105 protein-coding genes, 1 tRNA gene and 3 pseudogenes (1 of these 109 running past the window's edge) are annotated in these 114,123 nt (G+C 67.8%); 75 read left to right on the forward strand and 34 right to left on the reverse strand.

The features are described from left to right. Positions 1–7: 7 nt before the first annotated feature. The 6 genes from pgl to tkt form a co-directional block, all read right to left on the reverse strand. Entirely contained in the window at positions 8–757 is a 750-nt protein-coding gene (pgl, locus tag JOF55_RS17800; RefSeq protein WP_310275685.1) for a 6-phosphogluconolactonase, read from the reverse strand. Beyond that, a complete protein-coding gene (gene opcA / locus JOF55_RS17805; RefSeq protein ID WP_310275687.1) occupies positions 754–1,740 on the reverse strand; it encodes a glucose-6-phosphate dehydrogenase assembly protein OpcA in 987 nt (328 codons plus the stop codon). Before opcA ends, pgl begins: the two co-directional genes overlap by 4 nt. Continuing rightward, positions 1,737–3,266 carry a glucose-6-phosphate dehydrogenase gene (gene zwf, locus JOF55_RS17810; protein WP_310275689.1) on the reverse strand — a complete coding sequence of 510 codons (1,530 nt, stop codon included), beginning with the start codon at positions 3,264–3,266 and terminating at the stop codon, positions 1,737–1,739. Before zwf ends, opcA begins: the two co-directional genes overlap by 4 nt. Next, entirely contained in the window at positions 3,263–4,918 is a 1,656-nt protein-coding gene (locus tag JOF55_RS17815; protein ID WP_310275691.1) for a phosphoglucose isomerase-related protein, read from the reverse strand. The genes zwf and JOF55_RS17815 overlap by 4 nt, the downstream gene beginning before the upstream one ends. A gap of 102 nt (positions 4,919–5,020) precedes the next feature. Continuing rightward, positions 5,021–6,124, reverse strand: a complete 1,104-nt coding sequence (gene tal / locus JOF55_RS17820) for a transaldolase (RefSeq protein WP_310275693.1) — start codon at positions 6,122–6,124, stop codon at positions 5,021–5,023. Between the two features lie 62 nt (positions 6,125–6,186). Next, entirely contained in the window at positions 6,187–8,283 is a 2,097-nt protein-coding gene (gene tkt / locus JOF55_RS17825; RefSeq protein WP_310275695.1) for a transketolase, read from the reverse strand. Between the two features lie 272 nt (positions 8,284–8,555). On the opposite strand from tkt, the gene JOF55_RS17830 reads away from it, so the two are divergent. Further along, on the forward strand, positions 8,556–9,497 hold the full coding sequence (locus tag JOF55_RS17830; protein ID WP_310275697.1) for a heme o synthase: 942 nt from the start codon (positions 8,556–8,558) through the stop codon (positions 9,495–9,497). Between the two features lie 73 nt (positions 9,498–9,570). On the opposite strand, the gene JOF55_RS17835 is transcribed toward JOF55_RS17830, so the two are convergent. Continuing rightward, positions 9,571–10,539: a quinone oxidoreductase family protein gene (locus JOF55_RS17835; RefSeq protein ID WP_310275699.1), complete on the reverse strand. Its 969-nt coding sequence runs from the start codon at positions 10,537–10,539 to the stop codon at positions 9,571–9,573. A gap of 202 nt (positions 10,540–10,741) precedes the next feature. Here JOF55_RS17835 and JOF55_RS17840 point away from each other — a divergent pair, with 202 nt between their 5' ends. The 3 genes from JOF55_RS17840 to JOF55_RS17850 all read left to right on the forward strand — a co-directional run bounded on the left by JOF55_RS17840 (position 10,742) and on the right by JOF55_RS17850 (position 12,647). Beyond that, entirely contained in the window at positions 10,742–11,086 is a 345-nt protein-coding gene (locus JOF55_RS17840; protein WP_310275701.1) for a hypothetical protein, read from the forward strand. Between the two features lie 8 nt (positions 11,087–11,094). Then, positions 11,095–12,000, forward strand: a complete 906-nt coding sequence (locus JOF55_RS17845; protein WP_310275703.1) for a DcsG N-terminal domain-containing protein — start codon at positions 11,095–11,097, stop codon at positions 11,998–12,000. A 188-nt stretch (positions 12,001–12,188) separates the two neighbouring features. Continuing rightward, positions 12,189–12,647: a GbsR/MarR family transcriptional regulator gene (locus JOF55_RS17850; RefSeq protein ID WP_374727541.1), complete on the forward strand. Its 459-nt coding sequence runs from the start codon at positions 12,189–12,191 to the stop codon at positions 12,645–12,647. 11 nt (positions 12,648–12,658) lie between these two features. Here JOF55_RS17850 and JOF55_RS17855 read toward each other — a convergent pair whose 3' ends face one another. From JOF55_RS17855 to mptB, 5 genes are all read right to left on the reverse strand, one after another. Next, positions 12,659–13,627: a COX15/CtaA family protein gene (locus tag JOF55_RS17855; protein WP_310275705.1), complete on the reverse strand. Its 969-nt coding sequence runs from the start codon at positions 13,625–13,627 to the stop codon at positions 12,659–12,661. Between the two features lie 84 nt (positions 13,628–13,711). Further along, positions 13,712–14,581, reverse strand: coding sequence for an SCO6745 family protein (locus tag JOF55_RS17860; protein WP_374727542.1), 870 nt, complete (start codon positions 14,579–14,581; stop codon positions 13,712–13,714). Between the two features lie 34 nt (positions 14,582–14,615). Next, positions 14,616–15,317, reverse strand: a complete 702-nt coding sequence (locus tag JOF55_RS17865; protein WP_374727543.1) for an ABC transporter permease — start codon at positions 15,315–15,317, stop codon at positions 14,616–14,618. Positions 15,318–15,409: 92 nt separating this feature from the next. Next, positions 15,410–16,348 carry an ABC transporter ATP-binding protein gene (locus JOF55_RS17870; protein ID WP_310275710.1) on the reverse strand — a complete coding sequence of 313 codons (939 nt, stop codon included), beginning with the start codon at positions 16,346–16,348 and terminating at the stop codon, positions 15,410–15,412. A gap of 11 nt (positions 16,349–16,359) precedes the next feature. Continuing rightward, entirely contained in the window at positions 16,360–17,913 is a 1,554-nt protein-coding gene (mptB, locus tag JOF55_RS17875) for a polyprenol phosphomannose-dependent alpha 1,6 mannosyltransferase MptB (RefSeq protein WP_374727544.1), read from the reverse strand. Between the two features lie 148 nt (positions 17,914–18,061). Between mptB and JOF55_RS17880 the strand changes: the two genes are divergently transcribed. The 7 genes from JOF55_RS17880 to JOF55_RS17910 all read left to right on the forward strand — a co-directional run bounded on the left by JOF55_RS17880 (position 18,062) and on the right by JOF55_RS17910 (position 24,746). After that, positions 18,062–18,907 carry a helix-turn-helix transcriptional regulator gene (locus JOF55_RS17880; protein ID WP_310275713.1) on the forward strand — a complete coding sequence of 282 codons (846 nt, stop codon included), beginning with the start codon at positions 18,062–18,064 and terminating at the stop codon, positions 18,905–18,907. Positions 18,908–18,922: 15 nt separating this feature from the next. After that, a complete protein-coding gene (gene sufB, locus JOF55_RS17885) occupies positions 18,923–20,389 on the forward strand; it encodes a Fe-S cluster assembly protein SufB (protein ID WP_310275715.1) in 1,467 nt (488 codons plus the stop codon). Position 20,390: 1 nt separating this feature from the next. Then, a complete protein-coding gene (gene sufD / locus JOF55_RS17890; protein ID WP_310275717.1) occupies positions 20,391–21,596 on the forward strand; it encodes a Fe-S cluster assembly protein SufD in 1,206 nt (401 codons plus the stop codon). A gap of 112 nt (positions 21,597–21,708) precedes the next feature. Continuing rightward, a complete protein-coding gene (gene sufC / locus JOF55_RS17895; protein WP_310275719.1) occupies positions 21,709–22,482 on the forward strand; it encodes a Fe-S cluster assembly ATPase SufC in 774 nt (257 codons plus the stop codon). Then, complete coding sequence (locus tag JOF55_RS17900) at positions 22,479–23,852, forward strand: cysteine desulfurase (RefSeq protein ID WP_310275721.1); 1,374 nt, start codon at positions 22,479–22,481, stop codon at positions 23,850–23,852. The genes sufC and JOF55_RS17900 overlap by 4 nt, the downstream gene beginning before the upstream one ends. Before the next feature lie 10 nt (positions 23,853–23,862). Then, positions 23,863–24,324 carry a Fe-S cluster assembly sulfur transfer protein SufU gene (gene sufU, locus JOF55_RS17905; protein WP_310275723.1) on the forward strand — a complete coding sequence of 154 codons (462 nt, stop codon included), beginning with the start codon at positions 23,863–23,865 and terminating at the stop codon, positions 24,322–24,324. Then, positions 24,321–24,746, forward strand: a complete 426-nt coding sequence (locus JOF55_RS17910; RefSeq protein ID WP_310275725.1) for a metal-sulfur cluster assembly factor — start codon at positions 24,321–24,323, stop codon at positions 24,744–24,746. The genes sufU and JOF55_RS17910 overlap by 4 nt, the downstream gene beginning before the upstream one ends. 161 nt (positions 24,747–24,907) lie before the next feature. Here JOF55_RS17910 and JOF55_RS17915 read toward each other — a convergent pair whose 3' ends face one another. Continuing rightward, positions 24,908–27,523, reverse strand: a complete 2,616-nt coding sequence (locus tag JOF55_RS17915) for an MFS transporter (protein ID WP_310275728.1) — start codon at positions 27,521–27,523, stop codon at positions 24,908–24,910. 62 nt (positions 27,524–27,585) lie between these two features. Here JOF55_RS17915 and JOF55_RS17920 point away from each other — a divergent pair, with 62 nt between their 5' ends. Beyond that, a complete protein-coding gene (locus tag JOF55_RS17920) occupies positions 27,586–27,828 on the forward strand; it encodes a hypothetical protein (protein WP_310275730.1) in 243 nt (80 codons plus the stop codon). Between the two features lie 84 nt (positions 27,829–27,912). Here JOF55_RS17920 and JOF55_RS17925 read toward each other — a convergent pair whose 3' ends face one another. Both JOF55_RS17925 and JOF55_RS17930 read right to left on the reverse strand, forming a co-directional pair. Further along, positions 27,913–29,739, reverse strand: a complete 1,827-nt coding sequence (locus JOF55_RS17925; protein WP_310275732.1) for a GGDEF domain-containing protein — start codon at positions 29,737–29,739, stop codon at positions 27,913–27,915. Between the two features lie 281 nt (positions 29,740–30,020). Next, positions 30,021–31,262, reverse strand: coding sequence for a lycopene cyclase family protein (locus JOF55_RS17930; RefSeq protein WP_310275734.1), 1,242 nt, complete (start codon positions 31,260–31,262; stop codon positions 30,021–30,023). A 69-nt stretch (positions 31,263–31,331) separates the two neighbouring features. Between JOF55_RS17930 and JOF55_RS17935 the strand changes: the two genes are divergently transcribed. The 6 genes from JOF55_RS17935 (at position 31,332) to JOF55_RS17960 (ending at position 37,936) form a co-directional block, all read left to right on the forward strand. Continuing rightward, a complete protein-coding gene (locus tag JOF55_RS17935) occupies positions 31,332–32,915 on the forward strand; it encodes a deoxyguanosinetriphosphate triphosphohydrolase family protein (RefSeq protein WP_310275736.1) in 1,584 nt (527 codons plus the stop codon). Next, positions 32,912–33,583, forward strand: a complete 672-nt coding sequence (locus tag JOF55_RS17940; protein ID WP_310275737.1) for an acVLRF1 family peptidyl-tRNA hydrolase — start codon at positions 32,912–32,914, stop codon at positions 33,581–33,583. The genes JOF55_RS17935 and JOF55_RS17940 overlap by 4 nt, the downstream gene beginning before the upstream one ends. 212 nt (positions 33,584–33,795) lie before the next feature. Continuing rightward, positions 33,796–35,424, forward strand: a complete 1,629-nt coding sequence (locus tag JOF55_RS17945) for an ABC-F family ATP-binding cassette domain-containing protein (RefSeq protein ID WP_374727307.1) — start codon at positions 33,796–33,798, stop codon at positions 35,422–35,424. A 285-nt stretch (positions 35,425–35,709) separates the two neighbouring features. Further along, positions 35,710–35,919 carry a helix-turn-helix domain-containing protein gene (locus JOF55_RS17950; protein ID WP_114454220.1) on the forward strand — a complete coding sequence of 70 codons (210 nt, stop codon included), beginning with the start codon at positions 35,710–35,712 and terminating at the stop codon, positions 35,917–35,919. Positions 35,920–36,118: 199 nt separating this feature from the next. Next, the gene (locus tag JOF55_RS17955; RefSeq protein ID WP_310275741.1) at positions 36,119–36,928 is read left to right on the forward strand and encodes an enoyl-CoA hydratase/isomerase family protein; all 810 of its coding nucleotides are present in this window, start codon (positions 36,119–36,121) and stop codon (positions 36,926–36,928) included. Between the two features lie 291 nt (positions 36,929–37,219). Beyond that, on the forward strand, positions 37,220–37,936 hold the full coding sequence (locus JOF55_RS17960; protein WP_310275743.1) for an Imm1 family immunity protein: 717 nt from the start codon (positions 37,220–37,222) through the stop codon (positions 37,934–37,936). A 41-nt stretch (positions 37,937–37,977) separates the two neighbouring features. Here the strand turns inward: JOF55_RS17960 and JOF55_RS17965 are convergent, their stop codons facing one another. Together JOF55_RS17965 and JOF55_RS17970 are read right to left on the reverse strand one after the other, a co-directional pair. Further along, positions 37,978–38,607, reverse strand: coding sequence for a nucleoside/nucleotide kinase family protein (locus JOF55_RS17965; RefSeq protein ID WP_310275744.1), 630 nt, complete (start codon positions 38,605–38,607; stop codon positions 37,978–37,980). A 4-nt stretch (positions 38,608–38,611) separates the two neighbouring features. Continuing rightward, positions 38,612–39,550, reverse strand: a complete 939-nt coding sequence (locus tag JOF55_RS17970) for a S66 peptidase family protein (protein WP_310278434.1) — start codon at positions 39,548–39,550, stop codon at positions 38,612–38,614. Positions 39,551–39,770: 220 nt separating this feature from the next. Here JOF55_RS17970 and JOF55_RS17975 point away from each other — a divergent pair, with 220 nt between their 5' ends. The 13 genes from JOF55_RS17975 to JOF55_RS18035 all read left to right on the forward strand — a co-directional run bounded on the left by JOF55_RS17975 (position 39,771) and on the right by JOF55_RS18035 (position 54,840). Beyond that, positions 39,771–40,337 carry an Rv2134c family protein gene (locus tag JOF55_RS17975; protein WP_310275746.1) on the forward strand — a complete coding sequence of 189 codons (567 nt, stop codon included), beginning with the start codon at positions 39,771–39,773 and terminating at the stop codon, positions 40,335–40,337. 6 nt (positions 40,338–40,343) lie between these two features. After that, positions 40,344–41,135, forward strand: coding sequence for an Rv2133c family protein (locus tag JOF55_RS17980; protein ID WP_310275747.1), 792 nt, complete (start codon positions 40,344–40,346; stop codon positions 41,133–41,135). Positions 41,136–41,256: 121 nt separating this feature from the next. Then, a complete protein-coding gene (locus JOF55_RS17985; protein ID WP_310275749.1) occupies positions 41,257–42,186 on the forward strand; it encodes an MBL fold metallo-hydrolase in 930 nt (309 codons plus the stop codon). A gap of 149 nt (positions 42,187–42,335) precedes the next feature. Continuing rightward, the gene (locus JOF55_RS17990; protein ID WP_310275751.1) at positions 42,336–43,754 is read left to right on the forward strand and encodes an ATP-binding protein; all 1,419 of its coding nucleotides are present in this window, start codon (positions 42,336–42,338) and stop codon (positions 43,752–43,754) included. Beyond that, positions 43,754–45,724 carry a VWA domain-containing protein gene (locus tag JOF55_RS17995; protein ID WP_310275753.1) on the forward strand — a complete coding sequence of 657 codons (1,971 nt, stop codon included), beginning with the start codon at positions 43,754–43,756 and terminating at the stop codon, positions 45,722–45,724. Before JOF55_RS17990 ends, JOF55_RS17995 begins: the two co-directional genes overlap by 1 nt. Positions 45,725–45,880: 156 nt before the next feature. Then, on the forward strand, positions 45,881–47,575 hold the full coding sequence (locus tag JOF55_RS18000; RefSeq protein WP_310275754.1) for a BCCT family transporter: 1,695 nt from the start codon (positions 45,881–45,883) through the stop codon (positions 47,573–47,575). Between the two features lie 5 nt (positions 47,576–47,580). Beyond that, entirely contained in the window at positions 47,581–49,260 is a 1,680-nt protein-coding gene (locus tag JOF55_RS18005; protein WP_310275756.1) for a BCCT family transporter, read from the forward strand. A gap of 158 nt (positions 49,261–49,418) precedes the next feature. Beyond that, a complete protein-coding gene (gene mshC, locus JOF55_RS18010) occupies positions 49,419–50,654 on the forward strand; it encodes a cysteine--1-D-myo-inosityl 2-amino-2-deoxy-alpha-D-glucopyranoside ligase (protein WP_310275758.1) in 1,236 nt (411 codons plus the stop codon). 133 nt (positions 50,655–50,787) lie between these two features. Continuing rightward, positions 50,788–52,143: a sensor histidine kinase gene (locus JOF55_RS18015; protein WP_310275760.1), complete on the forward strand. Its 1,356-nt coding sequence runs from the start codon at positions 50,788–50,790 to the stop codon at positions 52,141–52,143. Then, positions 52,140–52,583 carry a roadblock/LC7 domain-containing protein gene (locus JOF55_RS18020; RefSeq protein ID WP_310275762.1) on the forward strand — a complete coding sequence of 148 codons (444 nt, stop codon included), beginning with the start codon at positions 52,140–52,142 and terminating at the stop codon, positions 52,581–52,583. The genes JOF55_RS18015 and JOF55_RS18020 overlap by 4 nt, the downstream gene beginning before the upstream one ends. Positions 52,584–52,601: 18 nt before the next feature. Further along, complete coding sequence (locus JOF55_RS18025; protein ID WP_310275764.1) at positions 52,602–52,973, forward strand: DUF742 domain-containing protein; 372 nt, start codon at positions 52,602–52,604, stop codon at positions 52,971–52,973. Then, positions 52,948–53,544 (forward strand): GTP-binding protein, encoded by a 597-nt coding sequence (locus JOF55_RS18030; protein ID WP_374727308.1) that lies wholly within the window; start codon positions 52,948–52,950, stop codon positions 53,542–53,544. The genes JOF55_RS18025 and JOF55_RS18030 overlap by 26 nt, the downstream gene beginning before the upstream one ends. A gap of 66 nt (positions 53,545–53,610) precedes the next feature. Further along, on the forward strand, positions 53,611–54,840 hold the full coding sequence (locus tag JOF55_RS18035) for a styrene monooxygenase/indole monooxygenase family protein (RefSeq protein ID WP_310275766.1): 1,230 nt from the start codon (positions 53,611–53,613) through the stop codon (positions 54,838–54,840). Positions 54,841–54,985: 145 nt separating this feature from the next. Here JOF55_RS18035 and JOF55_RS18040 read toward each other — a convergent pair whose 3' ends face one another. Beyond that, a complete protein-coding gene (locus JOF55_RS18040) occupies positions 54,986–55,867 on the reverse strand; it encodes a PAC2 family protein (protein ID WP_310275768.1) in 882 nt (293 codons plus the stop codon). Positions 55,868–56,196: 329 nt separating this feature from the next. Between JOF55_RS18040 and JOF55_RS18045 the strand changes: the two genes are divergently transcribed. The 5 genes from JOF55_RS18045 (at position 56,197) to JOF55_RS18065 (ending at position 59,219) form a co-directional block, all read left to right on the forward strand. Next, positions 56,197–56,958 carry an HAD family hydrolase gene (locus JOF55_RS18045; protein WP_310275769.1) on the forward strand — a complete coding sequence of 254 codons (762 nt, stop codon included), beginning with the start codon at positions 56,197–56,199 and terminating at the stop codon, positions 56,956–56,958. After that, on the forward strand, positions 56,937–57,218 hold the full coding sequence (locus tag JOF55_RS18050; RefSeq protein ID WP_310275770.1) for a phosphoribosyl-ATP diphosphatase: 282 nt from the start codon (positions 56,937–56,939) through the stop codon (positions 57,216–57,218). The genes JOF55_RS18045 and JOF55_RS18050 overlap by 22 nt, the downstream gene beginning before the upstream one ends. Before the next feature lie 33 nt (positions 57,219–57,251). Then, on the forward strand, positions 57,252–58,151 hold the full coding sequence (gene hisG / locus JOF55_RS18055; RefSeq protein ID WP_310275771.1) for an ATP phosphoribosyltransferase: 900 nt from the start codon (positions 57,252–57,254) through the stop codon (positions 58,149–58,151). A 5-nt stretch (positions 58,152–58,156) separates the two neighbouring features. Beyond that, a complete protein-coding gene (locus tag JOF55_RS18060) occupies positions 58,157–58,294 on the forward strand; it encodes a hypothetical protein (protein WP_310275772.1) in 138 nt (45 codons plus the stop codon). 76 nt (positions 58,295–58,370) lie between these two features. Beyond that, positions 58,371–59,219: a VOC family protein gene (locus tag JOF55_RS18065; protein WP_310275773.1), complete on the forward strand. Its 849-nt coding sequence runs from the start codon at positions 58,371–58,373 to the stop codon at positions 59,217–59,219. 175 nt (positions 59,220–59,394) lie between these two features. On the opposite strand, the gene JOF55_RS18070 is transcribed toward JOF55_RS18065, so the two are convergent. Beyond that, on the reverse strand, positions 59,395–60,186 hold the full coding sequence (locus JOF55_RS18070) for a thioesterase family protein (RefSeq protein WP_310275774.1): 792 nt from the start codon (positions 60,184–60,186) through the stop codon (positions 59,395–59,397). An 89-nt stretch (positions 60,187–60,275) separates the two neighbouring features. Next, complete coding sequence (locus JOF55_RS18075; protein WP_310275775.1) at positions 60,276–61,157, reverse strand: RecB family exonuclease; 882 nt, start codon at positions 61,155–61,157, stop codon at positions 60,276–60,278. A gap of 120 nt (positions 61,158–61,277) precedes the next feature. On the opposite strand from JOF55_RS18075, the gene JOF55_RS18080 reads away from it, so the two are divergent. Further along, entirely contained in the window at positions 61,278–62,411 is a 1,134-nt protein-coding gene (locus JOF55_RS18080) for a site-2 protease family protein (protein ID WP_310275776.1), read from the forward strand. A gap of 100 nt (positions 62,412–62,511) precedes the next feature. After that, positions 62,512–63,342, forward strand: coding sequence for a tRNA (adenine-N1)-methyltransferase (locus tag JOF55_RS18085; RefSeq protein WP_310275777.1), 831 nt, complete (start codon positions 62,512–62,514; stop codon positions 63,340–63,342). Between the two features lie 66 nt (positions 63,343–63,408). Here JOF55_RS18085 and JOF55_RS18090 read toward each other — a convergent pair whose 3' ends face one another. From JOF55_RS18090 to JOF55_RS18100, 3 genes are all read right to left on the reverse strand, one after another. Next, positions 63,409–64,779, reverse strand: a complete 1,371-nt coding sequence (locus JOF55_RS18090; RefSeq protein WP_310275779.1) for an FAD-binding oxidoreductase — start codon at positions 64,777–64,779, stop codon at positions 63,409–63,411. Between the two features lie 273 nt (positions 64,780–65,052). Beyond that, entirely contained in the window at positions 65,053–65,844 is a 792-nt protein-coding gene (locus JOF55_RS18095; protein WP_310275781.1) for a hypothetical protein, read from the reverse strand. 207 nt (positions 65,845–66,051) lie between these two features. Next, entirely contained in the window at positions 66,052–66,747 is a 696-nt protein-coding gene (locus JOF55_RS18100; protein WP_310275782.1) for an Rv0361 family membrane protein, read from the reverse strand. A 697-nt stretch (positions 66,748–67,444) separates the two neighbouring features. Between JOF55_RS18100 and arc the strand changes: the two genes are divergently transcribed. After that, positions 67,445–69,238, forward strand: coding sequence for a proteasome ATPase (arc, locus tag JOF55_RS18105; RefSeq protein ID WP_310275783.1), 1,794 nt, complete (start codon positions 67,445–67,447; stop codon positions 69,236–69,238). A gap of 143 nt (positions 69,239–69,381) precedes the next feature. Further along, entirely contained in the window at positions 69,382–70,350 is a 969-nt protein-coding gene (locus JOF55_RS18110) for an aldo/keto reductase (RefSeq protein WP_310275784.1), read from the forward strand. A gap of 51 nt (positions 70,351–70,401) precedes the next feature. On the opposite strand, the gene JOF55_RS18115 is transcribed toward JOF55_RS18110, so the two are convergent. Beyond that, positions 70,402–70,905: an NUDIX hydrolase gene (locus tag JOF55_RS18115; RefSeq protein ID WP_310275786.1), complete on the reverse strand. Its 504-nt coding sequence runs from the start codon at positions 70,903–70,905 to the stop codon at positions 70,402–70,404. Positions 70,906–71,049: 144 nt separating this feature from the next. Here JOF55_RS18115 and dop point away from each other — a divergent pair, with 144 nt between their 5' ends. From dop to pafA, 5 genes are all read left to right on the forward strand, one after another. Further along, positions 71,050–72,549: a depupylase/deamidase Dop gene (gene dop / locus JOF55_RS18120; RefSeq protein WP_374727545.1), complete on the forward strand. Its 1,500-nt coding sequence runs from the start codon at positions 71,050–71,052 to the stop codon at positions 72,547–72,549. Between the two features lie 188 nt (positions 72,550–72,737). Then, positions 72,738–72,935 carry a ubiquitin-like protein Pup gene (locus tag JOF55_RS18125; RefSeq protein ID WP_310275789.1) on the forward strand — a complete coding sequence of 66 codons (198 nt, stop codon included), beginning with the start codon at positions 72,738–72,740 and terminating at the stop codon, positions 72,933–72,935. A gap of 177 nt (positions 72,936–73,112) precedes the next feature. After that, positions 73,113–73,961 (forward strand): proteasome subunit beta, encoded by an 849-nt coding sequence (gene prcB, locus JOF55_RS18130; RefSeq protein WP_310275791.1) that lies wholly within the window; start codon positions 73,113–73,115, stop codon positions 73,959–73,961. Between the two features lie 106 nt (positions 73,962–74,067). After that, the gene (gene prcA / locus JOF55_RS18135; protein ID WP_374727310.1) at positions 74,068–74,814 is read left to right on the forward strand and encodes a proteasome subunit alpha; all 747 of its coding nucleotides are present in this window, start codon (positions 74,068–74,070) and stop codon (positions 74,812–74,814) included. A 239-nt stretch (positions 74,815–75,053) separates the two neighbouring features. Beyond that, on the forward strand, positions 75,054–76,412 hold the full coding sequence (gene pafA / locus JOF55_RS18140; RefSeq protein ID WP_310275793.1) for a Pup--protein ligase: 1,359 nt from the start codon (positions 75,054–75,056) through the stop codon (positions 76,410–76,412). Positions 76,413–76,447: 35 nt separating this feature from the next. Here pafA and JOF55_RS18145 read toward each other — a convergent pair whose 3' ends face one another. Next, positions 76,448–76,711, reverse strand: a complete 264-nt coding sequence (locus JOF55_RS18145) for a hypothetical protein (RefSeq protein ID WP_310275795.1) — start codon at positions 76,709–76,711, stop codon at positions 76,448–76,450. Between the two features lie 103 nt (positions 76,712–76,814). Between JOF55_RS18145 and JOF55_RS18150 the strand changes: the two are divergent. After that, positions 76,815–77,237 (forward strand): annotated as a pseudogene (locus JOF55_RS18150) (transposase family protein); the annotation flags it as partial. A gap of 260 nt (positions 77,238–77,497) precedes the next feature. Here the strand turns inward: JOF55_RS18150 and JOF55_RS18155 are convergent. Then, positions 77,498–77,650 (reverse strand): annotated as a pseudogene (locus tag JOF55_RS18155) (IS5/IS1182 family transposase); the annotation flags it as partial. Between JOF55_RS18155 and JOF55_RS18160 the strand changes: the two are divergent. The 10 genes and pseudogenes from JOF55_RS18160 to JOF55_RS18205 all read left to right on the forward strand — a co-directional run. Then, positions 77,640–77,777: pseudogene (locus JOF55_RS18160) on the forward strand (IS5/IS1182 family transposase); the annotation flags it as partial. The pseudogenes JOF55_RS18155 and JOF55_RS18160 overlap by 11 nt on opposite strands. A 240-nt stretch (positions 77,778–78,017) precedes the next feature. After that, a complete protein-coding gene (locus JOF55_RS18165; protein WP_310275796.1) occupies positions 78,018–79,493 on the forward strand; it encodes an amidase in 1,476 nt (491 codons plus the stop codon). Positions 79,494–79,625: 132 nt separating this feature from the next. Beyond that, on the forward strand, positions 79,626–80,621 hold the full coding sequence (locus JOF55_RS18170; protein ID WP_310275798.1) for a helix-turn-helix transcriptional regulator: 996 nt from the start codon (positions 79,626–79,628) through the stop codon (positions 80,619–80,621). Continuing rightward, on the forward strand, positions 80,618–81,589 hold the full coding sequence (locus tag JOF55_RS18175; protein WP_310275799.1) for a helix-turn-helix transcriptional regulator: 972 nt from the start codon (positions 80,618–80,620) through the stop codon (positions 81,587–81,589). The genes JOF55_RS18170 and JOF55_RS18175 overlap by 4 nt, the downstream gene beginning before the upstream one ends. A gap of 18 nt (positions 81,590–81,607) precedes the next feature. Next, on the forward strand, positions 81,608–81,817 hold the full coding sequence (locus JOF55_RS18180; protein ID WP_310275801.1) for a bacteriophage holin: 210 nt from the start codon (positions 81,608–81,610) through the stop codon (positions 81,815–81,817). A 65-nt stretch (positions 81,818–81,882) separates the two neighbouring features. After that, positions 81,883–82,185: a Sec-independent protein translocase subunit TatA gene (tatA, locus tag JOF55_RS18185; protein WP_374727546.1), complete on the forward strand. Its 303-nt coding sequence runs from the start codon at positions 81,883–81,885 to the stop codon at positions 82,183–82,185. A 102-nt stretch (positions 82,186–82,287) separates the two neighbouring features. After that, positions 82,288–83,169, forward strand: a complete 882-nt coding sequence (gene tatC, locus JOF55_RS18190; protein ID WP_374727547.1) for a twin-arginine translocase subunit TatC — start codon at positions 82,288–82,290, stop codon at positions 83,167–83,169. A gap of 77 nt (positions 83,170–83,246) precedes the next feature. Next, entirely contained in the window at positions 83,247–86,030 is a 2,784-nt protein-coding gene (locus JOF55_RS18195; RefSeq protein ID WP_310275805.1) for a DEAD/DEAH box helicase, read from the forward strand. A 117-nt stretch (positions 86,031–86,147) separates the two neighbouring features. Continuing rightward, positions 86,148–86,819, forward strand: coding sequence for a DUF4333 domain-containing protein (locus JOF55_RS18200; RefSeq protein WP_310275806.1), 672 nt, complete (start codon positions 86,148–86,150; stop codon positions 86,817–86,819). A gap of 57 nt (positions 86,820–86,876) precedes the next feature. Beyond that, on the forward strand, positions 86,877–88,088 hold the full coding sequence (locus JOF55_RS18205; protein WP_310275808.1) for a GNAT family N-acetyltransferase: 1,212 nt from the start codon (positions 86,877–86,879) through the stop codon (positions 88,086–88,088). A gap of 33 nt (positions 88,089–88,121) precedes the next feature. Here the strand turns inward: JOF55_RS18205 and JOF55_RS18210 are convergent, their stop codons facing one another. Then, entirely contained in the window at positions 88,122–89,042 is a 921-nt protein-coding gene (locus JOF55_RS18210) for a 5'-3' exonuclease (RefSeq protein ID WP_374727548.1), read from the reverse strand. Between the two features lie 71 nt (positions 89,043–89,113). Further along, positions 89,114–90,823 (reverse strand): phosphoenolpyruvate--protein phosphotransferase, encoded by a 1,710-nt coding sequence (gene ptsP, locus JOF55_RS18215; RefSeq protein ID WP_310275812.1) that lies wholly within the window; start codon positions 90,821–90,823, stop codon positions 89,114–89,116. A gap of 100 nt (positions 90,824–90,923) precedes the next feature. On the opposite strand from ptsP, the gene JOF55_RS18220 reads away from it, so the two are divergent. The 9 genes from JOF55_RS18220 (at position 90,924) to JOF55_RS18260 (ending at position 98,547) form a co-directional block, all read left to right on the forward strand. Then, positions 90,924–91,685, forward strand: coding sequence for a DeoR/GlpR family DNA-binding transcription regulator (locus JOF55_RS18220; protein ID WP_310275813.1), 762 nt, complete (start codon positions 90,924–90,926; stop codon positions 91,683–91,685). Further along, on the forward strand, positions 91,682–92,626 hold the full coding sequence (gene pfkB, locus JOF55_RS18225) for a 1-phosphofructokinase (protein ID WP_310275815.1): 945 nt from the start codon (positions 91,682–91,684) through the stop codon (positions 92,624–92,626). The genes JOF55_RS18220 and pfkB overlap by 4 nt, the downstream gene beginning before the upstream one ends. Then, the gene (locus JOF55_RS18230) at positions 92,623–93,075 is read left to right on the forward strand and encodes a PTS sugar transporter subunit IIA (protein WP_310275817.1); all 453 of its coding nucleotides are present in this window, start codon (positions 92,623–92,625) and stop codon (positions 93,073–93,075) included. The genes pfkB and JOF55_RS18230 overlap by 4 nt, the downstream gene beginning before the upstream one ends. Further along, positions 93,072–94,592, forward strand: a complete 1,521-nt coding sequence (locus tag JOF55_RS18235; protein WP_310275819.1) for a PTS fructose transporter subunit IIC — start codon at positions 93,072–93,074, stop codon at positions 94,590–94,592. The genes JOF55_RS18230 and JOF55_RS18235 overlap by 4 nt, the downstream gene beginning before the upstream one ends. Before the next feature lie 13 nt (positions 94,593–94,605). Further along, positions 94,606–94,896 carry an HPr family phosphocarrier protein gene (locus JOF55_RS18240; protein WP_310275821.1) on the forward strand — a complete coding sequence of 97 codons (291 nt, stop codon included), beginning with the start codon at positions 94,606–94,608 and terminating at the stop codon, positions 94,894–94,896. Positions 94,897–95,034: 138 nt separating this feature from the next. After that, positions 95,035–95,601, forward strand: a complete 567-nt coding sequence (locus JOF55_RS18245; RefSeq protein ID WP_310275823.1) for a helix-turn-helix domain-containing protein — start codon at positions 95,035–95,037, stop codon at positions 95,599–95,601. After that, positions 95,598–96,863: an MFS transporter gene (locus JOF55_RS18250; RefSeq protein ID WP_310275825.1), complete on the forward strand. Its 1,266-nt coding sequence runs from the start codon at positions 95,598–95,600 to the stop codon at positions 96,861–96,863. The genes JOF55_RS18245 and JOF55_RS18250 overlap by 4 nt, the downstream gene beginning before the upstream one ends. 59 nt (positions 96,864–96,922) lie before the next feature. After that, positions 96,923–98,077, forward strand: coding sequence for a M24 family metallopeptidase (locus JOF55_RS18255; protein ID WP_310275827.1), 1,155 nt, complete (start codon positions 96,923–96,925; stop codon positions 98,075–98,077). Beyond that, a complete protein-coding gene (locus tag JOF55_RS18260) occupies positions 98,074–98,547 on the forward strand; it encodes an Lrp/AsnC family transcriptional regulator (protein WP_374727311.1) in 474 nt (157 codons plus the stop codon). Before JOF55_RS18255 ends, JOF55_RS18260 begins: the two co-directional genes overlap by 4 nt. Before the next feature lie 104 nt (positions 98,548–98,651). Here the strand turns inward: JOF55_RS18260 and JOF55_RS18265 are convergent, their stop codons facing one another. Next, positions 98,652–99,740, reverse strand: a complete 1,089-nt coding sequence (locus tag JOF55_RS18265; protein ID WP_374727312.1) for a GDSL-type esterase/lipase family protein — start codon at positions 99,738–99,740, stop codon at positions 98,652–98,654. A 158-nt stretch (positions 99,741–99,898) separates the two neighbouring features. Between JOF55_RS18265 and JOF55_RS18270 the strand changes: the two genes are divergently transcribed. The 4 genes from JOF55_RS18270 to JOF55_RS18285 all read left to right on the forward strand — a co-directional run bounded on the left by JOF55_RS18270 (position 99,899) and on the right by JOF55_RS18285 (position 105,033). Then, positions 99,899–100,528 carry an FxsA family protein gene (locus JOF55_RS18270; protein ID WP_310275831.1) on the forward strand — a complete coding sequence of 210 codons (630 nt, stop codon included), beginning with the start codon at positions 99,899–99,901 and terminating at the stop codon, positions 100,526–100,528. 192 nt (positions 100,529–100,720) lie between these two features. After that, positions 100,721–102,337, forward strand: a complete 1,617-nt coding sequence (locus JOF55_RS18275) for an amidohydrolase (RefSeq protein WP_310275833.1) — start codon at positions 100,721–100,723, stop codon at positions 102,335–102,337. A gap of 157 nt (positions 102,338–102,494) precedes the next feature. Then, complete coding sequence (gene lnt / locus JOF55_RS18280) at positions 102,495–104,132, forward strand: apolipoprotein N-acyltransferase (RefSeq protein WP_310275834.1); 1,638 nt, start codon at positions 102,495–102,497, stop codon at positions 104,130–104,132. A gap of 94 nt (positions 104,133–104,226) precedes the next feature. Further along, positions 104,227–105,033: a polyprenol monophosphomannose synthase gene (locus tag JOF55_RS18285; protein ID WP_310275836.1), complete on the forward strand. Its 807-nt coding sequence runs from the start codon at positions 104,227–104,229 to the stop codon at positions 105,031–105,033. A gap of 88 nt (positions 105,034–105,121) precedes the next feature. On the opposite strand, the gene JOF55_RS18290 is transcribed toward JOF55_RS18285, so the two are convergent. The 3 genes from JOF55_RS18290 to JOF55_RS18300 all read right to left on the reverse strand — a co-directional run bounded on the left by JOF55_RS18290 (position 105,122) and on the right by JOF55_RS18300 (position 108,194). Then, complete coding sequence (locus JOF55_RS18290; RefSeq protein ID WP_310275838.1) at positions 105,122–105,466, reverse strand: RNA polymerase-binding protein RbpA; 345 nt, start codon at positions 105,464–105,466, stop codon at positions 105,122–105,124. Between the two features lie 423 nt (positions 105,467–105,889). Then, positions 105,890–107,293, reverse strand: coding sequence for an MFS transporter (locus JOF55_RS18295; protein ID WP_310275840.1), 1,404 nt, complete (start codon positions 107,291–107,293; stop codon positions 105,890–105,892). Between the two features lie 88 nt (positions 107,294–107,381). Next, positions 107,382–108,194, reverse strand: coding sequence for a glycerophosphodiester phosphodiesterase family protein (locus JOF55_RS18300; RefSeq protein ID WP_310275842.1), 813 nt, complete (start codon positions 108,192–108,194; stop codon positions 107,382–107,384). A 69-nt stretch (positions 108,195–108,263) separates the two neighbouring features. On the opposite strand from JOF55_RS18300, the gene JOF55_RS18305 reads away from it, so the two are divergent. Both JOF55_RS18305 and JOF55_RS18310 read left to right on the forward strand, forming a co-directional pair. Continuing rightward, the gene (locus tag JOF55_RS18305) at positions 108,264–108,626 is read left to right on the forward strand and encodes a hypothetical protein (protein ID WP_310275844.1); all 363 of its coding nucleotides are present in this window, start codon (positions 108,264–108,266) and stop codon (positions 108,624–108,626) included. Between the two features lie 169 nt (positions 108,627–108,795). After that, positions 108,796–109,461: a VOC family protein gene (locus tag JOF55_RS18310; RefSeq protein WP_310275846.1), complete on the forward strand. Its 666-nt coding sequence runs from the start codon at positions 108,796–108,798 to the stop codon at positions 109,459–109,461. 2 nt (positions 109,462–109,463) lie between these two features. Here the strand turns inward: JOF55_RS18310 and JOF55_RS18315 are convergent, their stop codons facing one another. Further along, entirely contained in the window at positions 109,464–110,423 is a 960-nt protein-coding gene (locus tag JOF55_RS18315; RefSeq protein ID WP_374727549.1) for a tyrosine-type recombinase/integrase, read from the reverse strand. 217 nt (positions 110,424–110,640) lie between these two features. After that, complete coding sequence (locus JOF55_RS18320) at positions 110,641–111,948, reverse strand: M20/M25/M40 family metallo-hydrolase (RefSeq protein WP_374727550.1); 1,308 nt, start codon at positions 111,946–111,948, stop codon at positions 110,641–110,643. Positions 111,949–112,139: 191 nt separating this feature from the next. Between JOF55_RS18320 and JOF55_RS18325 the strand changes: the two genes are divergently transcribed. The 4 genes from JOF55_RS18325 to mads2 all read left to right on the forward strand — a co-directional run. Further along, positions 112,140–112,222 (forward strand) — tRNA-Leu (locus JOF55_RS18325). A gap of 258 nt (positions 112,223–112,480) precedes the next feature. Further along, positions 112,481–112,822, forward strand: coding sequence for a hypothetical protein (locus tag JOF55_RS18330; RefSeq protein ID WP_310275850.1), 342 nt, complete (start codon positions 112,481–112,483; stop codon positions 112,820–112,822). Further along, complete coding sequence (locus JOF55_RS18335) at positions 112,812–113,846, forward strand: tyrosine-type recombinase/integrase (protein ID WP_310275851.1); 1,035 nt, start codon at positions 112,812–112,814, stop codon at positions 113,844–113,846. Before JOF55_RS18330 ends, JOF55_RS18335 begins: the two co-directional genes overlap by 11 nt. A 250-nt stretch (positions 113,847–114,096) precedes the next feature. Beyond that, a protein-coding gene (gene mads2 / locus JOF55_RS18340) for a methylation-associated defense system DNA methyltransferase MAD2 (RefSeq protein WP_310275854.1) crosses the window boundary here: on the forward strand, positions 114,097–114,123 show its start. 2,004 nt of this gene lie beyond the right edge of the window; 27 of the gene's 2,031 nt are visible here — the first part of the coding sequence; its start codon is at positions 114,097–114,099; its stop codon lies beyond the right edge, outside the window.

A 114,123-nucleotide genomic window follows, 5' to 3' on the forward strand; every position in this document is an offset into this window, starting at 1 on the left:
GCGGGACTCACGGCGGACTCGCCGCCCGGTCCAGCAGCCAGCGGGTGTGCTCGCGTCCGTGGGCGCCCGCCGCCGGGATGTCGACCGGGTCGGCCCCGGCCAGCGCCGAGGACACCGCCTCGGCCTTGCCCTCGCCCGAGATCACCAACCACACCTCGGAGGCCGCCCGGATCGCGGGCAGGGTCAGCGAGATCCGGGTGGGTGGTGGCTTCGGGCAGTCGTGGACCCCCACCACGGTCCGCTGCGACTCCCGCACGTACGGCGTGTCCGGGAACAGCGACGCCGTGTGGCCCTCCTCGCCGATGCCCAGCAGCAGGACGTCGAAGGAGGGCACCGCGATGTCCGAGGCGCCCTCGGCGATGGTGGCCAGGACCTCCGCGTAGTGCGCTGCGGCCTCGTCGGCATCGTCGCCGAACTTCCCGTCGGAGGGAGCCATCGGATGCACCCGCTCGGGATCGACATCCACGTGATCCAGCAGCGCCCTGCGTGCCTGGGTCTCGTTGCGTTCGGGATCGCCGTCCGGCAGGAACCGCTCGTCGCCCCAGTACACCTCGACACGGGACCAGTCCACCGCATCGCGGGCGGGGGAGACCCGGACCTGCTCGAGAACCTTGATGCCGATTCCACCGCCGGTCAGTACCACCGAGGCCACCCCGTGTGCGGTCTGCGCGTCGACCAATCGGGTGATCAATCGGGCCGCCGTGGCCGCGGCGAGCACATCGCCGTTGTCCTGGATGACGACATCGTTACGGCTCATGTGTGCTGCTCCGCCTGTTCCGCCTGCTCCGGGGCTTCTTGGGTACCTGTCTCCTGCGGTTCCTCGCCGCGCACGATGTCGGTCAGTCCCGGCAGCGTGTTCTCGTAGACCTCGTCCGGATCCAGCCTGCGCAGTTCCTCGGCCAGACAGGTCCGCAGATCCCGCCGGTGCAGAGCCACCGTGCGATCCGGCTGACCCGGCTGGGTCAGGGTCCCACTCCTGCCGTCCGGTCGCACGATCTCCACGTTGCCGGAAGGCCGTTCGAGAACCGCCGAGACGATCCCGGGACCACGCGAATGTTCCACCCGCCGCACCGGGATCTCCAGATAACTCGCCAGCCACGCGGCGAGCAGGTCCGTCGAGGGTGAGGAGCCCGCTCCGGTGACGGTGGCGGCCGTGATCGGTTCGAACGGCGGGAGATCCAGCGAGGCCGTCAGCAGTGCCCGCCACGACGTCAATCGCGTCCATGCCAGGTCGGTGTCGCCGTCGACGTAGGAGCGGGCCCGGGCCCGCAGCGCCCCGATCGGATCCTCTTCGGCGGCCGAGTCGGTGATCCTGCGGTGTGCCAGGGCCCCGATCGGGTCCTTGGCGGGATAGTCCGGCGCATCGCTGGGCCACCACACCACGATCGGGGTGTCCGGCAGCAGGAACGGGACCACCGAGCCCGCACCCTCGTCGGCCAGCGGTCCGTACAGCCGCAGCACGATGACCTCGGAGGCGCCGGCATCCCCGCCGATCCGGATCTGCGCATCCAGCCGAGCCGCCGCCTGCCGGGCACCCGCCGCCACCACGATCACCCGTGCCGGGTGCTCGCGGCTGGCGTCGTTGGCCGCCTGCAGTGCCGGTTCGACTTCCGCGCCGTCGCTGGTGACGATGACCAGCGTCAGCACCCTGCCGAGCGCGACGGCACCACCGGACTCCCGCAGCTCGACCAGTTTCTTGTTGACCTGCGAGGTGGTGGTGGAGGGAAGATCGACGATCACGGCCGCCTCCAGGCACGTCCGGTACGGGCCAGCATCGTATCGGCCGATGGTGGCCCCCAGCTTCCAGCTTTGTACTTCTCGGGGCCTCCGTGCGAGGCCCAGTGGTCCAGCACGGGATCGAGGATCTGCCAGGACAGCTCGACTTCCTCGTTGACCGGGAACAGCGAGGGTTCCCCGAGCAGGACGTCGAGCAGCAGTCGCTCGTAGGCCTCCGGGGACGACTCGGTGAAGGAGTGGCCGTAGCCGAAGTCCATCGTCACGTCCCGCACCTCCATGGAGGTGCCCGGGATCTTCGACCCGAACCGCATGGTCACGCCCTCGTCCGGCTGAACCCGGATCACCAGGGCGTTCTGCCCGAGTTCCTCGGTCATCGTGTTGTCGAAGGGCAGGTGCGGTGCTCGCTTGAACATCACCGCGATCTCGGTGACCCGGCGCCCCAGGCGCTTACCGGTGCGCAGGTAGAACGGCACCCCGGCCCAGCGCCTGCTTTCGATCTCCAGCGTGATCGCCGCGAAAGTCTCCGTCGTGGAGTCGGGGGTGAAGCCGCTTTCCTCGTGCAGGCCCGGCACCTTCTCGCCGCCCTGCCAGCCACCGGTGTACTGGCCGCGCGCGGTGGTCTCGGAGAACGGCCCGACCGGCTTGGTGGCCGAGAGCACCTTGCTTTTCTCCGCGCGGAGGTTGCCCGGGGAGAACGACACCGGTTCCTCCATCGCGGTCAGCGCCATCAGTTGCAGCAGGTGGTTCTGGATGACGTCGCGGGCCGCGCCGATGCCCTCGTAGTAACCGGCACGCCCGCCCAGGCCGATGTCCTCGGACATGGTGATCTGGACGTGATCGACGTAGTGGGCGTTCCACAGCGGCTCGAACATCTGGTTGGCGAAGCGCAGGGCCAGGATGTTCTGGACCGTCTCCTTGCCGAGGTAGTGGTCGATGCGAAACACCGACTCCTCGGGGAACACCTCGTTGACGAGGCGATTGAGTTCCCGGGCGCTTTCCAGGTCGTGACCGAACGGCTTCTCGACGACCACGCGTCGCCACTGGTCCTCGGCCTGCTCGGTCAAGCCCGAGCGGGAGAGCTGGCTGAGCACCGTGGGAAACATCGACGGTGGTACCGAGAGGTAGAAAGCGTGGTTGCCACCGGTGCCGCGCTCGGTGTCGAGCTGTTTGACCGTCTCGGCGAGCCGGTCGAAGGTGCCGGGGTCGTCGAAGCTGCCCGGTACGAAGCGGATGCCCTCGGCCAGCCGGTCCCATACGTCCTGGTGGAACGGTGTGCGGGCGTTTTCCTTGACCGCGTCGTGGACGATCTGCCCGAAATCCTGATGTTCCCACTCGCGCCGGGCGACACCGGTCAGCGCGAAGCCCGGCGGCAGCAGACCCCGATTGGACAGGTCATAGATCGCAGGCATCAGTTTCTTCCGGGAAAGGTCGCCGGTCACCCCGAAGATCGTCAGCCCGGAGGGGCCTGCGATGCGCGGCAGACGCTTGTCCCGTGGATCACGCAGTGGGTTGTGCCCTGCCGAACTCACGTTCTGTCCTTTCCGGTGCCCTGGTCGGGTCCCGCCTCACGAAGATCCTGGATGGCCTTGACGAGTTCCACCAGTCCGGCAGCCCGCTCGGTCAGGTGCAAGCGCAGGACCGGACGGTTGTTCTGTGCCAGTACCTGGCCGTCGCCGAGTGCCTGGGCACGCTGCAGAGCCGCCAGCGTGTATTGCCGGCCGGGAACGGGCAGGTCGGTTTCGGGCTCGCCGGTGATCTGCAGGAACACACCGTTCTGGTGGCCGCCCTTGTGGTACTGGCCCGTCGAGTGCAGAAACCTCGGTCCCCAGCCGAAGGTGGTCTGCAGACCGGTGCGGCGGGACAGTTCCGGCCGCAGCACCGTGGTCGAGGCGTCGTCGAGGCGGTCCAGGTAGGCCTGTATCGCGAGATACCCGGTATCCGGTGCGGTCGCGAGCAACACCCGGAGGGCCTCGCTGACGGTGCCGACACCGGGGGAGAGCCAATCACCCACGGCGTGCACCTCGATGGCACCGTCGAGGAGGGAGGGGGTGGACACGGGGCCACCGGCCGGGTCGTCCAGCAGCACCCGCGCGGCCTGTTTGGCGGCCTCGACGTCGGGCTGGTCGAACGGGTTGATGCCCAGCAATCGCCCGGCGACGGCGGTGGTGAACTCCCAGAGTAGGAACAGCCCGCCGAGCGGTCCGGTGGTGCTTGCCTGTGCGGTGCCTTCCGGGAGACCCACCGCCACTGTGGTGGCATCGCGACCCGCGTTGGCGAATCCGGAAGCCCGGGTATTCTCCACGGGCACGGGCAGCAGCCCGGTTCCGTTCTTTCCGGTGGACTCGGCGATGAGCTGTTCTGCCCAGTCGCTGAATCCGACCGGCCCCGAATCGGTATCGGTGAGCACGACCTTCTCCGCGCCCTGCGAGTGAGCCGCGGCAAGGGCCGCGCCGAGGCGCAGCGCCGGGTTGTCGGCCTCGTCGGCGCTGAGCGCGGCGAATGCGTCGGCGGCGTCGTCGAGCAGGGTCGCGATGTCGGCGCCCGCGAGTCCGGCGGGAACCAGGCCGAAGGCGCTCAGCGCGGAGTAGCGCCCGCCCAGATGGGGATCGGCGGTGAAAATCTTGCGGTAACCGGCGTTTTTACCGGTTTCCTCCAGCGGCGAGCCCGGATCGGTGACGACGACGATCCGGGAAGCCGAATCGATTCCGTTTTCGGAAAAAGCCTGCTCGAACAAGCGACGGTGGCTGTCCGTTTCCAGGGTGGTGCCGGATTTCGACGACACCACCAGGACCGTCCGGTCGAGGTCACCGGACAGTGCGTCGGCGACCTGGCCCGGGTCGGTGGTGTCGAGGACCACCAGGGAGACACCGGCGGTGGCGGTGATCACCTCGGGCGCCAGCGATGAGCCGCCCATGCCAGCGAGCACGATCCGGTCCAGGCCCTCGGAGTGCAGTTCCGCGCGCAACGCGTCGATCTCGGCCAGCAGCGGACGGGAACTGTCGTGCAGGGTCGTCCACGACAAGCGGACGGCTGCTTCGCTCTCGGCGTCCGGCCCCCACAGCGTGGGGTCCTGGGCTGCCAGCTTGCTCGCCATTCCTTCGGTGACCAGTTGCCGGACCACCGGATCCGCGGCCGTTGCCAGCGCCTGGTCGGTGATCTCGACTGAAGTTTCGGCTGCCATGTGATTCCTTCAGGTCGATGTTTCAACACTGGCAGGGGCGCCGCACCCGTCCTCGTCCCGCCGAAGAGCGTGGTACGGAGACGGGTGCGGCGGCCGTGGGAGCTACTTAGCCCGGCTGAGCTGGTCGCTGACCGTCTGCAGCAGTTCGTCCCAGGACTTCTCGAACTTGTCCACGCCCTCACGCTCGAGTACGACGAAGACGTCGTCGAGGTCGACCCCGGCCTCGGTGAGCGAGTCGAAGACCTGCTGCGCGCTTGCAGCCGTCCCGCTCACCTTGTCGCCCTGCACGTCGGCGTGGTCGGCGGCCGCGTACAGCGTGGCCTCCGGCATGGTGTTCACCGTGTTCGGCGCCACCAGTTCCTCGACATAGCTGGTGTCGGAGTATGCCGGGTCCTTGACACCGGTGGAGGCCCACAGTGGACGCTGCACCTTCGCACCGGCCCGCTGCAGCTTCTTCCAGCGCTCGCCTGCGAAGACCTCCTCGTAGGCGGCGTAGGCCAGCCGTGCGTTGGCGATGCCCGCCTTGCCCAGCAGGTCCTCGTTGCCGAGGGAGTTCAGCCGCTTGTCGACCTCCGTGTCCACGCGGGAGACGAAGAACGAGGCCACGGACATGATCCGGCTGATGTCGTGGCCGTTGGCCTGGGCCTGTTCCAAACCGGCCATGAAGGCGTCCATCACGTCACGGTAGCGCTCCACCGAGAAGATCAGCGTGACGTTGACGCTGATGCCCTCGGCGAGCGTGCGGGTGATGGCGGGCAGACCCGCGAGGGTGGCCGGGATCTTGATGAACAGGTTCGGACGATCCACGGCCTTGGCCAGATCCTGTGCCTCGGCCACGGTGCGCTCGGTGTCGTGGGCCAGCCGCGGGTCGACCTCCAGGGAGATCCGCCCGTCGACACCACCGGTTTGCTGATGCACACCGCGGAACACATCGGCAGCGTCGCGGATGTCGGTGGTCGTGATCTCGCGTGTCGCCTCGTCCACGCTCGCCCCGCGCTGCGCGAGCCCGCGAACCTGGTCGTCGTAGTCCTCGGCGTTGGACAGGGCCTTCGCGAAGATCGTCGGATTGCTGGTGACTCCCACGAGCTCGTAGTCGTTGATCAGCTCCGTGAGGTTGCCCGAGGTGATCCGCTGGCGGGACAGGTCATCCAGCCAGACGGCCACCCCCGCGTCACTCAGCGCCTTGAGATTGTTGTTGCTGGTCACTTTGTTCCCTCCGCTCGCAGCGTCGGTGTCCGTTCCGGGTCGAGTCGCTTCAGCAGCCTCGCTCAGCCTGCCTGGGCGAGACCCAGGCTCCGCCGTGCCGCGTCGGCCACGGCTTCGGCGGTGAAGCCGAACTCCCGGAACAGAGTCTTGTAGTCAGCCGAGGCGCCGAAGTGCTCCAGGGACACGACCTCGCCCGCGTCACCGACGAACCGGTGCCAGGACTGTGCGACACCCGCCTCGACGGCAACCCTGGCGCGGACCTCCGATGGCAGCACGTGCTGCCGGTAGGCCGCATCCTGCGCATCGAACCACTCCACACAGGGCATCGAGACCACACGAGTGGCAACGCCCTCCACTTCGAGAATCTTCCTGGCTTCCACCGCCAACTGCACCTCGGAGCCCGTACCGATGAGCACCACTCGGGGGGTACCCGAAGAAGCCTCGGTCAGCACATAGCCACCCTTGGCCACTCCCTCGGTGTCGGTGCCCTCCAGCGTCGGCACCCCCTGACGGGTCAGAGCCAGTCCCGCCGGGCCGCTGGAGTCCTCCAGCACGGCCTTCCACGCGGCGGCCGTCTCGTTGGCGTCGGCCGGGCGCACCACCGCCAGGCCGGGGATGGCCCGCAGCGAGGACAGTTGCTCGACGGGCTGGTGGGTCGGGCCGTCCTCACCGAGGCCGATCGAGTCGTGTGTCCAGACGTAGACGACCGGAGTGTGCATCAGCGCGGCGAGCCGCACGGCCGGTCGCATGTAGTCGCTGAAGATCAGGAAGGTACCGCCATAGGGGCGGGTGCCACCGTGCAGCGCGATGCCGTTGAGGATCGAGCCCATCGCGTGCTCGCGGACACCGAAGTGCAGCGTGCGGCCGTAGGGCTGTGCCGAGAACATCTCGGTGGAGATGCTTTCCGGGCCGAACGAGTCCGCGCCCTTCATCGTGGTGTTGTTGCTCTCGGCGAGGTCGGACGAGCCGCCCCACAGCTCGGGCAGCACGTCGGCCAAGGCGGCGAGGACCTCGGCGGAGGCCTTGCGGGTCGCGATGCCCGTGCCGTCGGGCTCCCAGCTCGGCAGCTTCTCCGACCACCCGGCGGGCAGCTCACGGGCGCGCATGCGGTCGAGCAGCGCCTTGCGCTGCGGGTTCTCGTCCGCCCACGCGTCGAAGGCGATCTGCCACTTCTCGTGGGCGGCCTTGCCCCGCTCGGCGACCGTGCGGGCGTGTGCCAGGACCTCGTCGTCGACCTGGAAGGACTGCTGCGGGTCGAAGCCCAGCGCCTCCTTGACCCCGGCGACCTCCTCGGCGCCGAGCGCGGCGCCGTGCGCCTTGCCGGAGTTCATCTTGGTCGGCGCGGGATAGCCGATGACCGTGCGCAGCACGACCAGACTCGGCCGGTCCGTCTCGGCGCGGGCGGCCTCCAGCGCGTCGAGCAGGCCTGCCACGTCCTCACCGCCGTCGACGGTGACCACGTGCCAGCCGTAGGCCTCGTAGCGCTTGGCGGTGTCCTCGGACAGCGCGATGTGGGTGTCGTCCTCGATGGAGATCTCGTTGGCGTCGTAGAGCACCGTGAGGTTGCCCAGTTGCTGGGTACCGGCCAGCGACGAGGCCTCCGAGGTGACGCCTTCCTCGATGTCGCCGTCCGAGGCGATCACGTAGATCTGGTGGTCGAAGACGCTCTGGCCCGGCTCGGCCTCCGGGTCGAGCAGGCCGCGCTCACGCCGGGCGGCGATGGCCATGCCCACGGCATTGGCCAGTCCCTGGCCCAGCGGTCCCGTCGTGGTCTCCACGCCCCGGGTGTGGCCGAACTCGGGGTGGCCCGGTGTCTTCGATCCCCACGTCCGCAGTTGCCGGATGTCTTCCAGTTCCAGTCCGTAGCCCGACAGGAAGAGCTGTAGGTACAGGGTCAGGCTCGAGTGGCCGGCCGACAGCACGAAGCGGTCCCTGCCGATCCAGCTCGCGTCACCGGGATCGTGCCGCATGACGCGCTGGAACAGCGCATAGGCAGCAGGCGCCAGGCTCATCGCGGTTCCGGGGTGTCCGCTTCCGCACTTCTCGACGGCATCGGCGGCCAGTACCCGGACCGTGTCCACGGCGCGCTGGTCCAGCTCGGTCCAGTCCGCGGGAAGCCGTTTGGTGGTCAGGCGGGCAAGATCGTCTGTTACGGACATGCCTCGCAGCTCCAGTCTCCCTCGACGCGGTGAATCAGGTTCATCTTAACCGATTCGTACCGCGGTTATCCCTCGTCCGGGTGCAGCCTAGTCGTGCTGATCGGGCAGGCGTCGACCCGTCCTCGGTGACACCCGACCAAGAGCTGTGCCAGTAGCGCGACTACCATTCCGCAGGACCCGGTTGGGTGCGATCCGGCGTCCGGGCCTTGTGCGGAGCGACCAAGGAGTTCCATGCCGTTCGGTGATCCTCGGCTGTCTGTGTGTGCGGCACCGTGACCGCCGCGGTCGACACCCCCGAAAGCGGATATGCGCGCCGTCCCGGCGAGCTGCTTCGGGCCTATGCCGGTCTGATCAAGCCGCGGGTCATCGAGTTGCTGCTGGTGACCACCATCCCCGCGATGCTGCTCGCCGCTCGCGGGATCCCGTCTCCGTGGCTGGTGCTCGCGACATTGCTCGGCGGGACGATGGCGGCGGGCAGTGCCAATGCGCTCAACTGCGTGGCCGACGCCGACATCGACCAGATGATGAAACGCACCAGGGCACGACCGCTGGTACGGCACACCGTCTCGACGCGGCACGCGCTCGTGTTCGGTATCGCCCTCGGGGCCGGTTCCTTCGGCTGGTTGTGGGCCACGACGAACCTGCTGGCCGCTGCGCTCGCAGTGGGCACGATCCTGTTCTACGTCCTCGTCTACACCCTGTTCCTGAAGCGGCGTACCGCCCAGAACATCGTCTGGGGCGGAGCGGCCGGATGTATGCCCGTGGTGATCGGCTGGGCGAGCGTGACGGGTCGAGTGGACTGGCCCGCGATCGCGATGTTCGGGATCGTCTTCTTCTGGACACCGCCGCACACCTGGGCACTGGCGATGAAGTACAAGGACGACTACGAGCGTGCCGGTGTTCCGATGCTGCCGGTGGTGGCACGTCCGACCCATGTCTCGCGCCAGATCGTGTCCTTCACCTGGCTCATGGTGCTGTGGACGCTGCTGCTGGTGCCGGCGGCAGGCTGGCTGTACGCGGTGTTCGCCGTACTCGCGGGCGGATGGTTTCTGTTCCTGGCCCACCGCCTGCACGTGATGACCCGACAAGGACAGCCCGCCAAGCCGATGCGGCTGTTCCACATGTCCAACACCTACCTGATGATCGTGTGCGTGGCGCTGGCCGTGGATTCGGCGCTGAGCCTGCCGGTACTCGGCTGGCCCCCGGTGTGGTGAGACCGGTGGTGAGCGGAACTCTCACTCACGTGGAAGGGGCGAAAGTTCCGTGCACGCCAACTCGGTGCTCTCGTCACGGCTCCAGAAGCAGTTTGCCGGTCGTGCGGCGGCTTTCGAGATCCTCGTGCGCCCGCGCGGCCTCTGCCAGCGGATACGTCCCGCCGACCCGGATGGCCAGGTCCTTGCGAGTGACCGCATCGAAGATCTCCCCCGCGCGCCAGTCGAGTTCCTCGCGGGTCAGGATGTGGTGGGCCAGGGTCGGCCGGGTGAGAAAGACCGAACCGGCCGAGTTCAGTCGCTGTGGGTCGACCGGCGGCACCGGCCCGCTGGCGGCACCGAACAGCGCGAACATGCCGCGCGGGCGCAGGCTGTTCAGACTCGCCTCGAAGGTGTCCTTGCCGACGCCGTCATAGGCGACGTCGACACCACGGTCATCGGTGAGACTGCGGACCTGCTCGGCCACATCCGCCTCGGTGTAGCGGATGATCTCGTCGGCCCCCGCTTCGCGTGCCAGCCTCTCCTTGGCTGCCGTGGAGACCGTGCCGATGACATTGCCGCCGCGCGCCTTGATCAGTTGAGTCAGCAACAGGCCCATACCGCCTGCCGCGGCGTGCACCAGGGCGGTGTCACCGGTCCGCACCGGATAGGTCGAGGAGACCAGATAATGCGCGGTCATGCCCTGCAACATCATGGCGGCGGCCGTCCGGTTGTCGATTCCCTCGGGCACCCGCACGACTTTGCTCACCGGTACCACCGCGCGCTCGGCATAGCCGGCGGGGACCATCGCCCACGCCACCCGATCACCCGGGGCGAGCCCCGTAACCCCCGCACCGACCTCGCGGACCGTGCCCGCACCTTCCGAACCCGGTGTGAACGGGAGCGGGACCTCGTAAACCCCACTGCGCTGGTAGGTGTCGATGAAGTTCACGCCACAGGCGGCGACGTCGACCAGGACTTGCTGCGCTGCGGGGGTCGGATCCTCGATCTCGGCTGCTTCCAGAACCTCCGGCCCACCGTTGGCCTGTACCCGGATCGCGCGCATGCCCTACCTCCACGTTCGCAGTGTCGTCCGTATGTCGTCGTCCGTATGTCGTGCCGCCGTGCCCGGGCCCACCCGTATTCGAAATCGCCGCGTCCGATACGGCAACATCGTCACCACGCGGCGATCTCGTCCATCCTGCACGCGGAGAGGTCTACGACACGAATCGGGGCGATGCGGATGACACGGTGCTTAGGATCCCGACATGGCTACGAATGAGGGAAACGACACACAGGCTGCGGCGAGTGCTCCGCCACCGAAGGCCGTCAAATCCGCGAACGGGTTCGTCGGTGAGCACGGTGGATCGGCACGGGCCGTGGTGGAGAATCTCGGGCACCAAGCGGGTGGCCGGATCGTCCTGATCGGCGACGACGGCGCTCTCGGCGACGTGATGGTGGCCGACGTGGCCACCGCGGAATCGGTGGTCGGCGCCGTCGATGGCCTGACGCTGAGCGACTGGGACGCCGACACCACGGCAGCACTGCAGATCGGCCCCGGTCACCGGCGGCGCATGGCTCGTTCGCACGCGAACCGTTCTCGGGTGAAGTGAGGGCCGCCGTGGGTAAGCCGCAGGTTCTTCTCGCCTCGTGTGCGGATCTGCCCACCTCGAACGGGGACGACACGTGGCTGCCCGACGCTCTCGCCGAGCTGGACGTGTGGGCGTCCTGGGCGGTCTGGGACGACCCGGAGGTGGACTTCGCGCAGGCCGACCTGGTCGTGTTGCGGAGTACCTGGGACTACCCGCGCCGCCGGACCGAGTTCCTGCGGTGGTGCGAGTCCCTGCCCGCGCTGGCCAATTCCGCCCGGATCGTGCGCTGGAACACCCACAAGTCCTACCTGGCCGACCTCGCTGATGCCGGTGCCGCCGTGGTGCCGACGCAGGTGATCGAACCGGGGGACAGCGTCGAATGGCCGAAGTCCGAGTTCGTCCTGAAACCGGCGGTGGGCGCGGGTTCGCGAGATGCGGCACGATTCGGTGCGCTCGAGCACGAGGCCGCCCGTGCGCACCTGCGCATGCTGCGCGAGCAGAACCGGGCGGCAGTGGTACAGCCGTACCAGTCGGCGGTCGATACCGAGGGAGAGACCGCGCTGGTCTTTCTCGGTGGGATGTACTCCCACGGCTTCGTCAAGGGACCGATGCTTCCGCCTGTGGCCACGCAGGACGGATCCGGGCTGTCCATGGCCGAGGGGCGGCGACCGGCCGATCCCTCGGCCGCCTTGCGCCGGGCGGCCGAGGACACCCTGGACATCGCCTGTGGTCTGCTCGGCATCGTCCGGTCGGAGCTGCTGTATGCCCGCGTCGACCTGGTGCGGGGACCCGGTGGCGAACCGCTGCTGCTGGAGCTGGAACTCTCGGAGCCGTCTCTCGGGTTTCAGCAGACCGATTCCTCCGCGCAGCTCCGTTTCGCCTCTGCGGTCCGAGGTGCGCTCGCCGGTGAGCGGAACTTTCGTCCCGCCATGTGAGTGAAAGTTCCGTTCACTGTTCACGACACACGGGGTGCTGCTGGCATTGATCTTTGCTTTCGCCTATTTTTTCAGTGTCAACAAAAGTCGATCACGTTGATCGATCGAACCTTCGGCGAGGAGAGACAGTGCCCGACCACCCCGAGTTCGCTCATACCGAGTATGCGCAGCGCACCGACAGGCCGGCGATGTCGGAGTGGATCGAGCAGATGGCGGCGCATTTCGAAGCCAGTGAGGGGATGCCGCTGATCGCAGGCCGTATTCTCGCGTTCCTGCTGATCTGCGACCCCCCGGAACGCACCGCTGCCGAACTCTCGCACGGCCTCAGTGCCAGCACCGGCTCGGTGAGCACCAACGTGCGCCTGTTGCTGCGGTTGGGGATCATCTCCAAGACCACCCGGCAGGGCAGAGAGGCAGCCCTGTACCGCGTGGAGGAGGACCGGTGGCCTGAGCTGGTGCGCCAGCGGATGGAGCGGGTGACCCAGCTCGAAGAGATCACCGAAGCCGGACTGCGGATGTTCAGCGGCCAGGGGGAACGTGCGCGGCGGCTGCGCACCGTGCACGAGTTCTACCAGTGGTTGTCCGAGGAGATGCCCGAGTTGTGGCGGCGTTGGGAACGGGACGGGCGGTCCCGCAGGCGGTCCTGAGACTCAGAGGCTCAGGCACCGATGGCCTCGGCGGGCGGCTCCGCCGCGACCGGGCGTGAACGGGGAAGGTCGCCGCGGAAGCGGGACTCGCCCCACAGGAATGCCACCGTGATGATCACCAGGGTGGCCCCCAGAACGTGGAGCACGACCATCGCCTCGGGAACTCCCAGCAGGTACTGGGCCGAGCCCAGGGCTCCCTGCGCGAGCACGACCACGCAGGCCGCCACGTAGGCACGCAGGAGTGCCTTCGTCGGCCGGGTATGGCGCAGCCAGACGCCGAACACCGCCAGCAGGCACAGGTAGGCCATCACCAGCAGACCGTGCACCTGCACGAGCGTGGGGATGGGCAGGGGGAGTCGCTCCGTGCTCGGATCACCGGCGTGGGGTCCCGCAGCAGTGACGAGAGTGCCCGCGATGAGCATCCCCGCCGCGACCGCGGTCAGTGCCACCAGCAGTCGCCGCATCCGCTGCGGCACCACCGGCCGTGCGGGCTCGTCGCCCTCACCCGCGACCTTGACCAGCAGTGTCGCCAGCCAGATCAGCACTGCCGAGGCCAGGAAGTGGATCGACACACTCCACCATTGCAGGTCCACCAGCACCGTCATGCCGCCGATCACGGCCTGCACGAGCACTCCGATCGGCATGACCAGGGCCAACCGCACCAAGCGGGGCCGATAGGGCCGGAGGCGCCACGCGGCGAGGAGGCAAGCCAGCGCGACGAACCCGACGAGCCCCGTCAGTGTGCGGTTTCCGAACTCGATGACCTGGTGCAGCGTGCTGACCTCCGGATGGGAGATCGGCACCATGCTTCCCGGAAAGCACTGCGGCCACGTCGGGCACCCCAAGCCGGAGCCGGTGACCCGTACGACCGAACCGGTGACCGAGATCAGCACTTGGGTCACCATCACGGCCAGCGCGAGAGCGCGCACCGGTGTGGTGGAGGAGTGGGACAGACGGTTCAGCAGCGACGATGCGGGCACATGCCGATGGTAGGGGAGCGCGAATTCCGGATCGTCAGGGGAGCGGTTCGTCCCGGTGCCGCTTGCCGGTGCCGCTCGCCGGTGTCACTCGCGGCGGGACGAGCCTGCGGCGAAGAGCTCTCGCGGGAAGGCTCCTGCTTTGGCCAGCCCCTTGCTCAGCTCCGCTCCATGCGCAACCAGCCGCTCGACCTTGGTGGCGCCAAGATGGGTCCACGGCGCCATCGACTGCGCGTCCGTGGTGGCCTCGACCTCCTCGCGTAGTTCCTTGCCCGCGGTGGTGAGTGTCCCCTCGGTGTCGAGGAGTCCTTCCGCGCGGAGTTCCTCGTGAGCATCGGACCATTCCTCGTCCGACCAGCCACGAGTCATCTTGGCGGCTGCCTCGGTGAATCCCTCCCCGGTTGCGGTGTGCAGCACGAGAGCTTGCAGACCCGTGATCCCGGCTGCCTGCAGGGCGGCGATGTGCGCGTCACCACGGAACTCCCGCAGCAGGGAAAGCGCATGCCAGAGCCGCAGGTGCGGTGCCTCCGGCCACTCCAGGTCGGCGTGGGCGGCGAACAGCGGTTTCCCGGCGGGCTCGCAGGCTCGGCACGCCTCGGCGGCCAGTTGCACGGACTCGGTCACCGCTTCCGAAGTGAGCACCTCATCGCCCAGCATCCGTCGCAGTGCCGTATCGGCCGCGCGGAACCGCGCCGCGACGATCTCCTCCGGTGCTGCGATCGACCATGCGCGGGGAATCTCCTTGGCCGCGGCCCGCGGACTGAAGTTGTAGAAGGTCGCTGCCACGACCCCTGCCCCGACCGCGCCCATCGGGGCGGCGCGGCCTGCGAAGTAGGCGATCCGGCCACCTTTCAGGCCGAGAGAACCGAACTCCTGTTCGGCCTCGGGAGCGAAGTAGATCATGGCGTGTGGCGCTTCGAGTGCGTTCTTGCACCGCCGGGCGATATCAGGCTGCATCATGGCAGCAGTCTACTGATCGGTAACGTAAAGATCAGGTGAGGCGGGTGGTGCGGCCGGCGAGCGCGCCTGCCACGGCGCCCCAGACGAGAAGTACGAGGACCGGCTGCAGTCCCGGCGGCGCCCCCTGCGTCAGAGTGGCCTCCAGGGACTGCGCCAGCGCACCGGAAGGAAGGAAGTGGGCGAGGGTGCCCACCGGGCCGGGCAGTTCCTCGGGATGCACCGCCAGTCCTCCGGCGAGCAGCAGTACGAACCAGATCGCGTTGGCCAGGGTCAGTACGATCTCGGCACGCAGGGCGCCGCCGATGAGAACTCCCGCCGCACCGAACGTCAGCGTGCCGAGCACGAGCAGCGGTATCGACAGCAGCAGGCCACCGACGGACGGGGTCCAGCCGAGCAGCACGGCGGTGGTGCCGAGAACGACCGCCTGCAGCGCCACGACGATCAGGGTCGCCAGGACACGGCCGGATACCAGTGCCCAGCGGGGTAGTGCCGTGGCGGACAACCGTTTGATGACCCCGTAGCGCCGGTCGAAGCCCAGTGCGATGGCTTGTCCGGTGAAGGCCGTGGACATCACGGCCAGCGCCAGAATGCGCGGTATGACCGAGTCGACGACGCCGAGATGCAGTGTGCTCAACCCGATCAGCAGCGCCAGCGGGATGAGCAGCGTCAACAGCGCCTGCTCACCGTGGCGAAGGGTGAGTGCCGCCTCCATCCGGGTGTGCGCCGCGAGCATCCGCAGCGGATGTGCGCGTCCGGGCGCGGGCCGGAAGGTGCCGGGAGGAAAGACGGCTGCGTTGTCGGTGGTCTGCGTTCGGGGGTCGGCGGTCACGCGCGTAGCTCCCGTCCGGTCAATTCGAGGAACACGTCCTCCAGGCTGCGCTGACTGACTCGCAGTTCCTGGGCGAGTACGCCATGGCGCGCGCACCAGGAGGTCACCGTCGAGACGGTCTGGGGGTCGATCGCACCGTGCACGACGTAGTGTCCGGACCGCACCTCGGTGGCCGCACACCCTTCGGGCAGTGCGGCCAGGAGCAGGTCGAGATCGAGTGCGGGCTGGGAGCGAAACCGGAGTTCCTGCTGTCCCTCCGGTGCCGCCGTCAGTTCGGCGACGGTGCCGTCGGCCACGGGGCGGCCGTGATCGACGATCACGATCCGGTCGGCCAGTGCTTCCGCCTCGTCCATCAGGTGCGTCGTCAGGAGCACGCTCACGCCATCGGCGCGCAGGGCGGTGATCAGGTCCCAGACCAGCCGCCGGGCTTGGGGGTCCATTCCGGCCGTGGGCTCGTCGAGGAAGACCAGTTCGGGACGTCCGATGAGAGCGCACGCCAGGGAAAGCCGCTGTTGCTGACCGCCCGAGAGCCGCTTGTACGGGGTGCGACCTGCGGAGCTCAGCCCCAGCACGTCGAGCAGCCATCCGGGGTCGAGCGGGTTCGCGGTGCAGGAGGCGACCAGACGGAGCATCTCCTCCGCGCGTACACCCGGATAGGCACCGCCACCCTGCGGCATGACACCGATCCTGGGGCGGAGTTGTTCGGCTCGGCCCACCGGATCGAGCCCGAGAACTCGGACGTGGCCGCCGTCGGGTCGCAGGAATCCCTCGCAGATTTCGACCGTGGTGGTCTTGCCCGCGCCGTTCGGCCCGAGCAGTGCCAGCACACGGCCGCGTTCCATGCTCAGGTCGAGTCCGGCGACCGCTGCGGTGTCGCCGAAACGTTTGTTCAGCCCGCGTACTTCCACGGCAGGGCTGTCGGCGTTCGGGCTCACGACCTTCCAGCCTAGGATGTGACGGGCGGAACGCCCTTCCGGGGCGGTAGCAGCGGTGGAACCTTGCCGCGTACGAACAGCAGTGTGACGGCGAACGCGATCAATGCGGCGATCACCGCGAACGGGATCATGTATGCGCGCAGCACGTAGGCGGCTCCGGTCGGCGGGACGAGCAGCGCGACGAAGGCGCTGATCGCGGTCGCGGCGATACGGAACCGGTTGTCGTTGGTCGACAGCGCCAGCGGGGCGAGGGCCCACAGCAGGTACCACGGGTGCAGGACGGGGCCGAGAATGGCCACGGCTCCGAGCGTGATGCCGAGTCCGGTCAGCGGTTCGATCCGCCCTCGGAACGAGAGCCACAGCAGGCGTACGCATACGGCCGCGCTGATGCCGTAGCCGATGACCTTGGTGATCATGAGCATGGCGTCGGTGTGGTTGCCCAGGCTCAGGATCATGCCGATGCCTGCGCCGGTCATGCCCAGTGCCGTCATGGGGGCCAGCCAGGTTTTGATCCGGTTCGGCACGTCGAAGGTTTCGAGCCAGCCCAGCCCCCAGCCGCTGGCCATCGTGATGATGGTCATGGCGATGAGGAAGATCACCGTCAGCAGTATCGCCATGCGCACCAGGTCGGAGAATTTCGCGCCTCTCCGGCGGGTGAGGTAGATGCCGAAGAAACCGAGCGCGACGAAGGCCGGGGGTTTGATGGCGCCGGCGATGACGATCACGGTGGCGGCCACCGTGGTGCCGAGCAGGTGCCGCCAGCGCAGTCCCAGTTCGATGCCCGCCAGCATGATCCCCATCAGCAGGGCCTCGTTGTGCATGCCGCTGACCACGTGGAACAGGACGAGCGGGTTGGCGACGCTGAGCCACAGTGCCGCGACCGGTTGGACGCCACAGCGTCGGGCGAGCCGGGCGATCGCCCAGATCGCCAGCGCGAGGCCTGCGAGCATGATGACGCGCCAGAGCAGCACGCCTGCCACGACGTTGTCGCCGACGATGACGGCGATGACCCGTCCCAGCATCAGGAATCCCGGTCCATAGGGAGCGGGGGTGTCCCGCCAGATGTTGGGCACGTTGGCGGTGAAGGGGTGATCCACCCCCAGCGCGGCCGCGGGGCCCAGGACGTACGGGTCGATGCCGCGTGCGGCGATCTCGCTCTGCGCGAGGTAGGCGTACATGTCGCGGCTGAACAGGGGCGGGGCCACCGCCAGCGGTAGCGCCCACATCACCACGGTGCGGTCGAGTTGGGTTCGGGAGACCATCCTCGCTCGTCCCGGCCAGGACAGCCTGCCCAGCCACAGCCAGCCGGTCACGATCATGAGCATGCCCAGCCAGGCGAAGGCCATGGCCACGGTCGGCATGCGGGCGGGCAAGCCGATCAGTCGGACCCCGGACAGGGGGTTGTCGACCGGGGCGGCTCCGGCGCCGATCGCACCGAGACCCAGCAGGAGGGCTCCGGTCGTGCCGAAGCGCCGGGTGATGTCGAGTTGACGCCGCTCGGTGTGATTCAGGGGGGCGGGTTCGGGTATGTCCCGGATGTCTCCGGCGGTACTGCCGGGGTGCATACCTGTCCCGTCCTGGTCGGATGCCCGGCTCCGATCGAGCCGGTGATCGTCGACTGCTTCGCCTGCCGCCACATTGAGAAAGCGTAACGAGGTGAGCCAGGTCACACAGCGACCCCGTGGGCTGGCACTGCTCGGCGAAATAGGTAACATGAGTGTTGTGAAAAACGCCGGGACGTCTTCGCCTGCCGCGGCGGCCGACACGGGCCCTGCGGCGCAGAGCCTTGGCAAGCAGGGCTCTGCGCAGCAGAGTGCGGCCGGACAGGCAGGCGACGGACGTACCCGGCACACGGTCGCGCGGTTACTGCTCGAGCAGGGGCCGATCACCGCAGTGGAAGTGGCCGAGGCGCTCGGTGTGAGTCCGGCTGCGGTGCGCAGGCACCTGGATGTGCTGGTGGCCGAAGGCGAGGCGTGGGCCCGGGAGTCGTCGCGCCGTGGCCGACGTGGTCGTGGGCGGCCCGCGAAGCTGTTCCTGCTCACCGAAGCGGGACGGGCACGATTCGGTCACGCCTATGACGATCTCGCGGTCTCGGCATTGCGCTTCCTCGCCGAGCAGTCCGGGGAACAGGCCGTGCGTTCGTTCGCTCAACAACGGATGGCCACCCTGGTGGACCACCACCGCGAGGCCCTGGCGGCCGGAAAAACTCCGGCCGAACGTGCCGAGGTACTTGCCAACGCGCTGACCCGCGAGGGCTACGCTGCCTCGACACGAAGTGTCGGCGCTGGTGAGCAGCTCTGCCAGCACCATTGCCCGGTGGCGCACGTCGCTGCGGACTTTCCGCAGTTGTGCGAAGCCGAGACGGAGGCCTTCGCCGAAGTTCTCGGCATCCACGTGCAACGGTTGGCCACCATCGCCAATGGCGATGCGGCCTGCACCACGCATGTACCGCATACGCGGTCCGAGCGACCGGGCGCGCACGACCGCTCGGAGACCGACCTGACCTCTGCCGGTCCGGATGTATCAGGACCGGTAGAACACCGCCGCCCCGATTCCTGATGGAGGGGAGTCCGTATGACTGCCGCTGCGGAGCAGCGCACACCCACCACGGTGCCGAACACCTCTGATCAGCCCCTGACCCAAGAGGAAACCCTGGCCACCCTGGGCAACTACGAGTACGGCTGGGCCGACCCGGACTTCGCCGGTGCCGATGCCCAGCGTGGCGTGGACGAGGACGTCGTCCGCCACATCTCGGAGCAGAAGGGTGAGCCGGAGTGGATGCTGGAGTCGCGGCTGAAGGCGCTGCGGCTCTTCGAGCGCAAGCCGTCCCCGAACTGGGGTGCCGATCTCTCCGGTATCGATTTCGACAACATCAAGTACTTCGTCCGGTCCACCGAGGAGCAGGCCCAGACCTGGGACGACCTGCCCGAGGACATCAAGACGACCTACGACAAGCTGGGGATCCCCGAGGCGGAGAAGCAGCGGATGGTCGCCGGGGTCGCCGCTCAGTACGAGTCCGAGGTGGTCTACCACCAGATCCGCGAGGACCTGGAAGCCCAGGGCGTGGAGTTCCTGGACACCGACACGGCGCTGCAGAAGCACCCGGAGATCTTCAAGGAGTACTTCGGCTCGGTCATCCCGGCCGGGGACAACAAGTTCTCCGCGCTCAACAGTGCGGTCTGGTCCGGTGGCTCGTTCATCTACGTGCCCAAGGGTGTCCACGTCGACATCCCGCTGCAGGCCTACTTCCGGATCAACACCGAGAACATGGGCCAGTTCGAGCGGACGCTGATCGTGGTCGACGAAGGTGCCTACGTGCACTACGTCGAGGGCTGCACGGCGCCGATCTACTCCAGTGACTCGCTGCACTCGGCGGTCGTGGAGATCGTGGTCAAGAAGAACGCGCGGTGCCGCTACACGACCATTCAGAACTGGTCGAACAACGTGTACAACCTGGTCACCAAGCGGGCCAAGGCCGAAGAGGGCGCCACCATGGAGTGGGTCGACGGCAACCTCGGCTCCAAGGTCACCATGAAGTACCCGTCGGTGTTCCTGATGGGCGAGCACGCCAAGGGCGAGGTTCTGTCGGTGGCTTTCGCCGGTGAGAACCAGCACCAGGACGCGGGCGCGAAGATGGAGCACATGGCTCCGCACACGTCCTCGTCGATCGTGTCCAAGTCGATTGCCCGCAACGGGGGACGTACCTCCTACCGCGGCCTGGTCAAGGTTGCCAAGCGCGCCAACCACTCGGCCTCCAACGTCAAGTGCGATGCGCTGCTGGTGGACAACGTCAGCAAGTCGGACACATATCCCTACGTGGACGTGCGTGTGGATGACGTGTCGATGGGTCACGAGGCCACCGTGTCCAAGGTCAGTGACGACCAGCTGTTCTACCTGATGCAGCGGGGCCTGACCGAGGACGAGGCCATGGCGATGATCGTGCGCGGATTCGTGGAACCGATCGCCCGTGAGCTGCCCATGGAGTATGCACTGGAACTCAACCGCCTGATCGAGCTGCAAATGGAAGGGGCCGTCGGCTGAGATGACGGAGTCGACAGTCGAGAAGTCCGGCCTGCACGGCCTTGAAGAGCATTCCCACGGAGCGGACTCCGGACTGGACCAGCAGCGTCCGCAGGAGTCGCGGGGGCATCGCTTCACCTCCTACGACGTGAACGCCTTCGAGGTGCCCGGCGGCCGGGAGGAGGACTGGCGCTTCACGCCGATGAAGCGCCTGCACGGATTGCACGACGGTTCCGCCGCGGCGACGGGTTCGCTCCGGGTGGAGGTCAGTGGTGACTCCGCCGCTCGAGTGGAGACCGTGGGCCGGGACGACCAGCGGTTGGGTGCGGGCGGTGCGCCTTCCGACCGCGTGGCCGCGCAGTCGTGGAGTTCCTTCACGGAAGCCACCGTGGTCACGATCGGCAAGGACACGCAGGCCTCGGACCCGATCACCATCACGGTGCACGGACCGGGCAAGGGAGAGACCGCCTACGGACACCTGCAGGTGCGGGCCGAGCCGCTCTCCGAGGCCGTGGTCGTGCTGGACTACCGCGGTTCCGGTGTGATCGGGGACAACGTCGAGATGGTCGTGGAGGACTCGGCGCGGTTGTCGGTGATCACGATCCACGATTTCGCCGACGACACCACCCAGGTGTCCTCCGAGCACGCCCATCTCGGACGGGACTCGGTGTTCCGCCACCTCGCGGTCACCCTCGGTGGAGACCTGGTCCGGGTCAACACCAAGGTGACCTTCGGTGACCGTGGTGGTGACGCCGATGTGCTCGGGGTGTACTTCGCCGACAGCGGCCAGCATCTGGAGCACCGCCTTCTGATGGATCACGCACAGCCGAACTGCCGCAGCAACGTCACCTACAAGGGTGCGCTGCAGGGCGACTCGGCGCGTTCGGTCTGGATCGGCGATGTCCTGATCCAGGCGGCAGCCGAGGGGACGGACACCTTCGAGCTCAACCGCAACCTGGTGCTCACCGAGGGAGCGCGTGCCGACTCGGTGCCCAACCTGGAGATCGAAACCGGAGAGATCGCAGGCGCCGGTCACGCCAGCGCGATCGGGCGCTTCGACGACGAGCAGCTCTTCTATCTGCAGGCTCGGGGCATTCCCTACGACCAGGCCCGCAGGTTGGTCGTCCGCGGATTCTTCGGCGAGATCCTGCAGAAGATCACGGTTCCCGAGGTTCGCGAGCGGCTGGAGGCCGCGATCGACGAGGAACTGGCGGCAGTCGGCACATGACCGGCTCACGGCCGGAACACGTGAGCGTTCCGGCCGTGGCCCGTGTCGCCTCCCCGCCGCGGCACCCACGACATCTTTTTCGCGTCACAACACCAGGAGAAGAACGAACACGATGGCCACCCTGGAAATCAAGGACCTGCACGCCGAGGTCGAGACCGAGGAAGGGTCCAAGGAGATCCTCACCGGTGTCAATCTGAGCGTGCGTTCGGGCGAGACGCACGCGTTCATGGGACCGAACGGGTCCGGCAAGTCCACGCTCGCCTACGCGATCGCCGGACACCCCAAGTACAACGTCACCTCGGGCTCGGTGCTGCTCGACGGTGCGGAGGTCCTGGAGATGAGCGTGGACGAGCGCGCTCGCGCGGGCCTGTTCCTCGCCATGCAGTACCCGGTCGAGGTTCCGGGAGTGTCGATGTCGAACTTCCTGCGCAGCGCCGCCACCGCCACCCGGGGTGAGGCGCCGCAGATCCGCCACTGGGTCAAGGAAGTCAAGCAGGCGATGAGCAATCTCGAGATCGACGAGTCGTTCTCCGAGCGCAGCGTCAACGAGGGCTTCTCCGGTGGAGAGAAGAAGCGCCACGAGATCCTGCAGCTCGACCTGCTCGAGCCGACCTTCGCGATCCTCGACGAGACCGACTCCGGCCTGGATGTGGACGCGCTGCGTGTGGTCTCCGATGGGATCAACCGCTACACCGAGAACGGTGACAAGGGTGTCCTGCTGATCACGCACTACACCCGGATCCTCAAGCACATCAAGCCCGACTACGTCCACGTGTTCGTCGGTGGCCAGGTCGTCGAGTCCGGCGGCCCGGAACTGGCCGACGAGCTCGAGGAGTCCGGCTACGTCCGCTTCACGGGAAAGAAGGAGGCAGCCGTCCAGTCATGACCGTTCAGCCTCCTCGCACCTCCGCTGTGGGCACTTCCGAGGGGGACACTCCCCTCGAAGCTGCGGCCACGGGTGCGAGCACCACTGCCGCTCCGCTGGACGTCGCGGCGATCCGATCGGACTTTCCGATCCTGACTCGCACGGTCCGCGACGATCGCCGGTTGGTGTATCTGGATTCCGGGGCCACGTCTCAGCGCCCCCGCCAGGTACTCGACGCGGAGCGATCCTTCCTGGAGACCTCCAACGCGGCCGTGCACCGTGGTGCGCACCAGCTTGCCGAGGAGGCTACGGACGCTTACGAGGACGCGCGCGCCAAGATCGCCCGCTTCGTGGGCGTCGGGGTCGACGAGGTGGTGTTCACCAAGAATGCCACCGAAGGGGTCAATCTCGTCGCCTACGCGATGAGCAATGCCGCCACGGCCGGGGCGGAGGCGGAACGGTTCCGCCTCGAGCCGGGTGACGAGGTCGTGGTCACCGAGATGGAGCACCACGCCAACCTCGTGCCCTGGCAGCAGTTGTGCCAGCGCACCGGGGCGACGCTGCGCTGGTTCGGAGTCACCGACGAGGGACGTCTCGACCTGTCCGGCGTCGACAGCGCCGATAGCGTGATCACGGAGCGTACGAAGCTGGTTGCCGTGAGTCACCAGTCGAACGTGCTGGGCACGGTGAACCCGCTCGAGGAGATCGTGCGCCGGGCACACCAGGTCGGGGCGCTCGTCGTGCTCGACGCGTGCCAGTCGGTCCCGCACGGGCCGGTCGATTTCGGTGAGCTGGGCGTGGATTTCGCGGTGTTCTCCGGGCACAAGATGCTCGGGCCGTCCGGGATCGGTGTGCTCTACGGCCGCCGCGAGCTGCTCAAGGCCATGCCGCCGTTTCTCACCGGTGGCTCGATGATCGAGCTCGTGCACATCGACCGTTCCACGTTCGCCGAGCCGCCGCAGCGGTTCGAGGCGGGGGTGCCGATGACCTCGCAGGTTGTCGGGCTCGGTGCTGCCGTCGACTACCTGTCGGTCGTGGGCATGGAACGCATCGCAGCTCACGAGCACCGGCTCACCGAGGCGGCCCTGCGCGAGTTGTCCGCGATCGACGGTGTCCGCATCATCGGTCCCGCAAGCACCGAGCGCCGAGGTTCGGCCGTGTCCTTCGTCATCGACGGTGTGCATCCGCACGACGCGGGGCAGGTGCTGGACAGCCAAGGTGTCCAGGCACGAGTCGGACACCACTGCGCCTGGCCGCTGCACCGCAGGATGGGTGTGCCCGCGACGGTCCGGGCCAGCTTCTACCTGTACAACGAGCTCGATGAGGTCAAGGACTTGGCGGAGGCGATCCGCGAGGCCCAGCGCTTCTTCGGTGTGACGTCGGCCGGCTGAGGAGTTGGTGATGCAGCTCGAGCAGATGTACCAGGAGATCATCCTGGACCACTACCGCAACCCGCACCGGCATGGCCTGCGTGATCCGTTCGACGCGGAGTCCTTCCAGGTCAATCCGGTGTGCGGGGATGAGGTCACTCTCCGCGTGCAGTTGACCGGTTCCGGAACGGACGCGACGATCGAGGATGTCTCCTACTCGGGGCAGGGATGCTCGATCAGCCAGGCATCCACCTCGGTGATGACCGACCTGGTGGTCGGCCGTCCGCTGCAGGAGGCACTGACAAAAGAAGCTGCCTTCTCGGAATTGATGCAGGGACGCGGTCGGATCGAGCCCGACGAGGACGTCCTGGAAGACGGCATCGCGTTCGCGGGGGTGGCGAAGTACCCGGCTCGCGTGAAGTGCGCGCTGCTGGGCTGGATGGCTTTCAAAGACGCCGTATCGCGCGTTGTCGACGAGGTGGGAGCGTCATGACCAGTACGTACGACCAGACTCAGACACAGGACCAGGAAAGCGCCGAGGTGCAGCGTGGTGCCGAGGGAATGCCGGAGGCTCCGGCTCCCCGTGCGGATCTCGCGGCGGTCGAGGACGTCGAGGAAGCCATGCGCGACGTCGTGGACCCCGAGCTCGGCATCAACGTGGTGGATCTCGGCCTCGTCTACGGGGTGGAGGTCGAACAGGACAATTCGGCCACCATCAACATGACGCTGACCTCGCCTGCGTGCCCGCTGACCGATGTCATCGAGGATCAGGCGCGGTCGGCGTTGGTGAACACCCCCGGTGGTGGACTCGTTAACGACTTCCGGATCAACTGGGTGTGGATGCCGCCGTGGGGGCCGGAGAAGATCACCGAAGAGGGCCGCGAGCAGTTGCGTGCACTCGGCTTCACGGTCTGAGCCCGAGCTGGGCAAACCGATAGCGGGCCCCGGCGGCGTTCGCGCTGCCGGGGCCTCGTTGTGCGGGCCCTGTGTTTCTTTCGGCTCTCGCCTCTTTCGCGAGTTCGGTCAGGACCGTGCAGGCACGGTCCTGCCGTCCCACGGTTCGAGTGCTCCGCTGATTACTCCTCGGAGGACTCGTCGGTGGACTCGCCCGTGTCCTCGCCGGATGATTCGGCAGGACCGTACATGCTTCGCGACAACCTACGGATGTCTCCTTCGTCGACGGCGATACTCAGTGCCTGCCCGAACTTTCCCGGACCCCAGTAACGAGCTCCGACGAGTTGGGCGAGTTCCCGGCGGTTGGTGGGTCCGTGCTCGCTCAACGCTCGAACCAGCATGCCGATCTCGCGATCCGGCTCGCTTTCGATGTCGGTCCGTGGGGAGCGCACATCGAGGCCACCCAGCCGGGCGCTGCCGAGTATTGAGCCGGGCCCGGGACGGAACCGCCGCAGTCCGTGGCGTTCTCTTTCCTGCCTGCGGGCTATCCGTTCCCGGATGAGCCGTTCGGTTTCGCGGTCCTGCTGCTCCCGTTCCGCGATTTCGGCACGCTGCGCCTCGACCTGCTCGGTGGTGTGGACATCGCTGTACAAATCGTCCGCGGCGGCGCGATGCTCACTCGAACGCACGCGCTCGTCGGCGGCCAACGCCCGCGCCTGTAGCTCCGCTTCCTCGTGCTCGTAGCGCCGTGCGGCATCGTCGTCCTGCTCGGCGCGAGCCACCTGGAGATCGGCCAGTTTCTCGTGCCGGTACGCCCAGGCGAGGTGCATGTCGGCACGGGCCTGCGCGACAGCGGTGCTCGTCTCCTCCGCCTCGCCTGCCGCGGACCGGTTCTCCTCGGCCAGCGCTCGTTGTTCCTGGGCCCGGCCCCGTTCTGCGGCCGCCTCGGACAGAGTGAGGTGGTAGCGGGACTCGGTTTCCTCCTCGGCGGTCAGCGCCGTGGACCGTTCCGCGAGTGCGGTGGCCCGGTGCTCCGCCGCCTGTGCGCAGGCACGGGCGATGGCCATTACCCGTTCGTCGTCGGTTTCCTCGACCCGTGCGAGCTCGTCGTGTGCGGTCGCTCGCTCATCGAGTTCCTGGGCACGGAGGTCGGCGGCATCGGCCAGTGCCTGTTCGGATTGCTCCTGTTCCGCTGTGCCGCTGCTGCGCAACTCGTGGACGGCGGCCCGGTGCTCGGCGGCCTGCGCACGGACCTGTTCGGCTTCGGCGCGGCGCCGGGTCGCCTCCAGGCGCTGCCCTCCTTGCTGCGGTGCTTCACCCTGCTGCTTCTGTTCTTCGCCCGGTGGCTCACCTTCCTCGGCTTCCTGCGCCGTGAGTGGTTTGGCGAGGTTTTCGAGACTGGTCTGCTCGGCGCGCACGCCCAGGAACAGCTCGGCTATGCCCCCCAGCGCCATCACCCCGGCGCCGAGGAGGAAGGCGATGGCGACATAGATTCGCTGATTGGTGCCGATGAGCTGCCCGAACAGCAGTGGCCCCGTGATCCCGCCGACCGCGGTGCCCACGGCGTAGAAGAACGCGATCGCCAGCGCCCTGGTCTCCATGGGAAAGATCTCGCTGACGGTCAGATACGCGGAACTGGCACCGGCCGAGGCCAGGAAGAAGACCGCCACCAACAGGGCGAGGAACGTCCACCGGCTGAGCATTCCGTTGATGAACAGAAGCGTCAGAGGAATGGTGAGCACGGCCGATCCCAGGTAGGTGCCCGCGATCATGGGGATTCGCCCGACGGTGTCGAAAAGCCGCCCGAGTATGACAGGGCCGGCGAAGTTGCTCAGTGCGTAGATCACGATGAAAAGCGGCACGATGGCCGAGGCCACCCCGTAGAAGGTGCTCAGCAGGGTACCCAGGTTGAAGGTGACCCCGTTGTAGAGGAAGGCCTGACCGGTGAACAGCGCGATCCCGAGCACCGAGCGCCTCGGGTAGAGCTTGAACGCGGTCTCGGCGATCATGCGGAACGGGATTCTCCTGCGCTGGCGAATGGTGATCGACTGATCCGGCTCCGCCAGTCGCTCGTCGGCTTCCTCGGACACCTCGCTTTCGATCCGGTTGACGATGCGCTCGGCCTCGTCCTGCATGCCGTGGATGAACAACCAGCGTGGGCTTTCCGGCACGTGCCGCCGCACGAGCAGGATTCCCAGGCCGAGCACGGCGCCGACGGCGAAGGCGAGTCGCCAGCCGAGCCAGGTCGGGAAGATGGCCTGGTTGAGGAAGAACACGGCGGCCGCCGCACCACCGGCGGCTCCGAGCCAGTACGAGCCGTTGATGATCAGGTCCACCCGGCCGCGCACCCGGGCCGGGATGAGCTCGTCGATGGCCGAGTTGATCGCCGCGTACTCGCCGCCGATGCCCGCACCGGTGAAGAATCGGGCCAGGTAGAAATACCAGGGGGAGAAGGCGAACGCGGTGGCCACGGTGGCCACGAGGTAGACGAGCAGGGTGAGCATGAACAGCTTCTTGCGGCCGAACATGTCGGTGAGCTGGCCGAAGAACAGCGCTCCGAGGCAGGCACCCAGCACGTAGATGGCCGCGGCGATACCGATCTGACCAGAAGTGAGGTTGATGCCGCTGCCGGGCTCGGTCAGTCGTGCGGCGACCGAGCCGACCATGGTGACCTCGAGGCCGTCGAGGATCCACACGGTGCCCAGGCCGACCACGACACGCCAGTGGAACCGGGACCACGGTAGCCGGTCCATGCGTGCGGGTACGCGGGTTTCGATCGTTCCGGTCTGGATCGCCATCGTTTCGGAGGTACCCGCGATCGCGGCTGTATAATCCGGACAAACCGAGTAATCTGGCCGGTATGTGGAGCTGCCGACTGCTCGGCCACAAGTACCGCTTCCGCGCCGAGGGCCCCGAGATGCTGTGGGCGTGTGAACGCAGCTGCGGCGCCGGAGGGTCCAAAAGCTACGCCACCGCCGCCGACGCGACTCGCTATGCCCGTGCGTTCGACCGGCAGGACAGTGACGACCTCGGCAGGCGTGCCCCGTTGATCGGCCTGCTGCCGCTGCGCATGTGGCGCGCGCTGCGCCGATCCGGGCGATGATGCCGAAAGGCCGGGCCATGCTGCGATGCCCGGCCGTACTGAAAGCACTCGACTGAAAGCACTCGCCGGGGCGGTTCGCGCCGTTCAGTGGTTCTTCGGAGGTATCCGACCGTCCTCGGACGGCCGAGGAGATTGTCCGGTGTGGAACTTCCGGGTGGGTTCCTCGGAGTTCGGTTCCCGGGCGAGGAATTCGCGGGGTGTCCGTGCGGTGCCGGACTGCTTGCCGCGCAGCACATCGACGCGATCGGAGCCGGGGCGCGACATGACCCAACTCGACCCCTGCAGCGATTTCGCGCTGTGCTTCAGCGGGGCGAGCAGGTGGGAGATCTGCTCGTAGGAAGACGCGCTGCCTTGCGTGCACACCAGTGTGGCCAGGGACAGGCTGACTGCGCTGTCGCCGGCATGGCGTTGTGGATCGAGCAGCATCTCCGAGAGCGTGACCAGATCGTCGAGGTCGGCGACCAGCAGGAAGTCGTCGCCGCCGACGTGTCCGACCTGTACGGACTTGATGGACGTGGCGGCGTCGGTGAGACTGCGCCCCACGGAGCGGATGAGATCGTCTCCGGCGGAGAACCCGACCGAATCGTTGACACTCTTGAATTCGTCGATATCCAGCCAGCTCACTGCGAAGACCTCACCGGCATCGATCCTGCGGGCAACGTCCCTTTCGATCGCCTCGCTTCCGGGGAGCCGGGTCAACGGGTTGAGGGAAGCGGCTTCCTGAATCTTCAATTCGGTCATGCCGCGAATCAGATGACCGGCGCGCACCGTGCCCAGGCACCGGCCGGACTCGTCGACGACGATGGCATCGTCATACATCCGGTACTGGTCGGATCCGGTAACGAGTCCGAGGGCCTCCATCGCCGTGGTCGCCGTGGTCACCACGCGGGGTTCGTCGGCCAGGCGGGCGGCCGGACGCTGGGCATGCAGCGCATGCCCATAAGGACCGGTTACCGCGAGCAGGAAGCGGTTGCGATCGACCGACCACTGCGGCCTGTTGTGGTCGTCGACGAGCACAACACCGTTGATTTCGGGATGGTCGGCGAGCACACCGCGCACCCTGTCGGCGGTCGCATCGGCAGGCAGCATCGTGGCGGGAGAGAGGAATTCGGTGACGCGAGGCCCCGCTGCCGTGGTGCTAAGCGTCCGACCATGGGGGTCGGTGACCTCGGCCGCCACGTCGGGAACGCTGAATGTGGTCGGCGGTCGCCGGGCGGGTGGAGCGAGCAGGTTGCCCTGTACCAATGGGGCACCGTGGCGGCGTAGCGCCTGCAGCTGTGGCTCGCTCTCCACGCCTTCGGCGACGAGCCGGGCCCCGATGGCGTCACAGAGCTGCTTGACCGATTCGAGTACCGCTGTGCGGCCTGCGGATTCCGGTAGGCCCGATACCACCTCCGGGTCGAGCTTGACCATGTCCGGTTCGAGGTCGGCGAGCAGGGTCAGGGCAACATCGCCGTGACCGACCCCGTCCAGCGCGATGTGGTATCCGCGGGAGCGCAGCTGTTGCACACCCGTCAGCAGGAGGGCGGGATCGAGGCGAGTGAAGGGTGGCCCGATTTCGAGGGTGACCTCATGTGGATGGCGTCCCACGGTGTCGAGCTTGTCGTGCAGCTTGTCCAGGAGTCCGAGATTGTGGGTGACGGTGCCGCCGAAGAGGTTCAGATGCAGGGGGAGCAGTGTGTCGTGCTCGACGGCCGACATGACCGCCGAGACCGCCAGATCGACGTCGAGCTCGGCCAGCTGCCGCGCGCGTGCTGCTTCCCGGAAGAGGTCCCATACGTCACCATCGGTCGGCCGGGCGAGGGCCTCGACCGCCACAATCGCGCCGGTTCTGACATTGATCACCGGCTGGAATGCGAAGCGTACTCCGTTCGCAGGGCCGAGTACGAGATCGATGTCACCCGCACTCATGATGTTCCATCGAGCATGTCCACGATTCGTTCACCGACATCCGGAGTTCCACTCTTCAGGGAGGATGCGCCGTCTCCTCGACAACGTAGCGCGGTTCCACAGAAGCGAGCAGCCATCATACCCCTCGATTGTGTCGATAAACACAGCGGAATGGTCATGTCTTGTTACTGCGGGTGGCAGAGGAGGTTCGTGGCACGCGTCCGATGATCGTTCGACGGTGGTTCGGTGACCATCCATTTCCAAAACACTCCCCGGTCGGAATTGTCGAGACCGTGTCGGTCCTATCGCTGCGGAGTGAGAGCACCCGTCAGCAGATATTGCCGCACGCTCCACGGAGCCGAATGGAAAGCCGCTGCCATCGCAGCAGAGGTGCCCGAAAGATCGATTTCCGGGGCCAGGAATGCCCATCGGTGCTGATCCGGCAGCGCGAAAAACACCTCGAAGAACTCGCGGACTCGGTGCGGCGGCATGGACAACAGTGCCCGAAGCGCACGCAGCCGCAGCCCGTGGCCCGCCCGTGCGCTCGGTGGCCACAGCAAGGACCATGCCGCCTCGGCGGCGGTGGCGGGGTTCCCGCTGCGGCCCCCGCCGAGGCTCCCACCGAGTCCTCCGCCGAGGGCGCCTGCGATCCAGGGCGCCAGCCGGAGCGAGGCCGCGACACTGAATCCCGTCGCGGGATGCACCATCCCGGCTGCTGTTCCGAATGGCACCACTCCGGCCCTCGGTTCGAGCGGGCCGAGGCGGCGCTGCTGCGGGAGGGGATCGTCCACCGGGAACCGCACACGCTCCTCGACCGCTCCGGCCGGGGCGGTGATTCCGGCGGCATCGAGCCGTGTGAGCAGTCTGCGGCGCAGGTGAGCCAGCGGCAGGGCCGGGCGCCGGGCCAGGGAGGTCTCCTCGAGCAGGACCCGTCCCCGCGCCACGGGCACCACGTACAGAAAGGTCGGCGGTTCCCCCTCGGCACCGGGTACCGGCCGCCAGTCCATGAACACGCCGGTTCGGGCCCCGGGTGCCGTCCCACCCCCGAGCATCGCCCCGGCTTCGCTCGCATCGACCACCACGCCGACGGCGGTTTGCTGTGCCGGGACTCGCGCCGGACGCCCACCCGAGAGCACGCGCGCGGCCCCCGAGGCATCCACCACGATTGCCGCGGCGAGGCGCCTGCCGTCCTTCAGGTGCACGGTGGAACCGGAGGGGCCGTGCTCGGCTCGGGTGACCTTGCCGGTCACCTCGGTCACGTCCGCACGCCACAGGTGCTTCCACAGGGCGGTGTTGTCGAGGACCGCGTACGGCCGAGTCCACTCGTGCGGTGTTGTCGTGCCGATCGCCAGCATTCGGTCCGCGACGGTGGCCAGTGCCTCCCGCGCCACACCGGCGGGCAGTTCGTCGCGCCAAGCCGCATAGGTGTGCGGCCACCCGCGGCGAGGTGCCGGATCGACCAGGCTCACCCGCATTCCGGCGTCACTGCAGGACGAGGCGACCGCGCGCCCCGCGGGACCGCCACCCACGACGAGGACATCCACCACTCGATTATCGGATCACGTCCGGCCCGCTCGGCGCTCGGTGACCGCCATCGGCGATAACGTGAACCCATGCAGACAGAGTCCGGACCTCTCCGAACGGGGCGGCGCGGCGCCCGACTCGGATATCCTCAGCCGCCCGGTGATCTCGCAGGCAGTCCCTTCCGCGCCGACCGCGACCGCGTGTCGAGTTCCGCCTTCTTCGCGCGCCTGGGTGGCGTCACCCAAGTGGTCAGCCCCAGCGGGTCGGGTCTGCTGTTGCACAATCGGCTGACCCACAGTCTGAAGGTCGCACAGGTGGCCAGGGCACTCGCCGAAAGGCTGCTCGCCGAGCCGGTCGAGGCCGAACGCCTCGACCGGCTCGGCGGCTGCGACCTCGATGTCGTGGAAGCGGCCGGACTCGGCCACGACCTCGGGCATCCGCCGTTCGGGCACCTCGGTGAGCGGGTGCTCGACCGGGTGGCCCGGCAGCGGTTCGCACTGCCCGACGGGTTCGAGGGCAACGCGCAGTCGTTCCGGATCGTCAGCAACATCGACGTGCGCGGCGCCGGTGGGGACGGGCTGGACCTGACGGCCGCTGTCCGGGCGGCGTTGCTGAAGTACCCGTGGACCCGGCTGGTGCGTCCACAGCCGCATCCACGCCGACTGCCGGTACCGCCACGGGGAGCGTCCGAGCCGGACGAGGGCCCTGGTACCGGCTCGGCGAAGTTCTCCTGCTACGTCACCGAGCTCGATGACATGCGGGACTGTCGCGCGCCGTTCACCGACCGGGTGGAGGACTGGCAGCAGACCGTCGAGGCATCGATCATGGACACGGCCGATGACATCGCCTACGCCATCCATGATCTGGAGGACTTCCACCGGGTCGGCATCCTGCAGCACACCACCGTTTCCCACGAGCTCACCGAGTGGCTCGAGCACTCCGGTGCACTGGCACGGGTCTCCGATGCCGAACTCGAACGATCCGATGACGCGCCGGGACGCTCGCTGGAAAAGCTGCGGCGTCGCCTGCACGCCAAGGACTCGTGGATCGCCGCCGATGACGCCTTCGTCGACGCGGTGAAAAAGGTCGTCTCGGACCTGGTCACCAAACTGCTGAAGGTTCCCTTCGACCGCTCCAAGCAGGCCGAGCAGGCCGTGGCCGCGTTCTCCGGGGAATGGACCCGTCGGTTGGTGCGGGGAGTCAGGGTCGACGAGAAGCCGAGCACCCGCTCCGGGCACGTCACCTTGGACAGCGAGCAGTGGCACGAGGTGCAGGTCCTGAAGTTCGTGCATCGCCGCTTCGTGCTCCAACGACCGGACCTGGCACTGCATCAGCGCGGGCAGGACCGGCTGTTGAGCAAACTGGTGGAAGCCCTGGACAACTGGCTGATCGACCGCAGTGAGGCCGCTCGGCTCCCGTATCGGCTCCGCGATCTGTTCGACCACGCACAGGACGAGTTGCACCTGCTCCGGCGCGACGATCCGGACACGCTGGTGCTGCCGGGAGAGCGGCTGCCGAGCGGCTCCTCGGCCGAGGAGCACGTCGAGCGCATGGCCCGGGGACGTGCGGTGGTCGACTTCGTCGCGTCGTTGACCGACGATCAGGCCGCGGCACTGTTGGAGTCCTTGTCCGGGCGGACCACGCAACTCTGGGCCGATACCTTCGTGTTGTGAGCCGGGTCAGGCAGTTATCGGGTGGCGGCCGTGCGGTCGAGGTCGACGCGCACCGGCTGGCGGGATGGTTCGACCGCTTCGTGGACGGTCACGGTGGGGCCTCGACGACGCACGTCGAATCACGCCGGGTGCGGGTACGGGCGTGCGACGGAGCAGTGGCCCTCGTGCACGTCGCCTTCGAACCGTTGCCCACCACCGGGGACGAGCATCCGGGGCTGGCGGTGTCCACCCTGGTCGAGCATGCCTGTCGAGCACGCCGTATCGGGGTGGTGCTGGTGCGGCTCGGGGCCCACAGCGTGGGGATTTCCGCCGGGGGCAAGGTCGTGGAGTCCTCGACCGATCGTCATCCGGTGCACGGCAGGAACAAGGCGGGAGGCTGGTCCCAGCAGCGCTTCGCACGCAGGCGTGCGGACCAGGCGCGCCGTTCCCTGCAGGCAGCGGCGGACGCCGTGGCCCATGTCGTGCTGCCCGAGCAGGACACGCTGGACGGCCTGGTGCTCGGAGGTGACCGCAAGGCATTGGCCACCCTCGGCGAGGATTCCAGACTGAGTGCTCTGCTCGCCTCGGCCGAAAGCAGGGTGCTGGACGTGCCGGAGCCCCGGCGTGCGGTCCTGGACGAGGCAGCTCGCCGTGCGATCGCCGTCGAGGTGCAGGTCCACGACCCGTGACCGGGCCGGAGGCCGGCGGTGCGGTGATCCGAGGCACCGCCGTCGGTGGTGTGGCGCAACACGCTTGTGGCCATCGGTACACTCGGCGAGTGGTCCTCATGCGCGCTGCGGTTCTCTTCGTCGATGAGTTCGACGATGCCGCTCGCCGGCTTTCTCCGCCTGCGGGTGCTCATGTGTGCGTGTCCGCTTGACCACTACTTCCGGAGTTTGTGTTGATTTCTGCCAGCGGCCTCGAACTGCGGGCCGGCTCTCGTATCCTGCTCTCCGACGCCACCCTGCGCGTCCAGCCGGGCGACCGCGTGGGATTGGTCGGCCGCAACGGTGCGGGCAAGACGACGACTCTGCGGGTGCTCGCCGGGGAGGGGGAGCCCCACGCGGGTGAGATCGTGCGCCGCGGTGAGATGGGCTACCTTCCGCAGGATCCGCGGGAGGGGAATCTGTCGGTGCCTGCCAAGGATCGTGTGCTGTCCGCGCGAGGACTCGACCAGATCATGCGGGACATGGAAAAGGCCCAGTCCGAGATGGCCGAGCTGGTCGACGAGCGGCAGCGGGACCGAGCGATCACCCGCTACGGCAAACTCGAGGAGCGCTTCGCGACGCGGGGTGGGTACGCGGCCGAAAGCGAGGCCGCCCGGATCTGCGGCAACCTCGGGTTGGAGGACAGCGTGCTGCATCAGCCGCTGCAGACGCTTTCCGGGGGGCAGCGCCGTCGAGTGGAACTGGCCAGGATTCTGTTCGCCGCTTCGGAAGCGGGTCCGGGGGGCACCTCGGCGACGACCCTGTTGCTCGACGAGCCCACCAACCACCTCGACGCCGACTCGATCAACTGGCTGCGCGACTTCCTCAAGGCCCACGACGGTGGGCTGGTGGTCATCAGCCACGACGTCGACCTGCTCGATGCCGTGGTGAACAAGGTCTGGTACCTCGATGCGGTGCGCGGCGAGGCCGACGTCTACAACATGAACTGGAAGCGCTACCAGGAGGCGCGGGCCGACGACGAGAAACGACGTCGCCGCGAGCGGGCCAACGCCGAGAAGAAAGCCGCCACCCTCAAGGAGCAGGCCGACAAACTCGGCGCCAAGGCCACCAAGGCCGTGGCGGCCAAGAACATGGCCAAGCGGGCCGACAAGATGCTCGAGGATCTGGACGAGGAGCAGTCCTCGGAGAAAACCGCCAAGATCCGCTTTCCCGAGCCCGCGTCGTGTGGCCGCACTCCCATGACCGCGAACGGGCTGTCGAAGTCCTACGGTTCGCTGGAGATCTTCAGCGGGGTGGACCTGGCCATCGACCGCGGATCGAGGGTCGTGGTCCTGGGGCTTAATGGTGCGGGCAAGACGACCCTGCTGCGGTTGCTCGGCGGCATGGAAACGCCGGATTCGGGAGAAGTCGTGGCCGGGCACGGCCTGCGGGTCGGCTACTACGCGCAGGAGCACGAGACCCTGGATCACGACGAGAGCGTGTGGGCGAATATTCGCAGGGTGGCTCCGGAGACGCCGGAGCAGCAACTGCGGACCTTGCTGGGGGCGTTCCTGTTCGGCGGAGAGCAGCTGCAGCAGCCTGCGGGCACGCTGTCCGGGGGCGAGAAGACCCGGCTGGCGCTGGCCGGTCTCGTCTCCAGTGCCGCCAACGTGCTGTTGCTCGACGAGCCGACCAACAACCTCGATCCGGCCAGTCGGGAGCAGGTACTCGAAGCCTTGCACAGTTTCACCGGGTCGGTGGTTCTGGTCACGCACGATCCCGGTGCGGTGGAGGCACTGGAACCCGAACGGGTGATCCTGCTTCCGGATGGCAATGAGGATCATTGGTCCGAGGAGTATCTGGAACTGGTACAACTCGCCTGATCGAGTCGCGCTCGCCCGTTGATGATTCCCGGGTGAATGCGCGCCTGCGGGGCGGTTTGGCCCGCCGGGGGAACGTGATCGGCAACTTCGTCCGACACTATCGGGTAATGGTGTTGTCCCGATCATGGGAACACCGGTGCATTTTCATGATCATCAGGAGTATATCTCGACCGTTGCAGGATCTTTTTCCATGATCGCCTGGCGTTTGCGGCTTTCCTGTTCGATCATTGCCTCGACAGGGGTCGCGAGCGGCCCGACCTGTTCGACAGGGAAGGCGGGGACACTGTGGCTGACCTGAAGAAGGGTGCGCGCATTACCGGAAGCGCACGCGACAAGCTTGCCAGTGACCTGAAGAAGAAGTACGAGAAGGGGGCCAGTATTCGTGCCCTCGCGGAGCAGACAGGCCGTTCATACGGTTTTGTTCACCGCGTTCTCAGCGAGTCGGGAGTGCAGTTGCGTGGTCGTGGGGGCGCGACACGCACGAAGAAGAAGTAAATACGGCGATGAGGAGTGCGTGCCCGGCACCATGGATGCCCGTGGACGGCGTGGCACCCATGGTGCCGCCGGGTACACGGCCGTGCTGCCGTCCTGGGTTCACGGGCGGTGCCGAGCCGAGCGGGGGAATTCGTCCATGATCGATCGGTAAGGTGGTACTCACCTGACCGGCCATTGATGAATCGCAACGGAGGACCGCTTGGCGGACTCGGCAGTGGATGTCGACCTGTTGGACCGTGGTGGCGTGCGGCTCACGGTTCACGGATCGCGGGCCACCATCTCGCTCGATCGACCGGATAAACTCAACGCACAGACGCCGCACATGTGGCAGGCGTTGCACGAGATCGGCCAGAACCTCGATTCCGAGGTTCGCGTCGTCGTGGTTCGCGCCGAAGGAAGATCATTTTCTGCGGGGCTCGACCGTCGACTCTTCGGATCCGAAGATGTCGAAGGAGCTCCCGGATTGATCTCACTCGGACAACGGCCGACGGAACAGGCCGATGCCGAGATCGCCCTGTTCCAGCAGGGGTTCAGCTGGCTGCGTGAACCTGACCGGGTGACCATTGCCGCCGTACAGGGACACGCGATCGGTGCCGGTTTCCAGCTCGCGCTGGCCTGCGATCTTCGAGTCCTGGCCGAGGACGCGAAGCTGTGCATGGCCGAGACCGGGTTGGGGCTCGTCCCCGACCTCGGCGGTACTTTGCCGCTGGTCCAGACGGTGGGGTATGCCAAGGCCGTCGAAATCTGCCTGACCGGCCGGGAGGTCCCGGCAGCCGAGGCGGCGGAAAACGGACTGGCCAACTCGGTGGTACCCGTCGATGACCTGGCCACGTCGACCGATCGGCTCGCGGAGGCCGTGGCGCAGGCACCGGCGGGGGCAGCTCGTGAGACGTTGTCCCTGCTGTCGCAGGCCAACGAAGCCGTGGACCCCGAGCAGCAGCTTGCTGCCGAGCGCGCCGCGCAGCTGCGCAGGATCTCCGATATGACCGAGCAGCTCGGATACGGCTGAGAATCGCTCGGCGCCGGTGGGCAGCCCACCTCCTCGAGCAGGATCCAGCGCCGTAGGCGGTGGAATGCCGGGTAGGTGGCTGCCGGGACTCGGACCGCATGGCTTGCTGCGGAAATGGCGCTTCGCACACGAAAAAACGCGACCGGTAGTCTTCCGAGGGCGAGATCCTCGCCACCGCTGCGAGGGGAATCGGACGCTGAGGCCACCGGTCATCTTTTCGGCCGAGGGCCGATGGCATCATGATCTTGAAAACTCGTGTGCGTAGCACCATCCCGTGGGGCCAAGGAAGAGATGCCGAATCCGCTGTCGCAAGACGAGTCCGGACCACTCGAGCCCGATGCGGACGTGTTCGCGCGGCTCGCCGACGTGCCGCTGGAGATCATCGACAAGCTCATCGAGACCACCGAATCCGCCTATACCGACCTCAACAGGGTTCGCGGGAATCCGTACTGGGGTGATCTCGTCCTGCAGCAGAGTGCTGTGCTCCGGGCGTTGAACGAGGCCAGGGAAGGACTTGACGGTTTCCGGGCGGAAGCGGTGGGTGCGCGCAACACCGAACTGGGGATCACGGTGGCCACGGCCGTCATCGACGGTGAGCGGCACTATGCCGACCGCAACGACGAAAAGCCGTCCCTGGTCGACCGGTTGCTGCGTCCGCAACAGCCGGGCCGAGCATGCCATCTCTACCTCTGGGATCGGCCCTACGAGGACGAACAGCTCCCCGGCCCGTACCAGCAGGTCCGTGTGGTCACGGCAGCCGAGGAGGAGCTGGGGGTGTTGAACTTCACCGAGGAGACCGAAGAAGGGGAGCTGCTGTCCTGGCATACGTGCAATCCCCGTCCACGAGACGGTGCGCCGGTTCTGCGGTTCGACGCCGGGAGTCCGCTCGCGTTCCCACGTGATGCGGTGCTGCCCTTGGCGGAGGTGCGTACGGCACTGATCGAGTTCACGCGAACCGGTCTGCGCCCGGAATCCGTGCAGTGGCAGCAAGCTCGCTGGGGCGAGTAACCGTTCCGTTGCGCTTCCGAGCTTCAGATGCCGAGTGCGGCTCACCAGGCATCGATGGCGGCGGGGTGACCGGGCCGGTCGACGCGCACGACGTAGTCGGCAACTCGCTCGGGCCGCACCTCGGCGGTGTAGCGGTCGAAGGCGGGCAGCCGCCACCGCTGCGAATCCGATGCCCGGCGTTGAAGAGCCGCCGGCGGAAGCCACAGGTGCACGGTCAGCTCGAACGGCAGTTCGCCGCCGAGCAACAGGGGGCCGTCGACGATCACGACCCCCCGCTGCGGTAGCGGCACCCGCTCCAGCCGGGGCGACCGGCCGGTGTCCGGATCCCGCAGTGCGGGCAGGACGTGCCCGCTGCCGCCCGCAGCGAGCGGATCCAGCACCTCCCGGCGCAAACCGTTGAAGTCGAACCAGTCCAGGTAGTACGAGTCCGGATCATGGTGCCCGTACTCCAGGCGCAGGGAGGCGGGACGGAGGTAGTCGCAGGTGCGCACCCGGATCACCTCGCGCCCACGCACGCGCAGCGGATCGACCAGAGCGTCGGCCAGCTCGGCAGTGGCTGCTTCCGGCGCTCCGTCGATCGCGATCCGTGTCCACGGGTCCGCCGCGTGCGTATCGACACGGTCGAGCAGCTCCGAGACCAGAGCTTGCGGAGTGAGTGGGCGGACCTGCATGGGGTTAGGCCAGGGCGGGTTGCAGAAGGGTGAGCTGCCGGGCTTCGGTGTCCAGTTCGGCGGCGACTCCGAGCGCGATGGTGCGCTGGTCCGCGCAGTGACCGAAGCCCAGCTCTTCCAGAATCGGGATGCCGAGCTCACCGAGCAGGTCCAGCAGCACCGCCCGCACCTCCTTCGGTGGGCCGCAGTCGGTCCAGGAGCCGAGCGCGATGGCACCGGCCCGATCGAACCAGCCGGCGCGCAGCAGTTGGGTCAGGAATCTGTCCAGCCGGTAGGGCTCCTCGGTGACATCCTCCAACAGCGCGATCCCTCGCTCCGGCGGCGCCGGTACATCGGAGGTGCCGAGCGTCCCCGCGAGCAGGCTCAGGTTGCCACCATAGGTGACTCCCCGTGCGCAGCCGGGCACCATCGCTGTCGCGGCCGATCGTGTCAGGGTGGTGACGGTTTCGGGTTCGAACAGGGTGCGACGAAAGTGCTCGCGCGCTTGCGCGTCCTCGACGAAGGCCCGGGTGGCCACCATCGGGCCGAACACGCTGACCAGACCGAGACGGCTCACCACCGCCTCGTGCAGCGCCGTGACATCGCTGGACCCCGTGAGGAGCTTGGGTCCTGCCGTCGCCATCGCGGGCCAGTCGAGGTGATCGAGGAGGCGCATGCTGCCGTAGCCGCCCCGTGCGCACAGCACTCCGGCCACCTCCGGGTCGCACCAGGCTCGTTGCAGGTCGGCGGCCCTGTCGGCGTCCGTACCGGCCAGGTATCCGAGTCGCGGATGCCGCCTGCGGACCTGCTTGCCGACCACCACGTGCAGGCCCCAGGACTCGAGATGCGCGATCCCGGCATCGAGCAGGTCGTCGGGCACGGGACCGGCCGGAGCCACCACGGCCACAGTGTCGCCGGCATGCAATCGGCGCGGTCGGCAGCGGCCGAGGTCGACGCTGTCCATCACGGGCGCGACTGTATCCGCGGCGATAGCTGCCGGGGGCCGATGGTACTGCCGAAGGGGTGTTCGCGTTCGGCGAACACGCTGCTCCGGGCGCCGCAAGTCCGGTGGTACCCGTGCGGTGACGGCTCCGCAGAGCGATTTGCCTGCGCTGACGCGGGGAAACGGAACAGGGGGAGGCCCGATTCGCCGTCGGGGCCCGTGGCTTAGTCTCGAGGTTGCCATGGCTCGCGTCATCCACGTCTTCCGTCAGCCCGACCGCTTCATCGTGGGAACGGTCGGGGAACCCGGTGAGCGCACGTTCTACCTGCAGGCCAGCGAGGACGTTCGCACGGTGAGCGTCCAGCTGGAAAAGCAGCAGGTCTCGGTGCTCTCCGAGCGGATCGGTGCCCTCCTGGAGGAGGTGCAACGCCGGTTCGATACCGAACTCCCGTCGGAGCCACCCGAGGAGCTGGTGGACTCCGAGCCGCTCGCCGTTCCGGTGGAGGAGGAGTTCCGGGTGGGCACCATGGGTCTCGGTTGGGACGCCGAGACCGAGGCCGTCGTCGTCGAACTGCTCGCCGTCACCGAGGAGGAGATCGACGAGTCGGTGGTGCTCGACGACACCGAAGAGGGCCCGGACGCCGTGCGTGTCTTCCTCACCGCGGCCCACGCGCGTGCTTTCGCCGACCGTGCCGAGCGCGTCATCAACGCAGGTCGCAAGCCGTGCCCGCTGTGCTCGGAGCCGCTGGATCCGGAGGGACACATCTGCCCGCGCCAGAACGGTTACCGACGTTCGGAAGAGGAATAACCACCCGTGCTCACCGACGATGCCGCGTGTGCGCTGTTGCGGAACGGGCGGATCGAGGTCCGGGGGCGGCTCGTGGAGGCCTCCAACGCGACACTGCTGTGCTCGATCGAGCACGAGGGTCTCGAAGCGGAGTGCGTGTACAAACCCGTGCGGGGTGAGCGGCCCCTGTGGGACTTCCCGGACGGCACGCTCGCCGGTCGAGAGGTGGTCTCCTACCTGCTGTCGGAGGCGACGGGATGGGGGCTGATCCCGCCGACGATCCTGCGGGAGGGGCCTTTCGGGCCGGGCATGCTTCAGCTGTGGGTGGACGTCGAGGAAGGCTCCGAGCTGGTCGACCTCGTGGCGCCTGCGGAGGTACCGGAGGGTTGGCTGACCGTGCTGCGCGCCCAGGACCACCACGGTGATCCGGTCGTGCTCGCCCATGCCGACCATGAGCGGTTGCGGCTGCTCGCCGTGCTCGACGTGGTACTCAACAATGCCGACCGCAAGGGCGGACACGTCCTGCACACCCCCGAGGGGCGGGTGCTGGGTATCGATCACGGCGTGAGCCTGAACACCGATGACAAGCTGCGTACCGTGCTCTGGGGATGGCTCGGCCACGAGCTTCCGGAGGAGGCCGTCGAGCGCCTCGGGCAGCTACGTGCCCGGCTGGAGGGGACGCTGGCGAGTGAGCTCGCCGAGCACATCACCCCGAAGGAAGTGCATGCTGTGACCGAGCGGATCGACCGATTGCTCGCCGACGGTGTCTTTCCTGCTCCGTCGGGGGAGTGGCCTGCCATACCCTGGCCACCGTTTTAGGGGTGCCGGGCAGTTTGCCGGGGTGGCTGCGCCTGCCGACGTCTCGGCTGCGGTCTTTCCCGGTGCTTGGTTGCCTGCGTTGACGGCCACATCAGGCAGCGACGTTGCGTGGAGGTGACTCGTGAAACGCCGATCGTTCGCCGAGCGACTGTCCTTGGCTCCACCGGGCCTGTCCGACATGCTGCACCTGATGTGGGCGGGTGGATTCGGGATGACCAGGCAGGACGGTGACGGAGTGCCGATCCTGCGTACCGGCCTGCCTGCGATCGACGCGAGTGAGACGTCGGTGACCTGGATCGGGCACGCGACGTATGTCCTGCGTATCGCAGGCACCTGCCTGCTGATCGATCCCGTGTGGTCGGGGCGGATTCCCGGGGTGCGCCAACGGCTCACGCCGCCCGGTCTGGCGTTCGCCGAGCTGCCATCGATCGATGCGGTGCTGATCAGCCACAATCACTACGACCACCTCGATGCGCCGACCATGCGGCGGCTGCCTCGCAGTACACCGGTGTTCGCGCCCATCGGGCTCGGAAAGTGGTTCGCTCGCCGCGGCTTCGGTTCCGTCACCGAGTTCGACTGGTGGGAGTCGGCGCAGCTCGGCGGAATCCGTATCGACTTCGTCCCCGCGCGCCACTGGAGCAGGCGCACCCTGTGGGACACCTGCTGCAGCCTGTGGGGTGGCTGGGTCGTCACCGGCCCGGACGGCAGGCGGCTGTATCACGCGGGTGACAGTGGCTACGGCGAGCATTTCGCCGAGATCGGACACCACTATCCCGAGATCGAGGTCGCGATGCTGCCGATCGGTGCGTACGAGCCGCGCTGGTTCATGAAGGCGGTGCACATGGATCCGGAGGAGGCGGTACAGGCGGCCTCGGATCTCGGTGCTTCGCGGATGACGGGCATGCACTGGGGCACGTTCGCGTTGACCAGTGAGCCGCCGACGGAGCCGTTGACCCGGCTGCGCAAGGCATGGCACGACGCCGGGCATGACCCGGACGAGCTGTGGGACCTCGCCGTCGGCGAGACTCGCCTCCTCGGCGCCGGTTGCTGACGACCCCGGAAAACCCGGATGCCCCTCCGGGGTCCGAGTCGGGCACGGGCGTGGGGGTGTGCCGAAAAACGGCGTGTCCGGCTCATTCGGCCGCCTGCGAGTGAGTCGACGAGCAGCGTAGGGCCGCATGAGCCGGTAGCGTTCGTGCTGTGACGGACACGACTGTGCCGGGCACGCAGGCACCGCCCGCAGGACTCCCGCGCACGGCGGGAGAGCTCCGCTCCGACGGCTACCACCCCCGCAGCGTGAAGGCGGAGATGTGCGAGAACCTGCTGGTCGCATTGCGCTCCGGCAGCACGCTCTGGCCCGGTGTCGTCGGCTTCGACCGTACCGTGCTGCCGCAACTGGAGCGGGCATTGCTCGCCGGTCACGACATGGTGCTGCTCGGCGAGCGCGGTCAGGGCAAGACCCGGCTGCTGCGGACCCTGCCCGAGCTGCTCGACGAGTGGACTCCGGTGATCGAGGGTTCCGAACTCGACGAGCACCCTCTCGAACCGATCACTCCGGTGTCGCGGCGCCGCGCGGTCGAGCAGGGTGACGCGTTGCCCGTCATCTGGCGGCATCGCAGCGAGCGCTATGTCGAAAAACTCGCCACTCCGGACACCGCCGTCGCCGATCTCGTCGGTGACGTGGATCCGGTGAAGGTGGCCGAGGGCAGGTCCCTCGGCGATCCCGAAACCATCCACTTCGGTTTGGTGCCGAGGGCGCATCGTGGCATCGTCACGATCAACGAGCTGCCGGACCTGGCCGAACGTATCCAGGTGGCACTGCTCAACGTCATGGAGGAGCGCGACATCCAGATCCGCGGTCACAGCCTGCGGCTGCCGCTGGACGTGTTCCTGGTCGCCACCGCGAATCCGGAGGACTACACCAGCAGGGGCCGCATCATCACGCCCTTGAAGGACCGTTTCGGCGCGGAAATCCGGACGCATTACCCGCCGACACTCGCCGACGAGATCGCACTCGTCCGGCAGGAGGCCGCCCTGGAAGCCGAGGTCGGTGACCCCCTGCTGGAGGTGCTGGCCCGTTTCGTGGCTCAACTGCGCCGGTCACCGGCGGTGGACCAGCGTTCCGGCGTGTCGGCTCGGTTCGCCATCGCCGCAGCGGAGACGGTCTCGGCGGCCGCCGTGCACCGCGCGGCGGTCACGGGCGAGAAGCCGCCCGTGGGGCGTCCCGTCGATCTGGAGGCGGTGATCCCGGTGCTGCACGGGAAACTGGAGTTCGAGGCAGGCGAGGAGGGCCGCGAGGACGAGGTGCTGGGGTACCTGTTGCGCCGTGCTGTCGCGGACACGGCTCGCGGGCTGTTCGCCGGACTCGATATGCAGTCGCTGGTGGATGCCGTCTCCGGCGGGCACCAGGTCGTCACCGGTGAGCGTATCGCCGCAGCGGAGGTCCTGACCGCGCTGCCCGAGTTGCCCGTCCTGCAGCAGGTCGCCGAGCGAGCCGGTGTTCGTGCCGAGGACTCGCCGGGCCGGATCGCGAGTGCCGTGGAACTCGCTCTGGAGTCGTTGTACCTGGCCAGGAAGCTCGCCAAGGACACCGATGACGAGAGGGCGGTATACGGCTGATGTCCGATCTCCCACGCCCCTACCGGTATGCAGCCTGGCACGGTGGTGCCGACCCGCTGGAGCCTCCGGTGGATCTGCGTTCGGCGTTGGACGAGATCGGCCGCGAGGTCATGGAGGGGGCTTCACCGCGTGCGGCCCTCGATGAGCTGCTGCGTACGGGCACGAGTGAGGTCACCGGTCTGGACGAACTCACCCGGCGTGTATGGCAGCGCAGAAGCGAGCTGCAACGGCGCTACCGGATCGACGGAACGATGCGCGAAGTACGCGAACTCCTCGACCGCGCGCTCGAACAGGAACGGCAGGCACTGTCGGCCGAGCAGAGCGAGGACGCCCGGTTCCGGGAGCTGCAGATGCAGGCACTGCCGTCCGATACGGCAGGCGCGGTTTCGGAGCTCGCCCACTACGCATGGCGCTCACCCGCTGCACGGGAGAGCTTCGCCGAGCTTCGTCGTCTGCTGGGCACCGAGCTGATGGACCAGCGCTTCCGGGGAATGCGGGAAGCGCTGCAGCAGACCACGCCCGCCGATGTCGAGCGGATCCGCGGCATGCTCGACGAGCTCTCGGAACTCCTGGCCGCGCAGGCACGCGGTGACGCCGACGTCGGGCGGCGTTTCGATCGCTTCATGGCCGAGTACGGGGACTTCTTCCCGGAGAACCCCGGCACCGTGGACGAGCTTGTCGACGTGCTTGCCGCACGTTCGGCCGCTGCCCAGCGGCTGCTGAACTCGATGAGCGAACAGCAACGCAGCGAACTCGCCTCGCTGTTCCAGCAGGCGTTCGGAGACCCCCGGATCGCCGAGGCGCTCGAGCGGATGGATGCACGACTGCGTTCGTTGCGCCCCGATGCGGACTGGAGCTCGCAGGCACGGTTTCGCGGGGACGAGCCGATGGGGCTGGGAGAGGCCACGGCTGCGATGGCCGAGCTGGGTGAGCTGGACCGGCTGGCCGAGCAGTTGGGACAGTCCTACCCCGGTGCGCGGCTGGAGGACATCGACCTGGAGGCGTTGGAACGGCAACTCGGCGAGCAGGCCGTGGTGGAGGCACAGCGATTGTCGGAGCTGGACGGTCAGCTGCGGCAGCGGGGGATGCTGCGGCCGGGACCGGACGGGGAGCTGCGGCTGAGCCCGCGGGCTCTGCGTCGATTGGGTGAGACCGCACTGCGCTCGGTACTCGCGCAGGTGCGTGCACGTCGCGGCGAACGCGATGCGGACCGGGCGGGAGCAGCGGGTGAACCGACCGGTGCCACCCGCCCGTGGAGCTTCGGTGACGCCGAGCCGTGGGATGTGGGGCGGACCGTGCACAATGCCGTCCTGCGCCGGGCGAGGGACAGCGCGGCCGGATTGTCGGCACCGAATCTGGACCTGTCCGACCTCGAGGTGACCGAGGTCGAACAGCGCTCCCGGGCTGCCGTGGCGTTGTGTGTGGACACCTCGTGGTCGATGGTGCAGGACGGCCGGTGGGTGCCGATGAAGCGGACCGCGCTCGCGCTGCACCAGCTGATCACCACCCGGTACCGCTCGGATGCCCTGCAACTGATCACTTTCGGCCGGTACGCCGCGACGGTGGACGTGGGTGGATTGACGGCGATGGAGGGAGCGTGGGAGCAGGGGACGAACATGCATCATGCGCTCCTGCTGGCGGGACGACATCTCCGGCGCCACTCCGATGCGCAACCGGTCGTGCTCGTGGTCACCGACGGTGAACCGACCGCGCACCTGGAGCCGGACGGTGCAGCGGTGTTCGACCATCCGCCTGCGCCGCGTACTCTGTCGGTCACGTTGTCCGAGGTCGATGCTCTGAACAGGATGGACACCGTATTCAGTGTCTTCATGCTCGGTGAAGACGAACGGCTGGCGGCCTTCGTCGACATCATCGCCCGGCGCAGCGGCGGCCGTGTCGTCGCACCGACCACCGACGGGCTCGGTGCCGCCGTCATCGGCGACTATCTCCGGAGCAAACGCCGTCACTGAGCGAATGGTGCCTTTTTCGTATCGTGCCGCTGTCGCTGTTTCGGTTTAGTCTGAGTGGGTGGTGGCACAGGTCTGAAGCGGCGCCGCACTAGGCGGTGCCTGTTGCGCAGGTTTGTCGCTGACATACGAAAGCGGCGCTCGGGAAGGTGAGCCGCAATGATCCGGTATCTCAAGGAACACACGAACCCGCCGGTGTTCGTCATCTCGGCGATCGTCACCCTTGCTTTCGTGTTGTGGGGCGTTATCGCGCCGGCCAACGTCGCGACCGTGGCCAGTGCCGTGAACAGCTTCATCACGATGAATTTCGAGTGGCTCTACATCATCGCTGCGAGTTTCTTTCTGATTTTCGTGATCGCGCTCATGTTCAGCCGCTACGGATCCGTGCGACTCGGTCCTCCCGACTCCACCCCGGAGTACGGCAAGACGGCCTGGTTCGCCATGCTGTTCACGGCGGGAATGGGCATCGGACTGGTGTACTACGCGGTCAGTGAGCCGGTGAATCATTTCCTCAACCCGCCGGTCGGCGAGGGCGGAACCCAGGATGCCGTGGCCCGGGCGATGAACCTCACGTTCTTCCACTGGGGTCTGCACCCGTGGGCGATCTACATCGTGCTCGGTCTGTCACTGGGCTACTTCGCCTTCCGCAAGGGGCTTCCCCTGCGCCCCGCCGCTGCTTTCTACCCGCTGATCGGAAACCGTATCTACGGCTGGATCGGCAACACCATCGACGTACTCGCGGTGTTCGGCACCCTGTTCGGACTCGCGACATCGCTGGGACTCGGTGGGCAGCAGGTCGGCGCCGGGCTGGAAACGTTGTTCGGGATCCCGAATACGGCGTTTCTGCAGGTGATCATCATTCTGGCGATCACCGCCATCGCGGTCACTTCCGTCATGCTCGGCATCGACAAGGGAATCCGGAACCTGTCGCTGATCAATCTCTGGCTGGCGTTCGCCCTGATGGTGTTCGTGTTCGCGGCCGCCTCATCACGGGATCTGCTGAACGCGTTGGCGGCCAACATCGGAACGTATCTGCAGAACCTCCCGACCACCAGCTTCCAGACGTATCCGGGAAATGCCGAAGCTCAGGACTGGCAGGCATCCTGGACGCTGTTCTACTGGGGCTGGTGGATCTCGTGGTCGCCGTTCGTCGGTATGTTCCTCGCCAGGATTTCCTATGGCCGTACCATCCGGTCGTTCATCGCCGGAGCACTGTTCGCGCCGGTCGGCGCGTCCATGGTGTGGCTGACGATCTTCGGTGATGCGGCACTGCGCTCGCTGCTGCGGAATCCGGACAATCCGCTGGCCGAGGCCAGCGCCGACACCGCGATGTTCGTGCTGCTCGATCAGCTCCCCGTGATCGGCATTCTGGCCACGATCGCCTCCGTGGTCGTGATCGTCGTGGTCGTGCTGTTCTTCGCCACCTCCTCGGACTCGGGGTCCCTGGTGGTCGACATCCTCACCAACGGCGGGGATCCGCACCCGAGATGGCAGCAGCGACTGTTCTGGGCGGTGCTGGAGGGACTGATCGCGGCCGTTCTCCTGGTTGCGGGCGCGGTCAGCGGCGAGGACGCCCTCAGCGCCCTGCAGGCGGCCTCGATCGTGGCCGGGTTGCCCTTCTGCATCGTGCTGCTGTTGATGTGCGTGGGCCTGGGGCGTGGACTGAGAACGGAGCGGACCGCGCTCGCGGTGCCCCGCGAGCCGAGCCCGCTGATCACCATGCGCGAGAGCGCGCGGCGTGGGTCGTCGGTCAGCGGTGCCTACAAGAGCTCCGCAGGCGAGGGCGGCGATGCCGACGAGGCCGCATCCCGGGACAGCGACAGTGGTTCGTCCCCGGGATCGACGAGGAGGTAGCAGCCGTGGCCGAAGGCGCGTCGGATCACCAGGGCACCGGCGGAGATCACGAGGAAAGCGGCCTCGATCGCACCGTCTTCGGCGTGTCCCTCGGACTGGTCGTTTTCTTCTGCGTCGTCGGTGCCGTATGGCCCACCCGTGTCGGCGACTACGCCGGGACTGCGCTCGACTGGATCGTGGCCAACGCAGGCTGGGTGTTCGTCCTGGCCTCCACGGGCTTTGTCGCGTTCGCCCTGATGTTGGCCTTCAGCCGATACGGGAGGATCCCGCTGGGCCGGAGTGGCGAGCCGACGGAGTTTTCCCGGGTCTCCTGGGTGGCGATGATGTTCAGCGCGGGAATGGGCATCGGCCTGATTTTCTTCGGGGTCTTCGAACCGGTTTCGCATCTGGCGAATCCGGCTCCCTGGCTGGACGTTCAGGCGGGATCACCGGAAGCGGCGCGCCTGGCCATGGCCTACACCTTTTTCCACTGGGGTCTGCACCCCTGGGCGATCTATGCCGTGGTGGCTCTGGCGCTGGCCTATTCGACCTTCCGAATGGGGCGGGGCAACCTGCTCAGCGCTCCCTTCCAGTCGCTGGCCCGCACGTATGAAGTGGAACACACCTGGTGGGGCAAGGCCATCAACATCTGGGCGATCGTGGCCACCAAATTCGGCGGCGCCACCTCCCTGGGCCTGGGTGCCTTGCAGATCGCCGGTGGTATCTGGCTGTTCACCGGCATCGGCAGCGGCTTCGGTCAACAGGGGGGCACGCAGACCGTGGCGTTCTTCGTCATTCTGGTCCTGGTCGCCTTCGCCATCCTCTCGGCGGTCAGCGGTGTGGCCAGGGGCATCAAGTGGTTGTCCAACACGAATATGGTCCTCGCCGTCATCCTGGCCCTGTTCGTGGTCGTCATCGGCCCCACGGTGTTCATCCTGAACCTGATCCCGGATGCGTTCGGTGCCTACCTGACCAATATCGTTCCGTGGAGTTTCCGGGCGCCCACGTTCGGTGGTGTGGAATGGATGAGCAACTGGACGATCTTCTACTGGGCCTGGTGGATTTCCTGGACTCCGTTCGTCAGCACCTTCATCGCCCGGATTTCGCGGGGTCGCACGATCCGTGAGTTCGTGCTCGGAGTGCTGATCGTGCCGACTGCCGTCTCGGGGCTGTGGTTCATCGTCTTCGGTGGGGCGGGGATCAACCTGCAGATGGCCGGGCGGGCCGACATCGCCAACGCTGCGGATGAGGCGGTGGCGTTTTTCACGGCGCTGCAGCAGTATCCGCTGTTCGTACTGACCGGTGCCGTGGTGATGTTCCTGGTGGCGATCTTCTGGGTCAGTGGTGCGGACGCCAGTGCGCTGGTGCTGGCCACGTTGTCCTCGCACGGTGCCACCGAACCCGGCAAATGGCTGATCGCACTGTGGGCGGCCATGAGCGCCGCCGTGGCGGCCGTGCTGCTCTACGTGGGAGGACTGAACGCTCTGCAGACCTTCACGATTCTCGTCGCCTCGCCGTTCGTGCTGATCATGCTCGGATTGTGCGGGGCCCTGTACAGGGACCTACGGCGTGATCCGTTGCGACAGCGCTCGCCCGGGCCGGTACGCGGACACGTGCTGACGGCGGAGGAGATGGGAACCCGGAACAGCGGGCAGGAACCGGAGCAGGAGGAGCAGGAGCCGACGCCGAGATCCGGCGAAGGATGAACATCGCCGTGCGGACATGTTCCGCCCGGCTCCTGGACGCACTCGCAGCAGCGTGCCGCCGATCGGCGCCCGTACGCTGATGACTCGCAGGACGTGCCGGTCGCCGCGAGACGTCACCGGGCGAAGACGGTCGTGCGGGGACGATTAGGCTCGGGCACATGCAATCCTGGTCGTCGGTTCCCGTGCCCAGCGTGCCCGGCACAGCCCGCCCATTGCGGCTGTTCGACACTGCCACCGGTGAGGTCCGCCCCACCGAGGCGGGGCAGCAAGCGCGGATGTATGTCTGCGGCATCACCCCCTACGACGCGACCCACCTGGGGCATGCTGCCACCTACCTGGCGTATGACCTGGTGTATCGCATCTGGTTGGACAATGGTCATGACGTGCACTACGTGCAGAACGTCACCGATATCGACGATCCCCTGCTGGAACGGGCCGCGCACGACAACGAGGACTGGGTCGTTCTGGGCATGCGGGAAACCGCCCTGTTCCGCGAGGACATGGAAGCGTTGCGGGTGCTGCCGCCTGCGGATTTCATCGGCGCTGTCGAGGCGATGCCGGAGATCACCCAAGCCGTCGGCAAGCTGCTGGCCTCCGGTGCGGCCTACCGGCTCGACGACGAGTATCCGGATGTCTATTTCCGGTACAACGCCACGGGCAGGATCGGCTACGAGTCGCACTACAGCCAGGCGGACATGGACGCGGTCTTCGCCGATCGTGGGGGAGACCCGGATCGTGCGGGCAAGGAGCATCATCTGGACGCCCTGCTGTGGCGCATGGCCAGGCCCGGTGAACCATCCTGGGATTCCGAACTCGGTGCGGGTCGTCCCGGATGGCATCTCGAATGCTCGGTCATCGCCCTCAACCGCCTGGGACTCGGCTTCGACCTCCAGGGCGGCGGCTCGGACCTGGCGTTTCCGCACCACGAGTTCAGCGCGGCCCATGCCGAGGCGCTCACCGGTGATGACCCGTTCGCCCGGCACTACTCCCATGCGGGCATGGTCGGCCTGGACGGTGCGAAGATGTCGAAGTCGAAGGGCAACCTCGTCTTCGTCTCCCGGCTGCGCGGGGACCGGGTCGATCCGATGGCCATTCGCCTGGCGCTGCTCGACGGTCACTATCGGCGCGATCGCTCCTGGACGGCCGATGTGCTCACCGGAGGCGCCGCCCGGCTCGCACGTTGGCGTCAAGCGGTCGAGTTGGAGTCCGGCCCCTCCGCGGAGCACGCGGTGGCCGGGCTTCGGGACCGGCTTTCCGACGACCTCGATACCGAAGGTGCCCTGCGGGCGGTGGACGCCTGGGTGGACGAGGCGCTGAGCGGTCACGGTGCGGATCCGCATACACCGCGGGTGATGCGGGACGCCGTGGACGCTCTCCTCGGTGTCCGCCTGTAGCGGTTGTCGGCGTGCCGGAGTCCTGGCCGTCGAACCCGGATGGACTTTCCCGTTTCGGTCTGATTGGATCTTGGGCCATGACTCCGCACAAAGCCGGGATCGGCTCCGCGCGCGCGGATTGCGAGGTGCGACGGTGACCCGAATCCGGGACCTGCTCGAGCGTTCTCGCAGGTCGCTGCTCGACTCGGCGACCAGGCAACGGTGGGAGGGATCCACACGGCAGTTGCTGCAGCGGTCCCGGGAGACCGTCACTCAGCTGGTCGGATCGCCTGCTGTTCGGGAAACGGGCTCGCAGGAGGTTCTTGCGGGGGTCTGTTCGAGTGTGGCCCTGCGTGACCTCAATCTTGTGGATTCGCTGCTGGAGCAGCTCGAACGGATGGAGGCCGACGAGGAGGATCCGGATACTCTCGCCCGGCTCTACACCCTCGACCACCTCGCAACTCGCCTGCGGCGCAACGGGGAGAACCTCCGAGTGCTGGCCGGGCGGGATGCCGATGGCGGTCCCGGTGAGACGGCGGCCCTCATCGACGTGATCCGTGCGGGCATGTCCTCGATCGAGCACTACACACGGGTGGAACCGAGCAAGGTCGCCACGCTCGGCGTCGTGGGGCTTGCGGCCGACGACGTCAGCAGGTTGCTGGCCGAGTTGCTGGACAACGCCACCACGCATTCCCCGCCGAACTCCACGGTCTCGGTGAGCGCGCACCTCACCGAGCAGGGCAGCGTCATGGTACGGGTGGAGGACTCGGGCATCGGGTTACCCGCGGCCCGGCTGTCCGCACTGAACGAACGACTGGCCAGCGCACCCGTGCTGGACCGCAACGCGGTGCAGCACATGGGGCTCGCGGTCGTGCGGCGATTGTCGGCCCGCCATGGCATTCGCGTGTGGTTGGCCCGGCGTGCGCCGCACGGCACCACTGCGTCGGTCCTGCTGCCGCCCGCGCTGATTCGGGAAACCGCGGTTGCCGGCCATCGGCGCGGGAAACCCACGGAAGAGGACACCCCCGGTGCCGACTCGAAGCTGCGGCAGCCCGGGCTTGCCGTGGCGCTGCGACAGGGACGAACCCAGCGTGCCACCGACATTCAGGGGCCCATCGACGCTCAGGGCTCCGCCGACGCACCGGAAACCGCCGCGCCCGAGGATCGGCCTTCACCGGGAACGAGCTCCACCGATCCGGACGGCTTCCCGACACAGCCATCGCAGGCCGAGCAGCCCGGACAGGCCGGCCGATCCGAGCAGTCCGAGCAGTCCGAGCGACGATCCCTGACGACGGCCAACGGGCTGCCCCGGAGAGTGCCGCAGAGCTTGAAGGACTCGTCGGTAACCTGGCCACCCCCCACACCCGAGACGAGTGCCTCCGCCGAGCAGGAGCAGCGCGCAGGTCACGAGCAACTGCTCGCCGACCTCGGTGCCTTCGCCGAGGGCGAGCAGGCGGCTCACGAGGACAACCAGGACCGTACCGACACAGCTGAAGGACACGATCAGTGACGGCGGCAGAAGACAACGCGATCCCGCAGAATTTCGATTGGCTGGTCGACGATTTCGTCGGCCGAGTTCACGGCGTGACCCACGCTCTGATCCTGTCCGTCGATGGCCTGCCGCTCGCGGGATCCACGTCGGTGGACACCGACGATGCGGAGCAGCTCGCGGCGATCTCCAGTGGTTTGCTCAGCCTCGCGCACAACAGTGCCGTGCTGTTCGACAAGGGTGGTTGTGAGCAGATCATCATCCGGATGAGCCAGGGGTACTTCCTGTTCATGGGGATCGGATCCGGTGCGGGACTGGCGGTGTTGACCTCATCGGAAGCGGAGATGCGGGTGGTGGCCTACGAGATGACACAGTTCGTGGAAAACACCGGTCACGCCCTGACTCCCGAGGTGCGTGCCGACCTACGCCGCATGGTCACCGCCCGGCGACCCCGTGACTGAACCGCGAAGGAACGCCGCATGGTCTCTCAGCCGCAGACCCACCCGGACACTCGCAGTAGCCGGGTACGTCCCTACACCCTCACCGGAGGTCGTACTCGGACGCGCCACCAGCTTCTGGTCGAGACGATGATCTCGGTTCCGGACTACGACGCCGAGTTCGCCGAGACGCTCATGCCCGAGTCGCTTTCGGTCTACGAGCTGGCGCGTACCCCGATCTCGCTGGCCGAACTGTCGGCATCGTTGGTGATCCCACTGGGAGTGATTCGGGTACTGGTCGGTGACCTGGCTGCGGACGGGGCCGTCTTCATTCACCCGACCGGACATTCCTACCAATACGATCACACCATCCTCGAGAGGATTCTCGATGGGCTCAACCAGATCTCCGCGTGATCCCGCCGAGTTGATGCTCTCGGCGAAGATCGTCGTCGCGGGCGGATTCGGTGTCGGCAAGACCACCTTCGTCTCCTCGGTCTCGGAGATCCCGCCGATGAACAGCGAGGCGTGGATGACGGAGGCCAGTGAAGGCATCGACGAGATCGATCCCGCCGCCGAGAAGACGACCACCACGGTTGCCATGGATTTCGGGCGCATCGAGTTGCACCCCGACCTCATGCTCTACCTGTTCGGCACGCCGGGCCAATCACGTTTCTGGTTCCTGTGGGACGATCTTTCCCGTGGCGCACTCGGTGCGATCGTGCTGGTGGACACTCGCCGCCTGCAGGAATCCTTCGCGGCGATCAACTACTTCGAACACGACTCGGACGTCCCGTTCGTCGTCGCGCTGAACCTGTTCGACGGAGAACTCACCCACGATCTCGCGGAGGTGCGGGAAGCACTGGCGCTCGGGCCGGACACCCCGCTGGTGACCTGCGACGCACGTGACTCCATATCCACTGTGGACGCTCTGCGTGCGCTGGTCACCCACACGATGCGGTTGAACGTGACGCACGGCGCCGTCTGATCCTCACCCCGAACCACACGAGCGATTCGCATGACCGGCATCAGCAACAACGGAAGGTAGCCACGGATGCGCAAAATCCTCATCATCGGTGCAGGGCAGGCAGGCCTACAACTCGGCTTGAGTCTGCTGGAGCACGACTATGACGTGACGGTGATGTCCGCGCGTACCTCCGAGGAGATCCGCGGTGGCCGGGTCATGTCCACCCAGGCGATGTTCCACACCGCGCTGCAGCACGAGCGGGATCACGAGTTGAACCTGTGGGAGGAGCAGGCGCCCGGTATCGACGGCCTCGGTGTGTCGTTGGCCGGTCCGGACGGTTCGCGTGCCCTGGACTGGGTGGGACGGTTGGACAACCGTGCCCAGTCGGTCGACCAGCGCATCAAGATGGCCGGATGGCTGGAGTTGTTCGAGGACCGTGGCGGAAAGGTCGTTTTCCACGGTGTCACCACCTCCGACCTGGACGCGCTGACCCGCCATTACGAACTCGTCCTGGTGGCCGCGGGTAAGGGCGAGCTGGTTCAGCTCTTCCACCGGAATCCGGATCGTTCGCCCTACACCAGTCCACAGCGGGCGCTGTCGGTGTCCTACGTGCATGGTGGGGGGCGGCGGCCGGAGCACCCCGACATGGATGCGGTCCGGTTCAATGCGGTCCCCGGGGTCGGTGAGTTGTTCGTCATCCCCGGTTTGACGTTGAGCGGCCCCTGCGAGATCCCGTTCTTCGAGGGGATTCCCGGCGGGCCGCTGGACTGCTGGTCGGACCGGCCGGGCCCGGCCGAGCACTGGAACCGGATGCGCGAGCTCATGCGGCAGTACTTTCCGTGGGAGTACGAGCGCTTCAAGAGCGCGGACCTGACCGATTCGCAGGCGACCCTGGCAGGCGGCTACACCCCCGTCGTGCGGCACCCGGTCGGCACGCTGCCTTCCGGCGGAACCGTCCTGGGGATGGCGGATGTCGTCGTCGCCAACGATCCGATCACCGGCCAGGGCTCGAACAATGCCAGCAAATGCGCGGCGTCCTATCTGGACAGTATTCTCGAACGCGGTGATCAGCCCTTCGATCCGCAGTGGATGGCGGACACCTTCGAGCGGTACTGGTCGCTCGCCGATCCCGTCACCCGGTGGACCAACGCCATGCTGCAACCGCCGCCGGAACACGTGATGAACCTCTTCGGGGCCGCCCAGGAGAACGAGGCCATTCGCAACCGCTTCGTCAACGGCTTCGACAACCCCGCCGACTTCGACAACTGGTTCCTCGATCCCGTGGGGGCCGAGGAATACCTCACGCAGGTGAACTGACCGAGCATCGACCGACCGGGTAGTGGTGGCCCGGCGAACAGGGCTGTGCCGGTTCTCGGCGAAACTGCGCGCCCTGCGCCCGGGGAGTGGGGTTGAATTTTCGGGAAAACTTCAACCCCCCACAGGTCAACCGGACATCGCGTGACTAGCCGGGGCCGGGAGCGGGACCCTTGCCCCCGCTCCCGCCGGGGCCCCGCCGTCGCAGGTAACGCTCGAAATCCGCCGCGATGGCGTCCCCGCTCGTTTCGGTGAGCGTGTTCTCGGCGTCGCCGCGTTCCTCCAGCGCCCGCACGTAGTTACGGACGTCCTCGTCCTCTTCCGCCATCTCGCTGACGGTGTTCTCCCACTCCTCGGCCTGTTCGGGCAGGTTGCTCAGCGGCACCTCCATGTCGAGTGTTTCCTCGACCCGGTGCAGCAGTGCCAGGGTGGCCTTGGGCGACGGTGGCTGTGACACGTAGTGCGGGACGGCCGCCCAGAACGAGATCGCGGGAATCCCGGCTTGCACGCACGCGTCCTGGAAGATGCCCACAATCCCGGTCGGGCCCTCGTATCGGGATCGTTCCAGTCCGAAGCGCTCCGCCGACTCGGCGTCATAGGCGCTGCCGGTGACGGGAACCGGGCGGGTGTGCGGAGCGTCGGCCAGCAGGGCGCCGAGCGTGACGACGGTGTGCGCGCCTGCGCGCTCGATCAGCGAGAGCAACTCCGAGCAGAACGCGCGCCAGCGCATGTTCGGCTCGATTCCGTGCACCAGGACGACATCGTGGTCCGACCCGGGCGGCCTGCACACCGACAACCGCGTGGTCGGCCACGTCACCTGGCGAGTGACACCCTCCACCAGGCGCACTGTCGGGCGGGACACCTGGAAGTCGTAATACGGGTCCGGATCGATCTCGGTCCAGGAGGTCGCGTCCCAGGTGAGCTGGAGGTGCTCGACCGCAGTGCTGGCCGCGTCGCCGGCGTCGTTCCAGCCCTCGAAAGCCAGGATGACGGTCGGCTCGTTGAGCCTGGACAGGTCTGGCTCACTCACGTCAGTCCTCCGTAGCCAACGAAACGGGATGACTGCGTCGTTGGTGCACGTCCATGGTCCCAGTTCTCGACGCCCGCCACCATGAGCGGGCCGGTCGGCTCGGTCGGCTCCACGGACGAATGTTCGGCAGGGCGCGAGTCACGATCGGTCACCGCGTCAGCGTACGTCGCCGGGGAGATCGACGTCCCCGGTGGCCGTCAGCCGGGATGTCACGAGGACTCGTGGTGGTGGCCACACGGCCGCCTACGAGGCGCGGGGTGCTCGTAGGCTGGGCGGCATGCATGGTGCAGGTGCGTCCTCGTCGAGTCATCGTCATATGAGTCATCGTCATGTTTGAGCCGCACGCGGCTGCCCCCGGCGGAGCGGGGCGGGAATCCGCCGAACTCGGCGCCGTGTTGTTCGACATGGACGGAACGCTGGTCGAATCCGAACAGCTCTGGACGCTGTCGCTGAACGATTATGCGACCCACCGCGGTGGTGCGCTCAGTGCTGCCACCCGTGAGCTGCTGGTCGGTTCGAACATGCACCGCTCCATGGAGCTGTTGCTGACCGACCTCGGGTTACCCGCGGAAGCCGCGGATGTCGCCGTGGCCGCGGAGTGGGTCGAGCGGCGCACCGCCGAACTGTTCCGGCAGGGGCTGTCCTGGCGTCCCGGAGCGCACCGGCTGCTGCACGGCGTTCGCGCCCGCGGAATCCCCACGGCACTGGTCACCTCCACTTTCCGCTCACTGACCGAGATCGCCATGGGAACCCTCGGCCGGGACACGTTCGCGGTCACGGTGTGCGGCGACGAGGTCGGTGGCCGCAACAAACCGGACCCGGAACCGTACCTGCAAGCATGCCGAACGCTCGGTGTCGACCCGGCCCGATGCGTGGCGCTCGAGGACTCGCCGACCGGGGTGGCTGCCGCGGTTTCCGCGGGCTGTACGGTCATCGGCGTGCCGTGCGAGGTGCCCCTGGAGCCGGGGGAGGGGCGATTCCTGTACGACTCCCTGGAGGCACTCGACGCCGACTCGCTCGCCGAGCTGCTCGCCGCACCCCGCCCACCCTCGGTGCCCTGGGGCACGGGATGCAAGGATCGTGCATCGTGAAGACCTTCGACGAGCTGTTCACCGAACTGCAGGAGCGAGCCCGGTCCCGGCCCGAAGGGTCGTCGACGGTATCCGCACTCGATGCGGGGATCCATGCTCAGGGCAAGAAGGTCCTCGAAGAGGCGGGTGAGGTGTGGATCGCCGCCGAGTACGAATCCGACGAGCAGTTGGCCGAGGAAGCCTCACAACTCCTCTATCGCCTCCAGGTCATCCTGCTGGCGCGCGGGCTCTCCCCGCACGATGTCTACCGTTACCTGTGAACCCGTTCGCCCTGCGAGAGGAGAACAAGTCCCATGCTGCGTGTGGCAGTGCCCAACAAGGGCACGTTGGCCGGTGCCGCCTCCGAGATGCTCGCGGAAGCCGGTTACCGGCAGCGCCATGAGCAGCGGGACCTGACCGTGCTCGACAGCACCAACGATGTGGAGTTCTTCTTCCTGCGCCCGAAGGACATCTCGATCTACGTCGGCTCCGGCGAGCTCGATCTCGGGATCACCGGCCGTGACCTGGCGCTGGACTCGGGAGCACCGGTAACCGAGCGGCTCTCCCTCGGTTTCGGTGGTTCGACCTTCCGCTATGCGGCGCCGAACGACCGGGAGTGGACCGTCGAGGCGCTGGCGGGCAAGCGGATCGCCACGTCCTATCCACGGCTGGTGGCCGATGACCTCGCCCGATACGGGGTGCAAGCCGAGGTGATCCGGCTCGACGGTGCGGTCGAGATCTCGATCCAGCTGGGTGTGGCCGATGCGATCGCCGATGTGGTCGGTTCCGGTCGCACGCTGCGCCAGCACGGCTTGATCGCCTTCGGTGATTCGATCTGCACCTCCGAGGCCGTGGTGGTCGAACGCGCCGGTTCGGACGACGACGTCACCCGGGACGGGCAGGACGGGAACGGGCAGGACGGAGACGAGCAGGACGAGCAGGCCAAGGCCCAACTGGTCGCGCGTCTGCAGGGGGTCGTGTTCGCCCAGCAGTACGTGATGCTGGACTACAACTGCCCCCGTGAACTGCTCGACGAGGCGATGCGGATGACTCCCGGTCTGGAGTCGCCGACGATGGCTCCGTTGGCCGACGAACGCTGGGTGGCCGTGCGTGCGATGGTCTCCCGCAAGGCCGCGCCTGCGATCATGGACAGGCTTGCGGCGTTCGGGGCGAAGGCGATCCTGTCCTCCGATATCCGCGCCTGCCGCCTCTGACCGACTTGTCCGTCAAGCGCCGCCGTGCCGGAGTGGTCGGGATCTCGGGGACACCGAGCGGTCTCGGCCCGGTCGTTTTTCGCGAACAGGACATATCCGGCCACGGCCGCGAGGTCGGCGCAGGCAGGGTGATCGAATCGTGATCGGAGTCGGCCTGTTTCGCCGCTGAACGGCGCATAATGGGCACGAATACGATCTTGAAGGCTGATCGGGGGAAGCATGCGTGTCGTAGAGCCGGGATCGTCGCCGCCCCGGTGGGAGTTGTACGCGGGGATGCCCTGCTGGATCGAACTGGTCACGACCGATCCCGACCGTGCGTGCGAGTTCTATGCGGGCCTGTTCGGCTGGACCTACGAGGTTCACCGTGATCACCGGGCCGGTGATCACGTCATCGCCTTCCGCGAGGGATTCCCGGTCGCGAGTATCCGCACGGCTGCGCACGGGCCGAGCGAGTGGCGTCTGTTCCTCGCCACCGCCGACGCCGCCACAGCCGTGGAGCAGGCCGAGCAGCACGGTGCCTCGGTCACGGTGCCGAGCAAGCACGTGGCCGGAGTCGGGACCAAGGTCGTGCTCAACGGGCCGTCCGAGGCCGACTTCGGACTCCTCCAGCCCGAGGCGTCCTGGCAGTTCGACGTGGGGCTGCCGGGCACCCTCATGTGGGCGGAACTGGTGACCATCAAGGCGCAGACCGCGGACCTGTTCTTCCACGGCTTGTTCGGCTACACCGCCGAACAGTTCGGCACCGAGCACAAGTCGGACTACTCCGTGTGGTACCTCGGCGACGAGTCGGTGCTGGCCAGGGTCAGCATGGTTCGGGACCACATCACCACGGGTACCCGGCCGCACTGGTTGCTGTACCTGGGTGCGGACCCGTACCTCGGTACCGAGGAGGTGGTCCGCCAAGCCATCGGTCTCGAGGGCCGGGTCCGGGTCGATCCGTACGACTCCCAGCTCGGCCGTGTCGCCGTGCTCCGTGACCCGACCGGAGCCAGGTTCGCGGTCGTGGACCAGACCCAGGCGCCCGGTGACTACGGCAGTGCGGCCAATTACGACCCTTACGGGGATTGAGGCCGCAGGGCCTGTCCGGCTGATCCTGCCTCTGGGTGGGGGTGGTCAATTTCTCGAGAAATTGACCACCCCCACCGCACCTGATCCACCAGACGGGACCTCGGGCGCTGTGTGAGGTTTCGTGCGGCGTTGCCGACCTCCGCCAATGCCCGGGCCGAAGTTTTCCCGGAAACCGCTACTTCGGGGCGAGGAGCAGGGACTGCGCCGAACGCCCCACCGGGCCCGTCGTGTCGTGCAGGGCACTGTGCGCGAGCCCGGCCCCGTCCGGGCCGAGAGCCATCCGTGCGTCCAGCCCGATCCACTCACCTCGCGGCTCGCGGGAGAGATGCACCGTCAGGTCGGTGTTGGCGAACACCCATTCGTGGAAGGGGAGCCTGCTGGAAACACCGCTCGAGCAGTCGGCGACGGCGAACAGGCGTTGCAACGCCGTAGGCTCCTCACCGCCGAGCAACGGCATCTTCGGCCGTGCCCACACCCGTGCATGGCCGTTTCCGAGCATCGCCTCGTCGGCGATGCGCCATTCCAGCGCGCTCGCGTAGCCACCGGTCCAACCTTCGGGTATCGGCATCGGCGCCCAGTCCTCCGGTGGATCGAGGTGCTCGGTGTCGTCGGCCGCGACCGCCGCGGTGTCGGTCCGCACCATCCGCCACGCCCGTGCCGTGGCGGCGACACGATCACCTGCGGACAACTCGGCCACCGCGAGTTCGACGGAACGGCCCCGGCGGACAACCTCGGTGCGTATCCGCAGCTCATCCACCGGCACCGGCCCGAGGACATCCACGCTCACTCGACGGATCGGCATCTCCGCTCGGGGAGTGTTCCGCTCCAGCTCCCGAACCAGCAGTGCCGAGACCGGGCCGAGGTGCTGAGCCTTGTCCGACCAGGGGCCGACCGTGTGCTCGGTGGCGCGGTATCGGCCGCCGCCGAGCGGTTCGTAGAAGACTTTGCCGGAATCGGACACGTTCATGGCACTCCTCATGCTTCGACGGCGGGTCACCGAGCAGGGGCGATCGAGCGGGGTTATCGGGGCGGGGACGGGACACAGGCGGGCGAGGTTCAATCGGTGCGGTCCAGCATGCTCTCGGTGCCCGGGTCCGGTTCCGGCCACCCCGGATAGGGCGGGGGAGTTCCCCCGTGTGCGGGGCACAGCGGCTTGTGGTCGCAGTAGTTGCACAGCTTCGACGGGTTCGGGCGGAAATCGCCGGTGCGCCCTGCCCGCAGGATGGCCTGCCATATCGCATCCAGTGTGCGCTCGAATCGCCGTAGTTCGGCCTCGTCCGGCGTATAGGCCAGCGACTGCTTGTCGGCCAGGTACATCAGCAGCAGCCTGCGCGGCAGTTCACCGCGGGTTCGCCACAGCACCAGCGCGTAGAACTTCATCTGGAACAGGGCCTTGGCCTCGCCGACCTCGCGAGGAGCCGCTCCCGTCTTGTAGTCGACCAGTCGGATCTCGCCGGTGGGAGCGACGTCGACCCGATCGATGAATCCGCGTAGCAGGACACCGCTGTCGAGTTCGGTTTCGACCCTCAGCTCGCATGCCTCGGGCTCCAGGCGGCGGGGATCCTCCAGCTCGAAGTAGGACTCCAGCAGGGTGCTCGCCGACTCCAGCCAGCTCGCCAACTCGGGGTCATCGGGGCCGTCGAACAGCGCCTCCAGCTCCGGCTGCTGCGCGAGCAACTCCTCCCAAGCGGGGGAGACCAACTCCCTCGCGTGTGCCGGGTCGCGTTCGGAGACGGGGAGGGCGAACAATCGCTCGAGCGCCGAATGGACGACCGTCCCGCGCGCCTGAGCCCGCGTCGGTGCCTCCGGCAGCCGGTCCACGGCACGGAAGCGATACAGCAGCGGACACTGCTTGAAATCACTTGCCCGCGACGGCGACAGAGCCTGCCTGCGCCGGGCACTGCCGCTGGTCGTGTCTGTGGATGCCGTGTCGGTCATGGTTCCAGCACCCTAGAGGAACAGCTCCGAGAGCTCTCGGAGGTGGTTGCGCCGACCGCCGTCGGGATGGCGCCTTGGTGGGTTACGGACGGGCTGTGCAAGGCGTTCTACGCTGCCAGCATGTCCACCACGTCAGGCAACGGTCGAACCGGTTTACCCGAGGGAGGGTTGCTGCTCGGCCGTGTCGCGGGCGTTCCCGTGCTGCTGTCACCATCGTGGTGGCTGGGTGCCGCATTGATCGTCCTGCTCTACACTCCCATGGTCGGCCGGTTCCTGCCGCACACGGGAGTGTGGACCAGCGCCGTGATCGCCGCGACGTTCACCGTGCTCTTGGCTGCCTCGGTCCTGTTGCACGAGCTCGGGCACTGTCTCGTGGCACTGCGGCTCGGGCTGCCCGTGCGCCGCGTACGACTGTTCCTGCTGGGCGGGATTTCGGAAATTTCCCGGACCCCGCGGAAACCTCGGCAGGACGCGCTGATCGCCGGAGCCGGTCCGGTTGTTTCGCTGGTGCTCGCGGCCGTCACCGGCCTGGGCTGGCTGGCGCTGAATCCAGTGGGGGCGATCTGGCTGCTGGTGGCGCAAACATGTGTGGCCAACTTCGCGGTCGGTGTGTTCAACCTGCTGCCCGGTCTGCCACTCGACGGTGGTCGAATGCTCCGTGCGCTGACCTGGGCGATTACCGGGCGGCGGCATTCGGGCACGACCGCCGGTGTGGCCGGTGCCGCCGTGGTCGCGGCCGGACTGTCGGCCTGGGCCATCGCCGGTCTGCTCGGTGACGCGCGGGGGCAGTGGCTCCGGCTCGGTGTGTGCGTCCTGATGGCCTGGTTCGTGGTCGCCGGTGCCGGTGCCGAGTATGCCGCCGAACGACGTCGGCACTGGCCGGAAGGGTTGCAGCTGCGGGATCTGGTGCGTCCCGTTCTGCAGTTGCCCGCGGAAAGCCCGGTGCGCGATGCGTTGACGGCTGCGGCGGGTCGGGGAGTGGTGCTGGTGCGCGCGGACGGAGTCGCGGTCGGGCTGCTCGATCAGGGTGCCGCCGAGCGGCTGGTCGCCTGTGCCCCGCAGGAGCCCGCCGAACATGCCGCCGAACCGGTCACCCCGGAGAACATTCTGCTGGACAGTGAGTCCGCCGATGCGATCTTCGACCGGGTGCACAATGTCCTGGCTCGGCAGTTCCTCGTGGTGGACGACGAGGGGCGGCCCAGTGGTGTGCTCCGCCGTGAGGAACTGCGCAGCGCCACGGGTTCCGGATCGTAGGGGACGGTCGAGCCGCCGTCGGCGTGCCGGAACCTTCTGGGACGATGATGCGCTGTGCCCTCGTCGGTGGGCGAAAACTTTCGCAGGAGGTTCCGAACACGTGAGCACCGTCAGTGGTGAGTTCCGGCCGGGTGACCGGGTCCAGTTGACCGATCCGAAGGGGCGGCGCTACACGATCGTTCTCAGTTCCGGTGGTGAGTACCACACGCATCGTGGTGTGCTGCCGCATGACCGGATCATCGGGCTGCCGGAGGGTTCCGTGGTCACTTCGGCAGGGGGGACGTCCTTCCTCGCGGTGCGCCCGTTGTTGGCCGACTACGTGCTGTCGATGCCGCGAGGCGCACAGGTCATCTACCCGAAGGACGCCGCCCAGATCCTGATGTGGGGCGATATCCGGCCCGGCGCGCGCGTTCTCGAAGCGGGTGCGGGATCCGGGGCGCTGACCTGCTCACTGCTGCGCGCGGTCGGCGACGAGGGCAGCGTCACCTCCTGCGAGGTGCGGGCCGATCACGCCGAGCACGCCGAGCGCAACGTGGAACGGTTCTTCGGTGCGAAACCGGACAACTGGACCCTGCAGGTGGCCGACCTCAACGACTACGCGGGTGGACAGGTCGACCGGGTCGTGCTCGACATGCTCTCGCCCTGGGACGCGTTGGATACCGTGTACCGGAATCTGGTGCCGGGCGGGGTGCTGGTCGTCTATGTGGCCACGACGACGCAGTTGTCCCGGGTGACCGAGGCGCTGCGTGAGCAGCAGTCCTGGACCGAGCCGCAGTCCTGGGAGACGCTGCTGCGCCCTTGGCACTCCGTGGGCATGGCTGTGCGACCCGAACACCGAATGGTTGCCCACACTGCTTTTCTGCTGGTCACGCGCCGCCTCGCCGAGGGTGTCACGCCCCCGAAACCCCAGCGGCGTTCCGGCAAGGGCTGAGACGGCCGCGAGACCGAGAGCTGACCACCGGGTGCGGCCGGGCGGGCTCGCCGCCCGGCTCCGCTGTCAAGGCTGAATGTTCTGGTTCAGGTGGAACAGGTTGTCCGGGTCGTGGGTTCGTTTGACCTCGACCAGACGTTCGTAATTCTCCCCGTAGTTGGACTTGATCCGATCCTGGTCGTCGCCTGCCATGAAATTGATGTAGCCCCCTTCCCGGGAATGCGGGGCGGTGGCCGCGTAGTAGTCCCGGACCCACGAGATGTTCGCTTCGTTGTCGGCGGGATCGGGCCACATTCCGGCGATCACGGTCGCGAAGTTCGCGTCCCGGTAGGCGAAGGCCGTGGCCTTCGGTGAGACGCGGTGGCAGGCGCCGTTGATCGGGTAGATGTGCATCGTGGAGTTGAGTGCGGGCACCTTCGGTCCGTACCGCAGGTGGGCCTCGATCACCTCGTCGCTGAGCTCGGTGACGAAGTTGGCCTTCCAGTAGTGCTGCAGCCCCGGCGGTACCAGTGCATCGAAGGCGCTGTTGAGCTGGGGATACGGCATCGGACCGACGTGCTCGGCGACCACCGGTGCCACGTCGCGCAAGGGCTGGACGGCGTGCGGCCCCTCCTCGGGAGGACCCGACCAGCACGCCACGATCGCGACCAGCGGATCACCGTGGCGGTTCTGCGGGATGAACGGCAGCGGCGGTGCGATCTGGAATGCGGGAAATCCGCCGAGTTCCTCGGGCGCATTGGCGATGAAGTCACGGAAGAAGCGCAGAACGGTGTCGGCCTGGTCCAGATCGAAGAAGATCGGGCCACCGTAGATGTCCCGCACCGGTGCCAGCCGGAACTCGAACGAGGTCACCACCCCGAAGTTGCCCCCGCCGCCGCGCAGAGCCCAGAAGAGATCCTCGTTCTCCCGGTCGTCGGCGCGGAGCAACTGCCCGTCCGCGGTCACGACATCGGCGGAGACCAGATTGTCGCAGGACAGACCGAGGCCGCGAGCCAGATACCCGATGCCGCCGCCCAGGGTCAGACCACCGACGCCGGTCGTGGAGATGATGCCGCCGGTCGTGGCCAGCCCGAAGGGATGGGTGGCGGCATTGAAATCGCCCCAAGTGGCTCCTCCCTCGGCGCGTGCCGTCCGGCCACCGGGATCGACGCGCACGCCCCGCATCCCGGACAGGTCGAGAACGACACCGTCGTCGCAGGTCCCGAATCCGGGAACGCTGTGCCCGCCGCCACGGACGGCGAGGTCGAGCTGGTTCTCGCGCGCGAAGTCGACCGCGGCCATGGCGTCGCCTGCGTTGGCACATCGCACGACCGCGCGAGGAAATCGGTCGATCATGGCGTTGTGGACCGTGCGGGCCTCGTCGTAGCCCGGATCGATGGGACTGATGACGGCGCCGCGCACGCGCTCCCGCAAGTCTTCGATCGTGGTTGTGGTCATGGCTGTTCGTCCCTGTGGTGGGTTGTCCCTGTGCTGGTCGGGTCTCGCTCGACTCGATGTCGCCGTACGCGTGATTCCGCGGGCGTTGCCGTCGCGGTGTCACCCGAGCAGAATGCAACCCACTCTTCTCCCCGGTCAGGGACCGATGTTCCACTCCTCGGTGCGCTGCCGAGTGGTCCATCCCCTTGCGAGCTCCTTGGTGTCGCTCGTCGTCGGGCGGTATCGGCCGATCGCCCCGAAGGACTCGAGGCGATCCCGGCGCTTGCGAGGCCGTTACAGAGGGCCGTTCCCGGAAGACCCGCACATCTTCCACTGGCCGTCTTCGACGACCATGTTGAACGTGGTGTTCATGGACTGGCTCTGGTTGATGGACTGTCCCATGTATTCCAAGTCGAAAGTCATTTCCCCCTTCATCGTGGCCGTGGCCGTGCTGTCGCCGTGATCGGTCACCTTCCCCAGTCTGAAATCGAACTTCATGCTGTCGAGGGCCATCTCGGCGAGTGCGGGGGGCATTCCCTGCTCCGCCGCCATGGTTTCTGCCAGGTTTCCCTGCGAGATCTTCTTGAAGTCCTCCTGTTTTTGGACTTTCTCGCAGACCACGCTCGGGAGTTTGGAGAATTCTTTGTTCTCGAAGTGGTTGACGAACTCCTGAGCCACGGGGCGGGGACTGCCGGGGCCACCGGTGAAGACGAGGGCGAGAGTGACGATCAGACCGATGACGACGACACCACCGCCGACGCCGATGCCGATGAAAAGCCCCTTCTTGCTCTTCTTCGGTGGTTGCCCGCCGAAGCCGGGTTGTTGACCCCATCCCGGCTGGGACTGCCCGTCCCAGCCGGGATGGGGGGAGGTTTGCGGATATTGACCGCCCGGCTGCCGGCCCCAGGTGGGTTGCTGTTGCGGTCCGCTCGGTGGGTACTGCTGCCCTCCCGGCTGTTGCCCGTAGCCGCCGTAGCCCGGCTGCTGGGGTCCGCTCGGTGGGTACTGTCCGCCGGGTTGCTGCCCCCAGCCCGGCTGCTGGCCGTAGGGGTTGCCCTGGCCGGGCTGCTGCGGTGGATAGGTCACGAGAGGTTTCCTCCTGATCGTCGTCCATGAGCACAGGCAGGGAGCGGCCTCGCCGCCGTGTTTCCGGAAGTGCTTCACGGATCTGCTGTCTGCTGTTTTCCGATCGACCGTGCATTTTGCCGTCCGGCCGGTGGATCGGGACGTACTGCTCGCAGCGCGGGTTTCACACCTGCGTCGCGTCCGGATGCACGAGAGCCGATCGCCACATCACATCTGATCGAGCTGTGCCTCCAGGCCGAGACCTTCGCAAACCTTCCAGTCACCGTTTTCCCGGATGAGCTCGAGACGGAAGGTGAGCGGCTTGTTCTCCTCGGGGTGTGTCAGCTTGAGCGTGAAGTCCCGTGTCTCTCCTGCGGAATCGACCCGGACCGCGGACACTCCGATCCTTCTCAACATTTGGGCGTCGTCCTGATCCAGGCCGTAGGTGAACATGCCGCTGATGAGCTCGTCTCTTTTGTCGAGGGTCTTCCAGCTCTTCTTGCACGTGACCGCTTTGAGGTCGTCGAGCGGAGGTGGTGACAACGGCTGCCGGAACTGCTGCTGGATGCGGTCGGCGAATGTGCTCGCAGTCGCTTCGGCGCCACGGCCTCCGGCGACCGCGAAGTAGATTCCGGTGCCGGCACCGGCGAGGAGCACCACGGCACCGATGACTACCCCGATGAGGAGGCCCGCTCTGTTTTTCTTCGGGGGTTGGGCGAAACCCCCCGGACCCGGTTGCCCGCCGAATCCCGGTTGTTGACCCCAGCCCGGTTGGGATTGGGGCGCGCTCTGCGGGAACCGGCCGCCCGGTTGTTGCCCGTAGCCCGGTTGTTGCCCGTAGCCGGGTGGAGGGCCGTATCCGGGTTGGCCCCAGCCGCCCTGACCGGGTTGTTGCGGTCCGGGCTGCTGCGGTGGATGGGTCACGAGGTCTCCTCCTGAATCGTTGTCCGCATGCGCAGGCGGACCCCGGCTCGTCGCCGTGCTCCTGGGGCCGCTTCCCGTGCCTGCTGCCTGCCCTCGGCTGCGGATTTTCACTCGATCGTGTATTGGGACGTGCCATCCGCTGAGCAGGTTCCCCACCCGCTCCGCTTCGGCGGCACGGCGGCTCAGTAGATCAGAAACCGGTGTCGCGGTGGGCGGAATCGGAGCGATTCGTGCCTGCGGGATCCGGGGCGCCTGCCTGCGGTTGCGGGCGAAGGCGGCCCGAGACGGGTCGCGATCGGTGTGGCCGCCGCGGGAGAAGTGTGGGCGAGTTCACTTCTTACGGCTCCGTCGGCTTCCGCCGGAAGAGTTCCAGATAATGGGAAAGGGTGAGCTCGGTGGCCATGAAAAAAAGAACACCCGAATGCCGATGTGTCTACGCGCAGTAAGTGAGATACGGGGCTTTCGGTCTCGTGGAACCGGTGTCGAACTGTGTCGTATACCGTATGTGCATATCGAACGGAGCAACGGCGAAACACAACGTGTCCACGTTGTGGTCGACATTGAACTCGGCTCGACGCTTTCCGTAGGTATTTGCGAACTTCTGTGGCAGTCTGGTCTGTCCGGTGCACTTACGACGCCGCGATCGTGGGTGCTCGCCGGTACCGTGGTGGTACGAGCACGGGAGGAGGGTGCCGACATGCAGCACGACCGTCCCGGTAGCCGGCCTGAAGAGGGCGGGCAACAGAGCGGTGGCAGCAGTGCCGAGCTCAACAGCCAGATTCGGGAGCTCGAAGACGAGGTGACCTCGCTTCGCAGCAAGCTCAGCGAATCTCCTCAACAGGTCAGGTTGCTGGAAAAGCGGCTGGCCGAGGCATCCGAGAGAGTGAGTCAGCTCACTGAACGGAACGCCAAACTCACCGAGACCCTGAAAGAAGCGCGGAGTCAACTGACGGCTCTGCGCGAGGAAGTCGACCGGCTCGCCCAGCCCCCGAGCGGGTACGGGGTGTTCCTGAGCCGCTACGAAGACGGCACGGTTGATGTATTCACATCCGGCCGAAAGATGCGGGTCGCCGTATCACCGAACGTGGAAACCGAGAACCTCCAGCTCGGTCAGACAGTGCGCCTCAACGAGGCGTTGACCGTGGTGGAAGAAGGTTCCTTCGAACGGGTGGGCGAGGTCTGCACGTTCCGAGAGCTGCTACCGAGCAGTGAACCGGAGCAGCCGGCTCGGGCACTGATCGCAGGCCACTCCGACGAGGAACGCGTGGTCTGGCTGACCGCGCCGATGGTCGACGCCGGGCTGAAGTCGGGCGACTCCGTGTTGGTCGACAGCAAGGCGGGGTACGCCTACGACACCGTTCCCAAGGCCGAGGTCGAGGATCTCACGCTGGAAGAGGTTCCCGACGTCGACTACCACAGCATCGGTGGTCTGGGGAGTCAGATCGAGGAGATCCGGGACGCGGTGGAACTGCCGTTCCTGCACTCCGATCTGTACGTGCAGTACCAGTTGCGGCCGCCCAAGGGTGTGTTGCTCTACGGGCCTCCCGGGTGCGGTAAGACGCTCATCGCCAAGGCGGTGGCCAACTCGTTGGCCAAGAAGGTCGCCGCGTCCCGGGGTGATGAGGATGGTCAGGCGAAGTCGTACTTCCTGAACATCAAGGGTCCCGAACTGCTCAACAAGTTCGTGGGCGAGACCGAGCGCCATATCCGGTTGATCTTCCAGCGAGCCAGGGAGAAGGCCTCCGAAGGCACACCGGTGATCGTGTTCTTCGACGAGATGGACTCGATCTTCCGGACCCGCGGCAGCGGTGTGTCCTCGGACGTGGAGACGACGATCGTGCCTCAGCTGCTCAGCGAGATCGATGGTGTCGAGGGGTTGGAAAACGTCATCGTCATCGGTGCCTCCAACCGTGAGGACATGATCGATCCCGCGATCCTGCGACCGGGCAGGCTCGACGTGAAGATCAAGATCGAGCGTCCGGACGCGGAGTCGGCCAAGGACATCTTCTCGAAGTACCTCACCAAGGATCTGCCGATCAACGAGGAGGACCTGCGGGAGTTCGGCGGCGACCAGGCCACGACCATGGATGCGATGATCCAGACCACGGTCGAGCGGATGTACGCCGAGACCGACGAGAACCGGTTCCTGGAGGTCACCTACGCCAACGGAGACAAGGAGATCCTGTACTTCAAGGACTTCAACTCCGGTGCGATGATCGAGAACATCGTGGACCGGGCGAAGAAGGCCGCGATCAAGTCGGTGCTCGACACCGGTCAGCCGGGACTGCGGGTGCAGAACCTGCATGATGCGATCATCGACGAGTTCTCCGAGAACGAGGACCTGCCCAACACCACCAACCCGGATGACTGGGCACGGATCTCCGGTAAGAAGGGTGAGCGGATCGTGTACATCCGGACGCTGGTCAGCGGTAAGAACCAGGAGTCCGGCCGAGCGATCGACACGGCCACCAACACCGGTCAGTACCTGTAACGGTCGCCGGAAGGTGCTGACAGCACGAACGGCGGGGCGTCATTTCCGGCAGTGCCATCCTCCGGAGACGGCGCCCCGCCGTCATGTCGCCCCGCCGTCATGTCGACTGTCGGTGACAGCGCCCGGCGGTTACGTTGCCATCGATGGGTGATGCAGCACAGGTGACGCCGGAACGCATCGGGCCGGAACGCATCGGAGTGGGATTGGCCGCGCTGGGGCGGCCCGCTTATATCAACCTGGGGCGCACCGGCGTACTGCCCGGTGATCGGACCGTGCATGCGATGCGCGAGCGCACGGGCGCGGTTCTGGACGCCGCCTATGCGCGCGGGGTGCGCTGGGTCGACACGGCTCGTTCCTACGGCAGCGCCGAACAGTTCCTCTCCGAGTGGTTGCAGCAGCGTGGCCACGAGGACGTGACCGTGTCCAGCAAATGGGGTTATGCCTACGTGGCCGAGTGGCGGGTCGAAACCGAAGTCCACGAGATCAAGGAACATTCCGTCGACCGCCTGCGCATGCAGTGGCCCGCATCCCGGGAACTGCTCGGCGAGCATGTGAAGCTGTATCAGGTGCACTCGCTGACCAGCGACAGCCCACTTCTCGACGACGTCGAGTTGCAGCACGAACTGGCACGGTTGCGCGATTCCGGAGTGCGTCTCGGAGTGTCCACGAGCGGGGCCGCACAGGCCGAGGCGATCGAGTGCGCCCGGGCACTGCGGGTCGGCGGCGAGCAACTGTTCAGTGCCGTGCAGTCGACCTGGAACACCTTGGAACCGTCGGTGGGTCCCGCGTTGCAGCGGGTCCACGATGCCGGTTGGCACGTGCTCGTCAAGGAAACCCTGGCCAATGGTCGTCTCGCGGTGCAGCCCCCGGCCGGGCTGGCCCGGGTCGCACAGCGCCACGGTGTCACTCCGGACACGGTCGCACTCGCCCACGTCCTGGCGCAGCCGTGGGCGGACACGGTACTCATCGGCCCTGCAGGCGTCGAACAGCTCGAGAGCAATCTCGAGGCCTGCTCGGTGCGACTCGACGAGGACGACATCGAGGAGCTCGCGGCACTGGCCGGTGACCCGGCGACGTACTGGGGTGAACGCGCGACTCTGCCCTGGCACTAGAAGAACAGCGCTCGGGTTCACCGGGTGGTTGCTTCGGTCCTTCGATCGCTGTCACGACGCCAGCCACTCTTCGAAGAACTGACGTCCGTCGGGCACGAACGGCCACGACGGGTCGTCGAGCAGAGCGCGCAGTTCGGTGACGGGAATCCACCGGCCGTCGGCGACCTCCTCCGGCTGGTGGATGATCGGGCCGTCCCAGAAGATCTCGTAGAGGAACGCGTGAAACCGCACGGTATCCCGTCGATGACTGGTGCGGAACAGGAAGCGCGGAGCCGCGTCGATGCCGAGTTCCTCCGCGAGCTCGCGGTGCGCGGCCGCATCCGGTGCCTCGCCTGCCAGCACGACACCTCCGGCCCAGCAGTCGTGCAGACCGGGATGGACGTCCTTGGTGTCGGTGCGCCGGTGCACGTACACCGAGTGCCCGTCGAGCGAGCGCACGAGGACCGACGTAGCGGCATGCCAGAGGCCCTCGCGGCGCATTCGTGAGCGTGTGGCGCTGCCGACCGTGCGGCCGAGCGAGTCGTGGATCGCCACACGTTCCTCCTGCACGCTCACACGATGGATTCTCGCACCCGTCTCGTCCACTCGCTGCGTCTCGCCGGACCGGCGCCGGTCTTGCGGCGTATTTCGACCACGGTGCTCGACCGTGTCGACCCTGCCCCGGCACTGAGGGCGGTCGGAACACGTAGGCTGAACGGTATGCGGCGGATCATGGGAACCGAGGTGGAGTACGGGATCGTCGTACCGGGCGATTCGACGGCGAACCCGGTGCTGACCTCCACCCACATCGTGCTCGCTTATGCGGCGGCTGCGGACATTCCCCGGGCACGTCGTGCCCGATGGGATTACGAGGTCGAATCGCCCCTGCGCGATGCACGCGGCTTCGACCTGGGAGCATCCTCCAACCAGACCAACGGTTCGGAGGGCGATGACCTCGGGGCAGCCAACGTCATCCTGACCAACGGCGCACGGCTTTATGTCGACCATGCTCATCCCGAGTACTCGGCGCCCGAGGTGACGAACCCGCGGGATGCCGTGGTCTGGGACAAGGCCGGTGAGCGGGTCATGGAGGAGGCCGCCTTCCGGGCGGCCAGTGTGCCCGGAACGGCACCGATGCAGCTGTACAAGAACAATGTCGACGGCAAGGGCGCCAGCTACGGCACTCACGAGAACTACCTCTGCGCACGCGACACGCCGTTCACGGCGGTGATTTCCGGCTTGACGCCGTTCTTCGCCTCACGGCAGGTCGTCTGCGGCTCCGGCCGGGTCGGGATCGGCCAGGCCGGGGAGAAGCCGGGGTTCCAGCTGTCCCAGCGCTCCGACTACATCGAGGTCGAGGTCGGCCTCGAAACCACGCTCAAGCGCGGCATCATCAACACCCGGGACGAGCCACACGCCGATGCCGACAAGTACCGCAGGCTGCACGTCATCGTCGGTGACGCCAATCTGGCCGAGACCTCCACGTACCTGAAGGTGGGGACCACGGCGCTGATACTCGACATGATCGAGGCCGGGCAGCGTTTCGATGACCTGAAACTCGCCGACCCGGTACAGGCCGTGCATGCGCTCAGCCATGACCCGACATTGCGGCAGACCGTCGAGCTTGCCGACGGTCGTCGTTTCACCGGACTCGACCTGCAGCGTGCCTACCATGAGCGTGCTGCCCGGCATGTCGAGCAGCACGGTGGTGAAGCGATGGCCCGGGACGTACTCGACACCTGGGGCGAGGTGCTCGATCTGCTCGGCGGTGATCCGATGGACTGCGCGGACCGGTTGGACTGGCCCGCCAAGCTGCAGTTGCTGGAGAGCTACCGCAGCAGGGACAGCCTGGGCTGGGCCTCACCCCGGTTGCACATGATCGACCTGCAGTACTCCGATGTCCGGATGGGCAAGGGCCTGTACAACCGGCTGGTCGCACGGGGTTCGATGCGGCGGTTGGTCAGTGAGGAGGAGGTGCGTGCTGCGGTGACCGAGCCGCCGGAGGACACCCGGGCCTACTTCCGTGGCCGGTGCCTGGAACGCTATCCGTCCGCCGTGGCCGCCGCCTCGTGGGACTCGGTCATCTTCGATCTCGGCCGGGACTCGTTGGTGCGGATCCCGACGCTGGAGCCCCTGCGGGGCACGCGGGCCCACGTGGGCGAGCTGCTGGAGTCCGCCACGAGTGCCGAGGAACTGGTCGACTCGCTCACCGGTGGATGAGCGTGGGCTGCGGCGCGTTCCATCACCTGAAAAGATCACAGAGATATCCGTTCGGATGTGGGCGAATGTAGGATTCGCTAGGTAGTGTTCACGGCAGGAAGTCCCTCGTCCCGAGGTGCCGGTTTCAGCGATCGGCGGCTGTGGGATGCGAGAGGGGCATCCGCGAGGACAACCACCGGGAGGGCGAGATGTCCCAGGAAAAGACTCAGCGGCACGGTGACGGCGACGGCGGCGACGACGAAGCCACGGGTGCGGAAGCTGCCGGTCAGGAACGCCGCGAGAAGCTCGGTGAAGACGTGGACACCATCCTGGACGAGATCGACGATGTCCTGGAGGAAAACGCCGAGGACTTCGTTCGCGCCTACGTTCAGAAGGGCGGTCAGTAGTCAGTGTGTGCGGCGCCGGTCGGTCCCTGCGGGCCGACCGGCGCGCGTGTGCCCGGCAGCCGTGTGTGTCCGGCACAGAAATCCCGTCAATCGGTTCTCCGTCACCACTCACCACCCGAGAAGGTGTTCCCGTGACGGTGCTGCACCAGTTACTTCGAGCAGGAGACGATGTCGCTGATGGAACCCAGCTCGACTCGGAACTTTCCGGGCCAGGCCCTGCCGCCCGCCTACCTCACTCCGGGATCCTCGTCATTCACGGATTTCCTTCGCAGCGCGGCTCCTGAACTGATGCCCGGGCATCCCGAGAACGACACCGGCCAGGTCGATGCGCCGCACGGCACGACCATCGTCGCCCTGACGTTCCGGGGTGGAGTGCTGCTGGCAGGTGATCGGCGGGCCACGATGGGCAACCTGATCGCGCAGCGCGACATGGAGAAGCTCTACGTCACCGACGCCTACTCCGCAGTGGGCATCGCGGGCACTGCGGGGATCGCCATGGAGATGGTGCGCCTGTACTCCATCGAGCTCGAACATTACGAAAAGCTCGAAGGCGTGCCGCTGTCGCTGGACGGTAAGACGAACAAGCTCGCCACGATGCTGCGCGGGAACCTGCAGAGCGCGATCGCCGGGCTGGCGGTACTGCCGCTGTTCGCCGGGTACGACGTCGACGCGCAGGATCCCGAGCGGGCGGGCCGGATCGTCACCTATGACATCACCGGTGGGCGCTACAACGAGACCGCCGGGTACCACGCGGTCGGTTCCGGGTCGGTGTTCGCCAAGTCGGCGCTGAAGAAGCGGCACGATCCCGACGCCGACCTCGACTCGGCGATTCGCAACGCCGTGGAGTCCCTCTACGACGCCGCCGACGACGATACGGCCACGGGTGGCCCCGACCTGTCCCGGCAGATCTACCCCTCGGTGGTCACGATCACCGGGCCCGAGGGGGCGGTTCGCCTGCCGGAGGACCAGACGGCCGCGGTCGCCGAGGAAGTCGTCAGCCGCCGCCGGGAAATCCCCGGAGGCTGAATCTTTTCCCACCCCGCCGGGGTGGGACTCAGCCTCGCCCGGACCAGGATCAGACCGTCAGCTACCCACCAGGCCAGCGCCGATTCGAGCCAGGGAGTCCACAGCCGTGACGATGCCGTTCTACACCTCGCCCGAGCAGTTGATGCGGGAGCGTTCCGAGCTCGCCCGGAAGGGCATCGCTCGGGGACGCAGCGTGGTGGTACTCAAGTACGCCGGTGGCGTGCTGTTCGTGGCCGAAAACCCCTCGACCACTCTGCACAAGATTTCCGAGATCTACGATCGGATCGGCTTCGCCGCGGTGGGCCGCTACAGCGAGTTCGAGAACATGCGGATGGCAGGGATCCGCATGGCCGATGTGAAGGGGTACTCCTACGACCGCCGGGATGTCACCGGCAGGGCTCTGGCCAACGCCTACGCACAGACGCTCGGTGCCATCTTCACCGAGCAGGTCAAGCCGTTCGAGGTGGAGATCTGCGTGGGCGAGGTGGGGGAGACGGCCGAGTCCGACCAGCTCTACCGCCTGACCTACGACGGCTCGATCGTGGACGAGCCGCAGTACGTGGTGATGGGTGGCCAGGCGGAGACGATCACCACGACATTGAAGGAATCCTTCACCGACGGTCTCGATCTCGGGGACGCGGTCCGAACCGCCGTGCACGCCCTGTCCTCGGGCGGCGAGGGATCGCGTGACCTGGATGTCGATCAGCTCGAGGTGGCGATCCTGGAACGATCCAGGCCACATCGCACTTTCCGCCGGCTCTCCGGTGCGGCACTGCGGAGTCTGCTGCCCAGCTCCGGTGATGGTGAGGCGAGCAACGACACGGGCTCGTCTTCCGGTGCCGACGGTTCCTAGACGAACAGTTCCCGATCAGCACGACAGTGGTCGGTCCTGATTCTTTTTCGTGGGGATTCGACAGGAGCGGGGAAGCGCTGCGTACACCCTTAGCGTGCCTGTACGCTGCTAAAACAGGTTCGATTGAGGACCGGGGGACGGGGCTGACTACTGCGTGCAAGCAATTCGGTGCTCATCGACAGCGAGCGGACCCCGAACGGCGGACCGCTGAGTGCGGCCAAGACGCTTAGTGTGGTGGTATGCAGCGGAGGATCTTCGGCATCGAAACCGAGTTCGGAGTCACCTGTACCTTCCACGGGCAGCGCAGGCTCTCTCCGGACGAGGTGGCCAGATACCTGTTCCGGCGGGTCGTGTCATGGGGACGTTCCTCGAACGTGTTCCTGCGCAACGGGGCCCGGCTCTATCTCGACGTGGGTTCGCACCCCGAGTACGCCACTGCGGAGTGCGACGACCTCACCCAGCTCGTCACCCATGACAAGGCCGGTGAACGGATCCTGGAGGATCTGCTCATCGATGCCGAACGTCGGTTGGCCGACGAAGGCATCGGCGGTGACATCTTCCTGTTCAAGAACAACACCGACTCCGCGGGCAACTCCTATGGTTGCCATGAGAACTATCTCGTCGGGCGTTCGGGGGAGTTCTCCCGCATCGCCGACGTGCTGTTGCCGTTCCTGGTGACCCGCCAGCTCATCTGCGGTGCGGGCAAGGTTCTGCAGACTCCGCGTGGAGCCGTGTACTGCCTGTCCCAGCGTGCCGAGCACATTTGGGAAGGGGTCTCCAGCGCGACGACTCGCTCCCGCCCGATCATCAACACCCGCGACGAACCGCATGCCGACGCCGAGCGGTATCGCAGGCTGCACGTGATAGTCGGCGACTCGAACATGTCCGAGGTGACCACCCTGCTCAAGGTCGGCACCGCACATCTGGTGCTGGAGATGATCGAACAGGGCGTCCAGTTCCGGGATTTCAGTCTCGACAACCCGATCCGGGCGATCCGCGAAATCAGCCACGACATGACCGGCCGCCGCCCCGTGCGGCTGGCAGGTGGGCGCGAGGCCTCGGCACTGGACATCCAGCGCGAGTACTACGGGCGCGCGGTCGAGTACGTGGCCCAGCGTGGTTCGGATCCGATGACCGACCGCATCATGGACCTGTGGGGACGTGCGCTGGATGCCGTGGAGACGCAGGACTATTCACTGATCGATCGGGAAGTGGACTGGGCGATCAAGTACCGGCTCCTGGAGCGCTACCGCAACAAGCAGGGGCTGGAGCTGTCCAGTCCCCGCATCGCGCAACTGGACCTGAGCTACCACGATCTGCGGCGCGGTCGCGGGCTGTTCGACATGCTCCAGCGCAAGGACCTGGTGGACCGTGTCACCGAGGACGGCGAGATCGAGGCGGCCAAGGACACTCCGCCGCAGAGCACCCGAGCGAAGCTGCGTGGCGACTTCATCGCCGCCGCGCAGTCGGCAGGACGGGACTTCACGGTCGACTGGGTGCATCTCAAGCTCAATGACCAGGCCCAGCGCACGGTGCTGTGCAAGGACCCGTTCCGCGCGGTCGACGAGCGCGTCGAGCGCCTGATCGGCTCGCTGTAGGGGGCTCGATCAGAGGTTCGACGTTTCAGGATGGTTCACGGTGTGGCGCGGCGGAGCACGAGCAGGTTGGCCGCAGCCAGCACGAGCGTGAGCAGGGCGGGCCAGCCGGCCAGCAGGCTCAACGACGACTGGTCGACGAACCATGCGCCGATCTCTCCCCACCAGTACCGCCACGACACCAGCACGGCCAGGCCGCCGAAGACGAACAGGGAAGTGACGGCCAACGTGTACATGCCGGTCACGCCCCAGCGTTTGAAGGTCACGCCGCAGAACATCCCGATGAAGGACACCAGCAGCATCGGTACCGCGTAGACGAGCAGTTGCAGGAGTGCGTTGTCCTGGTGCAGGAATCCGAGGCCGAAGAACGATAGGGATAGGCCCCAACCACCGGTGGCGTTCGTGGAGGGTTACGGCATTCCGCTGGGCCGGGTCCTGACCGGGGGCAACCGGCACGACTCACCCCTGCCGGCACCCACCCTGGACCAGCTCGGCGGCCTCGGCCCGCTGCCGGACGAGATCACCGTGCATCTGGATTCCGGCTACGACTCCGGCACAACCCGCACCCTGCTGGCCGAGCGCGGCCTGACCGGCGACATCGCCACCAAAGGCGATAACGCCCCCATCCAAGCCGGCCAGCGTCGGCACGTCGAGCGCACCAGCGCCTGGCACAACGCCTTCAACCGGCTGCAACGCTGCTACGAACGGCACGGCATCGTCATCGACGCGTTCTTCGACCTCGCCGACACCATCATCACCCTGCGTGCGCTGATCCGACGAGTTTGGACCCTCTACCGCTGGGACATCCGCCCGACCAAACGACCATGAACATCACCAATCCGCGCGAGCTCAGGTTCCGCCTGGTGGATCGTGTGCGGTGGGGTTGGTCAATTTCTCGAGAAATTGACCAACCCCGCCCAGAGGCAAGAGCACCGGACAGGCCCGAGAACCTGTCCGGTGCTCTTGGGGTGAGGTCGCGGAGCCGGGTGCGGATGGCCCGGCCACGTCCAGGGGCTTTGGTGGATGTCGTCGCTCTCGATGCCCCCACGGACGTCAAGCTGCTGCGGGAGGTGGCGCGGGTTGGTGTGCTCGGCGGTGTTGCGCTGCTTGCAGGCCTGGGCGTCGAAGGCGGGTGGTCGTCCTCCGGCCGAGCCTTTCCGGGCACGGTTGGCGCGCTGATCACGGCGTTCGGGGAGGACGGCGACGATGCCGCGGCGGCGCAACTCAACACGGACGGCCCGCTGCTACGAACGCCTCGAAACCGTCATCGACGCCTTCTTCGACCTGGCCGATGCGATCATCCGTGCCCTGATCCGCCGCGCCTGGACCCACTACCGCCGGGATGCTCGACCGGCCAAACGACCATGAGCAACATGCCAATCCGCGCGAGCTCCAACTCGGTCTGTCAAGAAGGTTGGCCGAGAAACCGGCGCGGAGTGCCATGCGATCCCGCCGAACCGAGAGGCCGCACTCCTGATTTATGAAGACAAATACGTCAGTAATCAGCGAAACAATCCCGTCAATGGCCATTCTCGAGGGGTGAACCGGCTACTCGTGCCGGTTCCGGCAGGATCACCACGGACACCGGCGACCGGGGAGGGTGACGGCGTGGAGTATTCGGAGTATCGCAAGCACGATGGTGTGGCTCTGGCGGAGCGGATCCGCAACGGTGAGATGTCGGCGGCCGAGGTACTGGAAGCGGCCATCGCGCGGGCGGAGTCGGTCAACGGCCGGATCAATGCGTTGACCCGCACCTGCTACGACGAGGCCCGCGAACGGGCAGGCCGGGAATTGTCCGGGCCGCTGGCAGGGGTGCCGTTCCTGCTCAAGGATCTGCATCAGGAACACGCGGGAGCGGCCTCCAGCGCAGGCTCACGGGCGCTCCGGGATGTTCATGCCCCGGAAACGGCCGAGGTGGTCCGTCGCTGGCTGGACGCGGGACTGGTCATCTTCGGCCGTACGAATGCCCCCGAGTTCGGGGCCAAACCGATCACCGAGCCGCTTGCCTTCGGGCCGACCCGCAATCCGTGGGAGCTCACCCGCACCCCCGGCGGGTCCTCCGGTGGCGCTGCGGCGGCGGTGGCTGCGGGGATCGTCCCGTTGGCAGGGGCCAGCGATGGCGGTGGGTCGATTCGTATCCCGGCCGCCTGCTGCGGCCTGTTCGGGCTCAAACCCGGTCGGGGACTGGTCCCCTCCGGTCCGGAGAGGGCCGAGAACTTCCACGGAGCCTCCCTCGACGGGGTGATCTCGCGCAGTGTGCGCGACAGCGCCGCAGCCCTGGATACCCTGATCGGCCATGATCCGGCGGGGCCGTACCTGGCGGGTGCTCCGGAGCGCGACTTCTCCGAGGAACTGAATCGCGAGCCGGGCGCACTGCGCATCGGGTTCAGCGCCGAGTCCGCGCTCGGTGCTCCCCATCCGCACGCGGTTTCGGCCCTCACCGACGCGGCGGAGCTCCTGGAATCGCTGGGACACGAGGTCGAGGAAGTGCCCTCGCCGGTGGACCTCGAAGCCCTGACGGTCGATTTCCTCGAGGCGTGGTCGGTGAAGCTGGCTTCCGCGATGAACGAGGCCATCCAGCGCACGGGTGCCTCCGAGACCTCGTTCGAACTCGACACGCGGCTGCTCGCAGCGATCGGGCGTACGTTCAGCGGCCCGGAGTACTCGGCGGTCCTGGATCGCTGGCACGGTCACACCAGGAAGCTGGCCGAGTTCCACCGGCAGCACGACCTGCTGCTGACCCCGAGTCTGGCAGGGCCTCCGGTGCGGATCGGAGAGCTCGAGACCCCGGGGCTGTTGCAGGAAGCGGGCAAGATCGCGCTGACCTTGCGGTTGGGCCCCGTACTCCGTGCGAGCGGGGTTGTGGACCGCGTCGCGCGGGCGAACCTGCGCCATGTCCCGTACACCCAGCTGGCGAACATCACCGGGCGTCCGGCGATGTCGGTGCCGCTGTACTGGAATCCGGAGGGCTTGCCGCTCGGGGTGCAGTTCGTCGCGCCGCTCGGCGGGGAGGGTCTGCTGTTCCGGCTCGCCGCGCAACTCGAGCGCGAGCGTGGTTGGGCCGATCACGAGCCACCCCTGTGAGCAGTGCTTTCGCCATGACCGGGCGCTGTGCTCCGGGAGCGTCCCCTCGTCTCCGGACCCGTCGAACGGGCCAAGCGACGCACCGTCCGGCCCGCGGGCGCACCGCGCCCGGAATGGCGCTAGGGTTTCGCCGTGGCCACTGTGCGCGCCGAACGCCTGGTGAACCTGGTGCTGTGTCTGCTGTCCACCCGCCAGTACCTCACGGCGGAGCGGATTCGGGGGATCGTCCCCGGCTACGCTGACGCACCCAGCGACGAGGCGTTCTACCGGACCTTCGAACGGGACAAGGCGGAACTGCGGGATCTGGGGATTCCGCTGGAGACCGGGCGCAACTCGATGTTCGATTCCGTTGACGGGTACCGCATCGCCCGTCGTGACTACGAACTCGGTGATATCGCTCTGGAGCCCGACGAGGCTGCCGCGGTCGCCCTGGCAGCCAGGCTGTGGGAGTCTCCCGAGTTCGCCGGTGCCGCACGCGGCGCCCTGCGCAAACTGCGTGCTGCCGGGGTGGATGTGGACGAGCACGCCTCGGCGGTGGTCGAGCCGAAAGTGCGCACGAGCGAATCGGCGTTCTCGCCGCTGCTGGCGGCCGTGCAGACGGGCCGGGCCGTGGTTTTCGACTACCGGCGGCCCGGCAGTACCGAGGCGTATCGGCGCACGGTCGAGCCGTGGGGCGTGGTCTCGTGGCGAGGACGCTGGTACGTGGTGGGCCATGACCGTGATCGACAGGCAAGACGCTGCTTTCGGCTCTCCCGGATCAGTGGTGAACCCGAAGTGGTCGGCGCGGCCGGGCAGGTTCATCCCCCGGAGGACGTCGATCTCCTCCGGATCGTGGCCGGGGAGGAGCGCGGGACGCCTCCGAGCACGCTCGCCCGCTTGTGGGTGGCGCATGGCCGGGCACACGGGCTGCGGCGCGCGGCAACGGTGATCGATGCCCGTACGTGGGAGGGCGTGGACGGCGAAGTACTGGAACTGGAGCTGTACTACCCGGATTCGGCGGCGGGCTGGATCGCCGGATATGGGCCCGACGTCGTCGTCCTGGAACCCGACACCCTGCGCAAGGCGGTGCATGAGACGCACCTGGGAGTTCTTCGAGCAACCGGCATCGGAAGTGGGAGCGAGGTATGACCAGCGTGGCCGAGCGCCTGCCGCGATTGCTCGCGCTGGTGCCCTACCTGGTGAGCAGGCCGGGCATCGCCGTGTGCGAGGCGGCAGCGGACTTCGGTGTCGATGAGCAGCAGTTGCGGCGTGACCTGAAGCTGTTGTGGATGTGCGGGCTTCCCGGTTACGGCCCGGGTGACCTGATCGACCTGTCCTTCGGCGGGGACACCGTCACCGTCACCTATGACGCCGGAATGCGGCGTCCGCTGCGGCTGACCGCCTCCGAGGCCACGTCGCTGCTGGTGGCGCTGCGCGCGCTGGCGGATTCGCCCGGGATCACCGACACCGATGCGGTGCGGCGGGCACTGGCCAAGGTGGAGGATGCCGTCGGGCAGGCTCGGCCCACCGGAGTGGTCGTCGGTCTCTCCGGGCGGGAAGGCGCGGTGCGTTCCGGGGTGGGTGAAGCGGTTCGGGAAGCAACCGAGCAGCGCAAAGCGGTGCGGATGCGCTACTACACGGCCTCGCGGGACGAGATCACCGACCGGACCGTGGACCCGATGCGGCTCGTCCTGGTCGATGGTCACGGTTATCTGGAGGCGTGGTGCCGTCGTGCCGAAGGGGTCCGGCTGTTCCGACTGGATCGCATCGACGCCATCGATGTCGGGGACGAACCCGCGGTCCCTCCGACGGACGTGGAACCCACCGACTTCTCCGCCGGACTGTTCCATCCGATGCCCGACCAGCCCAGTGCCGTCCTCGAACTGGAACCGGACGCGCGCTGGGTCGCCGAGTACTACCCGGTCGACGAGTTCACCGAACTGCCGCAGGGGCGGGCACGGGTGCGGATGCGGTACTCCGACCGTTCCTGGATGGTGCGGCTCGTGCTCGGGCTGGGTGGTCAGGCGTGCGTATCCTGGCCGCAGGACCTGGCGGGTGACGTGCATCGCCAAGCGCGCGATGCGATGGCACGCGCTGGTCACCTGCCGTCCACCTGAGCGGGTTACGGTGGCCCGGTGTCATACGTGCTGAGCCTCGGGCTGTCGGCGGTGGGGCTGCTCCTGCTGCTCGGAGTCCTGATGGTCACATACCGGGCATTGCGCCGCTTCAGGGTCGTTCAGGAGCATGTGCGCAATGATGTCGACGAGCGCAGCGGTTTGCTGCGGGCGCGGGCTGCGGGCCTGCGCGTGGCCTTCGCCGAACGCCGTCGTCGATCGATCTGTTGATGAGTGCCTCGCACGCGTAGTATCACGAGTGCAGAGAAACGGGAGGAACCACCGTGCCTTTCAATATGGGAGCCACCGAGCTGCTGATCATCGCAGGCATCATCATCCTGCTGTTCGGTGCCACGAAGTTGCCGCAGATGGCGCGCTCGCTCGGTCAGTCCGCGCGGGTGTTCAAGTCCGAGGCGCGTGGCATGAAGGAGGACGAGGAAGCCGCGAAGCGGGAGAAGTCCGAGCAGGAACAGGCCTCGGAGGCTCGGACGGCGGAGTCCGCGAAGGCTGAGCCACAGCAACTCACCTCCGGTGAGCAGCCACAACCGCAGGTAGCGCCTCCGATCGAGGACATGCAGCGCCACAACGCCAAGAACTGATCGGAGGCGGGAGTCACGGTGGAAGGTAGTCCACTTCGCCGCCTGAACCCGTTCCGCCGTGATCGTCGCCGGTGGGGCCGTCGGCACAATCCCGACGGCACGATGACGCTGGTCGATCACCTGTATGAACTGCGGTATCGGCTGGGCCTGGCCACACTGGCGATCGTGGCCGGGGGCATCCTCGGGTTCTGGTGGTTTTCCCATTCGCCGTTCGGCCTGCCCACGTTGAGTACGTTCGTGACCGGGCCGTACTGTTCCTTGCCCGCGGAGATGCGGTTCAGTCCCGAGGACGGCCAGTGTCAGTTGATGCAGACCAAGCCGTTCGAGGTCTTCATGATCCGGCTCAAGGTCGGCCTTTCCCTGGGGGCGGTGCTGCTCAGTCCGGTGTGGCTGTATCAGGTGTGGGCGTTCATCACCCCTGGCCTCTACACCAAGGAGCGCAAGTTCGCGGGGACCTTCGTGGCTTTGGCGAGCGTGCTGTTCACGGTGGGTGCGGCGCTGGCGTACTTCGTGGTGCCAGAGGGACTGGCGTTCATGGTCGGTTTCGGCGGTGACGCGTTCTTCACGGCGCTGACCGGTGGCGAGTACATCAACTTCGTGCTGCTGATGCTGATCATCTTCGGCGTCAGTTTCGAACTGCCGCTGATTCTGGTCATGCTCAACCGGGCGGGTCTGGTCAGCTTCGATCAGCTCAGAAGCTGGTGGCGCGGCATCGTGTTCGTCCTGTTCATCTTCGCCGCCCTGGCCACGCCCGGCCAGGACCCGATCTCGATGATCGTGCTGGCCGCGGCGCTGAGTGTGCTGTTCGGGATCGCCATGCTGCTGTGCCGCTCCCATGACCGCTCGAAGGCCAGGAAACTCGAGCAGCAGGGTCTGCAGGGTCTCGACCCCGATGAGGCCTCGGACATCGACCATCGGCCGTCCTCGCTGGATGTGACTCCGTCCGCAGCGTCGTCGAGCACGGAGCACGAGGACGCCACCTGACACGGCAGGATCGTCGGCCGTGCCTGCGGACAGTCCTCGTGCAGGTATGAAAACCTGGAGGGGTGGCTGAAAGCCGTGTGAACACCGAGACGACCGCCGCCGGGAAGAGTCCCGCCGACTCCTACGCGGAACACCGACGTCGCAGCGCGCATCCGCAACTGGCCGGTTTCGTGGGCGAATTGTCCTTCGAGCTCGACGCGTTCCAGCGCACTGCGTGCCAGGCTCTGGAGTCCGGGCACGGTGTGCTGGTGTGCGCACCGACCGGTGCGGGCAAAACGGTGGTCGGTGAATTCGCCGTGCATCTGGCGCTGGCCGAGGGGCGCAAGTGCTTCTACACGACTCCCATCAAGGCACTGTCCAACCAGAAGTACGCCGATCTGACCGAACGCTACGGCAGCGAAGCGGTGGGACTGCTCACCGGGGACACGTCGATCAACGGCGAGGCCCAGATCGTGGTCATGACCACCGAAGTGCTGCGCAACATGCTCTATGCTGGCTCGAGCAGCATCGATCAGCTCGGCTATGTCGTCATGGACGAGGTGCACTACCTGGCCGACCGGTTCCGGGGTGCGGTCTGGGAGGAAGTGATCCTGCACCTTCCGGAGTACGTGCAGCTGGCGAGCCTGTCGGCGACGGTGAGCAACGCCGAGGAATTCGGCGAGTGGCTGGTGGAGGTGCGCGGGGACACCACGGTGGTGGTGGACGAGCACCGGCCGGTGCCGCTGTGGCAGCACATGCTCGTCGGCTCGCGGATGTTCGATCTCTTCGGCGGTGAGACCGAGAACCGCGAACTGGAGATCAACCCGAAGCTGCTGCGCCACACGCAGGAACTTTCCCGGGTGCATTCTCCCGGGGGCCGCGGCCGGGGCGGTCCCAATGGCAAACGTGGGGGGCCGCGTCCGCCGAAGTTCTTCGCGCCGTCGCGCGTGGAGGTGCTCAACGGGCTGGATGCCTCCGGCCTGTTGCCCGCCATCGTGTTCATCTTCAGTCGTGCGGGCTGCGATGCGGCTGTCGGCCAGTGCGTGCGTTCGGGCCTGCGGCTGACTTCGGAGGACGAGCTCCACGAGATCCGTGAGGTGATCGAGGAGTACACCAGCAACCTGCCGGAGTCCGACCTGGAGGTGCTGGGCTACTGGGAGTGGCGGGAGGCGCTGGAGCGTGGTGTGGCGGCACACCACGCGGGGCTGTTGCCCGCCTTCAAGGAGACCGTGGAGGAACTGTTCGTCCGCGGGCTGGTCAAGGCCGTCTTCGCCACCGAGACGCTGGCACTGGGCATCAACATGCCCGCGCGCACCGTCGTGCTGGAACGGCTGGTCAAGTTCAACGGTGAAGCCCATGTCGATCTCAGCCCGGGGGAGTACACGCAGCTCACCGGCCGGGCGGGTAGGCGGGGCATCGATGTCGAGGGTCACGCGGTGGTCGTGTGGAAACCCGGTATGGACCCCAAACAGGTCGCCGGGCTGGCCTCCACACGGACCTACCCACTGCGTTCTTCCTTCCGGCCCGGCTACAACATGGCGGTCAACCTGGTCAACCGGGTGGGCACGGAGCAGGCACGGGAGTTGCTGGAGCAGTCGTTCGCCCAGTTCCAGGCCGACCGCTCGGTCGTGGGCCTGTCCCGTCGGGTGGAGCGCAACACCGAGGCTCTGGAGGGCTACGCCGAGTCGATGTACTGCCATCTCGGCGACTTCGAGGAGTACTTCCAGCTGCGGCGCCGGATCTCCGAGCGGGAGAAGTGGCTGGCCAAGCAGAACAAGGCCTCCCGCCGTGCCGAGGCGGCCAAGTCGCTGGAGAAGCTGCGCAAAGGTGATGTGATCGCGATTCCGTCCGGTCGGCGAGCCGGTCTCGCGGTCGTGATCGATCCGGGCCTGGAACCGATGAACGAACCGCGTCCGCTGGTGGTGACCGAGGACCGCTGGTCCGGACGGGTCTCGATCGCCGACTTCCCCTCACCGGTCGAGGCACTCGACAGGATCAAACTGCCCAAGCACGTCGATGTGCGCTCGCCGAAGTCGCGTCGCGATCTCGCCTCGTCGATACGCAATACCGGCGTGAAAGCACCGCGGGGCCGCGGTAAGCGGCGCTCGGATGCCGCTGATGACGAGGAGCTGGCGAGCTTGCGTCGCGCTCTGCGCGCGCATCCGTGCCACGGGTGCGATGAGCGCGAGAGCCATGTTCGCTGGGCGGAGCGTCATGAGCGGCTGCAGGGCGAGACCGAGAAGCTACGGCGCAAGGTCGCGGCGACGACGCATTCGCTGGCCCGTTCGTTCGACCGGATCACCGCCCTGCTGTCGGAGCGGGGGTATCTGGATCCGGAGCATGCGCACGGGGTGGAGGATCCGGTCACCGAGCACGGGCGGCGGCTGTCACGGCTCTACAGCGAATCGGACTTGCTGGCCGCGGAGTGCCTGCGTGTCGGGGTCTGGGAGAAGCTGGACCCGCCCGAGCTCGCGGCCGTGGTGTCGTCGCTGGTGTACGAGTCGCGTCGGGAGGGTCCGATGGCACCGCAGGTCCCGTCGGGGTCGGTCAGTGACGCCCTGGATCAGACGTGGCGGCTGTGGGGCGAGCTGGAGGACGACGAGCGCAGGCACAAGCTGGACCGAACTCGGGAGCCGGATCCCGGGTTCGCCTGGCCGGTGTTCCGGTGGGCGCGGGGTGAATCCCTGGAGAAGGTGCTCACCGCTGCCGAGTCGACCGGCAACGAGCTCTCCGCCGGGGATTTCGTGCGCTGGTGCCGTCAGGTGGTGGATGTGCTGGACCAGATCCGGAATGTGGTCGGCAGGAGTGATCCGGTGGGCAGCGCGGCGACCAAGGCCGTTACCTCGATCCGCCGGGGTGTCGTCGCGGCAGGCGCTGTCTGAGTCGCTCTGTGCCGATCGGGGCCGTGTCCGCCTGCCCGGTCTGCCGGGAGGCGAGAACCTGTGGTTGGATCAGGCGCCGACACTGGCTGCCGCATCGCACGCGCCCCGGAGGCGTCCATGAGCAATCCCCACGGCCCACCCGGTGGCACGCCCCAGCAGTGGGGGAATCCGTACGGGCCGGGTGCGGCTCCGCATACCCATCCCGGTGGTGCTCATCCCGGTGACACTCGCTCCGGTGGTGTTCGGCCGCTGCCGCTTCGGCCGCCGTACGGTGATCTTCTCCCGGGGCAGGGTCCTCCTGCCGGGCGGGGGGCTCCCGCCGAGCAGGGAGCTCCGTCCTTCCCACAGGCCCAGTGGCAGGAGGGGACACCGCCACCGGGACAGCCGGGGCACTATGGCTACGGTCCGCTGTATTCCGGCAGTTTCCAGGAGCCGCAGGGGTTCCCGGATCCCGCACTGGAAAACACGCGCACGAGGAGGTCGCGGGGGCCGTGGCTGCTCGGTGGCCTGGGCGTGGTCGCCGCTGCGGTGGTGTTCCTCGGATTCGTGGCGCCGGGCTGGTTCCACCGGACCGTGTTCTCCGCGGACGCGATGCAAAAGGGTGTGCAGCGCATCCTGGAGGATGTCTACGGTGTGTCGGGCATCGACTCGGTCACCTGCCCGTCCGGCGAACCGGTGGAGGCCTCGCACACGTTCGAGTGTCGGGTGACCGTCGACGGGCGGAACCGGACGGTGACGATCACGGTCACCGACGCCGAGGGCACCTATGAGGTCGGTCATCTTCGCTGAACGGAAACCGGAAAACGATTCGACCGGTACCACGCCGAACCGGCATCATCTGCCGGTGTGAGCGAGCACGATGTGCGGCCGTTGGCCGAAGCGGAGTTCCGGGACGCCAACCGCGTCTTCCTGTCCAGCCTGCATCGCCCCGCGCCGACCGACCAGCAGTGGGAGCGATCGACGGCACGGTACGAACCCGGTCGTGTTTTCGGTGCCTTCCGCAGTGGTGAGCTGGTGGGCACCACGATGGCACTGGGCAGCTCGCTCGCGGTACCCGGCGGTGCGGTACTGCCCGCCTCGGCGGTTACCGGAGTGGGCGTGCGCGCCGATCACACGCGGCGTGGTGTACTCCGAGCACTGATGCGGACCCAGCTCGACGACGTGCGGGACCGCGGCGAGCCGGTGGCGATGCTGCACGCGTCCGAGGCGGTCATCTACGGGCGTTTCGGCTACGGGGAGGCGACGCGCACGCGCACGGTCTCCCTGGACACGCACCGGGCGACACTGCACGCGGACGCCCCGAGCGGCGGTTCGATCCGGCTGCTCGACAAGGCCGAGGCGGGCAAGATTCTGCCCGAGCTGTACCGGCGGATCGTCTCGTCGCGGCCGGGAACCATCAGCCGCAGCGATGGATGGTGGGAGTCCCGCCTCGGTGTCTTCAGCGGTGAGCAGATGGTCGTCGCGATCCACACCGGCGAGGACGGTGTCGACGACGGATTCGCGTTGTACGAGGCGAAGATGAACGACTACCGCTTCGACGACGGGACCTGCGAGTTGCAGGTCGGTGACATCCGGGGTGCCGATGCGGTGGCGACCGCGAGTTTGTGGCGGTTCCTGCTCGGGGTGGATCTGGTGGACCGGGTCGTGGTCATCGATCGGCCGGTCGACGAGCCGCTCGAACGGTTGCTCACCGACCGCCGCGCCTGCCGGGTGAGCAGTGTTCAGGACGATCTGTGGGTGCGCCTGGTCGACGTGCCCGCGGCGTTGGCCGCGCGCGGCTACGGTACGGCCGAGCCGGTCGTGGTCGAGGTCCGCGACGGGTTCCTGCCGGAGAACTCGGGCAGCTACCGGATCGGTGCGGACGGGGTGCAGCGCTGCGCGGCCCAGCCGCAGCTGAGCATGGACGTCGACGTGCTGGCTTCGCTGTATCTCGGCGATGTCGGTGTCTCCGCTCTCGCGGCGGGCGGCCGGGTGGCCGTGCACGATCCGGCGGCCGTTGCCGAAGCGGATCGCCTGTTCGCCATGACCGAAGCTCCTTGGTGCGGCACGGGTTTCTGACTTCGCGGCGACGGTCCTGCGGCGACGGTCCTGTCAGCCGGTCAACGCGGCGAGCAGCCGGTCGACCGATCCGCCCAGGCTCCAGCGCTGCTGGAGCCGCGTGACGCGTTCGCCGTCGGCGGGAGCCTGCGGTGTCGCATCGTCAGCGCGGTCCACGATGACCGGTGCGTCGCGAACGACCCGGACGACGGCGGGAGCGGCGGCGAGGTACTCGCTCGCCTCGACGAGTTTGGTCCGGTTGCGCGGGGTGAGCCGTTTGTCGGCGCTGTCGGCGGCCACCAGCAGGGCGTCGAGGGAACCGAACTCGGTGACGAGTTTCGCGGCGGTCTTCTCGCCGATTCCGGCCACGCCGGGAAGGCCGTCGGACGGGTCCCCGCGCAGCACGGCCATCTCGGCGTAGTCCTCGCCCGCGCGCTCGGTGGACAGCCCGTAGCGCTCGGCGAGCTCGCTCGGACCGTAGTCCTGTGCCTTGGACAGCCCGGCGCCGATGTAGCGCACCCGAGCGGGTACGGGCTCGTCCCGGACCAGTTGGAACAGGTCCCGGTCCCCGGTGATGACCTCGACGTGGTCGCGTTGTTCGCGGGCGACGAGGGTGCCGATCACGTCGTCGGCCTCGAATCCCTCGGCCTCGGCGGTGGTGATGCCGAAGGCCGCCAGCAGTTCCAGGATGATCGGGATCTGCGGGCTCAGCGTGTCCGGGACCTCCTCGGCCGCGGGATCCTCGACGGCGACCCGATGGGTTTTGTACGAGGGCAGTGCGTCGACCCGGAACTGCGGGCGCCAGTCGTTGTCGAGACAGGCCACGATCCGGTCCGGCCGCCGTTCGCCGACGAGTTTCGCGAGCATGTCGCAGAAGCCGCGGACCGCGTTGACCGGCGTGCCGTCCGGTGCGGTCAGCGACTGCGGCAGGGCGTAGTACGAACGGAACCAGAGTCCGGCGGCGTCGAGCAGCATGATGCGGCCTGTCACGATCGACCAGCCTGCCACGGCCGGATGTGCACCACCGCGGGGGTGGGTGAAAAGGATCAGCCGAGCACCTCGCGCGCGTGTTGCCGGGCTTGATCCGGTCCCGGGGCGGACAGGGCCGACTGCGCGGCTTTCCGGTAATCCGCCAGGGAGTGTTCCGCCAGAGCGGTTCCCACCGCGGGCAATGCGGTCGCGGACGTGGAAAGGCTCGTGGCGCCGAGACCGAGCAGAATTCCCGCCAGGAGCGGATCCGCCGCGGCTTCACCGCAGACACCGACGGGTTTGCCGTGCTCCCCGCCCGCGCGCCCGAGGGTGTCGACGAACCGGAGCAGGGCGGGCTGCCACGGGTCGTTGAGGGTGGCGAGCGCTCCGAGCGTGCGATCGGCGGCGAAAGCGTACTGGGCCAGATCGTTGGTCCCGATGCTGATGAAATCCGCGGCGTCGAGGATGTCGTGGGCGGCCAGGGCCGCTGCCGGGATTTCGATCATGACGCCCGCGCGCGTGATGCCCGCGGTACGGGCTCGCTCGACGAACCACGAAGCCTCTTCGGCAGTGGCGACCATGGGAGCCATCACCGATACCGCGGCTCCCGTGTCGTCGGCCGCGGCGGCGATGGCCTCGAGCTGACGATCCACGATCGCGGGGCGTTCGAAGGCGACGCGGAGTCCGCGCACGCCGAGAGCGGGATTCGGTTCGGAAGAGGCGTGCAGGAACGGCAGGGGCTTGTCCGCTCCGGCGTCGAGAGTGCGTACGACGACGGATTTGCCCGTGAACGGAGCCATGGCTTCGGCGTAGGCGGCGCGCTGGGCTGCCACATCGGGTTCCTCGGGCGCGGCGAGGTAGCAGAACTCCGTCCGGAAAAGACCCACACCCGGTGCTCCGGCCCGATGCGCGACCTGTGCGTCCGTGCCCGATCCGATGTTGGCCAGGACCGTGATGGGATGCCCGTCGGCCGTGTGGCAGGCACCGGACCATTCGCGCTCCTCCGGGCGGGAGGATGCTTCGACGTGCACCGGGTGGTCGGTGAGCTCCACGGTGCCGGTGTCACCGTCGACGGTGACACCGGCGGCCGGGTGAGCGAGTACACCGCTGACGGCCACGATCGCCGGGATTCCCAGGGACCTCGCGAGAATCGCGGTGTGGCTGGTCGGACCGCCTTCCTCGGTGACCAGTGCCAGAACCAGCGCGGGATCGAGTCCCGCGGTGTCGGCCGGGGAGAGGTCGCGCGCCACCAGCACTCCGGGGCGGGTCATCTCCGGTGGCCCCGGCGCAGCGACACCGAGCAGTTCGGCCACGATCCGGTCCCGAACGTCCTGGACATCACGGGCCCGTTCGGCCAGGTACTCCCCGGCGCCGGCCACCATCTCCGCGAACTCGTTGCCCGCCTCGTACACGGCCCGCTCGGCGGGCAGCGACCGCTCGGAGACCAGCTTCTCGGCCTGCGACAGCAGCGCCGGATCCACTGCCATGGCCGCTGTCGTCTCGAGTACCGATCGGGCAGAACCTTCCACGGTGGTCGCACGGATCGTCAACCGGTCGGCCACCAGGTGTGCCGCGGGCCGGATGCGTTCGATGTCGGCGTGCGGATCCGAGGGAGCCGGAACCGAGGACGGCTCGTTCAGCGGCTCCGCGATGCGTACCACCGGTCCGGCCGCGCGGCCGGGACTGACGCCGACACCGCGCAGTGTCGTTGCGCTCGCGGTTGTTCCGTTCGCAGCCGTTCCACTCGCAGCCGTCCCACTCGCAGGGGTCGGGTCATGCAGGCTCATGTGTGTCTCCTCGGTTTCCCTCGCAGTGCCGGAGTCTTGACAATATGGCAATAAAAGGCAGAATCAGGCAATATCAAACACAGACCGGAGGAAAACGGGCATGTATGGGGCCGAGCGTCAACAGCTGCTGGCGCAGCGTGCGCGAGCCGACGGGCGTATCGACGTCATGGCCGCGTCGACGGAGTTCGAGGTGGCGCCGGAGACGATCCGCCGTGATCTCGGAGCGCTGGAGCGACAGGGGCTGGTGCGCCGTGTCTACGGCGGGGCCATCCCGGTCGACCGGCTCGATTTCGAACCCGGTGTGTCCCAGCGGGACCGGATCAACGCCGCGGAGAAGGAGCGGATCGCCCGAGCGGCGTTGGAGCTGTTGCCGAACCGGGGAACGGTGCTGCTGGATGCGGGCACGACCACGACCCGGCTCGCAGGTCTGTTTCCCGGTGACCGTGAACTGACGGTCGTGACGAACGCGCTGCCGGTGGCCAATCAGCTCGCTCCTCGCGGAAACTGCACCCTGCACATGCTCGGGGGGCGCGTCCGGGGGACGACACTGGCCTCGGTCGAGTCGTGGGCGACGGACATACTCGCCGGACTGACGATCGATGTGGGTTTCTTCGGGGCCAACGGGTTTTCGGTCGCCGGTGGGTGTACGACTCCGGACACGGCGGAAGCGGCGGTCAAGGCCGCCATGGTCCGCGCCTGCCGCCGCCGGGTGCTGCTGGCCGACCACCGCAAGTACGGCGATGACCGGTTCAGCAGATTCGCGAAGCTCTCCGAGATCGATGTGGTGGTGACCGACAGCGGTCTGGACGAGGCGGCAGTGGCCGAGCTGACCGAGGCCGAGACCGAAGTGGTGCTCGCATGATCGTCACAGTGACCCCGAACCCGAGCCTGGACCGCACCGTGCTGGTCGGTGAGCTGGCACGTGGGGCGGTGCACCGGGTCGAGGACGTACGCCTCGACCCGGGAGGAAAGGGCGTGAACGTGGCGCGGGCGCTCGTCGCCGCGAACCGGCCGACCATGTGTGTCCTGCCCACCGGCGGAACCGAGGGGACGTGTCTGGCCGAGCTGCTGGTTGCCGAGGCCGTGCCGGTCGTGGAGGTCCCCGCTGCTTCGACCACCCGCAGCAACGTGACGGTGGTCGAAGCCGATGGGACGACGACCAAGCTCAACGAGCCGGGAAACGCGCTTTCCGACACCGAGATCGCAGCACTCGAAAACCGCACCGGTGAGCTCGCGGGACGAGCGGACTGGGTGGTGGCGTGCGGGAGCCTTCCGGCGGGATGCCCCGATGACCTGTACGGCCGCCTGGTTCGTGCCGCACGCGCGGCGGGGGCGCGGGTGGCCGTCGACGCCTCGGGACCACCGTTGCGGGAGGCGTGCCGGGCGCGCGCGGACCTCGTCACACCGAACCTGGCGGAACTGTCCGAACTGGCCGCACGGCCCCTGAACCGGCTCGGCGATGTCGTCGAGGTCGCCCGTCGGGTACAGCGCGAGGGAGTGGCCACGGTCCTGGTCAGCCTCGGCGCGGACGGTGCCTTGCTGGTGGAGGGCAACGGCGTGTGGCACGGCACGAGCGCGAGCACGTTCGTGCGGAGCACGGTAGGAGCGGGTGACGCCCTGCTCGCGGGGTTCCTGCTCGCGGGCGCCCGAGGACCGTCGGCGCTGCACCACGCCGTGGCCTACGGCACTGCCGCGGTACGACTGCCGGGCAGCCGGATGCCCGGACCGGACGATCTGTGCTTCGACTCGGTGCACGTCACCGGCGTCGACGAATCCCTGACCCTGAACGGAACCGCAGCATGAACACCGAATTGATCACCTCCGACCTCGTCGACCTGGACATGTGGGCCGACGATCGGCGCACTGCGGTGCGCTCGCTGGCGCAGCGTCTCGTGGCCGACGGGCGCGTCACCGACCTGGAGCAGTTCCTCGCCGACGTGGAATCCCGCGAACAGCAGATGGCCACCGGCATGGAGGGCGGCATCGGCATCCCGCACTGCCGGTCGGCGGCGGTGACCACACCGACCCTGGCGTTCGGGCGCAGCGCCGCGGGCATCGACTTCGGCGCGGACGACGGTCCGGCCACCCTCGTCTTCCTCATCGCCGCGCCGGAGGGTGGGGATGCCGACCACATGGCGGTGCTGGCCGCGCTGGCGCGGCGATTGGTCCGCGCCGAGTTCAAGCAGACCCTGCTCGATGCGACCGACCCCTCGGCGGTTGCCGAGTACGTGCGCGAGGAGGTCAAGCCGTGAAGTTCGTCGCCGTCACCGCCTGCCCCACGGGCATCGCGCACACCTACATGGCCGCCGAAGCACTCGAGCAGGCCGCGACGGCGGCGGGCGACGAGATCTCCGTGGAGACACAGGGCTCGGCGGGCTCGACCGCGCTGTCCACAACGGACATCGAGCAGGCCGATGCCGTGATCCTGGCCGCCGACGTGGGCGTGCAGGGGCGTGCTCGGTTCGCGGGCAAACCCGTTGTGGAGGGCAGCGTCAAGCAGGCCGTCAACGACGCTGCCTGCTTGCTCGAACAAGCCGGAAAAGCCGGTTCCGACGCCGCTGCCGGTGCTCCTGCCGACACTCCTGCCGACGTCCCCGCGGGCACGCCGGGAGCCGCCGCCACGGAAGAGCCGGATACTTCCGAGCGGACGGGCAAGCCCGCTGCGGGGTCCGGCATGGGCAGCAGGCTGCGGCAGTGGTTGATGACCGGTGTCAGCCACGTCATTCCGTTCGTCGCAGCGGGCGGCCTGCTCATCGCCCTGAGCTTCGCGCTCGGTGGTTACCGGATCACCGAGGCCCCCGCTGTCACCGAGCAGTTCGACCCCGCGAGCCTGCTGAGCTGGGCGGCACTGGCCAACCAGATCGGCACGGCCGCGTTCGGATTCCTCGTTCCGGTGCTCGCGGGGTTCATCGCCTTCGCGATGGCCGATCGGCCCGCACTCGCCCCCGGCTTCGTGGGCGGCGCGGCCGCCGTGGCCGTCGGTGCCGGGTTCCTGGGCGGGCTCGTCGCCGGTCTGCTGGCGGGCGCGACCGTGGCTGCTCTGCAACGAGTCGAGGTTCCCCGCGCGGTCGCGGGGATCATGCCCGTGGTCGTCCTTCCTCTCCTCGGGTCTCTCGTGGTCGGCGGACTGATGTTCGTCCTGCTGGGCAAGCCGATCGCGGCCGTGATGTCGGCCCTGACGTCCTGGCTCAACGGGCTGACCGGTGCCAGTGCCCTGCTGCTCGGCGCGCTGCTCGGGGGCATGATCGCCTTCGACATGGGCGGTCCCGTGAACAAGGCCGCCTACACCTTCGCCGTGGGCGGCTTGAGCACCGGAAGCGAGACCGCGCTGGAGATCATGGCCGCCGTGATGGCCGCCGGTATGGTGCCGCCGCTGGCGCTGGCCCTGGCCGCAACCGTGCGCAGCAAGCTGTTCGGGCCTGCCGAACGGCAGAGCGCCCGACCGGCCTGGCTGCTCGGTGCCTCGTTCATCACCGAAGGCGCGATCCCGTTCGCCGCCTCCGACCCGTTGCGGGTCATCCCGTCCATGGTCGTCGGTTCGGCCACCACGGGTGCTCTGTCGATGCTGTTCGGCGCCACACTCCGCGCGCCGCACGGCGGGCTGTTCGTGCTGCCGCTGGTCGGTCGACCGCTGCTGTACGTGGTGGCCATTTCCGCGGGCATCGTGGTCGCGGCCGCAGCCGTGCTGATCGCCAAGCGGATCGGCCGCACACCGACCACCTCCGAATCCGAGCCGACACCGTCCGAGACCGCCGCAGTCGCCGCCTGAGAAGGAGATCGCCATGCCGTGTCGCCGCGTCACCATCGCCGCCCGTGTCGGTATTCACGCCCGCCCCGCCGCGCTGCTGTCGCAACGCGCAGGCGCGCAGGCCTGCCGGGTCACCATCGCCAGGGTCGACGAGGGAGTTCCCGGTGAAGCCGTTGATGCGGGCAGCATCCTCGCGCTGATGACCCTCGGTGCCGAGCACGGCGACGAGGTCGAGCTCTGCGCCGACGGAGAGGGGGAGGACGGCGCCCTGGAGGAGTTGACCGCTCTCCTGGAGCGCGATGTGGACGGGGAGCCCGCAGCCTGACCGGGACCATCCGTTCAACGTCCGAGCCCGGGCACCTGAGGACGCTGTCGGGGTACGACCTCGGCCACCGCAGGGCCGAACGAGTGAAAATTACCAAGGACTCTTTGCCAAGGATTCTTGGTAAACTATTCTTTCGGTGTGGATCGACATATTTCTCGCGAAATTGACGCACGGAGCCTGCGCGGTCTGGCTCATCCCCTGCGAGTGCGCCTGCTGGGGCTGCTGCGCACGGACGGTCCTGCCACGGCCAGCAGGCTCGCCGAGCTTGTCGGGGAACGCTCGGGCACCACCAGCTGGCATCTGCGGCAGCTGGCCGAGCACGGTTTCATCGAGCAGGACACCGAACGCGGCAACCGGCGTGAGCGCTGGTGGCGGGCAGCGCAGGACAGCACGAGGCTGCAGACCGAGAAGTTCACCGGCGACCCGGACACGCGGGAATCACTCACCGTCCTGCTGCACGAGTTCGTCACCCAGCACTACCGCCGGAGCGCCGAATTCGCGGCCAGTGTGGGGGAGTGGCCCCCGGACTGGGTCCGCGCAGCCGAGGTCTCGGACTGGCAGTTGTCACTGAGTGCCGCCGAGTTGGAGCGGCTCACCGCGGAGATGGCCGAGCTGGCCGAACGCTACCGGCGCGAGCCGTCCGAGGGCGATGAGCAGGTCGCCGTGCAGCTCCAGGCCTTCCCCCGGCGCGGGCCGAGCGCATGAGCGGGCGGCGGCGCACGCCTCTGGCACTGCTGTGGGTCTCGCACGGCTGCGCGGTCACCGCGACTACGGCCACGTTCGTGGCCATCCCCTGGTTCGTGCTGACGACCACGGGCAGTGCGACACGGGTCGGTGTGGTGACCGCCGCCGAGCTCGTGGGACTCGTGGCCATGTCCATGGTGGTCGGCCCACTCGTGGACCGGATCGGTGCACGCCGGACGGCGATCGTCTCCGATGTGGCGGGGGCGGTGTCCGTGGTGGGTATCCCGGCGTTGCACTTCACGGCCGGACTGGCTTTCTGGCAGCTCATCGCCCTGTCCGTTGCGCTGGGAGCGAGCCGCGAGCCGGGACACACCGCCCGCCGCGTCCTGGTTCCCGAGCTGATCGTCCACAGCGGCGTGCCGATGGAGCGCGGCGCGGGAGGCATCGATGCCGCCAAACGGGCGGGAGAGATGTTCGGGGCGCCACTGGCCGGGGCTGCTCTGGTGCTGGTCGACGCGCCCGGGGTACTCGTCGGCAATGCGGGACTGTTCCTGCTCGCAGCCGGACTGACCCTCCTCGGGGTGCCGCGCACGATCGCGAGACGCCCCGAGAGCTCCACCCGGCCGTCGAGTTATCTCCGCGAGGTCGCCGAGGGGCTGCGGTATCTGCGCCGGGACCGGCTGATCGCCGCGGTCCTGGCGATGCTGCTGATCACGAACATGCTGGACGTGGCGGCCTTCGCGGTGCTGTTTCCGTCCTACGCCGCCCAGGTGCTGCACAGTCCGGTGGCGCTCGGCGCGATCGTCGGCGTCTTCGGCGGGGCCGCCCTGCTCGGAAACCTCGTTTTCACCTGGGTCGGGCACCGCGCGGGATCGCGGCGCCGCCTGTTCACGGCCTCGATGGTGATCGGAACGGTGTCACCGCACGTGGCCATGGCGCTCGAATCCGGGCTGGTGACCGTGCTGATCGTCGTTGCGATCGCGGGACTGGCCGCGAGCACGGTCAACCCCGTTCTCGCGGTGGTCACCTACGAGCGGATTCCCACGGAGCTGCGCGGCCGGGTGCTCAGCATGACCACGATGGTGGCGCAGGGTGGGACACCCCTGGGCGTGCTGATCGGCGGGCTTCTCGTCGACGGGGCGGGCCTGACGGCGACGTTGTGGATGGTCGTGGCGAGTTACCTGATGGCCCTCTCGGCTCCGATGCTGTTTCCCGTTTGGGGGCAGATGGACGATCCGGGCGCCACCCGGCCGCGAGACCCGGCCGCGGAGCCCGCAGCCTGACCGGGCAGCCGGACCACCACCCGCGTCGGTACACCACGGCCCGCGTTTAGGCTTGGCCCATGTCCACCGACGCGACCAAGCAGGAGCCCACCGTGCTGGCGGCCCGTCTACAGCGGGCCGCCGACACCGCGGCCCGAGCGAACCTCGACGCGCTGCTGCTCTCCCCCGGATCAGACCTGGAGTACCTCATCGGCGCCGGGGGCGAGTCCTTCGAGCGGCTGAGCTGCCTGGTGCTGCCCGCATCGGGCCACAGTGCCGGTCCGGTGCTGGTGGTGCCGAAGCTGGAGGAGCTCGGCTACGCCGACGTGCCCGCGACCGAACTCGGCATCGAGATCGTGACCTGGGTGGACGGTCAGGACCCGCACGGCATCGTCGCCGACCTGCTGCGTCGCGACGGGGCCGCTCCGGCACGGGTCGGTGTCGCCGACGTCATGCCCGCCCTGCACACGTTGCCGCTGCGTGCGGCGTTGCCCGGTGTCGAGCAGGTACTCGCCGGATCGGTGCTGCGGGAGCTGCGGATGCGCAAGGACGCCGCCGAGGTCGACGCGCTGCGCCGGGCCGGTGCGGCCATCGACCGGGTGCACGCGCGGATGGGTGAGTTCCTCAAGGCCGGGCGTACCGAGGCCGAGGTCGGTGCGGACATCACCGAGGCGATCGTGACCGAGGGACACCTCGAGGCGGCGTTCGTCATCGTGGGGTCCGGACCCAACGGCGCCAGCCCCCACCACGCCCTGTCCGACCGTGTCATCGAGAAGGGCGACGTCGTGGTCGTCGACATCGGCGGCCCGATCCCCGGCGGGTACAACTCCGACTGCACCCGCACCTACGCCCTCGGGGAGCCGGCACAGCCGGACGTGCGGGAGACCTACGCGGTCCTGGAAGCCGCGCAACGAGCGGCAGTCGAATCCGTGCGCCCCGGTGTCACCGCCGCCTCCGTCGATGCGGCGGCCCGCGAACCGATCGCCGCCGCCGGATTCGGTGACCACTTCGTCCACCGCACCGGCCACGGTATCGGCTTGGACGTGCACGAGGAGCCGTACATGATGGGGGGCAACGAACTGCCTCTGGAACCGGGGATGGCCTTCAGCATCGAGCCCGGTATCTACCAGGAGGGCCACTGGGGTGCCCGGATCGAGGACATCGTCGTGGTCACCGACGACGGCGTCGAGAGCTTGAACAATCAGCCGCACGAGTTGGTGGTGCTGCCCGCGTGACTGACAGAACCGGCGGACAGGGTGGCGATCTGGAAGCCACCGACCGTGCCATCCTGCGTGAACTCGCGCAGGACGGGCGATGCAGCTTCACCGACCTCGGAGAGCGTGTCGGGCTGAGCGTCTCGGCGGTGCACCAGCGGGTGCGCCGCCTGGAGCAGCGCGGTGCGCTGCGTGGCTATACGGCCCGTATCGACGGGGAGCAGATCGGCCTACCGCTGACCGCGTTCATCTCCCTGACCCCGACCGACCCGGCCGCGCCGGACGACTACCCGCAGCGCCTGCAACACCTGCCGGAGATCGAGTCGTGCTACTCGGTGGCAGGCGACGAGTCCTACATTCTGCAGGTGCGGGTGGCCTCGCCGCTCGGCCTGGAGGAACTGCTGCGTCAGATCCGGGAGGCCGCGAAGGTCTCGACACGCACCACGGTCGTGTTGTCCACGCCGTTCGAGAACCGCCCGCCCGAGATCTGACCGCTGTGCGGCCGGTGGTGCCCCGCCCCGGCCACCGGGGCGTCGTCCGACGGTCCGGAGAATTCGAGGACGGGAACTCGAGGACGGCCGCCGGTGGACGGCCGTCATCGGCTCGTCCGCTGGGCGGCGACTTCGGGTGAGACGGCTGTCAGGTTCCCCTCGGAATCCGGGAGGCAGACCGCCTGCTGCCGGGTTCCGGTGAGGAAGTCGCTCAGGCACCGGGCGAACTGGGCATGCCCGGTGGCGTTGGCGTGGAAGGACTCCTGCATCGCGTGCGGCGCGCGCTTTTCGTGTTTGAGTGCCTGCCAGTCCACCGTCAGCCTGGTGAACCATTCCGTGCCCGGAGCCTTGTCGCCCCCGGTGCAGGCCTCGTGGCCGTATCCGGCACGGGAGAGGTCGAGAAAACGGGCCCCCACCTGCTCGGCGACCTCCCGCAGTCCTTCGGACAGCTGCGGCACCGCCGTACTGCGAACCCATTTGACGTCGCTGGTCAGCAGCGGACACCCCGACAGGTCCTGAAGCTCGGGGGCGATGCCGGGCCCGACCGGGGAGGCGTAGGACTGCACCACGAGCGAGTAGCCATCGCGTTCGTACCCCGCGCGGTCCATCACCGTGCGGATGTCGCGCAGCGCGTCCAGCACCTTGGGCTGCATCCGCTGCACCCGCTTCGGCCATTCCTGCCGAAGCTCCTCGGCGCATCCGCCGGGCGCGCGGGCGACCCAGGCACCGACGCACTTGTTGAGGACGTCGACGAAGCTCGGGTCGTCGTTGGCGCCGACCTGGACCACGATGTCGGTGATCCGATAGCGCTCGGCGATATCGGCGAGCCTGCGTGCCTGCGATCCCTCGGGATGGTTCGGACGGGCCTCCAGACCCACGAGACCGGCCTTGGCGCCCGAGCAGGCCAGATTGATCCGCTTCACCGAGCCGGGCAGCCGCAGCTGATGCACGGGCGCCGCGGGCGAGCGATGACACCAGTTCCCGTTGGCGCCGTCCGTGCCGGGAACGTAGTTACCGGCTCCTTCGCCGGACAGGGTGCTGTCACCCATGGTGACCACCGCGGGCGGAAGCGGTGGTGGCGGCGGGGGGATCTCCGGTGTCGGCCGGTCGCCGACCAGGAGCACGAGCCCGACCACCGCGAACGCACCGCCCACGAGGAAGAGCGTCAGCAGTCTCGTCACGTGTGCCCGCATCCTCCGCAGTCTATGGGTAGTTCGCGGGCAGCACGGTAACCACCGGCGGTGGTGTCGATAACGGTTCGGCAGCATCCGCCGGGCGGTACCGCGCACGAGGCTTCGCCAGCACAATGGGAGTACCCGGAAGTATTTCGGGCCCGTCGAACGTTGACCAGGTGACTGCCATCGAGTGGAGGTATCACCACACCGTGCCCGTCTTCGTCGTGTTATTGGTTGCCGGTGTCGTCGAGATCAGCGTGCTGGTCCTCGTCGGCCAGGCCATTGGAGTGCTGCCCACCATCGGGTTGCTCGTCGCGAGTGCGGCGCTCGGTGCATGGCTGCTCCGCAGGGAGGGGCGTCGGGCGCTGCGCGAGTTCAGTGAGTCCGCTCGCCTGCGCAGACCCCCGGATCGGGAACTGTCCGATGGTGTCCTCATCGTGCTGGGAGGCCTGCTGATCCTGCTGCCCGGCCTGGTCGGTGACGTGGCGGGTCTGCTGTGCCTGCTCCCGCCGACTCGTGCGGTGCTGCGCCGTCGTCTGCAGCGCGCCGCCGAACGTCGTTCGCAGGCCTTGCAGGAGAGGCTGCGGCACCAGGCCCAGGCGCACGCCCAGGCACAAGCGGCCTCGGCGGACTCCGCCCGCGACCGGCGAGCGGCCTCGTCGACCGAGGACGTCATCGACGGTGAGGTCGTCTCCGTCACCGAGGACGAGGAGACCAGTGATCGGTCCGGCGAGGATCCGCCGCTGCTTCCGCCGCAGTCCCGCGGTACCGACGAACCGCCGTCGCAGGGGCGTCACCCGCGTTGATCCGGTCGTGAATCGACGTCGCGTCAGCCACACAGGCGCTGCGGGTAGGCTGCTGACAACGATCGTGGTCCTGTTGCGGCGAACGGTGCGCGGACGTCGGACGTCATGCGCCTGGGGGCACGCCGGAGACCACGATCCATGCCACATGCGCAGTTGAACACGTGACCGGGAACACAGGGACAAGGCCAACAGATGTCCGAGACCACGTTGCTGCTCGGCGGGAGAATTCACGCGCCGGGCAGTCCTGATGCCACGGCGATGGCCGTGACCGGCGGGACCATCGCCTGGGTCGGTGCCGACAACGTCGGTCGCGCCTTGCATCCCGATGCCCACGTCGTCGATCTCGGCGGGGCTTTCGTCGCACCCGCCTTCGTCGACTCCCACGTGCACGCGACCTCGACCGGCCTGCTGCTCAACGGGCTCGACCTGACGGGGTGCGCGTCACTGACGGAGTTTCTGCACGCCTTGCGCGACCATGTTGCCGAGCACCCCGGCACCCTCGTGTGGGGTCACGGGTGGGACGAAACGTGGTGGCCGGAACGGCGACCTCCCACACGGGAGGAGATCGACGCCGCCGCGGGCGGCGCGCCCGTGTACCTGTCACGCATCGACGTGCACTCCGCGCTGGTGTCCACCGCTCTGGTCGAACGGGCACCCCTGGCTCGTGGTGCCGAGGGCTGGCACGAGTCCGGGCCGCTGACCCGGGTGGCCCATCATCACGCGCGCAGCGCGGCTCGGGAATCGCTGAGCGTGTCGCAACGCCGGGACGCCCAGTTCGCGTTCCTGCGCCATGCCGCTTCCCAGGGCATCGCGAGCGTGCACGAGTGCGCCGGGCCCGACATCTCCGGTGTGGAGGACTTGGCCGATCTGTTCGGTTTGGCCGAGCAGGGGGGTGTGCCCGAAGTCGTGGGGTACTGGGGTGAGCTCGGGGCGTTGGACACGGCCCGGCAACTCGGTGTCCGCGGGCTGGCCGGTGACCTGTTCGTCGACGGCGCGGTCGGCTCGCGCACGGCGGCCCTGCACGAGCCGTATGCCGATGACCCGAGCACTTCCGGGGTGCTCTACCTGGATGCCGAGGCGGTCGCCGAGCATCTCGTGGAGTGCACCCGCAACGGTTTGCAGGCGGGCTTTCACGTCATCGGTGATGCCGGAGTCGCCGAGGTCGCGGAGGGATTCCGCCGCGCGGCGCGGATCGTGGGAGCGCCCGCTCTGGCGAGCAGTCGGCACCGGCTGGAGCACCTCGAGATGATCGATGCCGGCCAGGCCGACGAACTCGGCCGGTTCGGTGTGGCTGCCTCCGTGCAGCCGCTCTTCGATGCGGCATGGGGTGGGCGCGAGGACATGTACGCGCGCAGGCTCGGGCCGGACCGTGGTGCCCGGCTGAACCCGTTCTCGCAGCTCGCGGCCAGTGGTCTGGTGCTGGCGTTCGGCTCCGACGCTCCGGTGACCTCGGTCGGTCCCTGGGGAGCGGTGCGGGCTGCGGTGCACCACCGCACGGATGGTTTCGGGATCTCCCCCCGAGCCGCGTTCACGGCCCATACCCGGGGCGGCTGGCGCGCGGCCGGGATCGACGACGGCGTGACCGGCACCCTCGTTCCCGGAGCCCCGGCGACCTACGCCGTATGGGACGCGGGAGAGCTGGTGACCGGTACTCCGGATTCCCGTGTCCAGCGCTGGTCGACGGATCCGCGTTCGGGAGTGCCGGGACTGCCGGACCTCGCGCCGGGGAAGCGGCTACCGCGCTGTCTGCGCACGGTTCTGCGGGGAGAGACGATTTACGCGCGTGACCCGGGCGATGAGGACCACTGAATCCGCTGTGCCGGTGCGCGGCCCGGAGGTACCGCCGTTCGGCGTACATTGGTCGGGTGCGTGCGGCGGTTACCGGGGGAGGCCGTGTGCACGCTTGTGACAACGGACGTCCGTCCCGGCCGAGGGTCGGGACCGTATCGCCGAGAAGGTTGATCGGGTGGTTGTTCCCACGGTGAGTTCGCAGCACCGCGAGCAGCCCGACGGCGGCGTGACCGGACGGTGGCGGTGGCTGCGCCTGCCCGCGGTGGCGGTGTGGCTGCGCATGGCGATGGCCGTCGCTGCGGGAATGGCGCTGTACTGGTCGTCGCCACCGCGCAACCTGTGGTGGTTGGCCCCCCTGGCCGTCGCGGGGTTCGCCGCCGTGGTCCACGGCCGACGGGCACGGGGCGGGTTCGGCTACGGCCTGCTGTTCGGGCTGGCCTACATGCTGCCGCTGCTGGGCTGGCTCCTGGATTTCCTGGGCGCGCAGTTCGGTCCCTGGCCGTGGTTGGGTGTCGCCACGGCCGAAGCGTTGTTCTTCGGTGTGGCCGGAGCGGGCATGGCCCGCGTGAGCCGCCTGCCCGCGGCGCCGGTGTGGATGGCGGCCGTGTTCGTCGGCGCGGAGCTGCTGCGCAGTACCGTGCCGTTCGGGGGTTTTCCGTGGGGGCGGCTGGCCTTCACCCAGGCAGGGGGCGCGCTGCTGCCGATCGCGGCACTGGGCGGGGCCGGCCTGGTGACCTTCGCGGTGGTCCTGCTCGGTGCCGCCCTCGCCGAGTTCGTCGGGCGAGTGCTGCGGATTCGGCGCAGGCCGCGCAGGCTGATCGCACCGGCCGTGGCGATGGTGGTGCCGGTGGCGGTCGCCGTCGCGGCGACGCCCCTGGTCGGTACCGACGCCAATGCCGGTACGGCCAGGGTGGCGGTGGTCCAGGGCGATGCCCCCAACATCGGGCTCGACCTGCTCTACCGGGACGAGGTGCTGCACGACAACCACATCCGAGCCGCCGAGGAACTCGTGGCCGATGTCCGCGCCGGTCGCGTCCCGCTCCCGGACTTCGTCGTCCTCCCCGAACAGGTCGGCTCCTGGGGGCCCGCTCGCCGCGATCCCGCGTTGAGCCGGATCGCCGCCCAACTCGGCGTTCCCCTGGTGGTGGGCGGAATCGCGCACAGTGCCGACGGTGAGCTGAGCAACCGGATCCTGCGGTGGGACCCGGAGCGAGGGGCCACCGCCGAGTACGTCAAGCAGCATCTCGTGCCGTTCGCCGAGACGATTCCGCTGCGCTCGGTGGCCAGTGCGGTGAGCCCGTTCGTGGACCGGTTCAAGCAGGACATGGTTCCGGGGGACGAGCCGGGAGTGTTCACCGTGGGACCGGCGAAGCTGGGCGTGGGATTGTGCTACGACGTGGCCTTCGGCGACGTCTTCCGCGGCGCCACCCGCGCCGGAGCCACGATGCTGGCGATTCCGACGAACAATGCCTGGTACGGCCACTCGGAAATGAGTTACCAGCAGTTGGCGATGGCGCGGTTGCGAGCCGTCGAGCACAGCCGTGCGACGGTGGTCGCCGCAACCAGCGGGGTCAGTGCGATCGTGCAGCCGGACGGCACGGTGACGCAGCGCACCGAGCAGTTCACCGCACGGACACTGATGGCCGAGGTGCCGCTGCGGTCCACACTGACTCCGGCGACCCGGTTGGGGCCGCTCCCGACATGGACGATTGCGGCACTGGGGCTCGCAGCGGTGGCATACACGCTGTGGCGGCGTCCGCGGTGGAGGACCGGCGGGTCGCGCGATGCTGCCGGCGGGGGCATCGCGCAGTGACGGCCGAACCAGCCCCGGGTTCGCGGATGCGTTGCGCGGTGCCCGGACGCGCACGGTCGAACCGACGTGTGGCGGCACCGGCGAGGAGGAACGGATGACGAACCGGCGAAGCCCGGTGGGTCGGGAGCAGCCGGGCTCGGTTCTGGTGGTGATCCCGACGTTCAACGAGCGGGACAATCTGCACCCGATCGTGCAACGGCTGCGGACGGCAGTACCCACAGCACACGTGCTGATCGTCGACGACGGCAGCCCGGATGGCACGGGTGCCCTGGCCGAGCGGCTGGCCGCTCGCGACGAGCACGTGCATGTGCTGCACCGGACCGAGAAGTCCGGACTCGGAATGGCGTATGTGGCCGGTTTCGACTGGGGCCGGCAGCGGGACTACGAGGTTCTCGTCGAAATGGACGCGGACGGGTCGCACGCGCCGGAGGAGCTTCCCCGGATGCTGCGGGCACTCGGTCGGGACGGCCGGGAAGCGGACGTCGTCCTGGGGTCGCGCTACGTGCCCGGGGGACGGGTCGTCAACTGGCCCCGGCGCCGCGCGTGGCTCTCCCGGGGCGCGAACCTGTACACCCGACTGGCGCTCGGTGCCGCCGTATGCGACATCACCAGTGGTTTCCGCGCCTACCGCCGTGCGGTGCTGGAGCGGGTGAAACTGCACAACGTGGCCTCGCAGGGCTACTGCTTCCAGGTGGACCTGGCATGGCGGGCCATCGAGGCCGGGTTCACCGTGGCGGAAGTGCCCATCACGTTCGTCGAGCGGGAAAGCGGTGAGTCCAAGATGAGCGGCTCGATCGTGTGGGAGGCTCTGGTGCGGGTCACCAAGTGGGGCTTGCGGCGCCGTGCGAACCAGGTGCGAAGCCTGGTGGACTCGCGCGGTCGCTACTCGCGCGGTCGCTGAAGGCGCGAAAGACGACCGGGGCCACAGAGGGATCGAGCGCCTGGCCTCACAGGGAGTCCAGGCGCTCGCCGGGTGGGGTCATCGTGGTTCAGGCGGAACGGGTGCGACGCCCGCGTAGCTCTTCCAGACGCTCGTTGAGCAGCTCTTCCAGTTCGGGCACGCTACGGCGTTCCAGCAGCATGTCCCAGTGGGTGCGCGGTGGCTTGGCCTTCTTCTGCTCCGGCTGGCTGCCGTCGATGATCTTCGACTCGGTGCCGTGCAGGCGGCATTCCCAGGTCGATGGGATCTCGGCGTCGTCGGAGAAGGGCACCTCGAACTCGTGGTCCTTGGAGCAGGCATAACGCACCGTCCGGCGCGGTGCGAGGTCGTGGTTACGGTCGGTCTCGTAGCTGACAGCTCCGAGCCGGCTGCCACGCAGAACGCGGTCGGCCATGACGGTTCCTTTCGCGTCGGCCTGGGCATGCCCAGGCGGTTGTGCTCACCGAGTGCAACGAGGTGGGGCTCGTCGTATGTTCCCGGTGTAGGGCTTGTGGTTGCCGTCGGTGACGTCCTTCATGCGTCAACGAGCTTCTTCCCGTGGGACGCAGTCGCCCGACGGATGTGACGCAGGGTCCCTCTGACAACCCGGAGACACATCCGAACGGGTGATAATGCCAGATGCTCCGTCACCAAGGCCAAACGAGTTGACGAACACACGCCGAAGTGGGACCGAAGTCACGGCCTTGGTCGGGTGCTTGACAAGAGGGATCATTACCCAACGTAGCGATATGTTGTGCTGTCTCCTACAACGACACAGCGTACTGGCATATTCCGATCAGGCCGATGACACGTCCCGGCATGTCACCACTTCGCAGTATCACAGAACCTCGGGGGCGGTGTTGCCCGCGGACTCGATCGCCCGACGCACCGGAACCAGCGAGACGAGGACGAGCCCGACGACGAAGAAGGCCACCAGCGACAGGATCGCGGGCCGCAGCGATCCGGTGACCTGGCCGACCACGGCGAAGACCAGCGGCCCCAGCCAGGAGGTCGAGCGTTCCCCGATCTCGTACAGGGAGAAGTACTCGGCTTCCTTGCCCGCGGGCACCATCTGGCTGAACAGGGAGCGGGACAGCGCGTTCGTACCGCCGAGCACCAGCCCGATCCCGATGGCCACCCCGTAGAACTGCAGGGTCTGACCGGCTTGGACGAAATAGGCACCGCCGAGCACCAGAATCCACACGAGCAGACTGACCATGATCGTCGTCTTGGCGCCGACGCGGCGAGCCAACGCCCCGTGCAGCACACCACCGACGAAAGCGATGAACTGGACGATCAGGATCGTCACGATCAGTGATTCCTGCGGCAGCCCCAGCTCCACGCTGCCGTACTGGGCCGCGACCTTGGTGACCGTGTTGATGCCATCGGTGAAGACCATGTACGCGCCGAGAAACCCCAGAGTCAGCGGTACGTGACGAGCTTGCCGCAGTGTCGACAGCAACTGGCGGAAACCGGCGGTGACCGTCGAGGTCCCGCGCTCGGGGAGCTCCGCGGCGGTGTGCTCGCGAAGCCCGGTCAGGGGCAGCACGGTGAAGGCAGCCCACCAGAGGCCGGAGGAGGCGAACACCATTCGCACGGCGGTATCGGCACTGATGCCGACCGCGTCGTGACCGAGGTAGATCAGCAGGTGCAGTCCCAGTGCGACACCACCACCGAGATACCCGAACGCCCATCCCCGCGAGGACAACCGATCCCGCTCGTCGGGTCCTGCGATCTCCGGCAGGAACGAGTAGTAGACCACCACCGCCGCGCCGAAGCAGATGTTCGCGGCGATGAACAGGACGACTCCGAGCTGCCAGTTGCGCCCACCGACCAGGGCCAGCAACGAGGTCGCCGCGGCACCGCTGAAGGCGAACACCGCCAGCATCGCCCGCTTGTTGCGGGTGCGGTCGGCGATCGCCCCCGTGATCGGCAGGACGAGGACCTGCACCACGGTCGCCGCCGACAACAGATACCCCCACAGCGATCCGGCCGGAAAGGCCCACCCGAACAGGGAGATATCGCACTGCCGCAGCGCATTACCGCCGGGACAGGCGTCGATGCCGTTGCGCGCGACGTCGGCCTCGGCGGCTCGAGTGGCCACAGTGGTCAAATACAGCGAGAGGAACACGGTCGTCACCGAGGTGGGAAACACCGAGTTGGCCCAGTCGTACCAACACCAACCGCGATGCTCCCGCCGCCGCGCGGCCTCCGGTGCGGCCTCGTCGCCCAGCACACTCATCCGAACCGTCCCTCCAGAGGCCATGGTGGCCGAACGACCCCCGTACACCCTTTCGAGCAAGTGCCACGGTGGCAATGCGTAGTTTCGCTCATTCGGTGGCGGTGTGATCGTGCGCGCGGTCGCTGACCCCGCCTGCCCACTGACCCCGTCGAAGCAGGACCTTCCGCAGGACATCCGGTCGGTCGGTCAGCAGCCCGTCGAGCCCGAGATCGAGCAGGCGCTGCATCTCCTCGGCGGTGTCGATGGTCCAGGCGTGCACTTCCCCGCCCCAACGATGGGCCAACCCGACGAACCGGGAGTCGACCACGCGTACCCGCCCGTATCCCGGCGGAACCTGGGCCGCGCAGCCGCGAACCCACGGCCGCAGCGGCCACCCGGCCAGACGAGCCCCCGCCCACAACGCGGCAACCGAACGCCGGCTCATCGAGGTCAGCACCCGCGCTCCGCCACCGCGCCGCAGCGCTCGTAGTCGGGTGTGGTCGAACGAGGCCAGACACACGCGGTCCCAGGCGCGGTGCCGTCCGATGACCTCGAGCGTGGGACGCACGGCCGAATCGGCCTTGACGTCGACGTTGAGCAACGCCTCCGGAAGCTCCTCGAGAACGTCGTCCAGGCGGCACACCGGCTCGCGCCCGGCGATCAGCGCCGAACCCACCATCGACCACGGCAGGTCACCGATGCTGCCCTGCCGGTCGGTGGTGCGATCGAGATCCGGATCGTGCTGGATCACGGCAACACCGTCGGACGTGGCATGGACATCGGTTTCGAGGTAGCAGTAACCCTCGGCCACGGCCCGCCGAAAAGCACTCAACGAATTCTCCATACCGGACAGATCACCGATGTGCCAACCACGATGTGCGAAGGCCCGCGGCCAGGGGCCGTACAGAAACGGGTGCGTCACCTCGCCCACTCTGCCCGATCGGCGTGGCGATCAAAACGGACAGGTTCCTCCCGGTTAGCCTGCTCGTTCGTGGAGACCCTGCCCGATCCCGATCCGATCCCGAGCCGACAGCGGTCCGTACGGCACTGTGCCTGGTGCGGACGCCGAGTCCCCGACGCGGGCCGAGTCGGCAGGCCTCGCCTGTACTGCGGACAGTCCTGCAGGCAGCGTGCCTACGAACGCCGGGCCGCGGTGCAGCGCAGCGGACTGCCCGAGGACGCCGTGGTGCTTTCGGCCACCGAGCTCGACGACCTGCAGGACCGCCTGTTCCAACTGCGCTGCGCGGCCGAGGACGTCGCGACGGCGGTGGCCGACGGTGCCACCTCGTCCGAGCTGGCGGCCATGGCAGCGCGAGTCACCGAAGCCGCAGGGGAACTGGAACGGATCCGATGACCGCCTCCGCCTGCGGACTTCGGCGCATAGTAGTCCAAATGGAGCATTGCTCGGACCTGCGATTGCCGTCATGATGTACGACCGAACTGCGTCCACCACGGAGCAACCGGCGTGGTCCACCGTGCAACGAAAACCTCGGTTACTCCCAGGCCTGCGAGGAAATGACGACGTGTCCCCACACACCGCGGTTCGCGGCCTGCGCCGTACCGAACTGATCACCCCCGATCCCGAGACCTCGGTCCGGTTCCACCGGGCTCTTCTCGGCTGGACGGTGCTGTACTCGGACAGTGGGTTCGACTGCTGGACCGGGGAACGCCATTGCGCGGCGGTGCGTACCCCGTTGACCGGTGAACAAGCGGGGTGGCGACTCGTCTTCGCGGGCGCGACCCAGGACAACGGTGTGCTGACCGATCCCGGCGAGGCCGTTGCGGTGCTGGCCAAAGGGCGGGCGCAGCACGGACCGTGGGCGCCCCACCCCAGGCGGGGTGAACCCTGCTGGATCGAGTTGTGCACCGATGATGCCGCGCAATCGGACGTGTTCTGGACGGACACGTTGAGCTGGACGAGCGAGGACGCTTCCGACGGCGCCACGTATGCGGCCGAAGGCCGACCGATTGCGGCACGTGCCTCCGCCGCCCGCATCGGCGACCGGTGCGGCTGGCTGTGCTACTTCACTGTGGACAGTCTGGAGCGAGCCGCCGAGCAGGTGCAGGAACTGGGCGGGACACTGCTGGAACGTCTCGAGCATCCCGGTGTGGGCGAAACCCTCGTCATCGCCGACACCAGCGGTGCCGTGTCCGCGCTGACCGGTAAGACGGAGACCTGGGGCGGGTGACCTCAATCGGCAGGGTCCTGTGAGTTCAGCTCACCCAGTACCTGGTGGGTCCGGTTGGCCCGCACCGACAATCGCTGCTCCCGGGCGGTGACATCGATGTAGGTCTGGCTGGAATTGATCGAGGTATGCCCGAGCAGTTTGGCGATCTCCGCGGCGCTCGCTCCGTCCTCGGCCAGCCTCGTGGCGAACGTGTGACGCAGGGCGTGCACCATCGCACCGCTGTGCACGCGATCGGAGATTCCCGCCGCGCGCAACGACTGCCGCACCAGATACTGCAACCCGCCTCGGCGTAGTGGCTCGCCCCGGTGGTCCACGAACAACGCCTCCCCACCCGGCAGGCGCCTGCCGAATCGCTGTTTGCGGGTCTGCAGGTAGGAGGCGATCACGTCGTCGAGCGTCCCCTCGATCGGAATCGACCGGTTGTGGCCGCCCTTGCCGCGCACGTGCAGTCTGCGCTCCCCGGAGCGTCCCGCCAGCGACGACACCGTGAGATCCAGCAGCTCGGCCGAGCGCAGGCCGGTGCACAGCAGCGTCGCCAGCACCGCGAGGTCGCGCTCCGGCCAGGGGTTGCGGGAGCGGCGCGCCCCCTGGGCCACCAGCCGCAGCAGCCGCTCGGGCGTGTCCTCACCCCGCAGTGGTTTCGGGGTCGGCTCGGGAGTGCGCGGTTTCGGCACCACCGGCATGGGATTGCCCGCCACCGCCCCCTCGACCACGAGGAAGCGGAACAGGCCGTTCCAGGTGGACCACGACCTGGTCACCGACGACGCCGACCGCGCGGCGGCGTGCCGGGCGAACGCAGAGCGCAGCGTCGAGGCCGTCGCCGAGGTCATGGGCAGCGCCCCCACGGCGGTCCCGACTATCTCGGCGAGTTCCCCGGCCACCGATTCCAGGTCGCGCCGGTAGGCGCGCAGCGAGTTCGCAGCGAGCTTTCTGGCCTGGAGATGCTCCAGATACACCTCGATCCAGTGCGCGACCGAATGCTCGTCGACCTCGTCACCGCCCCATTGCGGTCCGGGGCCTTCGGTTTCCTCCCGCTGGGTTCTGCCGCCCTGGGTACCACTCCGTTGGCGCACCTGTGACACCTCCCGCACGAACCGTGTCGATCATTCTCGCAAGTCGATCAAACCCGAGAGCGCCGACAGCCCTCTCCGGCAGCACCGGCAGGCCACCGTGTACGGCTCAGCTGTTGCGGAGGAAACGGTCCAGAACACGAGTGCCGAAACGCAGCGCCTCCACCGGCACCCGCTCATCCACACCGTGGAACAGGGCGGCGAAATCCAGATCGGCGGGCAGCTTCAGCGGGGCGAAGCCGTAGCAGTTCATGCCGATCCTGCTGAACGACTTGGCGTCGGTGCCGCCGGACATCATGTACGGCAGGGTCCTGGCGGCGGAGTCCTCGGCGCGCAGGGACTCGGCCATGACATCCACGAGACGACCCTCGAACGGGGTTTCCACCGGCGGCAACCCCACCCACTCACGCTCCACGTCGGGCCCGAGGACCTCGGCGAGTTCGCGGTCGAAGGCCTCCTCACGGCCGGGCAGGATCCGGCAGTCGACGGCGGCCTCGGCGACCGAGGGGATCACGTTGTGCTTGTATCCGGCGTTGAGCATGGTGGGATTGGCGATGTCGCGCAGTGTCGCACCGACGATGCGGGAAAGGTTGCCGAGTTTGGCCACCGAACCGTCGAGGTCGTCGACCGGGAAATCCCAGCCGGTCAACTCGGAGACACCGTCGAGGAACTCCTGGACCGACTCGTTCATCACCACCGGGAACCGGTGTTCGCCGAGTCGGGCGACCGCGGCGGCGAGCTTGGTGACGGCATTGTCCTCGTGCACCATCGAGCCGTGGCCCGCGCGGGCGCGGACCCGCAGGGTCAGCCACCGGATGCCCTTCTCGGCGGTCTGGATGAGGTACGCGCGGACGTCATCGGTGAGGGTGACCGAGTAGCCGCCGACCTCGCTGATCGCCTCGGTGCAGCCTGCGAACAGCTCGGGGCGGTGATCGACCAGCCACTGTGCGCCCTGCAGGCCTCCTGCCTCCTCGTCGGCCAGGAACGCGAACACGATGTCGCGGGGCGGGGTGATGCCGTCACGCTTGAGCCTGCGAGCCACGGCCAGGCTCATGGCGAGCATGTCCTTCATGTCCACCGCGCCACGACCCCACACGTAGTCGTTCTGCACCGCGCCGGAGAACGGATGTACCGACCACTCGGCGGGATCGGCCGGGACCACGTCGAGGTGGCCGTGCACGAGCAGGCCGCCGCGCCGGTTGTCGGCTCCCGGCAGGCGGGCGACGACGTTGGCACGGCCGGGGTGGTCGCCGGATTCGACGTAGGTGACCTCGTAGCCGACCTCGCTGAGCTTGCTCGCGACGAACTCGGCCGCCGGGCGCTCACCGGCCACCGTGGCAGGGTTGCCGGTGTTGGTCGTGTCGAAGCGGATGAGATCACTCGTCAGGCCGACGACCTCTTCCTCCGCGCGCTGCAGACCGGGATCGGACTCGGCGCCGGAGGCTGGGCCGGATGCGGGATCGGGGGAGGCAGAGTAGGTAGTCACCTGGCTGTTCTATCACTCTGCTTCACCCATAGGGGGGTGGTTACAGCGTCGCTGAGCCGATCGGTTAATCTATGAGCACAACACAGCGGGGCCGCCCGGGAAGACCGGAGCGGTGCCGAGACGTCGGAGTGGCGGAAAGGCAGACGCGCTAGCTTGAGGTGCTAGTGCCCTACGGGGCGTGGGGGTTCAAGTCCCCCCTCCGACACACTGGTGTGGCAAACCTGCTACACGATCTGCGATCGAGTTTCACGTTTTTCGGCGGCGGTGCACTGCGGTGCGACTGCCGCCTTTGCTTGCCTGCACACGCCCGGTACGGGGGTGGTGCGCGTGGCTGAGCTGTCCGTGCCCGCTGTGCTCCCGTCCGGCGGTGAGGCCTCCGGCATGGGTTCTGTGCCGTCCCGCTCGACGGCCACCCGGTCGATGTCGCTGGCCGGGGTTGGCGCCCGAGTTCCGTGAGGCGTCGATGGTGGCGGCGATTGCTTCGGTGGACGGCCGTGGCCGCATCGCCGAGCGCTCGGTGGTGCGCGCGCTGGGCTGGCAAGCCGGGCAGCGGTTGCAGTTCCGGCCGCTGCAGCAGGCGGTGTTGGTGCGCCTGGACTCGCAGGGGCTGTTCACGGTGACCGGGCAGGGCTATGTGCGGCTGCCGGCGCCGGTGCGGCACTGGTGCCTGTTCTCGGCAGGGGAGCGCGTGCTGGTGGCCGCACGGCCGGAGCACGGCGTGCTGATCGTGCACACCCTGGTGGCCGTCGAGGCTCTGCTGGCCGAGCACCACATCGCGCTGGGAGTGGTCTCCGATGAGCGCTGACAACGCTGCCGGGGCCTCCGAGATCGAGGCGGCGCGACTGCTGCTGGCCCGCATGGGGCTCTCCCCGGAACAACTGGTGGACGCACCGGGTGAGCAGCCGCCGGCGCCGACGTTTGCCGAGTACATCCCGAAGGTGGCCGAGGCGGTCAGCGAGGGCACGCGGCGGGTGTATCGCTCGTACTGGAACAAGATCCTCGCCGCCTGGGGCGAGCGGCGCCTGGATGAGCCGACTGCTTCGGAGATCAAGTACTTGGCCGAGCAGGTGCGCAGCCAGGTGGTGCAGCGCCGCAACGCCCGCGGTGGCCGGAGCGCGGCCGAGCATCTGATCGCCGCGCTGCGGTGTGTCTACAACCACGCGGTGGCCGACGGGATCATCATTGAGTCCGACAATCCGGCCCGGCGGGTGCCCAAACCCCGGCGGTTGCCGAGTACGCGGCGCGGGCTGCCGGATGCGCGGCTGGCCGAGATCAACCGGGTGGCCGCCTCCACGGGTAATGATCCGGCGTTGGACACCCTGTTGTTGCGGTTGCACACCGAGACCGCCTGCCGCCGCGGCGGCGCCCTCGCCCTCAGCGCCCGCGACCTGGATCCCGACCAGTGCCTGGTCCTGCTGCGGGAGAAGAGCGACAGTGTGCGGTGGCAGCCGGTCTCGCCGACGCTGATGCAGGCGCTGCAGTCCCACGCCGAGCAGCGCGGTATGCCCGGTTCGAGCGGCCAGTTGCTGCGGTATCGCAACGGCGAGCCGATTACCGCTCGCCGCTACGACCACCTGTGGACGCGGCTGGGCCGGCACCTGCCGTGGGTGGCCACCCAACAGATCAGCACCCACTGGCTGCGCCACACCACCCTGACCTGGGTGGAACGCCACTTCGGCTACGCGGTGGCCCGCGCCTACGCCGGCCACACCGACAGCAGCGGTGACTCCGGCACGACCACCACCTACATCCGCGCCAACCTCACCGAAATCGCCACCGCCCTGGCAGCACTGACCGGCGAAGAACATCCGCTGGCTTCGTCGACGTAGTTCTCGACGGTGGGTGGGCTGGCTATCTCCCACCCACCGTGACGTTTGTGGAGTTCGAGCCAATGGGATCATGTACCGCCGCCCTGTCATAGCAGGTGGCCCTGTGACTGCTTCAGCTTCGCACGCAGTAGTTTGATGGAGGACAGAGCAGGATCGTGAAGGCCATGTCGGCAGTAAGGGACACCAGATGGACGAGTTCGTCGCAAGCCACGCATCAGTCACGGAGAGTGCTGGGTCCGATGCTCACGAGATGCTGGACGCGCTGGCTGAGGATGAG

This window comes from Haloactinomyces albus (assembly GCF_031458135.1).
Classification (GTDB): Bacteria; Actinomycetota; Actinomycetes; order Mycobacteriales; family Pseudonocardiaceae; genus Haloactinomyces; species Haloactinomyces albus.

What these genes read in the sequence shown, in the direction of transcription:
- ptsP (WP_310275812.1), bottom strand. Translation starts at nt 90,823, where the DNA reads ATGAGCCTGCATGACCCGACCCCTGCGAGTGGGACGGCTGCGAGTGGA.
- mptB (WP_374727544.1), bottom strand. Translation starts at nt 17,913, where the DNA reads ATGCACCCCGGCAGTACCGCCGGAGACATCCGGGACATACCCGAACCC.
- JOF55_RS18220 (WP_310275813.1), top strand. Translation starts at nt 90,924, where the DNA reads ATGTATGGGGCCGAGCGTCAACAGCTGCTGGCGCAGCGTGCGCGAGCC.
- JOF55_RS18050 (WP_310275770.1), top strand. Translation starts at nt 56,937, where the DNA reads ATGCAAGGATCGTGCATCGTGAAGACCTTCGACGAGCTGTTCACCGAA.
- sufD (WP_310275717.1), top strand. Translation starts at nt 20,391, where the DNA reads ATGACGGAGTCGACAGTCGAGAAGTCCGGCCTGCACGGCCTTGAAGAG.
- JOF55_RS17995 (WP_310275753.1), top strand. Translation starts at nt 43,754, where the DNA reads ATGTCCGATCTCCCACGCCCCTACCGGTATGCAGCCTGGCACGGTGGT.
- JOF55_RS18030 (WP_374727308.1), top strand. Translation starts at nt 52,948, where the DNA reads ATGGGCTCAACCAGATCTCCGCGTGATCCCGCCGAGTTGATGCTCTCG.
- sufB (WP_310275715.1), top strand. Translation starts at nt 18,923, where the DNA reads ATGACTGCCGCTGCGGAGCAGCGCACACCCACCACGGTGCCGAACACC.
- JOF55_RS17860 (WP_374727542.1), bottom strand. Translation starts at nt 14,581, where the DNA reads ATGCAGCCTGATATCGCCCGGCGGTGCAAGAACGCACTCGAAGCGCCA.
- JOF55_RS18145 (WP_310275795.1), bottom strand. Translation starts at nt 76,711, where the DNA reads ATGCTGCTGGTGTCCTTCATCGGGATGTTCTGCGGCGTGACCTTCAAA.
- pfkB (WP_310275815.1), top strand. Translation starts at nt 91,682, where the DNA reads ATGATCGTCACAGTGACCCCGAACCCGAGCCTGGACCGCACCGTGCTG.
- JOF55_RS18230 (WP_310275817.1), top strand. Translation starts at nt 92,623, where the DNA reads ATGAACACCGAATTGATCACCTCCGACCTCGTCGACCTGGACATGTGG.
- JOF55_RS18080 (WP_310275776.1), top strand. Translation starts at nt 61,278, where the DNA reads ATGTCCACCACGTCAGGCAACGGTCGAACCGGTTTACCCGAGGGAGGG.
- JOF55_RS17880 (WP_310275713.1), top strand. Translation starts at nt 18,062, where the DNA reads ATGAGTGTTGTGAAAAACGCCGGGACGTCTTCGCCTGCCGCGGCGGCC.
- JOF55_RS18175 (WP_310275799.1), top strand. Translation starts at nt 80,618, where the DNA reads ATGACCAGCGTGGCCGAGCGCCTGCCGCGATTGCTCGCGCTGGTGCCC.
- JOF55_RS17835 (WP_310275699.1), bottom strand. Translation starts at nt 10,539, where the DNA reads ATGCGCGCGATCCGGGTACAGGCCAACGGTGGGCCGGAGGTTCTGGAA.
- JOF55_RS17925 (WP_310275732.1), bottom strand. Translation starts at nt 29,739, where the DNA reads ATGAGTGCGGGTGACATCGATCTCGTACTCGGCCCTGCGAACGGAGTA.
- JOF55_RS17910 (WP_310275725.1), top strand. Translation starts at nt 24,321, where the DNA reads ATGACCAGTACGTACGACCAGACTCAGACACAGGACCAGGAAAGCGCC.
- JOF55_RS17970 (WP_310278434.1), bottom strand. Translation starts at nt 39,550, where the DNA reads ATGGACAGCGTCGACCTCGGCCGCTGCCGACCGCGCCGATTGCATGCC.
- JOF55_RS18110 (WP_310275784.1), top strand. Translation starts at nt 69,382, where the DNA reads ATGGGTGATGCAGCACAGGTGACGCCGGAACGCATCGGGCCGGAACGC.
- JOF55_RS17975 (WP_310275746.1), top strand. Translation starts at nt 39,771, where the DNA reads ATGGCTCGCGTCATCCACGTCTTCCGTCAGCCCGACCGCTTCATCGTG.
- JOF55_RS18255 (WP_310275827.1), top strand. Translation starts at nt 96,923, where the DNA reads ATGTCCACCGACGCGACCAAGCAGGAGCCCACCGTGCTGGCGGCCCGT.
- pgl (WP_310275685.1), bottom strand. Translation starts at nt 757, where the DNA reads ATGAGCCGTAACGATGTCGTCATCCAGGACAACGGCGATGTGCTCGCC.
- JOF55_RS18330 (WP_310275850.1), top strand. Translation starts at nt 112,481, where the DNA reads ATGGTGGCGGCGATTGCTTCGGTGGACGGCCGTGGCCGCATCGCCGAG.
- JOF55_RS18125 (WP_310275789.1), top strand. Translation starts at nt 72,738, where the DNA reads ATGTCCCAGGAAAAGACTCAGCGGCACGGTGACGGCGACGGCGGCGAC.
- JOF55_RS17915 (WP_310275728.1), bottom strand. Translation starts at nt 27,523, where the DNA reads ATGGCGATCCAGACCGGAACGATCGAAACCCGCGTACCCGCACGCATG.
- JOF55_RS18275 (WP_310275833.1), top strand. Translation starts at nt 100,721, where the DNA reads ATGTCCGAGACCACGTTGCTGCTCGGCGGGAGAATTCACGCGCCGGGC.
- JOF55_RS17960 (WP_310275743.1), top strand. Translation starts at nt 37,220, where the DNA reads ATGCCGAATCCGCTGTCGCAAGACGAGTCCGGACCACTCGAGCCCGAT.
- JOF55_RS18290 (WP_310275838.1), bottom strand. Translation starts at nt 105,466, where the DNA reads ATGGCCGACCGCGTTCTGCGTGGCAGCCGGCTCGGAGCTGTCAGCTAC.
- JOF55_RS17865 (WP_374727543.1), bottom strand. Translation starts at nt 15,317, where the DNA reads ATGCTCGCGGCGCACACCCGGATGGAGGCGGCACTCACCCTTCGCCAC.
- JOF55_RS18045 (WP_310275769.1), top strand. Translation starts at nt 56,197, where the DNA reads ATGTTTGAGCCGCACGCGGCTGCCCCCGGCGGAGCGGGGCGGGAATCC.
- JOF55_RS17935 (WP_310275736.1), top strand. Translation starts at nt 31,332, where the DNA reads ATGCAGACAGAGTCCGGACCTCTCCGAACGGGGCGGCGCGGCGCCCGA.
- JOF55_RS17900 (WP_310275721.1), top strand. Translation starts at nt 22,479, where the DNA reads ATGACCGTTCAGCCTCCTCGCACCTCCGCTGTGGGCACTTCCGAGGGG.
- JOF55_RS18035 (WP_310275766.1), top strand. Translation starts at nt 53,611, where the DNA reads ATGCGCAAAATCCTCATCATCGGTGCAGGGCAGGCAGGCCTACAACTC.
- JOF55_RS18335 (WP_310275851.1), top strand. Translation starts at nt 112,812, where the DNA reads ATGAGCGCTGACAACGCTGCCGGGGCCTCCGAGATCGAGGCGGCGCGA.
- dop (WP_374727545.1), top strand. Translation starts at nt 71,050, where the DNA reads ATGCGGCGGATCATGGGAACCGAGGTGGAGTACGGGATCGTCGTACCG.
- JOF55_RS17850 (WP_374727541.1), top strand. Translation starts at nt 12,189, where the DNA reads ATGTCGGAGTGGATCGAGCAGATGGCGGCGCATTTCGAAGCCAGTGAG.
- JOF55_RS17965 (WP_310275744.1), bottom strand. Translation starts at nt 38,607, where the DNA reads ATGCAGGTCCGCCCACTCACTCCGCAAGCTCTGGTCTCGGAGCTGCTC.
- tatC (WP_374727547.1), top strand. Translation starts at nt 82,288, where the DNA reads ATGACGCTGGTCGATCACCTGTATGAACTGCGGTATCGGCTGGGCCTG.
- JOF55_RS18000 (WP_310275754.1), top strand. Translation starts at nt 45,881, where the DNA reads ATGATCCGGTATCTCAAGGAACACACGAACCCGCCGGTGTTCGTCATC.
- JOF55_RS18240 (WP_310275821.1), top strand. Translation starts at nt 94,606, where the DNA reads ATGCCGTGTCGCCGCGTCACCATCGCCGCCCGTGTCGGTATTCACGCC.
- JOF55_RS17815 (WP_310275691.1), bottom strand. Translation starts at nt 4,918, where the DNA reads ATGGCAGCCGAAACTTCAGTCGAGATCACCGACCAGGCGCTGGCAACG.
- tatA (WP_374727546.1), top strand. Translation starts at nt 81,883, where the DNA reads ATGGGAGCCACCGAGCTGCTGATCATCGCAGGCATCATCATCCTGCTG.
- arc (WP_310275783.1), top strand. Translation starts at nt 67,445, where the DNA reads ATGCAGCACGACCGTCCCGGTAGCCGGCCTGAAGAGGGCGGGCAACAG.
- JOF55_RS17840 (WP_310275701.1), top strand. Translation starts at nt 10,742, where the DNA reads ATGGCTACGAATGAGGGAAACGACACACAGGCTGCGGCGAGTGCTCCG.
- JOF55_RS18295 (WP_310275840.1), bottom strand. Translation starts at nt 107,293, where the DNA reads ATGAGTGTGCTGGGCGACGAGGCCGCACCGGAGGCCGCGCGGCGGCGG.
- JOF55_RS18285 (WP_310275836.1), top strand. Translation starts at nt 104,227, where the DNA reads ATGACGAACCGGCGAAGCCCGGTGGGTCGGGAGCAGCCGGGCTCGGTT.
- JOF55_RS18265 (WP_374727312.1), bottom strand. Translation starts at nt 99,740, where the DNA reads ATGCGGGCACACGTGACGAGACTGCTGACGCTCTTCCTCGTGGGCGGT.
- sufC (WP_310275719.1), top strand. Translation starts at nt 21,709, where the DNA reads ATGGCCACCCTGGAAATCAAGGACCTGCACGCCGAGGTCGAGACCGAG.
- sufU (WP_310275723.1), top strand. Translation starts at nt 23,863, where the DNA reads ATGCAGCTCGAGCAGATGTACCAGGAGATCATCCTGGACCACTACCGC.
- mshC (WP_310275758.1), top strand. Translation starts at nt 49,419, where the DNA reads ATGCAATCCTGGTCGTCGGTTCCCGTGCCCAGCGTGCCCGGCACAGCC.
- JOF55_RS18200 (WP_310275806.1), top strand. Translation starts at nt 86,148, where the DNA reads ATGAGCAATCCCCACGGCCCACCCGGTGGCACGCCCCAGCAGTGGGGG.
- JOF55_RS18065 (WP_310275773.1), top strand. Translation starts at nt 58,371, where the DNA reads ATGCGTGTCGTAGAGCCGGGATCGTCGCCGCCCCGGTGGGAGTTGTAC.
- JOF55_RS18075 (WP_310275775.1), bottom strand. Translation starts at nt 61,157, where the DNA reads ATGACCGACACGGCATCCACAGACACGACCAGCGGCAGTGCCCGGCGC.
- prcB (WP_310275791.1), top strand. Translation starts at nt 73,113, where the DNA reads ATGGAACCCAGCTCGACTCGGAACTTTCCGGGCCAGGCCCTGCCGCCC.
- JOF55_RS18250 (WP_310275825.1), top strand. Translation starts at nt 95,598, where the DNA reads ATGAGCGGGCGGCGGCGCACGCCTCTGGCACTGCTGTGGGTCTCGCAC.
- JOF55_RS18090 (WP_310275779.1), bottom strand. Translation starts at nt 64,779, where the DNA reads ATGACCACAACCACGATCGAAGACTTGCGGGAGCGCGTGCGCGGCGCC.
- pafA (WP_310275793.1), top strand. Translation starts at nt 75,054, where the DNA reads ATGCAGCGGAGGATCTTCGGCATCGAAACCGAGTTCGGAGTCACCTGT.
- hisG (WP_310275771.1), top strand. Translation starts at nt 57,252, where the DNA reads ATGCTGCGTGTGGCAGTGCCCAACAAGGGCACGTTGGCCGGTGCCGCC.
- JOF55_RS18070 (WP_310275774.1), bottom strand. Translation starts at nt 60,186, where the DNA reads ATGAACGTGTCCGATTCCGGCAAAGTCTTCTACGAACCGCTCGGCGGC.
- JOF55_RS18210 (WP_374727548.1), bottom strand. Translation starts at nt 89,042, where the DNA reads ATGCTGCTCGACGCCGCCGGACTCTGGTTCCGTTCGTACTACGCCCTG.
- JOF55_RS17920 (WP_310275730.1), top strand. Translation starts at nt 27,586, where the DNA reads ATGTGGAGCTGCCGACTGCTCGGCCACAAGTACCGCTTCCGCGCCGAG.
- tkt (WP_310275695.1), bottom strand. Translation starts at nt 8,283, where the DNA reads ATGTCCGTAACAGACGATCTTGCCCGCCTGACCACCAAACGGCTTCCC.
- JOF55_RS18025 (WP_310275764.1), top strand. Translation starts at nt 52,602, where the DNA reads ATGGTCTCTCAGCCGCAGACCCACCCGGACACTCGCAGTAGCCGGGTA.